Origin of the sequence: Lentzea sp. NEAU-D7 (genome assembly GCF_026242055.1) — a bacterium.
GTDB lineage: Bacteria > Actinomycetota > Actinomycetes > Mycobacteriales > Pseudonocardiaceae > Lentzea.
This window is the reverse complement of record NZ_JAPJDL010000021.1, coordinates 57,024-170,262: the sequence shown is the minus strand read 5'-3', so window position 1 is coordinate 170,262 and position 113,239 is coordinate 57,024. Positions and strand designations below refer to the sequence as shown.

Genomic DNA, 113,239 nt, shown 5'->3' with positions numbered 1-113,239 from the left:
ACGAGTCGTCGACCGGCTACAAGACCCGGCACTTCGACCGCATCGTCGACGAGGTCCAGGGCTTCTTCGAGGTGCACCGCCGTCTCGGCACGCACCCCGGCGGCATCCACATCGAGCTCACGGGTGAGGACGTCACCGAGTGCCTCGGCGGCGCCCAGGAGATCTCCGACGACGACCTCGCCGGCCGCTACGAGACGGCGTGCGACCCGCGCCTGAACACGCAGCAGTCGCTCGAGCTCGCGTTCCTCGTCGCCGAGATGCTGCGGTCCTGACGAGTTTCCTGAAGACGAGCTGAAGAACGAAGGGCCCCGCGTCGAGAACGCGGGGCCCTTCGCTTTACCCGTGTCAGAGGCCGACGATCGTGATCTCGGTTCCTCGCTTCACCCGCGTGCGCGGCGGGATCGACTGGTTCACCACGGTCGCGTTGTTGCTCTTGTTGAACTCGACCCGCACCTTCAGGCCGGCCCGTTCGAGCTCCTCTTTCGCCTCCCGCACCTTCTGCCGGGTGACGTCGGGAACCTCGATCTCCTGGTTGTTCTGGTAGAAGAGCGTGACCCGCTTGTTCTGCGTCGGGTCCAGCACCGTGCCCGCGGGCGGATCCGTCCGCACCACGCGCGACCCGTTGTTCTCCGGCGCGTCCTCGCCGCCCGCGTCGACCGCCTCCAGACCGGCGCGCTGCAGCTCGGCGGTCGCCTCGTCCTTCGTCTTGCCCGTCACGTTCGGCACCGGCAGGCGCGGCGGCGGGCCCTTGCTCAGGATGAGGGTCACCGGGGCGTTGAGGTCGAGCGCCGTGCCGGGACGCGGATCGACGCCGACGACCTTGCCGATCGGCACCGTGTCGTGGAACGCGTCCTTCGCGGGGTCCTTGACCGCCTTGAGGCCCGAGGCCTGGATCTCCTTGGTGACGGCGTCCTGCTCGGCCCCGGCGGTGACGAACGGCACCACGGGCCTGCCGCGCGACACGACGAGCTTCACCTGGTCGTTCTTGCGCAGCTCGGCACCAGGGCCGGGGTCGGAGCTGATGACCGTGCCGTTGGGCACGTCGTTGGACGGCACCTTCTCGACCAGCCCGGTCAGGTCGGCCTTCGAGAGCAGCAGCATCGCGTTCTGCTCGGACTGCCCGGCCACCGACGGCATCTCCGTGTAGCGGTTCGACCCGACGTACCAGGTGAACAGCCCGACGAGGACGACCACGACGCCGGCCACGGAACCCCAGATCGTGAAGAGCTTCTTGCGCCGCTTGCGCTCCTCCTCGACCGGGTCGACCTTCGGCTTGCGCTTCTGCGGGGGACGACGGCGCGGCGGCTCCGGCCGCTGCATCGTGCGCGTCGCCGAGGCGCCGACGGGAATGCCCGGAGGCGGCGTCGGAGGAGGCCCGGTGCTGACCGTCGTCATCGCCGCCGAGTTCAGCGGCGGCTTCGGCACCACGGGCCTGGTCAGCTCGGCTGCGGAGGGGGGAGTGGCACCGACCGCGACGGGAACCGGCCGCATGACGACCGTCCTGTCGTTCTCGGGCGCCGAACCGGGCACGGGCACCGGCTGGGGCGTGAGGCCCAGCTCCGCGCCCACGCGCTCCAGCTCGGCCAGGAACGCGTCGGCGTTCGCGGGCCGCAGCAGCGGGTCGCGCCGCGTCGCCTTGCGCACCAGCGTGTCGAGCGCCAGCGGGATCTCCGGAACCGACGGGACGTCCGAGTTCACGTGCTGGTAGGCCACCGAGATGGGCGTCTCGCCGCGGTAGGGCGCCTGACCCGCCAGCATCTCGTAGAGCACGATGCCGGCCGAGTAGACGTCACTGCGCGCGTTCGCGGTGCCCGATTCCACCTGTTCAGGTGAAAGGTAGGCGACAGTGCCCAGGATCTCGCTGTCGCTCGTGACGCCGTTCTCGGCGATCGCACGGGCCAGCCCGAAGTCCGCCACCTTGACCTGGCCACCCGGCCCGATCAGCACGTTCTCCGGTTTCACGTCCCGGTGCACGAGCCCCGCGCGGTGAGCGGCGCCCAAAGCCGACAGCACCGGCCCGAGGATGCTCAACGCCACGGCGGGAACGAGCTTGCCGCGCTGGTTGAGCAGGTCACGGAGGTTGCCGCCGTCGATCAGCTCCATCACCAGGTACACCTGGTCACCGTCGACGCCCTGGTCGTGCACGGACACCACTGCCGGGTGGTGCAACTGGGCCGCCGCACGCGCCTCGCGTTCGAAGCGCGCCACGAACGCGGGGTCCGCCGTCAGGTGAGGATCCATCACCTTGATGGCCACATCTCGATCGAGGCGGGTGTCACGACCTCGATAGACGGTGGACATGCCGCCGCGCGCGAGCACGGAGTCCACCCGGTAGCGCTGCTCCAGCAGTCCACCCATCACGTTCGAAACCGACCTCTCCACAGTGCGAGATGGTAAAGCTCAGGATGACCCGGTTGGCGGAAGGGCGTTCCCAGTTCGGTTATGGCATCGTGACCCCCGTGAGTGCGATTCCTGCCGCTGCGGATGTATTGGCTGCCGACCTGGAGGTTCTTCCTCTCCCCGAGGTGGCCGACCGAATGGGACTTCCGGTCACCCGGGTCCACCAAATGCTGCGCGACGGGCAACTGCTCGCCGAGCGGCGGGCCGGCGTTCTCGTCGTCCCCGAGGCGTTCCTCGCTGCCGGAGGGGTGGTGAAGGGTCTGCCCGGCACCATCACGGTGCTGCGCGACCAGAACTACTCCACGGACGAGATCCTGCGCTGGCTCTTCACGGAGGACGAAAGCCTCCCTGGCACTCCGATCGAAGCATTGCGCGGAGACCGTGGGCGTGAGGTAAAGCGCCGCGCGCAGGCCATGGGTTTCTAGTTCACCCGTTGCAGCGGTTCCAGGCGTCTCAGCGAGCGGGAGACGCCTGGAACCCCTGAGCTGGTGCACATGATCACCAAAACTCTCGTCGCCGGTCTCACCGCCCTCGGGCTGCTCCTCGCGCCGGTCGCCGCGACCGCCGCCCCGTCGGTGCAGGCCAAGCCCACCACGCTCGAACTCGACGCGGGTGGCGCCAAGGTCAAGCTGAAGAAGGGCGACCAGCTCCAGATCAAGGGCAAGTTCGGCGCCAAGGGCGAGCGTCGGCTCACTCTGGGCCTCGACGTGTTCGCGCAGGTCAGGGTCGGTGCCTCGGTGTGGACGAACATCTACACCCGCAGCTGCCAGCCGAACTCGACGTTCACCGCGAAGCTCAGCATCGACGCGTCCGCCGACCTGCGCCTCTACTTCCCCGGCACGAGCGTCTACGCCTCCGCGACGTCGAACATCGTCGCCGTGGTCGTGGTCTAAAGCGGGGTTCATCGCGCCGCCGCGCGGGCGAGCGGGGTTCGAGCGAGCAGTGCCCGGCCGGCGCCGGGCACTGCCACCGCGAACCGTCGTGCGTTCGGCACGGCTACACGCCGCCACAGCACCTCGCAGCCGACTAGCCCGAGGATGTCGCGATACAGCGTGTATGCAGTGCGTACACAGGGGCGTGACGCCGCCGACAGCATGTCGATGCCCGGCTCCGCCGACCGATATGTCGCATACGTGTGCGCGACGAGGTCGTCGAGCGCCCTTTGCACCCGGTCGTTTGCGCGCCGATGGCGACGAACCCATTGCAACAGGTCTCGGTCGACGCCGTGCGCGGCGAGCACGTCCTGCGGCAGGTACACCCGGCCGCGGTCGAGGTCCTCGCCGACGTCGCGCAGGAAGTTCGTGAGCTGGAACGCCGTCCCGAGCCGTGCCGCGTACGGCGCGGCCTCCTCGCGGGGCACGACGGTGCCGAGCACCGGCAGCATCTGCAGCCCGATGACCTCCGCGGAGCCGTGCATGTAGACACCCAGCGCGTCGAGGTCCGCGTACTCCGTCACGTCGAGGTCCATCCGCATCGACGCGAGGAAGTCGGTGAACAGCGCCCTGTCGATGTCGTAGCGGCGCATCGTGTCGGCCAGTGCGAGCAGGACCGGGTTCGACGGCTCCTCGTCCAGGAGTCGTTCCACCGCGTCGAGCTCGCTCGCGCGGTCGGCCACGCCGGCGGCGTCGACGATCTCGTCGGCCCAGCGCGCGAACGCGTACAACGCGTGCACCGCCGGCCGCTGGTCGGGCCGCAGCAGCGTCGTCGCCAGGAAGAACGTCCTGCCGTACCGCGCGTTGACCCGGCGGCAGGCGGCATAGGCGGAGCTCAGGGTCCCGGAGCTCATTCGTAGCGGGTGGACAGGCCGAACGGGTCCGGCTTCACCAGCGACCGCGCCGCGAGACCCGACACCACCAGCGCGAAGAACAGGTAGCCCCACGAGTAGAGCGCCGTGTCGCCGTTCGGGAACGTCACCAGCAGCAGGAACAGCGACGCGACCGTCACCGTGACCAGCGCGCCCGTGCTCCACGCGAACCCGGCGGCCAGCGCCAGCGGCCAGCTGAAGTACCAGGGCAGCGTCGCGGGCGACAGCAGCGCCACGGCCAGCATCGTCAGCGCACCGCGCCGGATGGCGTCGCGCACCTCGCCGTCGCGCGCCGCCCACCACTGCGTGTAGGCGATCCAGATCAGCACCACGGAGCCCAGCGCCCGCGCCACGCCGAGGAAGATGCCGCCGTCGACGTAGACGAACCAGTTCACGACCATGCGCACGAAGTCGCCGACCGCGCTCGGCAGCGACAGCCAGTTGATGATCATCGACGAGCTGCGCAGCGCCGGGATCCAGCCGAGGTTCACCCCGGCGACGACCGTGCACACCGCGAACGTGCCGAGGAACGCGGCGAGGCCGGGCAGTAGCGCCTTGCGGAACTGGGCACGCTTGTCGCCGTCCAGGCGCGCGGCCCAGATCCAGACGAGGAACGGCACGATCACGACCGCCGTCGCCTTCACCGAGAACGCGAGGGCGAGCAGCACGAAGCCGAGCACGTGCCTGCGGTCGAGCACCAGCAGCACGCCGGCGGCCATCAGCCCGATCATCAGCAGGTCGTTGTGCGCGCCGCCGATCAGGTGGATCAGCACCAGCGGGTTCGCCGCGACCAGCCACAGCGCGATCGCCGACTTGCCGCCCAGGTGCCTGCTCAGGCCCGGCAGCGCCCAGCACAGCAGCACCAGGCCGCCCGCGAGGGACAGGCGCATGGTGACGACGCCGAGGATGACGCTCGCGTCCGTGGCCCAGACGATCGCCTTGGCGATCAGGATGAACAACGGTCCGTACGGCGCCGGCGTGTGCTGCCACACCCAGCTGACGTTCTCGCTGAGCGTGCTCTGCAGGACGGCGGGCCCGACCGTGTACGGGTCGTAGCCGCTCAGCGCGAGCTGGCCCTGGGCCAGGTAGCTGTAGATGTCCTTGCTGAACAGCGGCGGCGCGAAGAGCAGCGGCAACGTCCAGACCGTGACCGCGACGAGAACCGCGAAGTCGCCGATCTCGCCCCACCGCACGAGGCGGCCGAGCCGGATCCACGCCCAGATGACGAGGCCCAGCCCGAGGTACAGGACCATGCTCGCGAGGTCGCGGCCGTGGCCGTAGCGCAGCCAGCTCAGCCCGACCTGGGCGAGCAGCGGGTCGCGCTCCAGGATCGCGCCGGCACCCATGCCCCCGAGCGCGATCAGTGCCACGCCCAGCAGGCCGAGCATGGTCGTGCGGATGGGGATGGCGTAGGTGTTCGTGCGCACGACTGGTTGAAGCTCCTGTATCGACGCCTCGGAGCTCGTGCGGGGTGGGGACGGAGTTGCTGCCATCGCCCGAACATCGTTGCACAACGCGCGTAAGCGTCAGCAAGCAACGGCCCACACGGTCACGAGGACTTAATCAACCCCGGGCGCGAGACGCCCATGATCGACTCAGAAGGTCCGCTTCGTCGAACTGATCGCGAGGTCGGCGAGCTTGGTGGCGGCCGGTTCGGCCACGGGAGCGTCGTCGAGGGCGGCCAGCGCGCTCTTCGTCAGTTCCTCGATGCGCTCCTCGACGGCGTCGACGGCGCCGACGTCCACGAGCGCGCGCCGGACCTCCTCGACGGTGCCGAGGTCGAGGTCGGGCTTGCCGAGGGCCGTGTCCAGCACGTCGGCGCCGAACTGCATGCCGAGCGCGACGAGCAGCGTGCGCTTGCCCTCGGCGAGGTCGTCGCCGGCGGGCTTGCCGGTCACCTCGGGGTCGCCGAACACGCCGAGCAGGTCGTCGCGCAGCTGGAAGGCGACGCCGATGTCGGCACCGAACGCGCGCAGCCCGTCGATCAGCTCGGGCGAGCCGCCCGCCATCGCCGCGCCCATGTGCAGCGGCCGTTCGACGGTGTAGGCGGCGGTCTTGAGCCTGTCGATGCGCAACGCGGCGTCGGGGGACGAGTCACCCCTGGCCTGAGTCAGCACGTCGAGGTACTGGCCCGCGAGCATCTCGGTGCGCATGTCCCGCCACGGCTCGCTCATCCGGCGCAGCACCTCGGACGGCAGCCCGGCGGCGAAGAGCATGTCGTCCGCCCACGCCAGCGCGACGTCGCCGATCAGCACGGCCGCCGACATGCCGAACCGCTCCGGCGAGCCGAGCCAGCCCTGCTCGCGGTGCCGCGTGCCGAACGCGATGTGCACGGTCGGCTTGCCCCGCCGCACCGACGAGGCGTCCATCAGGTCGTCGTGGATCAGCGCGCACGCCTGGATCAGCTCCAGCGAGCTGACCGCCGTGAGCACCTCTTCCGCGAGGTCGCCGTCGGGATCGCCCCCGGCCGCGCGCCAGCCCCACCACGCGTACGTCGGGCGGATGCGCTTGCCGCCGCCCAGCACGAAGCCGGAGAGCGCGTCGACGGCGCTCGCGAAGCTCGGGTCCATCGCCTCGCCGGACGCGCGGCGGGAGGCCAGGTACGTGGTCAACGCTGCTTCGACGTGCTGGGGCAGGGCGACGTCGATGGGGTGGTGGGACACACGTCCATGGTCCGCTGTGTCCGGGGCCACCCGCATGTCGGGGCCGTGTACCACATGGTGAGCAGGAGTCTCACCTGGCGGAAGACCCACTAGTGTTGGTCCCATGACGTCGGTGGTGGAGCGACTCCGGGGTGAGTCACCCAAGTTCTCGGTGGAGTTCCTGCCTCCCCGGGACGCGGAGGACGAGAAGGTCCTCTGGAAGGCCGTCCGCGAGCTGGAAGGCCTCGACCCGGCGTTCGTGTCGATCACCTACGGCGCCGGCGGGTCGCGCCGGGACCGCACGATCCGCGCCACCGGCCGCATCGCGCAGGAGACGACGCTGCTCCCCGTCGCGCACCTCACCGCCGTCGAGCACTCGGTGGCGGAGCTGCGCAACGTCATCGGCTGGTACGCGGCGATCGGCGTGCGCAACATCCTGGCGCTGCGCGGCGACCCTCCCGGCGACCCGATGGGCGAGTGGGTCGCGCACCCGGAAGGTCTCAACTACGCCGACGAGCTGGTGCGGCTGGTCCGCGAGCTCGGCGACTTCTGCGTGGGCGTGGCGGCGTTCCCGTACGGGCACCCGCGTTCGGGCGACCTCGACACCGACCTCAAGTTCCTGCTGCGCAAGCTCAACGCGGGCGCCGACTACGCGGTGGCCCAGCTGTTCCACGCGCCGGAGCCGTTCCTGCGGATGCGCGACAGGGTGGCGGCCGCGGGCTGTTCCGCGGCGATCCTGCCCGGGATCATGCCGATGCTCTCGCCGCGCGGCCTGGCCAAGATCGTGGAGCTGTCCGGCGCCGACCTGCCGCCGGAGGTCTCCCGACGGCTGGAGCCGTACGCGGACGACGTGACGGGGTTCCGGGCGACCGGCATCGACATCGCGACCGAGATGTGCCAGCGGCTGCTCGACGAGGGCGTTCCCGCGCTGCACTTCTACACGATGAACAGGTCCAAGGCGACGAAGGAGGTCCTGGGGCGCCTGGGCCTGGTGACGCGCGCCTAGAGCGTGACGTTGCGTTTGTGCGCGATGAGCGCGAGCACGACGACGATCAGCGCGGCACCGCCGGTGAGCCCGGCGACCAGCAGCGCCCAGCCGAAGAACGAGCTGGAGTTCTCGCCCGCGTACTGCACGGTGGCCTGCAGCATCGAGGCCTGACCGGGCTTCGGAGACCACGCGATCGTGTTGTTCTCCTCCTCGCGGCCGTTGGTGTTCACGATCTTGCCCGGGAAGCTGACCTTGATCTGGATGTCCGCGCGTTCCACGGGCACCTGGGTCAGGTCGACCGACCCCGAGAGCGTGACAAGATCACCCGACCGGCGGAAGTTGAGGCTGTAGCGGCTGTTCGACGAGCTGGTGGACGACGACAGCGTCCGCATCTCGTCGAACGACAGGCCGTTGAAGAACAGCTGCGTGCCCGCGTACGACTCCACCCGGTACGGCTTGGTGGTGACGCGGCTCGCGAGCTCCGGCGGCACCTTGAGCTGCGGACCGGGGTCGTTGTCCTGCGTCGGTGGCGTGGCCGCGACGATCTCGCCGGAGATGCGGTCGTCGTCGGACACGGCCATGGCGGCGTACACGCGAACGCAGCCGCTCAGCGAAAACAGGGTGAGCAGCAAGAAGACCGGCAGCAGCAGTGCCCGGGAACGACGCACGGCGGACATCCTGCCAGCACGGCCCGAACGACGCAGTTCCCCTCCGAAGGTCGTGAGCTTGACTAACTACCTTTTGGTGTCGAGAGGCGCGAGGTAGCGTCTCGGCGCATGGCATCCGTGCACGAGATCAGCAACGAATTCGTCCGCGACTACGTGGCGCTCGACCCCATCGCGGCCACGAGCCTGGGCTTCGCGGGTTCCGACGACCAGCTGACGGACCTCTCCCCGGAAGGACACGCGGCGCGCGACGAACTCGCCGTCCGCGCGCTCGCCGCCGTCACCGCCGCCCAGCCCGCGGATGCCTCCGAGGAAGCGGCGCGCGCCGTCTTCCTGGAACGCACGGGCCTGGAGCACGAGCTGTACGAGGCCGGCCAGACCGAGTCCTCGCTGAACGTCATCGCGAGCCCGATCCAGTCCGTGCGCGACATCTTCGACCAGATGCCGACCGACACGCCGGAGCAGTGGGCCACCATCGGCCGCCGCCTGTCCGCCGTGCCCGCCGCACTGGACGGCCTGCGCGCCTCTCTCTCGCACGCCGCCTCTCGCGGCCACGTCTCCGCATTGCGTCAGGTCACCCAGGTCGCCAAGCAGTGCGACACGTTCGCCTCGACGTTCTTCGGCCCGTTCGCCGCCTCCGCCGACGTCGACGGTTCCGTGCGCTCCTCTCTCGACGCCGGTGCCACGGCCGCTGCCGCCGCCTACGCGGACTTCGCCTCGTTCCTCCGCACGACGCTGGCTCCTCAGGCGCCGACGAAGGACGCGGTCGGCGAGGAGCGCTACCGCCTCGGCTCGCGCTACTTCACCGGCTCGCGGCTCGACCTGGCCGAGGCCTACGCGTGGGGCTGGGAGGAGTTCCTCGGCATCGAGGCGGAGATGAAGGAGGTGGCTTCGCGGCTCAAGCCCGGCGCCACCCTGGCGGAGACCGCCGCGTTCCTCGACGAGCACCCGCGCTACCAGGTGCACGGCAAGGACGGCCTGCAGGCGTGGATGCAGGAGCTGTCCGACAAGGCCCTGCTCGACCTGCGCGACGTGCACTTCGACCTGCCGGGCGCGCTGATGAACCTCGAGTGCAGGATCGCCCCGCCCGGCGGTGCCGTCGGCGCCTACTACACGCAGCCGACCGCGGACTTCTCCCGCCCCGGCCGCATGTGGTGGTCGATCGCCGAGGGCAAGTCGGTGTTCCCGACGTGGCGCGAGACCTCGACGGTCTACCACGAGGGCGTGCCGGGTCACCACCTCCAGTGCGCGACGGCGGTGTACCAGTCCGAGACGCTCAACGATTTCCAGCGCCTGATGTGCTGGGTGTCGGGCCACGGCGAGGGCTGGGCGCTCTACGCGGAACGCCTCATGCGCGAGCTCGGCTACCTCGACGACGACGGCGACCTGCTCGGCATGCTCGACGCGCACCTGTTCCGCGCGGCGCGCGTGATCATCGACATCGGCATGCACCTGGAGCTGGAGATCCCGGCCGGCACGGGCTTCCACCCCGGCGAGCGCTGGACCCCGGAGCTCGGCCTCGAGTTCATGATGACCCGCACCCTGTCGGAGCCCGCGCACATCCGCGACGAGATCGACCGCTACCTCGGCTGGCCGGGCCAGGCGCCGGCGTACAAGATCGGCGAGCGCCTGTGGCTCGCCGCCCGCGAGGACGCGCGGACCCGCAAGGGCGCCGACTTCGACCTCAAGCGCTTCCACAAGGAAGCCCTGGAGATGGGCGCGATGGGCCTCGACACCCTTCGTGAACGGTTGGCCGCCCTCTGACCACAGCTCTGCGCGCAGGCCTCTGACCTGCGCTGATCACCTCTTGTGCAAAGAACGTTTGCGGACGTCCGCAAACGTTCTTTGCATGAGCCTGGCGAAATGGTTGAACGATGGACCTGTCCGAGCTGTGTTTCCACCTGCGGCACCGGCGCGGGATGTACCTGCCGGACGACCGCTACGGGACGGCGGTCGCCTTCGTCCACGGCTACGAGGCGGCGTTCGACGGAGTGCCGCTGGAGGGGTTCCAGGAGTACGTGGCGTCGCGGACCGGGCAAGCCGGGTCGCCCATCGTCTGGCACTACCTGGTCGCGGCCGAAGTGATGCCGGACGTCTTCGACAAGGGCCTGGGCCAGATACCCGCCGAGCTGGGGACCCCGCTCACCGACAGGATGCTCGACCTGCTGGAGGCGTTTCTCGTGGACCAGGGCGGCAGGGTGCTGTCCGACATAGCGGACTTCAGAGCGAAGCGCGCTGAGCGGGATCGGCGTAGCGGACGCGCACGCGGTTCGTGATCGGCTCCGGGTCGTCGGTCCGCACGAACTCGAGCCACGGACCCGGCTCGGGCCGCACCGAGGCGAAGCCGTCACCGCTGCGCACCACCGGGTGCCCGGTCGCCTCGGCCGACGCCAGCGGATCAGGTGAGTCGACGACGACGGCCGCGACCACGCCGGGGTACTCGGGCCGCGGTTCGAGGACGCAGAACTCGTTGCCCTGCGGATCGCGCAGCACCACCCACGGCACGTCGGTCTGACCGATGTCGGCGTGCTCGGCCCCGAGCTTCAGCGCCCGCGCCACGATGTCCGCCTGGTGCTCGGGCGACGTCGAGGCCAGGTCGAGGTGCACCCGGTTCTTCTCGATCTTCGGGATGTCGCTCCACACGAACGTCAGCTCGATCTCGTCACCGGCGAACTCGGACCAGAACGCGGCCAGCGCGGGGGGATCCGCCGCCTCGAACGTGATTTCCACTCGTGCGAGGGTACTGTCTCGCGCGTGGCGAAGCTGGTGCTCGGACCGCTCCTGAGATATGTCGACGCAACGTCCGCGACGGTGTGGGTCGAGACGGACGCCTCGTGCGAGGTCACGATCGCCGGTCACACCGCGCGCACGTTCCAGGCGGGCAGGCAGCACTTCGCGCTCGTCCGGCTGGAGAACCTGGGCCCGCGCACCGAGTACGACGTCAGGCTCGGCGACGAGCTGGTCTGGCCGGAACCCGGTAGCGGCTTCCCGAAACCGGTCATCCGCACCGGTGAGGTCCGCCAGATCGCCTTCGGGTCGTGCCGCGCCGCCCCGCACCAGCCGGTCGGCCCCGACGCGCTCGACGCGCTGGCGCAGCGGCTGATGGAGCTGCCGGAGGAGGCGTGGCCGCAGGCGCTGGTCCTGCTGGGAGACCAGGTCTACGCCGACGAACCCACCGAGGCCACCAAGCAGTGGCTGCGTGAGCGTCGCAACGGCACGAAGGAACCCGACGGCGAGGTCGTGCACTTCGGCGAGTACGCCCGTCTCTACCACGAGACCTGGGGCGACCCGGAGATCCGCTGGCTGCTGTCGGTCGTGCCGACGGCGATGATCTTCGACGACCACGACGTGCGCGACGACTGGAACACGTCCGCGGTGTGGCGCAAGGAGATGGCGGACAAGCCGTGGTGGCGCGACAGGATCCGCGGCGCCATCTCCTCCTACTGGGTCTACCAGCACCTCGGCAACCTCAGCCCCGACGAGCTCGCGCGCAATCCCTTGTACGCCAAGGTGAAGGCCCAGGACACGGACGTGCTGCCGTTGCTGGAGGAGTTCGCCGAGGAGGCCGACAAGGAGGTGGAGGGCCGCAAGTCGACGTGGTGGAGCTTCCGCCGCGAGTTCGGCCGCGTCAGGCTGCTCATGGTCGACACGCGGTCCGGCCGCATCCTCGACGAGGGCAAGCGGCAGATGGTCAGCGACGAGGAGTTCGAGTGGATCGAGCGGAACACCGAGGGTGACTTCGACCACCTGCTGATCGGCTCGTCGCTGCCGTGGCTGATGCCGCACGCGCTCAGCCACTTCCAGTCGCTCAACGAGATCGGCGCGCGCAAGCCGGGCTGGCAGGGCAAGGCCGCAGAGGGGATCAGGCAGGCGGTCGACCTGGAGCACTGGCCGGCGTTCCGCGAGTCGTTCGACCGGCTCTCCCGCATGATCGAGAAGGCCGCGAACAACGGCGCCGCCACCGTGTGCGTGCTCTCCGGCGACGTCCACCACAGCTACGTCGCCGAGGCCGAGTTCCCCAGGCCCACCAAGGCCGTGGTCGCGCAGCTCGTGTGCTCGCCCATCCACAACGAGGCGCCGAAGTTCCTGCGGCCGGGGTTCCGGCTGTCGTGGTCCCGCCCGGCCTCGCGGGTGTTCCGCCGGCTCGCGACGCTGGCCGGTGTGCCGGAGGACCTGGTGCACTGGCGCAAGACCAGCGGCCCGCACTTCGGCAACTCCGTGGCGCTGCTGGACATCGAGGGCCGCCGCGCCCGCTACCGGCTGATCTCGGCAGCGGGCGAGGAGACCGCGAGCGTGCTACTTGGTCGCGAGCCGCAGTAGCGCCCACAGCTGCGCGATCGCGTCGTGGTCGCCGACCACCTCGACCATCCGGTCGGGCAACCGCCCCCACAGCCAGCGGTACATCGTCATCGGTTCCGCCGACACCTGCGCGTCGGCGACGTGGGCGTCCTCCGGGTCGACCACGCGCCACGCCGACGCGCCGCGCGGCCCGCAGCGCGTGAGCCACAGGTGGTCCTCGACCTGGATGGTGACGAGGCTCTCGCGCGACCCCCGCACCCCGAGCACGTCCAGCTTGTGCCCCAGCCACAACGTGAGCACCTCGTCGACGCCGTCGACCGCGACCTCGTCGTCGACGGCACCGACCTCCATGCCCGCGGCACCTTGGACGTCCATGCGGTGCACCGTCGTCTCGTGCGCGAGCCGTCTCCGCCAGAACCCGTAGTTCTGCTGATCAGGCCACCACGTCGCGCACGGCTCGTCCTCGTCGTGCGCTTCGAGCTCCGCGATCACGGCCTCCGCGCCCGTGCGCATGAACTCCAGCGCGTCCTCGCCGGGCTCGGGGAAGTCCTGCCATTCCCCGATCTCCGGCTCGCGGCCGAGCCTGATCCACGCCAGCGCGCCGCGATAGCCGCCGCCGATGTGCCGCACGGTCTCCCCGAGGTTCAGCCCGGGACAGGCGGGCACGCCCTTGTGCGGTGGCTGGCCGATCGCGGACATGGCGAGCAGCTCCGCCTCACGACGCAGAACTTCCAGATGGTTCACGGTTGTGCCTCGCTCATCACGCGGTCGACGAGCGCCACGAAGAGATGTGTCTGACGCACCAGGTCGTCCGCGGTGCGTGCGTTGACGTGCCTGGTGATCCCCGCGAGCACAGCGGCCCGTGTGGACGACCACGACGCGAAGAAAGCGGCCCACTCGCTCATTTCCGGTGCCATCGCGCCGAGCAGCACCCACGCGCTGGTCGGCCTCGACCGTCCGCGGTGGGGCCGTCCGCGCAAGGCGAGCACCGCGGCGGCGGCGCGCAACGCGGCGAGGTAAGCGGTCGCGAACCGCTCCGGGGGTTCGGGCGTGCGCTCGGACTCGGCGAGCGAGTCGTGGGCCTGCCGCAGCAGGACGAGCGCGGACGCGGGTGGCAACGGGATGGGGAAGGCTGCCGGATTCGAAAGTTCGGCTGTCATCTCGGCCTCCTCGTGGCGTCGGTGAACGACGTCACCGCCGAGGGGAAGCCGGCGGCTCTCGGAGGTGGGGTGCTTCCCCCACCCCACCTCCGAGGCATGGTGAGACTCGAACACGTGTTCGAGTCCTCCTCAGCGTAGCTGTCAGCCGATGGATTCCTCAACCCGGCCCACCGCGTGGGCGCGAGTCGTGGTCTCATGGAGACGTGAGTGCGCTCGAACACCCCGGAATCCGCAAGGTCGCGGAAGCCCTGCCGCCCGCCACCGCCGCACGCATCGTCGTGCTGCCGGACGCCGTGCGGACCGCGGCGGCCGCGGCGCAGGCGGTGGGTGTGCAGGTAGGCGCGATCGCGAACAGCCTGGTCTTCGCCGCGGTGCGCGACGGCGAGGCGACCCCGCTGCTGGTGCTGACGTCGGGCGCGCATCGCGCGGACACGTCACTGGTCGCCGCGCTCGTGGGCGCGGACGCCGTCAAGCGCGCCGACCCCGAGTTCGTCCGCGAGCACACCGGCCAGGTGATCGGCGGCGTGTCACCGGTGGGGCACCCGGCGCCGATCGAGACCGTGGTGGACGAGTCGCTGTCCGGCTACGAGGAGATCTGGGCCGCCGCGGGCCATCCGCACGCCGTCTACCCCACGACCTTCGCGGACCTGGTGGCGCTGACGGGCGGACGCGTCGCGGTGGTGTCGGCATGACGGCCTCGCCGCGCCTGGAGCGCATCGTCGAGCTCACCGCCTCGGAACTGAACGCGCGGCTGGGCGAAGCGCTCGCGCTGTACGTGACGGCGATGAACTACCCGCCCGCCACCGTCGAGCAGCGCGCCCCGATGTGGCTCGCCCACATGATGCGCGAGGACTGGCGCTGCGTCGTCGCGCTGGGGGAGCAGGACGAGCTCGTCGGCATCGGCTACGGCTACCGCGGCGCGGCCGGCCAGTGGTGGCACGAGCAGGTGCGGCGCGGACTGATGCAGGTCTCGCCGCCCGCGGTCGTCGACAGCTGGCTCACCGACTACTTCGAGCTCACCGAACTGCACGTGCTGCCGCGCGCGCAGGGCCGCGGCCTCGGCGAGGACCTGCTGCGCCGCCTGCTGGAGGGCGTGCGGTCCTCCTGCGTGCTGCTCTCCACGCCTGAAGGCCCGAGCAAGGCGTGGAAGCTCTACCGCCGCGTCGGCTTCGAGGACGTGCTGCGGCACTACCAGTTCACCGGCGACCCGCGCCCGTTCGCGGTGCTCGGCCGCAAGTTGCCCATCTGACAGACGGCCGGCACGACTTCCTGCTCAGGCGATCACGTCCCTGAGCCGAGTCGCGCTGCCGCGATTCCGTCCGCCCTTCCGGCGTCGCCCCCGTCGATCCGTGCCCGCCTTCATGCAAAAAACGTTTGCGGACGACGGCAAATGACTCATTGCAATGGCCTTGAGCGTGGCGTGGGTAGGGGCGTGGAGCTGTATATCGCCAGCTCAAGCCGCGTAGGGGTTGCGATCGCGTGACCCCGGCCCTACGCTCGCCAATATGCAATATATTGGATATGGGTCACTGAAAGAGCGGGCGGCGGCCGAGATCCGGTCGGCGATCGTGCGCGGTGATCTGGAGCCGGGGACGCCCATCAAGGACGTCGAGCTGGCGGAACGGCTGGGTCTGTCGCGCACGCCGGTGCGCGAGGCGCTCGCCACGCTGACCGACGAGGGGCTCGTCGAGACCAAGCCGCACGCGTACACCCGTGTCACCGCGCTCGCAGCGGAGCCTGTGCGCGACGCGCTCGTCGTCGTGCAGTCGATGCACTCCCTCGCCATCGGCCTCGCGGTGCCGAAGATGACGGCCGAGGACATCGCCGCGATGAGCGCCGCGAACAAGGCCTTCAAGAAGGCGCTCGACGCCGACGACGCCGTCGCCGCGCTGGCCGCCGACGACGAGTTCCACGCCGTGGCCGTCCGCTGCTGCGGCAACTTCGCGATCGCCGCGACCATCGACCGCTTCACCCCGCTGGTGCGCAGGATCGAGCACAGCCGGTTCTCCTCGCCGAACGCACGGCATTCCGTGACGCAGCACCAGCAGATCATCGAGGCGTGCGAGCAGCGCGACGACCGGCTGGCCACGGCTCTGGTCGACCTGAACTGGAGCACCCTGAAGGAGGAACTGTGAACAGATTCCCGCTGCTCTTCGGTCCGTCCCCGGTCCACCGCCTCGACCGGCTCACGGCGCACCTCGGCGGTGCCGCCGTCTGGGCGAAGCGCGAGGACTGCAACTCCGGCCTCGCCTACGGCGGCAACAAGACCCGCAAGCTCGAGTACCTCGTCGCCGACGCCCTGGCCACCGGCTGCGACACCCTCGTGTCGATCGGCGGCATCCAGTCCAACCACACCCGCCAGGTCGCGGCCGCGGCGGCCCGCGCCGGCCTGAAGGCCGTGCTGGTGCAGGAGAGCTGGGTCGAGTGGTCCGACGTCGGCAGCGACCGCGTGGGCAACATCCTGCTCAGCCGCATGATGGGAGCCGAGGTCCGGCTGGTGAACGCCGAGTTCGGCATCGGCGTCAAACCCGCCTGGGAGCAGGCGATCGACGAGGTCCGCGCGAACGGCGGCAAGCCCTACCCGATCCCCGCCGGAGCCTCCGACCACCCGCTGGGCGGCATGGGGTTCGCGAACTGGGCCGACGAGGTCCGCCAGCAGGAAGCCCAGCTCGGCGTCTTCTTCGACACCATCATCGTCTGCTCCGTCACCGGCAGCACCCAGGCGGGCATGGTCGCCGGTTTCGCGAACGACACCGACCGCCGCGTCCTGGGCATTGACGCGTCCGCCAAACCCGCCGAGACCCTCGACCAGATCACCCGCATCGCGCACAACACCGCCAAGCTCCGCGAGGTCACGGTGTCCGAAGAGGACATCCTCCTCGACGACCGCTTCCACGCCGGCACCTACGGCATCGCCGACGAGTCCACACTGGAGGCCATGCGCCTCGGCGCCGGCCTGGAGGCGATGATCACCGACCCGGTCTACGAGGGGAAGTCCCTGGCGGGGCTCATCCACCTCGTGTCGTCGGGCGAGATCGACCGCGACTCCACGGTGCTCTACGCCCACCTCGGCGGGCAGCCTGCCCTCAACGCCTACAGCTCGCTGTTCTCCCCCGAGAACTAGACGGGGTGGAACTGGGCGGGGTGCTCACGCCCGCAGGCGCAGGCCCTTCGGGGTGGCGCGGAAACCGGCCTCCTGCAGGACCGTCGCCAGGTGCGAGGTGAGTGCGATCTCGCCATCGGCTCGCTGGACCGCCAGCTGGCCCAGCCAGCCGTCGCGGACAGCCCGGCTCAGGGCGTTCGCGGCGGTGCGCAGGGTCGGATCGTCGTCGGTGAACGACAGCAGCGACTTGCCTCCTCTCTCCACGTAGAGCACCGGGGCGCCGTCGACCAGCACCGCCAGCGCGCCGGCTTTGCGAGCCGGCCTGTGCTTGCCCTCGCCCAGCGGATCCGGCCACGACAGAGCGGCTCCGTAGGGCTGGGCCGGGTCGGCCGCGGCGAGCACCACCGCGACTTCATCGGCTTGTGAAGGCTGACCGGGCGGGCGCGACAACGCCCGAAGGCGGTCCACCGCGCCCCGTGCCGCGAACTGGGCGGCGCCCAGGCCCTCGACGACGTAACCGCGGATGACCTGGTTCGACTCCTCCATGGCCCGCAGCACCTTGTAGACGCCGCTGAACCCACCCGTCACGCGTTCGGTGTCGAGGGCGCCCCTGGTCAGCACGCCGTGGCGTTCCAGGAAGGACTCGGCACGCGCGTGCGCCCGGCGGGTCGGGTTGTCGGCCGGGGCCACCGCGAGAGACCAGCGACCGGCGGCGGTCGGCGGGCCTGAGCGGGAAGGCATGTCGGGACGGGAACGCAGCCGGGCGTAGCGGCCCCGCGGAGCACTGCGGCGAGGTTTGTGCGCCGCGCCGCCACCGGACACCAGCGCGCGCAACGGCGACAACGTGTCGTTCGTGATCAGCCCCGCCCACACCAGGTCCCACAGCGTGCCGACCACTTCGGCGTCCGTGCACGTCACGGACATCGAGGCCCGGTCGACCACCTGGCGGAAGAACAACGCCCCGCCCGACAACGCCTCCAGGACCGCCGTGTGCAGCGGCGACTCCGGGATCGACTCCGGCACCAGATCGGGCAGAAGCAGGTCGGCCACGTCGGCGGGGGCGAGCGCGATCCACCCGTCACCACCGGCCAGCGCGCCGCAGCCCGTCCACGTCACCTCGCCGGACGCCGTCAGCTCGTCCAGCAGCGCCGGGTAGTAACCGGGCAGCCGGGACGGCAGCAGCAGGGACTCGAAGGCGCTCGCGGGAAGCGGTGCGCCCGCGAGCTGTTCCACCACCGAGAACACGTCGTCGACCGTCGGTGCCGAACGCAACCGCCGGCCCAGGCCGTGCCACTGCGGCAGGAACCTGCCCAGCGCGGCCGGTTCGACCGGCTCCACCTCGGACCGCAGCCGGGCGAGCGACGCCCGGCGCAGCCGCCGCAGCACGTCCGCGTCGCAGTACTCGGTGTGCGTACCGCCGGGACGGAGCTCACCGCGAACCAACCGGCCGGTGGCCGCCATCCGTTCCAGCACACCCGTCACCACGGCCACGCCCAGACCGAAGCGGGCAGCGGGTTCGGAGGCCGGGAACGGCCCGTGGGTGCGGGCGTAGCGGTTCAGCAGGTCGCCCAGCGGATCCGCCACCGGTTCGGTGAACGCCTCCGGCACGCCGACAGGAAGCGCGACGCCGAGCGCGTCGCGGACCTTGCCCGCGTCCTCGATCGAGATGCTGCGTTCCTCGCCGGCGATCCGGACGCGGATCACCCGACGCTCGGCCACCAGTTCGTCCAGCCACTCGCGGGGCACTCCGCGTTCGAGCGCCTCCGCGTCCGAGAGGTCTCCGAGGAACCGCAACAGGTCCGCGGCGTCCTCGGCGTGCCGGGGGCGGCGGTCCTCGGAGAGCCGTTGCAGGCTGCGTTCGACCTCGGCCACGATCTCCGGGTCGAGCAGCTCGCGGATCGCCTCAGAGCCGAGCAGTTCCGCGAGCAGCGTCGAGTCGAGCGACAACGCCGCCGCCCGCCGTTCAGCCAGCGGAGCGTCCAGCTCGTAGAGGAACATGCCCACGTACCCGAACAGCAGGCTGCGGGCGAACGGCGACGGCGACGGGGTCTCCACCTCGACCACGCGCACCTTGCGCGCGCGGACGTCCGACATCAGCTCCTTCAGGCCCGGCACGTCGTACACGTCCTGCAGGCACTCCCGCATCGCCTCGAGGACCACCGGGAAGCTCTCGTACTTCGAGGCGACCGACAGCAGCTGCGCTGACCTTTGCCGCTGCTGCCACAAGGGGGTGCGCCGGCGGGGATCGCGGCGGGGCAGCAGCAGCGAACGGGCCGCGCACTCGCGGAACCGGGCCGCGAACAACGCCGAGCCGCCCACCTCCGCGACCACGATCTGCTCGACCTCGTCGGGGTCGAGCAGCACGTCCTCCGCGCCCGCCGTCACCTCGACGCCTTCGTAGTCCAGGGCGTCGGGCAGGCGCAGCACGATGCCGTCGTCGGAGTGCGCCGCCTGCACCTCGACACCGCGCTTCTCCCGCAGGCGGGCCGCGATCGCGAGCGCCCACGGCGCGTTGACCTGAGCGCCGAACGGGGAGTGCACGACGAGCCGCCAGTCGCCCAGCTCGTCGCGGAACCGTTCCACCAGGACGGTCCTGTCGTTCGGCACGTGCCGCGTCGCCTCGCGCTGCTCGCCCAGGTACGCCAGCAGGTTGTCCGTCGCCCACTCGTCCAGGCCGGCGGACGTGGCGCGTTCGCGCGCCGCCGAATCCTCCATCGTGGACACTTCGCGCAGGAACTTGCCCATGGCGCGGCCGAGCTCGAGCGGACGCCCCGGGGCGTCGCCCTTCCAGAACGGCATCCGCGCGGGCTGCCCCGGCGCGGGGACCACGATCACCCGGTCGTGGGTGATGTCCTCGACCCGCCACGACGAGGTGCCCAGCAGGAACGTGTCGCCGACCCGCGACTCGTAGACCATCTCCTCGTCGAGCTCGCCGACGCGCGAGCCGGGACCGTTCTCCGAGGCCGGTGTCATGACCGCGAACAACCCCCGGTCGGGGATCGTGCCGCCAGACGTGACCGCGAGCCGCTGCGAACCGGGGCGGCCGCGCAGCTCGGAGTTCACCCGGTCCCAGGTGATCCGCGGCCGCAGCTCGCCGAACTCCTCGGACGGGTACCGCCCGGACAGCATGTCCAGCACCGCGTTCAGCGCCGACTCCGGCAGCCCGGCGAACGGCGCCGCCCGCCGCACCAGCGTCGTCAGCTCCTCGACCGTCCACGTCTCCATCGCCACCATCGCGACGATGTGCTGGGCCAGCACGTCGAGCGGGTTGCGCGGGAACCGCACGGCCTCGATCGCGCCGTCCCGCATCCGCTCCGCCACCACCGCGCACGACACCAGGTCGCCGCGGAACTTCGGGAACATCACGCCCCGCGACACCGCGCCCACCTGGTGACCGGCCCGGCCGACGCGCTGCAGCCCGGACGCGACCGACGGCGGCGCCTCCACCTGCACCACCAGGTCGACCGAGCCCATGTCGATGCCGAGCTCCAGCGACGACGTCGCCACGACGCACGGCAACCGGCCCGACTTCAGGTCCTCTTCCACCGCCGTGCGCTGTTCCCGCGACATCGAGCCGTGGTGCGCACGGGCGACGGACGCGGTCTTCTGCACCGTCATCCCGGACTGGGCGATCGCCTCGGCGGGGAACGACTCCAGCTCCGCGGCCTCCTCGGCGAGCTCGTTCAGCCGCGCGGTCAGCCGTTCCGCGAGCCGCCGCGAGTTCGCGAAGACGATCGTCGACCGGTGCGCCCGCACCAGCTCCAGCACCCGTGCCTCGACCGACGGCCAGATGGAGGAGCGCTGCTCGGCTCCGGCGGCCGAACCCGACACCTCACCCGTCGGCTGGCCGAGCACCGACATGTCCTCGACCGGCACCTCCACCTCGACCTGGATGACCTTCGGAGTCTTCGGCTGCACCACGGACACCGGCCGCCCGCCGGCCAGGAACGTGCTGATCTCCTCGACCGGCCGCACCGTCGCCGACAGCCCGATCCGCTGCGCCGGCCGGTCGAGCAGCGAATCCAGCCGTTCGAGTGACAACGCGAGGTGCGCGCCGCGCTTGGTGCCCGCCACCGCGTGCACCTCGTCGATGATCACCGTCTCCACGCCGCGCAACGACTCGCGCGCCGACGACGTCAGCAGCAGGAACAGCGACTCCGGTGTCGTCACCAGCACGTCCGGGGGAGTGCGCCCGAAGGCCCTGCGCTCCTCCGGCGACGTGTCACCCGTGCGCATGCCCACGGTGATCGACGGCTCGGCCAGGTCCAGCCGGTGCGCCGCCTGCCTGATGCCGGCCAGAGGGGCGCGCAGATTCCGTTCGACGTCCACCGCCAGCGCTTTCAACGGCGAGACGTAAAGCACCCGGCAACGCTTTTTCGGCTCCGACGGCGTGGAAGAAGAAGCCAGCCTGTCCAGCGCCCACAGGAACGCGGCCAGCGTCTTGCCCGAGCCCGTCGGGGCGATGACCAGCGCGTGCTCGCCCGCCGCCGCGGCCGCCCACGCACCCGTCTGCGCCTGGGTTGGTGCGGCGAAGGCCCCGGCGAACCACTGCCTGGTCGCCGGTGAGAATGCCTCCATCACGTCCATGGCGACCATCATGACGCGGGGGTCCGACAATTTCTGATTACGCAGGTCCGAGCACTCGGCGAAGGCCGCTGTGGCACGATCACCACGTACGTCCTGCGAGGGGAGCACGGTGCGCGTCCTGTCCGTCGACCTGGGCACCGCCAACACGGTTGCGGTGCTGTCCGACCACGGTGTGGTGGATGTGGACGGTGGGCCCACGATGCCCTCGTCCGTCTACCTCGACGAGGACGGCTCCCTGCGCGTCGGCCGGGAAGCGGACCGGCGTTCGCGCCAGGACCCGTCGCGCTACGAGCCGAACCCCAAGCGCCACATCGACAAGGCGACCATCAAGCTCGGCGAGCAGAACCTGCCGACCAACGACGCGCTCGCGGCCATCTACGCGCGCGTCATGGAGGCCGTGACGGCGCTGCTGAAGGGCGAGCACCTCGACGAGATCCGCCTGACGCACCCCGCCGAGTGGGGGCCCACCAGGCGCAACAGGCTGCTGTCCTCGGCCAGGCTCGCGGGCATGACCGGCGAGCTCGTGCCCGTCCCCGAGGCCATCGCGGTGGCCTCGCTCGGCGGAGGCCGCCCGCTCGCCGTCTACGACTTCGGCGCCGACACGTTCGACGTCTCCGTGCTCGACTCCCAGCACCGCATCCTGGCGGACGGCAGCCTCAGCGACGTCGGCGGTCTCGACGTCGACCAGGCGCTGATGGAGCACATCGGCCGCACCGTCTCGCACAAGGACCCGGCCGGCTGGCAGCGGCTGATGCGCCCGGTCACCGTCGACGACCACCGCGCCCGCCTCGGCCTGAGCGAGGAGCTGCGGCTCGCGAAGGAGGACCTCTCCGAGCTGCCCCAGGTCGAGGTGCTGATGCCGGAGCCGTTCGAGAAGGTCGTCATCACGCGCGCCGAGCTGGAGGCGCTGATCAGGCCGAGCCTGATCCGCAGCACCGAGGTGCTCATCTCGACGGTCCGCGCCGCTGGCGTCACGCCCGAGCACGTCTACCTGGTCGGCGGCTCGTGCCGGATGCCGCTGGTCGCGCAGATCATCGCGGAGAAGGTCGGCATCGTCCCGACCAACCCCGACCACCCGGAGACGATCGTCGCGTCCGGCGCGCAGGTCGTCGACCGGGCGACGATCACGCTCAAGGCCGAGGACGACAAGCCCAAGTTCGTCGAGCCGCCCACAGTCGTCACCGCGCCGGTCAGCCCCGCCGTGACCGGCCCGCACCCGGTGAACCCGAACGTCAGCGGCCCGAACCCCGTGATCAGCGGCTCGTACCCGAGCGGTTCGTATCCCAGCGGTTCCTACCCGAGTGGTTCGTACCCGAGCGGCGCGTACTCGGCGAGCGGCACCTATCAGGTGAACCCGAACACCAGCGGCAGCTACCCGGCGAACTTCCCGCAGCAGGCACCGAAGAAGGACAACAAGAAGGTCCTCATCGGTGCCGGCGCCGCCGTCCTCGTGGTGGCGGGCGTGATCGGCGCGGTCTTCGCGTTGTCCGGCCCGAGCCTGCCCAGCGCCGACGAGTGCAAGGACGACACCTCGCAGGACGGCCAGGGCTTCACGAAGTGCCTGCGCCAGCTCGCGGGCGCCGTGCCGGACGGTGGCGGCTGCGAGAAGGCCGACTCCGCGCAGATCACCGGCATGGAGGAGATCAAGGGCACGGTCGTGAGCTGCACGATCCGCGACGGCTACGAGGTCCAGTACATCCTCACCGACAGCGTCACCGGCGCGGAGAACAACGCGGCCTCCATCTCGAAGTCGTTCCAGACCGACCGCGTCGAGGCCGACTGGACCGGCAACGGCCTGGAGGGCGGCTACAGCGCGGCCACGTCGAGCGGCACCGGCGTGCTGGTGTTCACCGCCAAGGGCCGTCCCATGTTCGGCATCCTCACCAAGACCGCCGAGGAGAACGCGGACGAGCTCAAGGCGGACGAGATGGCCGACTTCTTCGAGAAGTCCGTGCAACCGGGGGAGTAACCGCCCCTGATGGACCTGTCGGCGAGAGGTCCGGCCGTGCCACGATCGTGATCATGGTGACCGTCGCGCCGCAGGTCGAACGCGTGCAGCGCAAGGTCGTCCGCGTCCTGACCGGCACCCAGGTCCTGGGGTCGGCGGCGGTGACGATCGGCCTCGCGTTCAGCACGCTGATCGCCGCCGCGCTCTCCGGGTCCGAGGCCGTCGGCGGGCTCGCGCAGACCGCGGCCGTCGCGGGCGCCGCGCTGCTCGCCCTGCCGGGAGCCCGGCTCGCGCAACGCAGCGGGCGTCGTCCCGCGCTCGTCCTCGGCTACGGCATGGGAGGGCTCGGCGCGCTGATCGCCGCTGTCGCCGTGGGCCTCGGGTCGTGGCAGGTGCTGCTGGTGGGCCTCCTCCTGTTCGGAGGGGCGTCCAGCGCGAACTACGCGGCTCGTTACGCCGCGACGGACCTGGCGCATCCGCATCGCCGTGCGCGCGAACTCTCCCGCGTGGTGTGGGCGGCCATGATCGGCGCGATCATCGGCCCGAACCTGGCCGATCCCGCCGGGCGGGCGGCCGGCGCGCTGGGTCTCCCGGCGGGCGCCGGGCCGTTCCTGCTGGCGGCCGTCGTCCTCGCGGCCGCGGTGCTGGTGATCCAGTTCGGACTGCGGCCGGACCCGCTGGTCGTCGTGAAGAGCACACGACCGGTTGAATCCGCGGACTGCTGCGCCGGAGGCGCCAGCGGTGAGAGCCCCCGCGGCCTGAAGATCTGGGCGACGCTCGGGCCGATGGCACGACTTGCACTCGTTGGTGTGATGTTGTGCCACACGGCGATGGTCGGGCTGATGTCGATGACACCGGTGCACATGAACCACGCCGGGTCGTCGTTGCGCGTGGTCGGCGTCGTGATCAGCCTGCACGTCGCCGCGATGTACGCCGCGAGCCCGCTGTTCGGGTGGATGGCGGACCGGATGGGCCGCGTGCCGGTGCTCGCGATCGGCGCGTCGCTGGTGGTGGCGGCGTCCGGGGTCGCGGGGACGGCGCCCTCGCACGACGCCCCGCAACTCGCCGTGGGGCTGGCGCTGCTCGGCTTCGGCTGGTCGGCCGGGCTGGTGGCGGGATCCGCGTTGCTGACGGAGTCCGTGCGGGTCGAGGACCGGCCCGCCGCGCAGGGACTGTCCGATCTGGTGATGAACGTCGGCGGCGCCATCGGCGGAGCGGTGGCCGGGATCGTCGTGACGGCGTGGTCGTACGCGGCGCTCGGGCTGATCGTCGGGTTCACCGCGCTGCCGCTGCTGGTCGTGTGCCTCCTCGCATCGCTGCGCAGGCCCGTTCGTTAGGGTCTTCCGGTGCGCATCACCATGTTCCGCAAACTCATGGCGGGGGAGTTCGGCCAGGTCAGGGCCGAGATGATCGCCCGCGACCACGTGCTGTCGTCGCTCGGGGGCCGTACCGCGGACGAGGCGCTGGAGGCCGGGATCGAGGCCAAGGAAGTCTGGATCGCGGTCTGCGAAGCGTTCGACGTCCCGGAAAATCGCCGCTGACCGGGGCGCCGGGAGTGTCGCGTGTGCTCGAACACGTGTTCGGCTACAGTGGCTGCGACCCCCGGCTTCGCAGAATTGTCAGACCCCGCCAGTAGCGTCAGGTCCAACATGACGAAGCAACGGCAGACGACAAAAGGTGGACCCAAGATGGCACCCGCAGCACCCGACCGGGACAAAGCGCTCGAGCTGGCCCTGGCGCAGATCGACAAGCAGTTCGGCAAGGGCTCCGTGATGCGCCTCGGCGAGGAGGGCCGTGCCCCGATCGCGGTGATCCCGACCGGCGCGATCGCGCTGGACGTGGCGCTCGGCATCGGTGGCCTGCCGCGCGGCCGGGTCGTCGAGATCTACGGTCCGGAGTCGTCGGGTAAGACGACCGTCGCCCTGCACGCGGTCGCGAACGCACAGCGCAACGGTGGCATCGCCGCGTTCATCGACGCGGAGCACGCGCTCGACCCCGAGTACGCGAAGAAGCTGGGCGTCGACACCGACGCGCTGCTGGTGTCGCAGCCCGACACCGGTGAGCAGGCGCTCGAGATCGCGGACATGCTGGTCCGCTCCGGCGCGCTCGACATCCTGGTCATCGACTCGGTCGCCGCCCTCGTGCCGCGCGCCGAGATCGAGGGCGAGATGGGCGACAACCACGTCGGTCTGCAGGCCCGCCTCATGAGCCAGGCGCTGCGCAAGATCACGGGTGCGCTCAGCGCGTCCAACACGACCGCGATCTTCATCAACCAGCTGCGCGAGAAGATCGGCGTGATGTTCGGCTCCCCGGAGACCACGACCGGTGGTAAGGCGCTGAAGTTCTACGCCTCCGTGCGCCTGGACGTGCGCCGCATCGAGACCCTGAAGGACGGCGGCGAGCCCGTCGGCAACCGCACCAGGGTCAAGGTCGTGAAGAACAAGGTCGCGCCGCCGTTCAAGCAGGCCGAGTTCGACATCCTCTACGGCAAGGGCATCAGCCGCGAGGGCTCGCTCATCGACATGGGTGTCGACCAGGGCATCCTGCGCAAGTCCGGTGCCTGGTACACCTACGAGGGCGACCAGCTGGGCCAGGGCAAGGAGAACGCCCGCAAGTTCCTGCTGGACAACCCCGACATCGCGAACGAGGTCGAGAAGCGCATCAAGGACAAGCTCGGCATCGGCGCCACCCTCGACGCCGACGAGACGGTTCCCGCCGCGCCGGTCGAGTTCTAAGAGGTTGAGGTTTGGACGACGCTGAGGAGCAGCGCAAAGCGCGGGACATCTGCTACGCGCTGCTCACCGCTCGGGCCCGTTCCCGGCAGGAGCTGTACGACGCCCTGCTGCGCAAGGGGATCAGCGCCGGCGCCGCCGAGGTCGTCCTCGGCAAGTTCGACCGTGCCGGCCTGATCGACGACGCGGAGTTCGCCGAGATGTGGGTGCGTTCCCGGCACACGTACAACGGTCTGGGCCGCCGCGCCCTGGCCATGGAGCTGCGCCGCAAGGGCGTGGCGGACGAGGTGGTGGCCGAGGCCGTCGCCGCGGTCGACAGCGAGGCCGAGGAAGAGCGTGCCCGCGAACTCGTCCGCAAACGCCTGCGCACCCTGTCCGGCGTGGACGAGACGACGAAGATCCGTCGCCTCGTGGGTGCGTTGGCGCGCAAGGGTTATGCCGAAGGCCTCGCCTATCGCGTGGTGCGCGACGAGCTGCGCGCCGCGGGAGCCGAGGCCTCGGCGCTGGACGAGCCCTGGTCGTAGGCCAGGGCAGGTCCCCTTCGGGGTGCCGCAACCGATCACGCCGCTCGAGCGGTGGGCTCCGAGTAGCCTGAAAAGCGTGAGCACTACTCCCGAAGCGCCGTCCGCCGTGACTCCCACGGTCTCGGACCTGCTCTGCTTCGACCTCTACACGACGTCGCGAGCGGTCACCGGCTTCTACCGCCCGATCCTCGACAAGGCGGGCATCACCTATCCGCAGTTCCTGGTGATGCTGCTGCTGTGGGAGAAGGACTCGAGGCCGATCCGGGAGCTCGTGCAGGAGCTCGCCCTGGAGTACAGCACGCTCTCGCCGTTGATCAAGCGGCTGGAGAAGAGCGGGCTGCTGGTGCGCGTCACGCACCCCGACGACGAGCGATCCGTGCTCGTCCAGCTCACCGACAAGGGCCGTGACCTGCGGTGGATCGGTGCCGAGATGTTCAACCAGCTCGGCAAGGCGCTCGGCATGACTCTCGAGGAGATCACCGTTCTCCGCAAGGCGCTGAACCGGGTGAAGCACGGCGCCGAGCGCCGGTGAGCTGAAACACATCGCGCGCGAGGTAACTCGTCGGGTAACTTACATCGTGCACGACCTAATCGAGCACGATGCACCACCGAGCGGTGGCCGACGAGAGAGTGAGAGACCGATGCGAGTTCGCAAGGTGTTCGCGGTTCTGGGGACGCTCCTGGCACTGGCCGCCGTTGTTCCGTCCGGTGCCGGTGCGGCGGAGGACGCCGAAAAGCAGCAGGGCCCCAAGAAGCCGACGATCGTGCTGGTGCACGGCGCGTTCGCGGACGGGTCCAGCTGGAACGGTGTCGTGGAACGCCTGCAGCGCAAGGGGTTCGAGGTCGTGGCGGTGGCGAACCCGCTCAGGTCCGTCACCGGTGACGCGAACTACCTGCGCCAGGTGCTCGCCTCGATCGACGGGCCGATCGTCCTCGCCGGACACTCCTACGGCGGCATGGTCCAGTCGGCCGCGGCGCTCGGCAACCCGAACGTGAAGTCGCTCGTCTACGTCGCGGCGTTCGCGCCGGAGAAGGGCGAGAGCGCTCTCGAACTGTCGAACAAGTTCCCCGGCAGCACCCTCGGGGACACGCTGTCCACCATCGACATCGGCGACGGCAGCAAGGACCTGACGATCCAGCAGGACAAGTACTGGCAGCAGTTCGCGGCCGACGTGTCCCGCAAGGACGCGACACTGGCGGCGGCGACACAGCGGCCGATCAACGACACCGCGCTGACGGAGAAGGCCGGCGAACCCGCGTGGCGCACCGTCCCGTCGTACTTCGTGGTGGCGGGCAAGGACAAGAACATCCCGATCGCCGCGCAGAAGTGGATGGCCGAGCGCGCCCAGGGCCGTGCGGTCGTCGAGGTCAAGGGGGCTTCGCACTCGGTGGCCGTGTCGCACCCGGACACCGTGGCTGACCTGATCGTGCGCGCCGCGAGGTAGTCGAAGGCCGAGAAAGCCGGGACGCGGGCAGGGGCGTCCCGGCTTTCTCGTGTCCGTGGCCGGCTACGGCTGGGGCTTCGCGATCTGGCAGCCGGGGAGCGTCAGGTCCAGCGTCGTGCGGGGACCGAAACAGGAGACGAAGCCGAAGGTCTGCTGGCCGTAGTTGGTGCCCCGGCGGACGGTGATCCTGCCGTCGGCGTCGACCTCGCACGGGTTGTTCATCGTGCAGCGGCCGCCGCTCTCGTTGCCGGTGTTGTTGACACCGACGACCTTGCCGCTCGCGTTGTCGATGATCGGCGAGCCCGACGTGCCGCCGATGGTGTTGCACGACGGCGTGTAGCGCAGCGAGTCGTTCCAGGTCCAGTTCGCTTCCTTGACCTGGTGGACGAAACCGTCGATCTGACAGGAGTAGATCCGCGTCCAGTAGCCCGAGACGATCCGGATCTCCGACTTGGCGACGGGGCGCGACGCCGACAGTTCGAGGGCGGGGCTGCCGTGCTGCTGCTGGATCTGCTGGTAGGTCTTGTCGAGTTGGTAGAGCGCGGCGTCGGTGCCGGTCATCGTCGCGTAGACGAGCTTGGCGCTGTGCAGCTTCGCGATCTCCGCGCCGGATCCGCCGAGCAGCTTGAAAGTGCGGTCCACCGGCCGGTCGACGAGCACCTGGCCCGGCTTCATGAACTCGACGCAGTGCCCGTTGGTGAGCACGAGCGCCTTGTCCGCCGGAGCGGAGCTGGGCAGGCGGACGACCGAGCCGGAGCAGTTGTCGAGCTTCACCGTGCCGGTGAAGTCGACGGCGGCTTGGGCGGGTGTCGTTGTCACGCCGAGTACGGCGATCGCGGCCAGCAGGGTTCCGGCGAGTCGTCGAGCCATGTACGGATCGTAGTCGCTTGGCTACCTTCGGAAGTCGGCCGACTGGCCGGTCATAACTCGATCGGGTGACGCTGATGGTTGGGGCTAACGGGTGAACGGGACCGATCGACGTCGTGGTCACACATCGCAACCCTCCAGGAGACGTGATGACCTTTCCGACGCCGCCCGTCTACGCCCAGCCTCAGGTCGCACCGCAGAAGCCGACACGATTCGGTGCGCTCGCCTGGGCCGCGGTGATCCTCGGGATCGTCGGTGTGGTCGGCTCGTGGGTCATCTTCCTCAACAACCTCACGGCGATCGCCGCGTTCGTCGGGATCGTGCTCGGCGTCATCGCGTTGTTCGGCACGCGCAAGGTCCTCGCGACGGTCGGCGTCGTCCTCTGCGTCATCGCGATCGTGCTGACCGTGGTGGCGCAACAGGCCGTGGTGAAGGAACTCGACAAGATCCTCGGAGACACCAACCCCGGTCAGGTCGAGGCTCCCGCCGAGACCGCTCGGAAGGACGCGCTGACCGAGAACCCGACCTGGGGCAAGCGGTTCACGTGGGCGAACGGCCTCTCGGTCGACGTCGCCGCGCCCGCCGCCTGCACGCCCGGCCAGTACGCGGCGCCGTCGAACATCGCCCGCGCGGTGAGGTTCGAGATCACCATCACCAACGGGACGAGCGCCGCGTTCGAGACCGCGTTGATGTCGGTCGGCATCGACGCGCAGTTCAACGGGCAGAAGGCCGAGATGGTGTTCGACTCCAGCGGCGGCTGTGACAGCACGTTCGACTCGGCGACCGTTCTGCCGGGCAAGACCTACACCTTCCACGTCGCGTACTCGGTCGGTGCGCAGCCCGGTGAGATGCAGCTCGTGTTCGAGCCGACCTTCAACTCCGACAAGGCGGCGTTCGTCGGCAGGGCGTAAACCGTTCGCTCGCGGGCGCGCGGACGGGATACAAATCGGGGCATGTTGCGCAAGTACCCGCGAACGCCCCACCTCGAGGGCTCGCGCCTGCAACCAGGCGACGAGGACCTCGACCAGGTGCCGTTCCGCGCGATCGCGGGGCGGCACCTCGTCGTCGAGGAGAAGCTCGACGGTGCCAACGCGGGCATCAGCTTCGACTCCGGCGGCGTGCTGAAACTGCAGTCACGCGGCCATTTCCTGGCGGGCGGGCCCAGGGAACGGCAGTTCGCGCCGTTGAAGGCGTGGGCCGCGACGCACCAGGGCGTGCTGTGGGAGAGGCTCGGCACGCGGTTCGTGCTCTACGGGGAGTGGTTGTACGCCAAGCACACCGTGTTCTACGACGCGCTGCCGCACCACTTCTGCGAGTTCGACCTGCTCGACCGCGAGACCGGCGAGTTCCTGTCCACGCCGGAACGCCGGCGCGTGCTCTCGGGTACGCCGGTGGTGTCGGTGCCGGTGCTGCACGAGGGACCGTTGCGCCGCCTGAAGGACCTGACCGCGTTGCTGGGCCCGTCCACGTGCCGCACTTCTCGATGGCGTGACGCACTGCTCGACGCGGCGCGGGCGGCGGGGCAGGACCCGGAAGTCGTTGTCGCGGAAACGGATTCGGACGACGACATGGAAGGCCTCTACATCAAGGTGGAGGAGAACGGGCGCACGGTCGAGCGCTACAAGTGGGTCAGGCCCACGTTCCTCACCGCCGTGCTGGACTCGGGCAGCCACTGGCAGGACCGCCCGATCCTGCCGAACCAGGTGGTGGCCCGTGTTTGAGCAACTGTGCCCCACCGGTCCGCAGTGGACCGTCGACTGGGACGCCGTGCGCTCGGCGTTCCCGTGGGTCCGCGCACTCGAAGGCGTGCCGCAGGACCCCGTGCACCACGCCGAGGGTGACGTCGCCACGCACACCCGGATGGCGTGCGAGGCCCTGGTGTCGCTGCCCGAATGGCGGTCGCGTCCCGAGGCGGACCGGGTGCGCCTGTTCGCGACGGTGCTGCTGCACGACGCCGCGAAGCCGTTCCGCACGCAGATCGCCGACGGCCTCGTCACCGCGCACGGCCACTCCCGCGCCGGAGACCTGCTGGCGCGCAAGCTGTTGTGGGAGATGGGACGCCCGATCGCCTGGCGCGAGCACGTTGCCGCGCTGGTGCGGCACCACCAGGTGCCGTTCTGGGCGCTGGAACGACCCGACCTCGACCCCATCGCGTTCCGGGTGAGCCTGCTCGCGCGCAACGACGACCTGGCGACACTCGCCCGCGCCGACATCCTCGGCCGGATCTGCGGCGACGCGGACTCGGTGCTGGAGAACATCGCGCTGTTCGAGGAGTACTGCCGTGAGCGCGACTGCCTGGACCGGCCGCGGGCCTTCCCGTCCGACCACGCCCGCTTCCAGTACTTCCGCACGCCTGGCCGCGACCCCGGCTACGCCGCCTACGACGACACGCGCGTCGAGGTGACGGTGCTGTCCGGACTGCCGGGCGTCGGCAAGGACCACTGGATCGCCGCCCACCGGCCGGGCTGGCCGGTGGTGAGCCTCGACGCGGTGCGCTCGCGGCTCGGCATCACACCCGACGGAGACCAGCGCGCCGTCGCCGCCGCCGCGTTCGAGGAAGCCCGGTCGCTGTTGCGGGCGGGGGAGCGGTTCGTCTGGAACGCGACCAACATCTCCCAGCAACTGCGCGAGCGCTGCATCGGACTCGCCGCCGACTACCGCGCCCGCGTCACCCTGATCGGGCTCGAAGCGCCGAAAAACGTGATCCACGCTCGCAACCGGGCCCGTCCGGAGCCGGTGCCGGCCGCCGTCATCGACCGGCTCGTCGGCAAGTGGGAGGCGGTCGACCCCACCGAGGCGCACGTCGTCGAACGAGTCGACACGGCATCGCCGTCGCCTCGCTCCTGAGCCCGCCGACGCCTCCTGCACGCCCGTTCGGCATCGTCACCTCACCCCAACACCGTGCTGACCTGCGCCTTAGCAATGACTCATTTGACGACGCCGACAAACGAGTCATTGCTAAGGCGGTGGGGTGGGCGTCAGCGGCGATGTTCTCCGTGGTGACCGATCGCCCGGACCAGCCAGAGGATGCCCGCGCCGGCGACCACCAGGACGGCGATGCCGGTCAGAAAGCCGACGCTCGTGGACGAGTCGTCGGGTTGCGGTGGCGGGCTGCTGTTGGGCTTCGTTTGGGTGAGAGCCGGGATGTCGGTCATCTGCAGCGAGTTCGCCTTCACTAGGCCGGTGCCCTCCAGCAGAAGCATGTGCTTGAGCAAGATGGTCAGGGCCGTCTGGGCGGCGATGCGCGCGGGGACGTTCCTGGTCGTCGCGCGGGCGTGGGCCACCTGGCTGACGAGCGAGCCGTCGGCGGCGCGGGACAGGTTCGCGTACATGCTGTCGAGCTCGTCGCCTGAGCTGGACGAGATGGCGTTCGCCCACGACTTCTGTTCCGTCGTCGGTTCGGTGGGGAGGTCCACGCCGATCTGGCGGGCGGCCTCCGTGACCGCCTGGGCCAGCTGGGTGTGCTCGGCGGCGAGCTGGCCCGCGACCTTGCGGACCTTCGCGTCGCGGGCCCGGTTGGAGCTTTCGCGGCTCGCCGGTTTCTGCCACAGCGAATGCTGGGTGAGCAGGACGAGCAATTCCCGGTCTGACGGTTCGATGTTCTGGCCGATGACGCGGACCGAGTTCACCTGTGCCTTGGCGGTCACCAATTCGAACGCTGACGGGTCGGCCTTGCCGGTGTTCTCGAGAACCGTCATTGTGCGAATCAGCATCTGCGCGGCTTGGTGAGCGAGCGTTCGAATTGTGGTGTTCTGCGTTGTCGCTCGCGTTTGCACGGCCATTACGAGAAGTCCGCCCTGCGCTTGCCGGACGATCGTCGCGTAGGCGCGGTCGTGGTTGTCCCCGGTGCGTCCTGCCATCTCGTCGACGAGTGACTGGTGTTCACCGCTGATGTCGTTGGGCAGGACCACGCCCAGTTCTTCGGCGGCTTTCAGGAGGTCGATGTCGAGCCGCGAATGCCCTTCGAAGACGTCCCGTCCGGCGTTGCTCGTGCCGGCGTCCGTGGAACGCGCCGGAGCATCTTTGCTCACCGGCACCAGCCATGAATTCGCCTGCCTCAGGGAAACCATGAATGAACGGTCTGACGGCTGTACCTCTGTCGATTGCGCATTAGCCGGGACGGCTCCGATGAAAGCCCCCAGAAATACGACGGACAGGATGGTGAACAGCGCTGCGTGCTGCCCCAGCGTGTCCAAGCGGTGACGCATAGTGCCCGTTCCCTCCCGCGATCGAGCTGCCTTCAAAGGTGATACGCGCAGGTGAGGTCGGAGTTCACGGGGGAGGAGCAGAGGTCTATGTGACGTGCATCACACAACAATTGGCGAACCATTAGGTGCTGATTTACGTACCCGAGAGGATTTCGCGTTCGCGATGTAGTATCTGGACGATTCCGTGCTCGGCCACCGAGTCGCTGGGACTGCCGCCCGAAGCGAACCTGTCGCCGATATCTGGGGAGGTCGTCAGCTTCATGGTTGATCAGGGCAAGGTCGCACAAGCCCATCAGGACGAAGAATTGCTCACCTTGCTCTACGGGCAGTTCCAGCGGATGTTGTTCTCGCAGGTCCTGTGCCTGACCAACTACGATCGCCAGTGGACGGAAGACGTCGTCCAGGAGACGTTGATCAGGGCCTGGCAGAACTCCGCGCACCTCGTTCGTGAACCAGGGATGTTGCGCGGCTGGCTTTGTACTGTGGCTCGTCGCATTGTGATCGACGGATGGCGGAGCCGGCAGGCGCGGCCGCAGGAAGTCGAATTGTTGCGCCCGGACATCGCTGAATCTCCGGACGACACGGAACAGACACTTTCGGTAATGGTCATCACCGAGGTAGTACGCCAATTGAGTGATGAACACCGTTCAGCGATTTATGAAACGTATGTCATGGGACGAACGGTGAAGGAGGCCGCGATCGTTCTCGGGGTCCCGGAAGGAACCGTCAAGTCCCGGTTGTACAAGGCGATGCACACGATTCGCCGGGCGCTGCAGGACAGGAGCTAGTGATGGTGATCCGTCAACCACATCACGAGCACGCGGGAGCAGACCAAGATCAGGACGACGAGAACCGCACGAGCCCGGAAGGGCCGTGCGGTGATGTGGCGGCGTACGCGCTGGGCGTTCTGGACCCGGCGCAGCACGTGGGCTTCTCCCGGCACCTAGCCGGGTGCGAGGACTGCCGGCGTGACGCGGCCGACTTCGGCATGTTCGCGCCGGCGCTGCGACCGGTGCTGACCGGGAGTCCACCCGGCATGCGTGAGCCGTGCTCCGTCACCCGAAGCGTCCTGCTGGTGGCGGCGGGCGTGGTCGTCGCCATCGCCGCGGTGCTGTCGGTTGTGGACTCGCTGGCCTCGCACGCCGACAACCCCGTCGACGTCGGCACTCTCACACGCGCTGAGACAGTCCACACCGAGAGGTTTCCGCCGGCGTGGCAGATGTGAACCCAGGCGGGAGCCGATGAGCAGGCAGGCGAGGCGCAACCACCCGCGCACGAGCCCGGCGAAGATCATCGCGTTGCACCCGCTCACCACTGCGAACAGCTCACAGTTCCGTTAGCCGTTACCTGTGGGTAAGTTTGCCCGACGACGAAGCGCAGGTCTCTACGGTCGGCACCGAAGGAACACCGAAACCTTCGACCTGCGGTCCTCTCGGTACCGAAGGCAGGGGTAGACAGAGGTGACATCTCCACTACTCGGCCGGGACTGCGAACTCGCGACTCTCGGACGTTTGCTCGACGACGCGGTCCGGGGAAGCGGCTCGTGCGTCGTCGTCACCGGTGAGTTCGGCATCGGCAAGACGGCGGTGCTCGACGCCCTCGCCGCCGACGCCCGCCAACGAGGCTTCACCGTGCGCCTGGCCAAGAGCGCCCGCCTGGAGAGCCACCTCCCCGGTGCGGTGGTGCGGCAGCTCGCGCCATGCCTCGCGAACGAGCACGACCTGGAAGAGCTGTACGCGCGTGCCGCGGACTCCGCGCGCCAGGGACCGATCCTGATGGTCATCGACGACGTGCACGTCGCCGACACCTTCTCCAAGCGCGCGCTCGCCTACCTGCGCCCACGGCTGCAGGAGATGCCGGTCGTCATCGCGCTCGGCGCGTCCCAGGGCTACCTCTCCACGGACGAGGTCACGCTGCCCGAGATCGCCGGAGCCCACCCGCACCGCCTCGACCTCGACGGCCTCGACGTCACCGCCGTCGAAAGCCTCACCGAGAACTTCCCGGACCGGGACGCGAAACGCTGCCACGAGCTCACCGGCGGCAACCCCTACCTGCTCCAGGCCTTGTTGCGTGAGGAAGGCGAGGGTTCGGCCGCGGTCGGCGAGATGATCGGCATGCGGCTGCGCGAGTACACCGGCGCCGCCGAGGTCGCCCGGTCCGCGGCCGTCCTGGACGGCGACGCCGGTCTCGAACTGCTCTCCGCACTCACCGGCTTCGACGCGCTGCCCGCCGTCGACATGCTCGTCCGCCTCGGCGTCCTCGCCGACACCGACCCGCTGACGTTCCGGCATCCGTTCGTGCGCAACAGCATTCTCGCCGACATGCCTGTCGCGGTCCGTTCCGCCGCGCACGCCCGCGCAGCCTGGCTGCTGTTCGAGTCGGACGCCCCGGACGAGCGCGTCGCCGAGCACGTGCTCAAGGCCAGGTCCGTTCGCTTACCGTGGTCCGTCGACCTGCTGCGCGAGGTCGGCGGCGTCGAGCACCTCGAACGGGCGCTCGACGAGCACCTGTCCGACGAGGACCGCCTCGCGGTCGAGGTCGAGCTCGGGCACACGGAACACCTGCGGGACAACGCTTTGGGCCGCGACCGGGTCCGCGACGCGCTGATGCGGTGCGAGGACCCGCACCTCGCCGCGAACGTCGCGCTGGGGTTGATCCGGCGCATGTGCACGGGTTCGGACGCGCACTTCGCCGTCTCGCTCGCGATCATGGTCATCGCCCGGCTCCTGCCGGAGGACCGCGATCTGGTCTGGAACCTCGTCTGCACCACGTACTTGCTGTCGGCCAACCGCGACGCGCACATGGCCAACTGCGCGGGCAAGTACTTCGAGGACCTCGTCGGCGACATCCCGCAGGACCCGAACCTCAAGCGTGCCCGGTCGGTGTTGCTCGCGGTCGGCAACGCCCGCAGCGGCGACTCGTACCCCGAAGCCGTCGAGCACGCGCTGGAGGCGCTCGACGGCGAATGGGTCGACGTCTTCGGCGCGTCCTACGTCTTCACGTTCCTGGTGCCGGTGCTCGGCGACAATCCCGAGCACATCAACAAGTTGTGGCTCTCGCACAGCACCGCGCCGGTCTCGCACGACCCGCACCTGCGCCGCGGGATGCTCAGCATGATCGCCCGTGCCGCCGCCTTCCACAACAGCGGCGACCTGGCGCGCGCGTACACGTTCCTGACGCCGCCGGTCTCCACGGGCAACATGGAGTGCCCGGCCGTCGTGCTCGCGACCGCGAAGCTCGCCGAGGTCTGCATCGAGATGGGCCAGTTCGACGAGGCGGCCCCGCTCGTCACCGAGGACGGGACCCTGCTGCAGCACATCAACATCGTCTACGCCCGAGGCCGCCTCAAGCTCGCGTCGTGCCACGCGGAGGGCGCGCTGGAGGACCTGCTGGAAGCGGGCCGCCGGCTCGCCGCACGCGAGATGCCCAACCCCGCGCTCATGGCGTGGCGGCACCACGCCGTCCGCGCGTACCTGGCGCTGGGCAACCGGGAGGACGCCGCCCGGCTCGCGCACGAGGAGCTCGACCTGGCCAAGCGGTGGGGGTCGACGAGGGTGATCGGCACGGCGTTGATGAGCGTCGGCATGAGCACCGACGACATCGACGTCCTCGCCGAGGCCGAACAACTCCTCGCCTCGTCACCGCACCGCCTGCTGCACGCCCAGTCGCTGTACTGGCTCGGCCACCACCTGCGGCGCAAGGGCCGTGCCGACGAGGCCGCGGCGCACCTGCGGCGGTCGTTCGAACTGGCCCGCCGGCTGAGCGCGCATCCGCTGGCCAAACTCGCGGGCAACGAGGTCCGCGACGAGGACGACCAGGTGCAGGGCCTGACCAAGCAGGAGAACCGGGTCGCGCGGATGGCGGCGCAGGGCCTCACGAACCGGCAGATCGCCGAAGCCCTGCACCTCACCCGGCGCACGGTGGAACTGCACCTGTCGAGCGCCTACCGCAAGCTCGGCATCACGGGACGAGCTGCGCTCGTCGCCGCCTTGTGGTCCTGACGGCGACCAGCAGGCCCGCCAGCGACGCCATCACGATCACCGTGACGACCGACGACAGCACCAGGAACTCGTCGAGCCTTCCACCGGTGAGGTAGGCGCCGAGCGCGATCGCCACGACCGCGCAGACGGCACGGTCCATGATGGACTCCATCGACAGAAGCGTTGCGCGGTAACGGGGGTCTGGGATGGCGTCGTTGAGCAGCTTCTTCTGGACGGGGAAGCTCATGCCCGCCGTCACGGAGAACAGGCACAGCAACACGATCGTCACCACACCGCCGGACGGCACGACGAACCCGATCGCCAGCGCCATCACGACCGTCAGCAGGAACACCGACTTCGCCGGGCCGATCCTGCGCGACAGCCAGTGCGGACGCGCCGCCGCGATCGCCTCGAAGATCGTCATCGCGGCGAGCACCGAGCCGTACCAGCCGACCGGGACGTGCTTCGACTCGAGCACCGGCTGGAACAGGTTCACCTGCAGGATCCGGACCAGCGTGAACATCGCGATGCCCTGGATCATCAACAGCAGCAGCCAGCGGGACCTGCCGAGGTCCTGGAACGCGCCGCCGACACCCGCGAGCAGCTTCGACGTCCTGCCCTCCGGCCGTGTCCAGCCCGGGATCGGCGGGAGCCTGAGCGCCAGCCCGACGGCGATCGCCGCGTTGATCGCGGTGAGCCAGTACGGCGACGGCGTGTTCCACTGCATCAGCAGGCCGATCACCGGCCAGCACACGATCTTGCCGACCAGGCTGTACGACCTTCCGACCCCCTCTGCCTCGAGGTAGAGGTGCCCGACGTTGTGCGCGTGGAGGTATTCGTAGAGGTAGGCGCTCTGCGCGCCGGAGATCAGCGACCTGGCCAGTGCGATCAGCAGGAAGTGCACGAGGAACCCTGTGTAGTTGCCGGCGAGCACCGGCACCAGGTTCGCCACGACCAGCACGCTCGCGCCGAGCCACAGCGACGTGCGGTGGTCGAAGCGGTCCGCGACCATGCCTGTAGGGATCTCCAGGAGGCAGAACGCGATGTAGTAGATCGACTGGATGCCGAAGATCTCGGCGTCGCTCAGCCCGAGCTGCTTCTGGTACTCGTAGAAGATCGGGATCCACAGCAGCAGCCCGAAGAAGAACTGGAAGCCGTACGTCAGGCGGACGGCACGCGCCACTTCCGGAGTCGCCGGTACGCGAAGACCCAGCATCAGATCGAGTACGGCCGCAGCTGCAGGACGTACAGGAGGTCGTCGGTGGCGAGCCACTCGATGTCGACCGGCGAGTCGAACGTGTAGTCCGGCGAGAAGTGCGACTGCAGCAGCCTGCCGACGATCGCGAGGCGTTGCAGCTGCGCGTGGGCGGCGACGCCCAGGTCTTCCTCCGCGTCACCGAGGGAGACCGTGCGACCGCCACCCTCCACAGTGGAGTACAGGTACTGCATCGGTTGCTTCGAGCCTTCGACGACGTCGGTGACGTTCGGCGAGACGTTGACGTAGACGTTGCGGAAGTCGTTGCGGTTCATCGGGTTCGTGGTGACCATGACGCCGCCGAAGTCCGCCCTGACCTGCTCCTGCACCACGACGCCCATGAAGCAGTCGTCCAGCGAGATACCGGCCTGCTGCCGAAGCCGCACGCTGCGGGCGGACACGAGGGACGCCCACACCTCCTTGACCGACTCCACGATCTTCTCCGCGCTGGTGACGTGGTTGTACGACTCGTAGATGCCCGCGGCGGAGAACCCGGCGAGGTCTTCGGCGTTCGACGAGCTGCGCACCACGAAGGTCCGCACGCCCGCGAGGTTCTCCACCAGCGCGGTGTCCAGCTCGGACAGCAGGTAGTCGGGTACGCGGGTCCTGCGGATCAGCTGCTGCAGCTCGACGCACAACGGCTCGATCTCGCGGGCGTTGAGCTCCAGTGCCATCTTCAGCTTGCCGATGACCTGCTGGATCTTCGGTGAAGACTCCAGGAAGCCCTGGTGCATCGAGAACGGCAGGGCGACCCCACGCGGCACCCGCACCCGTTCCGCGAGCAACCTCTGGGCGTCGCCGAGCAGGTCGCCGGAGTCGCTGCCGAGCAGTTTCGCGAGGTACGGCAGGAGGTTGTCGCGCGGCGGACGTGGCACCGAGAAGAACCCGAGGAGGCGGCGCGGCGACTCGGCGGCCAGCACGTGGTGCAGTTCGCCGAGGTTCGCGGCCTTCGTGCCGTAGCGATGGCTGTCGTTGTAGCGGATCCGGCCGAGGGGGAGGATCGGGTTGTAGGTGTGCTCGGGCTCGTCGAGCGTGACGCGCTGCGCGTACCAGGCCGGACGCCGGCCGGCGTCCTGCGGTTCGTCGATCATCCGCAGCCCGACCCCGGCGCTCTGCGGCGACACCTCGTACTCGACCCACTTGCCGTCGAGGGCTTCCCGATCGATCAGGTCGAACGCGCCGATCTGGATGGCGTTCGGGATGGACCAGCCGGTCGCGAGGACGTTCGTGTGCGACAGCGGAGTGGTGTGGTCGGCGTTGATGATGCCGGCGAGCCGCGGAATGTCGTCCGGAACGCGGTGCATCACCACGATGTCGAACCACTCCAGCGTGTTCTCCCGATACTCCTGCTCGCTGCGGAGCGCGCGTAAACGGCCCTTCGTGACGCCGGGGTTCAGCGCCACGAACTCGGCACTGGAGAACAATTCGTGCGCCAGAATCCGCGGCAATCTTTCCGCCGGAATCTCCACCACCGCCTGTTCCTGGAGGTGGTTCGCGGGCTTGAAGAACAACGGTGCCGCGGCATCGACGTTCTTGCGCACCTCGGCGTAGAAGGACTCGATCATGTCCGCCGGCATGGTGTCGACCTCGACGGTCTCCAGTGAGAACATCAGCCTGCCCTCGCGCTTGTGCAGCGACAGGATGCCGAGGAAGAACCGCCGGTCAGAGGCGTGGTAGAAGCTCTGGTTGAACTCGTCGATCCGCGCCCGCACCTCGCTTTCGGCGATGCCCAGGATCTCGGTGCCGATGTAGAGCGCGTGGAACTCGTGACGTGCGTTGTTGAGGAAGTGAATGGTCTCGTTGTGCCGGTCGACCACCACCTTGACGAATGAATAACCGCCCAGGCTGCCGGACAGCTGGGTGAATGCCGACATGGTCAGCTGTTCCCCGGCCAGCCCCGCCACATCGGTTTCCTGGACAGCCACATCTGCTCCTCTCGTGCCATTGCAAGGAGCGAGTGTGGCACCACGGAGGTCGAGGCTGTTCCGGCTGGAATCTCAATTGGCGGCAGTTCCGCGCGCTTTTCCTCAAACCCCTGTTAATTGGAGACCGGCGTCACCTCCGGTTGGGTGAAGATTCCAACGCGGTGGGACGCCGGTCTCGTGATGTGAGCCGAACTTCCGGTTCGTGAGCTGGGTTACCCGAGCTGCGAGGCCTCGCGGGCAAGGGTCTCGACGCGGTCCCAGTCGCCCTGCGCGAGAGCGTCCTTGGGGGCCAGCCACGAACCGCCGACGCAGCCGACGTTCGCGAGCGCGAGGTAGTTCGGCGCGGTCTGCGGGGTGATGCCGCCGGTCGGGCAGAAGCGCACGTGCGGGACCGGACCGCCGATGGACTTCAGGTAGTCGACCCCGCCCGCGGCCTCGGCCGGGAAGAACTTCAGTGCGGTCAGCCCGCGCTCGGCCAGCCGCAGCACCTCGGACACCGTCGCCGCGCCCGGCAGGTACGGCAGCCCGGTCGCGTCGGCGGCGTCGAGCACCCGGTCGGTCGTGCCGGGAGTGACGAGGAACGCCGCCCCGGCCTTCGCCGCCTGCTCCGCGTGCTCCGGTGCCGTGACGGTGCCCGCGCCGATCACGATCTCCGGGACCTCGCGAGCGACGTTCTCGATCGCGGCCAGCGCGGCGGGGGTGCGCAGCGTGAGCTCGATGACGCGAACGCCACCGCGCAGCAGTGCCCTGGCGAGCGGCACCGCGTGGTCGGCGTCGTCGACCACGACGACGGGGATGACGGGCGACAGGACGAGGAGGTCCGCGCCGGTCGTCACCCGAAGATTGTCACCGTTGGTCACTGCTGCTCTCCTTGCCGAACTGGGCCGAAACTGAGGCCGGGTCTGGAACCAAGATCGATATCGCGTGTCAGCCTGCGTTACCGCCCGCCTTCGCACTCTGCCGGTGCGTGCCTGCAGCCCCTCACCCGGATGCAAAAAACGTTTGCGGACGACCGCAAACGACTCGTTGCAATGGCATCCGGACTGGTGACAGAGCGGTCGCGAGGGTGGCTGTGTGGTGAAGGTTGGAGCGGTCTGCGGGCGTGTTCACGGGCTGGGCTGGTTGGGCCTCACCGCGCCCTTTGCAATGGGTCATTTGACGACGAAGTCAAAAGAACCATTGCTAAGGCGCAGGTCAGCTGTGGTACTGGGGCCAATATATTGGGTGGTGCTGAAGCGGGACGGCTAGTGGTGGGTCACCGGGGCGAAGTGGTCGGCCGTGATCGGGCCGAACACCGTCGCACCGCGGTCGGCCGGTCCGACGCTACGGCGCAGCGCGGCGAAGAGCTCCCGGCCCGTGCCCATCCACTCGCGGCTGGTCGGCGGGAAGTCCACCAGCGGGCGTGCCGCCAGCTCCTCCGCGGGCACCTGGACCTCCAAGGTTCCGGCGGTGGCGTCCAGGCGCACGACGTCGCCGTCGCGGACCCGGCCGAGCGGGCCGCCGACCGCGGCCTCCGGGGTCAGCTGGATGGCGGCCGGGATCTTGCCCGAGGCGCCGGACATGCGGCCGTCGGTCACGAGGGCGACCTTGTGACCGCGGTCCATCAGGACGCCGAGCGGCGGGGTGAGCTTGTGGAGTTCGGGCATGCCGTTGGCCTGGGGGCCCTGCTGGCGGACCACCACGACGACGTCGCGGTCCAGCTCGCCCGCCTGGAAGGCCTCCTGGAACGCCTCCTGCGTGGTGAACACGCGGGCCGGGGCCTCGACGACGTGGTTCTCCGTCGCCACGGCCGAGACCTTGATGACGGCGCGGCCCAGGTTGCCGGCGAGCATGCGCAGGCCGCCGTCCGCGGCGAACGGGTCGGAGGCCGGACGCAGGACCTCGAGGTCCAGGGAGTGGCCGGGGCCGTCGACCCAGATCAGCTCGCCGTCGGCCAGCATCGGTTCCTGGCGGTAGCGGTCTAGGCCGAACCCGGCCACCGTGGTGACGTCGGCGTGCAGGAGGCCGGAGTCCAGGAGGGTGCCGACGACGAACTGGACGCCGCCCGCCGCCTGGAAGTGGTTGATGTCGGCGCCGCCGTTCGGGTAGACCCGTGCGATCAGCGGCACGATCGAGGACAGGTCGGAGAAGTCGTCCCAGCTCAGCTCGATGCCCGCGGCGGCGGCGATGGCGACCAGGTGCATCGTGTGGTTCGTCGAGCCGCCGGTCGCCAGCAGGGCGACGACGCCGTTGACCACGGACTTCTCGTCGACGACGTGCGCGATCGGGGTGTAGCCCTCGCCCTTGGCCATCTCGACGGCGCGGCGGCCCGCGTGCTCGGTCAGGGCGCGGCGGAGCGTCGTGCCGGGCGGCACGAACGAGGCGCCGGGCAGGTGCAGGCCCATGACCTCGACGACCATCTGGTTCGAGTTCGCGGTGCCGTAGAACGTGCAGGTGCCGGGGGAGTGGTACGAGGCGGCCTCGGCCTCCAGCAGGTCCTCGCGGGAGGCCTTGCCCTCCGCGTACAGCTGCCGGACGCGGGCCTTCTCCTTGTTCGACAGGCCTGACGACATGGGGCCCGCGGGCACCAGGATCGACGGCAGGTGCCCGAACGACAGCGCGCCGATCAGCAGGCCCGGCACGATCTTGTCGCACACGCCGAGCAGCACCGCGGCGTCGAACATCTCGTGCGACAGGGCCACACCGGTCGACATCGCGATGACGTCGCGGCTGAACAGCGACAGCTCCATGCCCTCGCGGCCCTGCGTGATGCCGTCGCACATCGCGGGCACGCCGCCCGCGAACTGGGACACACCGCCCGCCGTGCGGACCGAGTCCTTGATCCAGGCCGGGTACTCCTGGAACGGCTGGTGGGCCGACAACATGTCGTTGTAGGACGACACGATCGCGACGTTGGACTTGCGCAGCGCGCGCAGCGCGGCCTTGTCGCCACCGGTGATTCCGGCGAAGCCGTGCGCGAGGTTGCTGCAGGCGAAGCCGGACCGGGACGTTCCGTCCTGCGCGGCGGCGGCCACGCGCTCGAGGTAGGCACGGCGTGAATCGGCGCTCCGGGCGGCGATCCGGCGTGTCACCTCTGTCAGAACAGGATGCAGTTCGGTCATGGGGGTCTCCGGGTCATCACGGGCCGTGGTGGGGCCCTTACGAGACGACAACGGTGGCGTCCCACAGACGGGCGTGACGCCACACACAGTAAGTCATGGCTGGTCGCAGACACAAAAACGATTCAGTAGATGGGAGTCGACCAGTTTTGAATCTTGGCGTGTGGTGCTTGTCACATGGCTTGAGATTGGGCAGAGTGCGGGGCACGACCTTGGAACGGAGGTGTCCCATGAACTCCACGGAGATCGTCGAGCTGCGCCGGGTCATCGGCCAGATGCGGCATGCCGTCAGCAACCTGCGCACCAGGTACGGCGACGTGGCAGCCGTGCAACGCCTGGCCAACGACGTGGAACGCATGGACATCGACGCCACCGAACTCGTCGACCTGAGCACCCCGAGGCAGCGTGAAGCGCCTCAAGTGGAACGCGAGGTCGTGGTCGTGCCCGACACGCCTTACGACGAGTCGCTCTGGAAGGACGCGGACGACGAAGGACTCGGTGGGTACCGGCACCGGACCTGACCAAGCCCCTAATCACGGCCCTCGCGGACAGCGGGGGCCGTTACGCGTTTCCTCCACAACGACGTGGACCCCCAGAAAGGTGAGCAATGGCGAGGGCAGAGATCGCCGCCAGGACTCTGCGCACGGACCGATGGTGGTTGCCGCCGCTGACGACATTCGTCGGCCTGCTGCTCATCTCGATCTACGCGGCGTTCCGCACGTTCCAGGGGGACTACTACTGGGTCGACCAGTACCACTACCTCACACCGATGTACTCGCCGTGCCTCACGGAGGAGTGCATCCCGGCGGCCTCGCACTTCGGTCAGTGGTTCCCGGCGCTGCCGGGGTTCCTGACGCCGCCGCTGCTGATCATCCCGTTCCTGCTGGGCTTCCGGATCACCTGCTACTACTACCGCAAGGCCTACTACCGCGCGGCCTGGGCGTCGCCGCCCGCGTGCGCGGTGGCCGAGCCGCACAGCAAGTACACCGGTGAGACCAGGTTCCCGCTGATCGCCCAGAACCTGCACCGCTACTTCTTCTACGCGGCCTCACTCCTGCTGCTGATCAACATCTACGACGCGCTCCTCGCGTTCGGCACCGGCGTCGGCCTGGGCAACATCATCCTGCTGGTCAACGTCGGCCTGCTCGCCGCGTACACGCTGTCGTGCCACTCGTGCCGGCACATCGCGGGCGGGCGGCTCAAGCACTTCTCCAAGCACCCGGTCCGGTACTGGGCGTGGACGCAGATCTCGAAGCTGAACAACCGCCACATGCAACTCGCGTGGGCCTCGCTGATCTTCGTCTGCCTCACGGACCTGTACGTCGCGCTGGTCGCCTCGGGAACGATCTCCGACCTCCGCTTCATCAACTAAGGAGTGGTTTTGCCCGAGCTGGAAAGGCATTCGTTCGACGTTCTCGTCATCGGCGCGGGTGGTGCCGGTCTGCGGGCCGCGATCGAGGCCCGTGAGCACGGCCTGCGCACCGCCGTCCTCTGCAAGTCGTTGTTCGGCAAGGCCCACACCGTCATGGCCGAGGGCGGCATCGCCGCCGCCATGGGCAACGCGAACGAGAGCGACAACTGGCAGGTCCACTTCCGCGACACCATGCGCGGTGGCAAGTTCCTCAACAACTGGCGCATGGCCGAGCTGCACGCGCAGGAGGCGCCGCAACGGGTCTGGGAGCTGGAGACCTACGGCGCGCTGTTCGACCGCACCAAGGACGGCCGGATCTCGCAGCGCAACTTCGGCGGCCACGAGTACCCGCGGCTCGCGCACGTCGGCGACCGCACCGGCCTCGAGCTGATCCGCACGCTGCAGCAGAAGATCGTGTCGTTGCAGCAGGACGACTTCAAGGAGTTCGGCGACTACGAGGCGCGCCTGCGGGTGTTCCAGGAGTTCACCGTCACCGAGCTCGTCAAGGACGGCGACAGGATCGCCGGAGCGTTCGGCTACTGGCGCGAGTCCGGCCGGTTCGTGCTGTTCGAGGCGCCCGCGGTGATCCTCGCGACCGGTGGCATCGGCAAGTCGTTCAAGGTCACCTCGAACTCCTGGGAGTACACCGGCGACGGCCACGCGCTCGCGATGCGCGCCGGTGCCTCGCTGATCAACATGGAGTTCATCCAGTTCCACCCCACCGGGATGGTCTGGCCGCCGTCGGTCAAGGGCATCCTCGTCACCGAGTCCGTCCGCGGTGACGGTGGCGTGCTCCGCAACTCCGACGGCAAGCGGTTCATGTTCGACTACATCCCCGAGGTGTTCAAGGACAAGTACGCCGACAACGAGGAAGAGGCCGACCGCTGGTACACCGACCAGGCCGGCAACCGGCGCCCACCGGAGCTGCTGCCGCGTGACGAGGTCGCCCGCGCGATCAACTCCGAGGTCAAGGCCGGGCGCGGCTCACCGCACGGTGGCGTCTTCCTCGACGTGTCGACCCGTCTGCCCGCCGAGGAGATCCGCCGCCGGCTGCCGTCCATGCACCACCAGTTCAAGGAACTGGCCGACGTGGACATCACCGCGCAGCCGATGGAGGTCGGCCCGACCTGCCACTACGTGATGGGCGGTGTCGAGGTCGACCCCGACACGGGATCCTCCTCGGTGCCGGGGCTCTACGCGGCCGGCGAGGTGTCCGGCGGCATGCACGGCTCGAACCGGCTGGGCGGCAACTCGTTGTCGGACCTGCTCGTCTTCGGGCGCAGGGCCGGCGCGGGTGCCGCGGAGTACGTGCGGGCGATGGCCGAACGCCCCGTCGTGTCGGAGGACATCGTCACCGAGGCTCGGGCCACGGCGCTCAAGCCCTTCCAGCAGGAAGGCGGTGAGAACCCGTACACGCTGCACATGGAGCTCCAGCAGTCCATGAACGACCTCGTCGGCATCATCCGGAAAGCCGGTGAGATGGAAGAGGCGCTGCAGCGGCTGGAGAAGCTCAAGGAACGCGCGCAGGCGCTGACCGTCGAGGGCCACCAGCAGTTCAACCCCGGCTGGCACCTCGCCCTCGACCTGCGCAACATGCTGCTGGTGTCGGAGTGCGTGGCCAAGGCGGCACTGCTGCGCACCGAGTCCCGCGGCGGCCACACCCGCGACGACCACCCCTCGATGGACGCGGAGTGGCGCCGGAAGCTGCTGGTGTGCAAGGCCAAGGGCGACGGGGCCGAGGTGACGGAGAAACCGCAGATCCCGATCCGGCACGACCTGCTGGACCTGTTCGACCGCAGCGAGCTGGAGAAGTACCTCACCGCCGAGGAGTTGGCATGAGCTACCAGGGCAAGTTCCGGGTGTGGCGCGGTGACGACTCCGGCGGCGGGCTGGAGGACTTCACCGTCGAGGTCAACGAGGGCGAGGTCGTCCTCGACATCATCCACCGGCTGCAGGCCACCCAGGCCCCGGACCTCGCGGTGCGGTGGAACTGCAAGGCGGGCAAGTGCGGCTCGTGCTCGGCGGAGATCAACGGACGGCCGCGGCTGCTCTGCATGACCCGGATGTCGATCTTCCAGGAGTCGGAGACGATCACGGTCACGCCGATGCGGACGTTCCCGATCATCCGCGACCTCGTGACCGACGTGTCCTTCAACTACACCAAGGCGCGCGAGGTCCCGTCGTTCGCGCCGCCGAAGGACCTGGCTCCAGGCGAGTACCGGATGCAGCAGGTCGACGTCGAGCGCTCGCAGGAGTTCCGCAAGTGCATCGAGTGCTTCCTGTGCCAGAACACCTGCCACGTGGTGCGTGACCACGAGGAGAACAAGGAGGCGTTCTCGGGGCCGCGGTTCCTCATGCGGGTCGCCGAACTGGAGATGCACCCGCTCGACACCGCGGACCGCGTCGACCAGGCGCAGGACGAGCACGGCCTCGGCCTGTGCAACATCACCAAGTGCTGCACCGAGGTGTGCCCCGAGCACATCCACATCACCGACAACGCGCTCATCCCGATGAAGGAGCGCGTCGCCGACCGCAAGTACGACCCGATCGTCTGGCTCGGCAACAAGCTGTTCAAGCGGTCTTAGCGACGGCCTGCGGTATGACCAGCCCGGACTCGTACGCCATCACCACGGCCTGAGCCCGGCTGGTCAGCCGCAGCTTCGTCATCACGCGGTTGAGGTGCGTCTTCACCGTGCCCTCCGTGACCGTCAGCCTGGTCGCGATCGCCGTGTTCGTCAGCCCGGTGCCGACCAGCCGCAGCACCTCGCGCTCGCGGTCCGTCAGCTCCTCCAGGCCGGCCGAACCCCACGGCGCCACAGCCGAGTCGCCCCTCAGGTACGCCGCCACGAGCCTGCGCATCACCGTGGGGCTGAACTGCATCTCGCCCGAGGCGACGGCCGTGATGGCGGCGATCAGGCGGGCCGGTTCGGACTCCTTCAGCACGAACCCGGCGGCGCCCAGCCGCAACGCCTCGTGGACGTACTCGTCCAGGTCGAAGGTGGTCAGCACCAGCACCCGCGCGGACGCCACGACGCGTTTGAGCGCGGCCAGCCCCGGCAGGCGGATGTCGAGCAGGATCACGTCCGGTCTCGACGACTCGGCCAGCGCGGACGCGGTGACGCCGTCCCCGGCCTCGCCGACGACGGTCAGATCAGGTGCAGCGTTCAGCAACGCGACCAGGCCCGCTCGGAACAACGGCTGGTCGTCGACAACAAGCACGCGCGCCACAATGCCCCTCACTCATGTGACGTCACCGCGGTAGATCCCCCACCACGAGCGTACCGCGAAAGTTGACGGGAGATCCACTGTTCGTGAGACGACCCGGTTCCGTTCCCGCCGATACGTTCCGCGCCATGCGCACCGCATCCGCCGACCTGCACGCCGTCCGCACGATCACCGTCGACGGCTCGGACGTCTACCTCAGGGTCACGGCCAGTCAGGCCGACCTGGAGATCCGGTGGTCGCGCGACGGCGACCACCGGGTGGCGGGCAGCCCCGTGCTGTTCCCGGCGGGCGACCGCTCGCGCCGGCTGCTCGGCACGAACTTCCGCGCCGGCACCACGTTCTGCCTCGACGTCGTGGGGGAGGCGAGGCAGGACTGGTGCGGTGTCGTCGACTGGAACGTCTGACCTCCGGAAGCAGCGACGGGGCGTGTCCGATGTGGACACGCCCCGTTCCCTGCGACCCGGCGGATCAGACGGTGACCCCACCGACTGCCGCGGACGCGTTGCCGAGCTGGACCTGCCCGGCGTCGTCGTTGTCGAGCTTGATGACTTTCTTGTTGCGGCGGTTGCGCTTCTCGAGGTAGGTGGCGAGCCACGTGAGCAACAGGCACAGTCCGATGTAGACCAGGGCGACCACGATCATCACCGAGATCATCGGACGGCCGAAGTTGACCGCGTCACCACCGATGCGCGTACCCCACCGCAGCAGCTCCTCGAAGGTGATGAGGAAGCCGAGCGCGGTGTCCTTCAGCAGCACGACGAGCTGGCTGATGATGGTCGGCAGCATCGCCCGCAACGCCTGCGGCAGCAGGACGAACGTCATCACCTGGGTCTTGCGCATGCCCAGCGCGTACGCGGCCTCGCTCTGGCCCTTCGGCAGCGAGTTGATGCCGGCGCGGAAGATCTCCGCGAGCACCGAGCCGTTGTACAGCATCAGGCTGATCACGACCGCCGTGAACGCGCTCAGCTTCACCCCGGCCACGGGAAGGCCGTAGTAGAAGAAGAACATCATGATCACGAGGGGGATCGCGCGGAAGACCTCGACGATGACCGCCGCGGGTGCGCGCACCCAGGCGTGGTCGGACAGCCGCGCCGCGGCGAAGATCGCGCCGAACACGAGGGCCAGCACCGCGCCGACGGCGAACGCGCCGAGCGTGTTGCCGATGGCCTCGACGAGCGAGAGCTGGATCTGCTTGTAGTTGATCCAGTCGAGCCTTCGAGCGGTGAACTGGTCGGTGACGATGAACCTCATCACCACGTACACCAGCGCCGCGACCACCGCCGCGATGCCGATGACGGCCATGATCTTGTGACGGATGCGGGCCTTGGGGCCCGGGACGTCGAACAGCACCATGCTCATCGGGCCACGCTCCACCGCTTCTCGAAGACCTGCTGGACGTACGTCAGCGGCATCACGAGGATGACGAACCCGATTGCGACCCACACGAGTCCGACGAGGACGTTGTCACCCTGGTCCGACAGCTGCTCGCGGATGTTGCCCGCCTGGAAGACGGCGAAGCCCGACGCGACCGTCGTGTTCTTCAGCAACGCGATCATGGTGCTCGTCATCGGCGGCACCACCGACCGCAACGCCTGGGGCAGCACCACGTTGCCGAGCATCTGCGTGAACGTCAGGCCGAGGGCGCGGGACGCCTCCGCCTGGCCGACCGGCACCGTGTTGATGCCCGACCGCACGACCTCGCAGACGAACGCCGCCGTGTAGAGCGACAGCGCCACCACCGCGGCGGTGTACTCGTCGATCTTCAGGATCTCCAGCAGCGGGTACGCGAACACGAAGAAGACGAAGACCAGCGTCAGCGGCGTGTTGCGCAGGACCGTCACGTACGCCGTGCCGACACCGCGGAACACCGGTACCGGGCTGACCCTCAGCGCCGCGAGGAACGTGCCCAGCACCAGCGACAGCACCGCGGAGACGGCGAAGAGCTGGAGTGTCTGACCAAAAGCGCGCAGGAACAGATCTAGGTTGTTGGTGAGGACGCTCATCGGTTTCCTTGCCGTCCGTCCGCCTTCAAAGGAACGGCCGGTGGACCCACGTGGGATCCACCGGCCACGTGAGGAACCGTCAGTACCGGTCGATCTTCGGCTTCTCGGCGGACGAGCCGGACTTGCCCAGCGTGCCGTCGTAGATCTTCTGCCACGAGCCGTCGTCCAGCGAGGCCTGCAGGATGTCGTTCACCTTGTCGCGCAGGGCCTTGTCGTCCTTCGGCAGGCCGATGCCGTACGGCTCGCTGGAGAACGTCTTACCGACGACCTTCAGCTTGCCCTCCTCGGCGGCGGCGTAGCCCTTGAGGATCGCGTCGTCGGTGGTGACGGCGTCGACCTCACCGTTGAGGAGCTTGGTGACGCACTGCGAGTAGCCCTGGAACTCGAGGACGTTGCCTTCCTCGGTCAGCTTCTCGTCCTTGATGCGCTTGGCCGGCGTGGAGCCGGTCACCGAGCACACCTTCTTGCCCTTGAGGGTCTCCTTGCCGGTGATGTCGGTGTTGTCCTTCTTCACCAGCAGGTCCTGGCCGGCGACGAAGTACGGGCCCGCGAACGAGACCTTCTCCTTGCGGCCCGCGTTGATCGTGTAGGTGCCGACGTAGTAGTCGACGTCACCGTTGATCAGCGCCTGCTCGCGGGCGGCCGACTGGATCGTCTTGAACTGGATCTTCTCGGGGTCGAAGCCGAGCTTCGCCGAGACCAGCCGCGCGATGTCGATGTCGAAGCCGCTGTACTTGTTGGTCGTCGGGTCCTTGTAGCCGAGACCCGGCTGGTCTTCCTTGACGCCGACGATCAGCGAGCCGCGGGTCTTGATCTTCTCGAACGTGGGCGAGCCGTCGACCTTGACGTCCTTGGCGACCTCGAACAGGCCGGCGGGCGCCGCCGTGTCGGTCGGGCTGCCCTCCTTGCCACACGCGGTCAGGGCCAGTGCGCCCGTCAGCAGCACCGCCGCAAGGGTGCGAACCCTCATCGTCCTTCTCCTGCCATTCGTTCGAAAGTGGGCTGACTACTAGTGAGTCAGGATCTTGCCAAGGAAGTCCTTCGCGCGGTTGGACTTCGGGGCCGAGAAGAACTCTTCGGGTGTCGAGTCCTCGACCACCTCGCCGTCGGACATGAAGATCACCCGGTCCGCGGCCTTGCGGGCGAAGCCCATCTCGTGCGTGACGACCAGCATGGTCATCCCGTCCTTGGCCAGGCCCGTCATGACGTCCAGGACCTCCTGGACCATCTCGGGGTCGAGCGCCGAGGTCGGCTCGTCGAACAGCATCACCTTGGGCTTCATCGCCAGCGCGCGGGCGATCGCCGCGCGCTGCTGCTGGCCACCGGAGAGCTGCGCGGGGAACTTGTCGGCCTGGTTCGCGATCCCGACCCGCTCCAGCAGCTCCATCGCGGTCTTGCGCGCGTCGGCGGCGGGCGTCTTGCGCACCTTCACCGGAGCGAGCATGACGTTCTCGACGATGGTTTTGTGCGCGAAAAGGTTGAAGGACTGGAACACCATGCCGACATCGGCACGAAGGCGGGCCAGTTCTTTTCCTTCGGCGGGAAGCGGCTGCCCGTCGACCTCGATGACGCCCGAATCGATCGGCTCGAGGCGGTTGATGGTCCGGCACAGGGTCGACTTACCGGAACCCGACGGCCCCAGCACGACCACGACCTGCCCCTTCGGCACTTCCAGCTGCACGTTCTTGAGCACGTGCAACGGGCCGAAGAACTTGTCCACACCCGCCACACGAATCATCGGCGGTGCAGAGGCGGCAGTCATCCAGTCCTCCATTTGGGGTCGTCGGCGTTGGCGGAAACCTAGGTGTCCGCCACCACACCAGTCCAGGACATTGAGCAAGACTTAGGGTCTCAACTCTGTCACAGGCAGACATCGGTTGCCCGGGAGGTAGCGAAAGTGCGCGTGCTGCTCGTCGAGGACGACGACAGGGTCGCCGAGGCCTTGGTCCCAGCCCTGACCAGACGGGGTTTCCACGTGGACCGGCAGGCCACGGGCCGCGGCACGCTCGACCGCCTCGCCGGCGTCGACGTGGTGCTGCTCGACCTCGGCCTGCCCGACATGGACGGCGTCACCCTGTGCCGTGCCATCAGGGCCGCTTCGGACGTCGCGATCATCGTGGTGTCCGCGAGAGGAGAGATCGACGACAGGATCCTCGGCCTGCACGCCGGGGCCGACGACTACCTCGTCAAGCCTTACGACGTGGGCGAACTCGTCGCGCGGGTGCACGCCGTCCGGCGGCGCCGCGGTGCCGATCCGGTCGGTGTGGGCGCGGTGTCCACAGAGGTGTTCGAGACCGGTGACGTGCGCGTCGACCTGGGACGTCACGAGGTCACGGTGGCGGGGGAGTCGGTCGCCCTGTCCCGCAAGGAGTTCCAGGTGCTCGCCCTGGTGATGGCCGCGGGTGGCGCGGTGTGCACGCGCGAGCGCATCCTCGCCGAGGTGTGGGGCCGCACGTGGTCCGGCGCGAACCGGACGCTGGACGTGCACGTCGCCACGCTGAGGACGAAGCTGGGCAGGCCCTCGCTGCTGGAGACCGTGCGCGGCGTCGGATACCGGCTGGGGCAGGTGTGATCTCGATTGGGTGATCTTTCGGCGGCGTGTCGCGACCGGGCGGGTGACGGCCTGTGAGGTCGCGACTGCTGGGCGTGGTGCTCGCCCTGATCGTGCTGGTGCTCGTGGGCCTGGGAGTGCCGCTGGGCCGCAACGTGGCGGCGGCCGAGCAGCAGGAGATGTTCCTCGACCGGCTCACCGACACCAGCCGGTTCGCGTCGCTGGCGCAACGGCCGCTGATCGACGACAGCCCGCACCTGCTGCGCGCCGAGCTGGAGCGCTACGACGAGCTGTACGACATCGGCGTGGCCGTGGTGGCCCGCGACGCGCCGACCGTGCCGCTGGTGGCCTCGCGCAACGACCTGGCGCTCGGTGACCCGGCCGTGCAGGACCTCGTCAGCAAGGCGCTGGCCGGGCGTCTGCCGGTCGCGCCGGAGCTGTTCGCGCCGTGGAGCGACACCAAGGTCGTGCTCGCCGAACCGGTGCTGGTCGACGGCGAGGTGCGCGGCGCGGTCATCACGTTCTCGCCGACCGCCAAGACCCGCTTCGAGGTGCTCGCGTGGTGGGCCCTGCTGCTCGCCGGAAGCCTGCTGGTGCTGGCGCTCGCGGTGCTGCTGGCGCTGCCGGTCGTGCGCTGGACGCTGCGGCCGGTGCAGGCGCTGGACGAGGCGACGGGCAAGCTCCTCGCCGCGGTCGTGTCGGGCCGGCCGGTGCCGCCGGTGGGCGCGGAGTCCGGGCCGCCGGAACTGCGGCAGCTGTCGCGCTCGTTCGACCAGATGGCCGCGAACGTGAGCGACGTGCTGGCCGCGCAACGGGCCTTCGTCGCGGACGCGTCACACCAGCTTCGCAACCCGTTGACGGCGCTGAAACTCCGGCTGTCCAACCTGGAGGGTCACGTCGACTCCGAGGCGGAGGTGCACCAGGTCGAGGCGCTCAGCGAGACCGACCGGCTCAACCGCATCCTCGACGAGCTGCTCGCCATGGCGCGCGCCGAGTCCAGTTCCGTGGACCCGGTCCCGGTCGACGTCGACAAGTCCGTGGCGGCGCGGTTGTCCGCGTGGTCGTCGGCCGCGGCGGCGAAGGAGGTGCACCTCGTGCTCGACGGCGAACGGGTCGGCATGGCGCTCGTCCCGCCGCGCGGAGTCGAGACGATCCTCGACGCGCTGCTCGACAACGCGCTGAAGTTCACCGCGGAGGGCACGCTGATCGTGGTCGACGCCCGCAAGTCCGGTGGCGTCATCCGGCTCTCCGTGGCCGACCACGGGCCCGGCCTGCAGCCCGACGAGCTCGAGCGGGCCACCGACCGGTTCTGGCGCAGCCCGGCTCACCAGAACGTGCCGGGCTCCGGGCTGGGGCTCTCGATCGTGCGGCTGCTGGTCGAACGCGTCGACGGAACCGTCGCGCTCGAGTCGCCGGAGGACGGCGGCCTGAAGGTCGTGGTCACGCTGCCGGCCGTCTAGACCTTGGAGTCGCGGTAGTAGCGCATCGCGCCGTTGTGCAGCGGTACCGGTGACGTCTCGATCGCCGACCGCTGCTCGATCGTGCGCGCCGCCGAGTGGGCCTTCACGAGCTCGGGCTGGCCGTCGAAGAGCTGCCGCACGAGCGCCTCGGCCACGTCGTCGGGCATCGACTCGTCGACGAGCAGGAAGTTGCGCACGACGAGGGTGATGACCGGCCCGGACTGCAGGTTGTAGATCGACGCGGGCAGCGTCGCCGACCCGTACACCGGGTACTGCTGGCGGAACCTCGGCAGTTCGTCCTTCAGGTCGAGCATCCGCACGCCGAGCCCCTTGGTGAGGTCGGTGATCCTGCTCGTGGGCAGGCCGCCCGACCAGAAGAACGCGTCGATCCTGCCCTCCTGCATCGCCTCGGCGGAGTCGTTCAGGCTCAGGTTCACCGCCTGGGGCGTCACGTTCTCGGCCTGCAGCAGCCGGCTCGCGATGATCTCGACGCCCGACCCGGTCGCGCCGATCGACACCCGCAGTCCCGACAGCTCGCGCAGCTTCGTCACCGGCAGGTCGGCGCGGACGATGACCTGCAGGTAGTCGTCGTGCATGCGCGCCAGCGCACGCAGCCGGGAGGCGCCCTCGACGCCCTCGACCGCGTCCGCCTGCGAGAAGCCGACCTGGGCCTGGCCCTTGACGAGCCGGGTCACGTTGTCCTTGGACCCGTCCGTGCGGACGACCTGGGGCCGCACGATGCCGAGCCGGCCGCTCCAGATGTCCGCCAGGCCGTTGCCCAGCGAGTAGTAGACGCCGCTCTCGCTGCCGGTGGCCATCGTTATCTTGATGTCCGACACCGTGCTGCTACAGCCCGTCAGGACCGTTGCGGCGGTCAGCAGGCTCACGGCGGCATGCACTCGTCCCAGCACCACCGCATCGTGCCACGGGGGCGGTGCGCGCTTGCACCCGACGAAGGTCCTGCCTGGTCACGGTGCGGATGGGCCCGGCTTTGTGCGGTCCGCGAAACTCGGGCCACTGACCAGGGGTTATCGTGTTCGTGTGAGTACCGCGCAGGTTCGCAAGAGCTTCCAGATCCGCACGTTCGGGTGCCAGATGAACGTGCACGACTCCGAGCGGCTCGCCGGTCTGCTCGAAGACGCGGGCTACGAGCGGGCCAACGAGGCCGAGCAGGCCGACGTCGTCGTCTTCAACACCTGCGCGGTCCGCGAGAACGCCGACAACAAGCTGTACGGCACGCTCGGCCACCTCGCCCCGCAGAAGGCGGCGAAGCCCGGCATGCAGATCGCGGTCGGCGGCTGCCTCGCGCAGAAGGACCGCAGCGAGATCGTCCGGCGCGCCCCGTGGGTGGACGTCGTGTTCGGCACGCACAACATCGGCTCGCTGCCGGTGCTGCTCGAACGCGCCCGCCACAACTCCGAGGCGCAGGTCGAGATCCTCGACGCGCTGGAGACGTTCCCGTCGTCGCTGCCCGCCGCGCGCGACTCCGCCTACTCGGGCTGGGTGTCGATCTCGGTGGGGTGCAACAACACCTGCACGTTCTGCATCGTGCCGTCGTTGCGCGGCAAGGAGAAGGACCGCCGTCCCGGCGACGTGCTGGCCGAGGTGCAGACGCTCGTGGACGAGGGCGTGCTGGAGGTGACGTTGCTGGGGCAGAACGTCAACTCCTACGGCGTCGAGTTCGGCGACCGGCTCGCGTTCGGCAAGCTGCTGCGCGCCTGCGGCGAGATCGACGGCCTGGAGCGCGTGCGCTTCACCTCGCCGCACCCCAAGGACTTCACCGACGACGTCATCGCCGCCATGGCCGAGACGCCGGCGGTGTGCCACAGCCTGCACATGCCGCTGCAGTCCGGCTCCGACCGCCTGCTCAAGGCGATGCGCCGCTCGTACCGCACCGAGAAGTACCTGGGGATCATCGAGAAGGTCCGCGCCGCCATGCCGGACGCCGCGATCACCACGGACATCATCGTCGGCTTCCCCGGTGAGACCGAAGAGGACTTCCAGGGCACGCTCGACGTCGTGCGCCAGGCCCGTTTCTCGTCGGCGTTCACGTTCCAGTACTCCAAGCGCCCCGGCACCCCGGCCGCGGACCTGCCGGACCAGCTGCCCAAGGCCGTCGTGCAGGAGCGCTTCGACCGGCTCGTGGCGCTGCAGAACGAGATGACGCACTCGCTGAACCTCGAGCAGGTCGGCCGCACGGTCGAGGTCCTCGTCGCCACGGGCGAAGGCAAGCGCGACGCCGAGACGCACCGCATGAGCGGCCGTGCGCGCGACGGACGGCTCGTGCACTTCGCGCCGGGAACGACGGTTCCGCGTCCTGGCGACGTCGTCGAGACGGTCGTGACGTACGCGGCCCCGCACTACCTCGTCGCGGACGGCGAACCGCTGTCGTGGCGCCGCACCAAGGCCGGTGACCGTTCCGAGGCCGGCATCAAGCCCAAGACCGCGGGCATCGGCCTCGGTCTGCCGTCGTTCGGGGCGCCCGAACCGCTTCCCGCCGTCTCGGGGTGCGCGGCCCAGTGAGTGATGAGGACTTCTTGCGCAAGGAGATCGACGCCGTCGAACACCAGGCGGCCAAGCGCATCGACCCCGGTACGGGCGCGCTGACCATCTCGATCGCCGTGCTGGCGCTGCTGGTCTCGCTGATCCTGCCGTGGGTCGGGGAGCACACGGGGCTCGCGGTCGTGCTCGGCGAGTCGGAGCTGTTCCTGCCGAGGTTGTTCTCGTACCTCGCGCTGGGCGTCGGTGTGCTCGGTTCCGGCATCACGCTCGCGGTGCGGCGCTGGGGCCTCGCGTGGGTGTGCTCGCTGGGCCTGTTCGCCGGGTCGATCATCGGCGTGCTGTCGATCTGGACGCAGCAGACGACGACGAGCAACAAGACCATCGGTCCCGGCCCCGGCATCGGGTTGATCATCGCGGCGATCGCGGTGATCGTGCTCCTGGTGAAGTGGGTGAAGATCGCGGCGTCGCGACCGCCGCAGCTGTAATGAATCTCCGCGCGCCCTCGATTCGCTGGGCGTGACGGATGCGGTGGACGGCAGCGCGAACACCACGCACGGCGACATCAGCGGCACGGTCGTGCAGGCGCACTCGGTGGGCAGCGTGGTCGTCGGTGAGCAGCGGAAGGCTCCGTCCCGTCTCGGCCGTGCCGCCATCGTCATCGGAGTGGTGGTCGCACTGGCCGTGGCCGTCGTTGTCGCTGTGCACCTGAAGAAGGCCGGCGGGCAGCAGGCTTCCGCGAACGCGCCGGTGTCCACTCCGCCGTTGCTCTCGACCGCCACCACCACGGCGGAGGGTTCGTCACCGGCGACGGCCACCTCGGCGGTGACCGCGGGCCCGGTGCCGACCGGTGATCGGCGGACGGTGAAGCCGGTGCCCGTCCCCACGACCCTGGTGCCACCACCTCCGCCACCACCGCCGGGCCCGACGAAGCCCGCGACCGACGGCCCGGGGTACCTGGTGCCCGCCGGCAACGACCAGCGGGCCGCGGACTTCTACGAGAACAGCTGGAACGACGTCGTGATGTGGGAACGGCATCCGCCGGGCGACGACACCAGCTTCCAGCCGTTCTGGGCGAGGGAGTTCTCCGACTCGAACCACGCCGTGTTCCGCATCCGCAACCAGCGCGGGAACCTCTGCATGGAGCCGGTGTTCCAGGAGAACTTCGGCGAGCACATCAAGGCGAACGCGTGCTCGTGGAGCAACGACGCCCAGCTGTGGCAGGTCGTGAACGCCAGTCAGCTCGCGCACGTGGCGTCCGGCCGTTGCCTGGGAACCGCGAACGACGGCTCGTACGACAACGGCACCTGGCTCATCGTGTCGCTGTGCACGGGCCGAGCCGACCAGAAGTGGCGCATTGCCCGCTAGAAACGCCTGAGGGCCTCTCTCCGCACGGGAGAGAGGCCCTCAGGCCGTGATGAACTAGCGGGTCGCCAGAGCCTGCTCAGCGGCCGCGAGCCACTCGCGCCACTGGGCGGCCTGCGCCTCGGCCTGCTCGGTGCGGCGCTTGTCGCCCGCGGCACGGGCCTTCGCGGCCTGCGCCTCGAACTGCTCCACGCGCTCGCGGAACTGCGCGACCCTGGCCTCGGCCTCGGGGTCGGACCGGCGCCACTGGGCGTCGACCGCGCCGCGAACCCGCTCCTCGATGGCGCGGAGCTTGCCCTCGAGCTCGCGGATGCGCTCGCGCGGCACCTTGCCGATCGCGTCCCAGCGCTCCTGGATCTTGTAGAGCTGGTTGCGCGCCGCCTCCAGGTCACCCGTCGGGTCGATGCCCTCGGCCTCGGCGAGCAGCTCCTCCTTCAGCTTCGCGTTGGCCGTGAACTCGGCGTCCCGCTCGCTGAACGCCTCGGAGCGCTTCTGGAAGAACGCGTCCTGCGCGGCCCGGAAACGCTGCCACAGCGCGTCGTCGGCCTCCTTGGGCGCACGCCCGGCGGCCTTCCACTCGACCATCAGCTCCTTGTAGCGAGCGGCCGTGGGGCCCCAGTCGTCGGAGTCGACGAGCTTCTCGGCCTCCTCGACCAGCGACTGCTTGGAGGTCTTCGCCACCGAGCGCTGGCGGTCGAGGTCCGCGAAGTGCGAGCCGCGGCGGCGGTTGAACGCGTCGCGCGCCTTCGAGAACCGGCGCCACAGCTGCTCGTCGGTCTTGCGGTCGACGCCGCGGATGGTCTTCCACTCGTCGAGGATCTGGCGCAGCCGGTCGCCCGCGACCTTCCACTGGGTCGACTCGTTCGCGATCGACTCGGCCTCGTCGACCAGCGCCTGCTTGCGCGCCACGGACTGGGCTCGGGCGGCCTCCTTGGCCTCCTTCGCCTTCTCCATGCCGGCCTCGGCCTGCACCAGCACGTACTCGACGCGGGCGGCCAGCGCCTTGAGGTCACCGACGACGGCGGCCTCGGCCAGCTGCTCCTTGACGTGCTTCGCGCTGGTCAGGGCGTGCTTGGGGTCACCGGCGCCGGACTTGAGCCGCGACACGAGCAGCTCGACCTCGGTGCGCAGGTCGTCGAAGCGCCGCGCGAAGTGCGCGAGGCCCTCGACCGGCTCACCGGCCTGCCACGACCCGACAGCACGTTCGCCGTCCTCGGTCTTCACGTACACGGTGCCGTCGGCGTCCACGCGCCCCCAGCGGTCAGGGTGGTCCGACGCCACGGGGACGGCCGGAGGCGTCGCCTGCGCGGTCTCCTTCGGCGTTTCCTCGACCACACCCTCGGCTACGACCTCCACGGGGGTGGCCTGCGCCACGGCCTCCGGTGTGCTGTCCTGCTCCGACATCGCCGGTTCCTCCCATCTGACGCCCGTGCCTGCCACGGGCGCCCCGCCGTTGGCGGGGCCGATGCAATACGGGCGCTGGAGGGTCTCCCGTCCCCAGTTCCCCGCGCGCATTCAAACAGGTCAGAGCTCGACTCGGTACTGGGAGTCCACGATAGGTAGCCTCGTTCGTTGTGATCACCCGCGCTGTGGTGGTGCCGCACCCACCCCTCCTGGTGCCAGAACTGGTCGTGGGAGCCGCCCTCGAAACCGAGCCCGTGCGCGCCGCAACCCTTGCCGCAGCAGGAAAACTGCCCGGCCCGTGGGTCGCGGTGGCGGTGGGCGACGGTGGTCGTGCCACGTACGTGCCGCCGTTGTCGGGAACATTCCTCGGTTATGGGGTCGACGTGCCGGTGTCACTCGGCGGTGACCTGCCGCCGGACGCCACCGTTCCGCTGCCGGTGCTGGTCACCGCGTGGCTGCGCGAACGCTGCGCAGTCGAGGTGTCACGCGTTGAACTCGTGCCCCGTGACCTGCCCGCTTCCGCCTGTGTCTCGTTTGGACGGCAACTGGCGGAGGAGGACTGCGGCTTGCTGGTCCTCGGTGACGGCTCCACCCGCCACGGCCCCCGCTCGCCCGGTTCCGACGACGAGCGTTCGGGACCTTTCGACTCTTTGGTCCACACTTCGCTGGCCAACGCCGATGTGGACGCCCTGCTCGGCCTCGACCTCGACCTCGCCCGCGAGCTGGGTGCGCAGGGCCGCGCGGCGTGGCAGGTCCTCGCCGGCGTGCCCGGACCGTGGCGCTGCTCCGGAGCCGAGTTCTTCGCACCGTTCGGCGTGGGCTACCACGTCGCTGTCTGGGAGCGCCCTTGATCACGCCCATCGCCGTCGTCGGACCCACCGCGACCGGCAAGTCCGACCTCGCCGTCGCGCTCGCGGAGCGGTTCGGGGGAGAGGTCGTCAACGCGGACGCCATGCAGCTCTACCGCGGCATGGACATCGGCACGGCGAAGATGCCCGTCTCCGAGCGCCGGGGCGTGCCGCACCACCTGTTCGACGTCCTGTCCGTCACCGAGACGGCGTCCGTGGCCGCCTACCAGCGCCAGACGCGGGCCGTCGTCGAGGAGCTGCTCGCGTCGGGGCGCCCGCCGATCCTCGTCGGTGGTTCGGGGCTCTACGTGCAGGCGGTGCTCGACGACCTGAAGTTCCCCGGCACCGACGACGCGGTGCGCCTGCGCTTCGAAGCCGAACTGGCCGCGGAGGGCTCCGAGGCGTTGCACCGGCGCCTGCGGGAGCTCGACCCGGCCGCCGCGATCGCGATCCTGCCGTCCAACGGCCGTCGCATCGTGCGCGCGCTGGAGGTCATCGAGCTGACGGGGCAACCGTTCTCGGCGAACCTCCCCAAGCCCGGCCCCGCGCGCTACGGCACCGTCCAGATCGGCGTCGACCGCGAGGTGTCCGAACTGGACGCGCGGGTCGACCTGCGGGTCGACCAGATGTTCGCCGGCGGGCTGGAAGCCGAGGTGCGCGCCCTCGTCCGGATCGGCCTGCGCGAGGGCAAGACCGCCTCGCGCGCCCTGGGCTACCAGCAGGTGCTGTCCGCAATGGACGGAGCCTGCACGATCGACTTCGCCGCGGAGGAGACCAAACGCGCCACCCGGCGGTTCGTGCGGAGGCAGCGGTCGTGGTTCCGGCGCGACCAGCGCATCACCTGGCTCGACGGTGCTCGGCCGGATCTCTTGGACGCCGCCGGTAGCCTGGTCCCGTGGAGTTCGTGAAGGGGCACGGCACGGAGAACGACTTCGTCGTCCTGCCCGACCTCGATGACCAGCTGGACCTGACCGTCGCCCGCGTGCAGGCGCTGTGCGACCGGCAGCGCGGCCTGGGCGCGGACGGCGTGCTGCGCGTCGTGCGGGCCGGCGCCGAGTCCGGGGCCGAGTGGTTCATGGACTACCGCAACGCCGACGGCTCCATCGCCGAGATGTGCGGCAACGGCCTGCGCGTCTTCGCCCGCTACCTGGTCGACGCGGGTCACCAGCCGCAGGGCTCGTTCGTCGTCGCCACCCGCGCGGGGAACAAGACGGTCACAACGCACCCGGACGGCTCCGTCACGAACGACATGGGCCCCGCACGGGTCACCGGCACGTCCATCGCCGCGGTCGGCGGCGCCGGCATCGGCGGCTTCGCGGTCGACGTCGGCAACCCGCACCTGGCGTGCGTCACCGACGTCCCCGTCAGCAGCTTCGACCTGACCGTGCCGCCCGGCTTCGACCCGGTGATGTTCCCGCACGGCGTGAACGTCGAGCTCATCAACGTGATCGACGCCGAGTCGGCTCAGGGCGGCGCGTTGCGCATGCGCGTCTACGAGCGCGGCGTCGGCGAGACCCGCTCGTGCGGCACCGGCACGGTCGCGTGCGTCGCCTCCTGGCTCGCGGGCCAGGGCAGGACCACCGGCTCGGCGACCGTCGACGTCCTCGGCGGCCAGGTCTTCGTGACCATCGAGCCGACGACGTCGACGCTCACCGGACCTGCCGTGCTCGTCGCACGCGGCGAGCTCGACAAGTCCTGGTGGGACGCCCTCGCGTGAACTGAGACCCGGCCTACTGGTCGAGCGGGTAGATCTCGATCTTCCCGAGCCGTTCCGGCTTGACCACGCTCGGGTTCGAGTCCGGTGCCGTCAGGCACACCAGATGATCGCCGACGACCGCGACGGCGAACACCGTCTGCGTCGTCTCGACCCGGCGCGTGATCTTGCCGCCCTCGGTCACCCGGAACGCCGCCGGCTGCAACGCCGGCGCCACCCACACGCCGTCGCCGTCGCCCGCGATCCCGTCCGGCGCGATGCCGAACTCCTTCACATCGGCCCACAACCTGCGGTTTTGCAACGATCCGTTGCGGTCGACCGAAAACGAAGTGAGTTTGAACGCAACGGTCTCGGCGACGACGAGGATGTTGCCGCTCTCGGACTTGCCCGTCGGGTCAGGCAGCAGCGCCATGCCGTTCGGGAACTTGAGGTCCTCGGCGACGACGCTGACGGAGCCGTCGGGCTGGACCAAGGCGAGCGCGGCGCCCTGCGGGTCGAAGTCCGGTTCGAGCAGCCGCGGGATGCCGACGTCGTCGATCAGGCCGTGCAGGTCGAACCCGAAGTTGCCTACGTACGCGCGGCCCTCGGCGTCGACGAGCATGTCGTTGGCGTGGAAGGTCGCGATGTCCGACAGGTCGGCGTGCAGGACGAGGTCGTCGCCTTCGAGGCGGCGGACCGTCCGGTCGAGCATCGACACGACGAGCAGGCGTCCGTCGGGCAGCCAGCCGAGGCCCGAGGGCTGGCCGTCGAACGCGACGACGACCTCGTCCTCGCCCGTCGTCAGGTCGAGCGCGTGCACCTCGCCCGCGTAGAAGTCGGAGTAGAAGAGGCGGCCGTCGGGACCGCGTCGTGGTCCCTCGCCGAAGTGGAGACCGTCCCGCAGCACCGTGGTATCAGCCATGGGCCTCGACGCTAGACGTGGTCGGCAGGTCCCGCATAGACCGCAACGGCGAGAACAGCACCCACCCCATCCCGGCCACCGAGCCGATGAGCGAGATCCACAGCGTCGGCACGATCCCGATCCACGAACCGAGCCCGCCGCCCAGCAGCGCGCCGAGCGGTGTCGCGCCCCAGACCACCCAGCGGATCGAGGCGTTCATCCGGCCCAGCAGGTGGTCGGGGCAGATCGCCTGCCGGTAGCTCACCTGGCCGACGTTGTAGACGACGACGCCGAACGCGCTGACCGCGAGCCCCGTCATCGCGAACACGACGCCCCAGCCCGGCTTGGTGAACGGCATCAGCAGCACGAACGGCCAGGTCAGCATCGGTACGAGCCAGATCAGCCTGGCCTGTCCGATCAGCACTCCGAGCCGGTGCGCGACCATCGCGCCGAGCACGCCGCCGACACCGCTCGCGCTGAAGACCAGACCCGCCGTGCCCTCGTTCAGCCCGGCGACCCGCAACAGGAACAGGACGCTGACGGCGTTCTGGATGCCGTGGAAGAAGTTCGACGTGCCGGTGCAGGCCACGATCTTGCGCAGGGTGGCGTTGCCGAAGACGAACCGCAGCCCCTCCATGACCTCGCGGCGCAGGTGCGGATCGGGGTGGCGCTCCGGCACCGGCTCCGCGTTCCTGATCCGGAACAGGAAGAACGCCGAGCTCAGGTAGCCGAGGCCGGTCGCGAGCACGCCGTTGGCCGCGCCGAGGAACTGCGCCACGTAGCCGCCGATCGCCGGGCCCGATACCTCGGCCACGGACATGCTGGCCTGCAGTTTCGAGTTGCCCTCGACGAGCTGGTCACGTCTCACCAGTGACGGCAGGTACGACTGGTAGGCGACGTCGAAGAACACCGTGCACACGCCGATCGCGAGGCTCACGACGACGAGCTGCGGCAGGTCGAGGACTCCCATCCACCACGCGAGGGGCACGCTCAGCATCAGCACGGCGCGGACGACGTCCATCGCGATCATCAGCGGCTTGCGGCGCATCCGGTCGACCCAGACGCCCGCGGGCAGCCCGATCAGCAGGAACGCCATCGTGCTCGCCGCAGCGAGCAGGCCCATCTCGAACGGTGTCGCGTTCAGCACACCGGCCGCGAGCAGCGGTATGACCGTGATGCCGATACTCGCGCCGAACTGGCTGATGGTGTCGCCGATCCACAGCCGGCGGAAGTCGTGATGCCCCCAAAGCGCCATGCCGGGAAGTCTGCGCTGAGTGATTGGAAACTGTCAATCACTTAGACTGGGCCCGTGCCACTCTCCCGGAAACGACGTCCCGCGACGAGCGAGGAAGCCGCCGCGCTGAGCTCTGACCTGCGGCTGCGGATGATCCGCATGACGTTCGACCGCCCGCTCACCAACAAGGAACTGGCGCAGCGGCTGGGCAAGGACCCCGCCACGACGCTGCACCACGTGCGCAAGCTCGTCGCCGCGGGATTCCTGGAGGCGATGCCGCCCCGCGCGGGCAATCGGGGAGCGAAAGAGATCCCCTACCGGTCGACGGGGTTGTCGTGGCAGCTCGACAACAGCGAAAATGCGGTCGCCGTCGGCGAGGCGATGTTGCACGCTTTCCTCGGCGAGGTTGCCGACATCGGGCTCAGTGACGTGGATCAGAGCCGTCTGGTCGTCACCGTCGACCCCGAGGAACTAAAGCAGCGGCTCGCGTCGTTGATGGATGAGCTGGCCGCGCAACCGGTCAATCCGGATGTTCCCCGTGTGGCGATCTACCTCGCGGTGTATCCGGGGGACTAACTGTCCGTGGGACGATGAAGGGCAAATGACGGAAAACATCCAGAGCACAGAGTTCGACCCGGAGTTCGACGCCACCTGGGAAGAGGAAGACTTCTCGACGGGTGACTACGAACGCGTCGAGCGCGCCGCGCTGCGCCGTGTCGCGGGCCTGTCCACCGAGCTCGAGGACATCACCGAGGTCGAGTACCGGCAGCTCCGCCTGGAGCGGGTCGTGCTCGTCGGGGTGTGGACCGAGGGCACCGCCGCGGACTCCGACGCGTCGATGGCCGAACTCGCCCGCCTCGCCGAGACCGCGGGTTCCGAGGTGCTGGAGGGCGTCGTGCAGCGGCGCGACAAGCCCGACGCGGCGACGTACATCGGCTCCGGCAAGGTCTCCGAGCTGCGCGACGTCGTGCAGTCGACCGGCGCGGACACGGTGATCTGCGACGGTGAGCTCTCTCCCGGCCAGCTGCGCCAGCTGGAGGAGAAGCTGAAGGTCAAGGTCATCGACCGGACCGCGCTCATCCTGGACATCTTCGCGCAGCACGCGCGGTCCAAGGAGGGCAAGGCGCAGGTCGAGCTGGCCCAGCTGCAGTACCTGATGCCGCGACTGCGCGGCTGGGGTGAGACGTTGTCGAGGCAGGCCGGTGGCCGTGCCGGTGGCGGCAACGGCGGTGTGGGTCTGCGCGGTCCCGGTGAGACCAAGATCGAGACCGACCGCCGCCGCATCCGCGCGCGCATCTCCAAGCTCCGCCGCGAGATCGCCGCGATCGGCGTCATCCGCGAGACCAAACGGGGCCGCCGCACGGCGAACGAGATCCCGAGCGTCGCGATCGCGGGCTACACGAACGCGGGCAAGTCGTCGCTGCTCAATGCGCTGACGGGTGCCGGTGTCCTGGTGGAGGACGCGCTGTTCGCCACCCTCGACCCGACGACGCGCCGCGCGCTGACGCCCGAAGGCCTGCCCTACACGCTGACGGACACGGTCGGCTTCGTCCGGCACCTGCCGCACCAGCTGGTCGAGGCGTTCCGCTCGACGTTGGAGGAGGTCGGCCAGTCCGATCTGCTCGTGCACGTCGTCGACGGCTCCGACAGCATGCCGGAGAAGCAGGTCAAGGCCGTGCGCGAGGTCCTCGCCGAGATCAACGACGAGTCCGGCACGCCGATGCCGCGCGAGCTGCTCGTCGTCAACAAGATCGACGCCGTGGGCGACCTCGGCATGGCCCGGCTGCGGCACCTGTTCCCGGACGCGTCGTTCGTGTCGGCGCACTCGGGTCTCGGCATCGAGGAGCTGCGGGTCCGCATCGCCGAGCTGATGCCACGGCCCGAGGTCGTGGTCGAGGCTCTCGTGCCGTACGCGCGCGGCGAGGTCATCGCCCGCGTGCACCGCGACGGCGAGGTGCTGTCCGAGAAGCACACGGAGTCGGGCACGCTGCTCAACGCCCGCGTGCGCCCGGACCTCGCCGGCGTGCTCGAGGAGTTCGCGACGAACGGGACGCCTGCTTGATCCTCCCGCCTCCACCGGTGGACGTGTGCCCGGTAGCCATGCAGGAGCTCTCCGGGCTCACGTCCAACGGGAAACAGTTCTTCGCCGTCAGCGACAGCGACAACGGCACGCTGCGCATCCAGGTCATGGGCCGTGACTGCGTGGTGAAGCGCACGATCACGGCGCCCGTCGACCCGTACGACGTCGAGGACCTGGCGATGGCGCCGGACGGCACCCTCTGGGCGTCCGACACCGGCGACAACAACAAGTCACGCTCCACGGTCGCCTTGCACAAGGTCTCGCCTTCGGGCGCCGTGGAGCGGTTCCGCCTCACCTATCCGGACGGCAAACACGACGCCGAGGCGTTGTTCATCGACAAGTCCGGTACGCCGTACATCATCACCAAGGAACCCCTCGGTTCCGCGCTCGTATATCGCCCGACGGCACCCCTCCGAACCGATGCATCGGTGCCGTTGGAGCAGGTCACCCGCGTGTCGCTGACGTCGACGGACACTCCCGGCGGCCCGCTGGAAGGCACCCTCGACTCGCGCCTGGTGACCGGGGCCGCCTCGGCCGCCGACGGCTCCGTCATCGCCCTGCGCACCTACACCGACGCCTACCTGTTCCCGGTCCCCGACGGCGACGTCGTGAAGGCCCTGTCCGGCGACCCGGTCCGCGTCCCGCTGCCGAACGAACCCCAGGGCGAGGCCATCGCCTTCGACCCGGACGGCACCCTGCTCTCCGCCTCCGAGGGCACCGGCACCCCGATCCGCGCCGTCGCGGGCGCCGCGGCCCTGGCCCAGCCACCCCCGCCGACGACCACGGCACCCCCACCCGCCGCCCAGCCCGGGACGTCCCAGCCCAAGACGTCCCAGCAGGGGTCGTCGTCCTGGCAGAACTGGCCGCTGGCGCTGACCCTGGGCGGCATCGTGCTGATCGCCGCCCTGGTCATCGGCCTGCGTCTGCGCCGCCGCGCCTGACGGTTCAGTCCCAGGCGACGGGCATCCGCTCCAGGCCGCCGATCACCAGGCTCGCCCGATGCGGCAGCTCGCTCTCGGGAACGGCCAGCCGCAGCTTCGGGAACCGGGTGAAGAGCCCGGGAAAGGCGATCTTCAACTCGATCCGCGCGAGGTGCTGCCCGATGCACTGGTGGATGCCGTGCCCGAACGCGAGATGCCCGACGGCGCCGCGCGCCAGGTCGAGAACGTCCGGATCGGCATAGCGCGCCGGATCCCGGTTCGCCGACCCGAGCTCGACGAACACGGTGTCGCCCGCGCGCACGACGACGCCGTCGATCTCGACGTCCTCCAGCGCGGTACGCGCGGTGGCGGGCGTCAAGCTGATGTAGCGCAGCAGCTCCTCGACGGCCGCGCCGGGATCGGCGAGCATCGCCTCCACCCGAGCGGGCTCGCGCAGCAGTTCCAGCGTGCCGAGCGACAACATGTTCGTGGTCGTGTCGAGCCCGCCGCCGAGCAACGCCATGCCCATCGCCGCCATCTCGTCGTCGGTGAGCGGTGAGTCGCCCGCCTCTGAATTGACGAGGTCGCTCAGCACGTCGTCCGTCGGCTCAGCCCGCTTGGCCGCGACCATCCCCAGCATGAACTCCTGCAGCCGCCCGAACGCCGCGAACATCGCCTCGGCCTCGCCGGCCTCCGCGCCGCTCGCTCCGGTCAGCACCATCGCGTCCTGCTGGAACTCCGCCCGCCGCTCGTACGGAACGCCGAGCAGCTCGCAGATCATCAGTCCCGGCACGGGCACCGCGAAGTGCTCGACCAGGTCGGCGGGCGACCCCTGGGCGGCCAGCACCTCGAGGTGCTCGGCCGTGATCACCTCGAGCCGCTCGGCGAGCAGCCGCATCCGCCGCACCGTGAACTGACCGGTCAGCCTGCTGCGGTAGCGCGTGTGGTCCGGCGGGTCGTGATCGGTGAACGCACCGGGCGGCGACGGCGGAGCGTCCCCGGGGCTCCCCGGCCCGAACGGGTTGTGCATCAGATCCGGCCGGATGCCGAACCGGCCGTCCGCGAGCACCGCGCGCACAGTCGCGTGGTCGTGCGCCCGCCAGCCGACGTGCCCGTCCGGGTACGTCATCGGACTCAGTGGCATTGCTCCCCCTTGCAACGAGCTTCTTTCCCCTCCCTGCAAGCTAAAAACGTTTGCGGACGAAGTCAAAAGACTCATTGCAATGGCCTGCAGCGCAAGGCACCATGAGGTCGTGCCTGGTAAACGGCTGGACGAAGAAGAACGGCAGCTCATCGCCCAGTTCCTCTGGGACGGGCTGGGGTACTCCGAAATCGGCAGGCGGTTGCAAAGGCCGGCCTCGACGATTCAGCGCGAAGTGGTCCGCAACGGCGGCCACAACAACTACCGGCCGGGCGCCGCGCACCGTGCGGCGAGCGAACGGGCCATACGCCGGATGCCCGCTGTCGACGACCTCGACGTCGACGAGGAGGCGTACTCGTTCGACCGGAGTCCGGCGCGGGTGCAGGAGTTCCACCTGAGGCTGGTCGCCGTCTTCCGGCAGACCGGGCTGACGCGCACGGCGGCGCGGATCCTCGCGGAGATCTTCATGACCGACCGGGGCAGCCTGACCGCCACGGAACTCGTGCTGCGGCTGTCGGTGAGCCCGGGAACGGTCTCGCGGTCGACCGCCTACCTGCAGGAGCTCGACCTGTTGCATGCGGAGCGCGACGGCAAGCGCATGCGCTACTTCCTGGGCGACGACCTCTGGTACCGGGCATGGCTGTCGAGCGCCCAGCGCAATTCGGTCTGGGCGCAGACAGGACTGGACGGTGCCGAGATCTTCGGTCTCGGCACCCCGGTCGGAGCCCGTCTCAAGGACATGGGCCAGTTCTTCGCGTTCGTCGTGGTGGACATGGAGGCCACCAGGGACAAGTGGCTCGACTTCTTCGGCAAGAAGAAGCGGGCCCGCGGGGAAGTTACGGCAGACGCCTGAGCACCGTCACGACCTTGCCGAGGATGGTGGCCTCATCGCCGTTGATCGGCTGGTAGGCCGGGTTGTGCGGCATCAGCCACACGTGGCCGTCCTTGCGCTTGAACGTCTTCACGGTCGCCTCGCCGTCGATCATGGCGGCGACGATCTCACCCTGGTCGGCGGTGGGCTGCTTGCGGATCACGACCCAGTCGCCGTCGGTGATCGCGGCGTCGATCATCGAGTCACCGACGACGCGCAGCAGGAACAGCTCGCCCTCGCCGACGATCTCGCGCGGCAGCGGGAACACGTCCTCGATCGACTCCTCGGCCAGGATCGGGCCACCGGCCGCGATCCGGCCGAGCATCGGCACATACGCGGGCGTCGGCTTGGACATCGGGTCGAGGCCCGCGTCGATCTCGTTGGGCAGCATCCCCACCGCGCGCGGGCGGTTCGGGTCGCGGCGCAGGAAGCCCTTCCGCTCCAGCGCGCGCAGCTGGTACGCGACCGACGAGGTCGACGTCAGGCCCACGGCCTCACCGATTTCACGCACGCTCGGCGGGTAACCGAATCGGTCGACCCAGTCGCGGATCACGTCGAGCACCTTGCGCTGGCGCAAAGTCAGGCCGGCGTTTCCCGCGATCTCACTCACCTCTGCGCCCACAAGAGCTGGGTCCGGCTCGATCGTCTTGCCTGCCACGGTCGCTGTCCTCCTCGCCGCCCCCAGTTCGAATGGGATTCCGGCCTCCGTCGATCTTCGTGGTCGACGGTAGTCGTGTTTGCTGCACAGATCAAACACCTGTTCGAGGTATTTGCGGGCGTGTTGTGGCGTCAGAACGGCGGGTCTGGTAGAAATTCGCACGGACGTTCGATCGAACCCCTGTTCGATCATGGTGGTTGACCTGCGATGGAGGTCGTGATGGCGGTGCTCGTCGAGAAGCGGATGCGGGTTGTCGAGGACGCGGACGTCGCAGCGGGACGTCCACTCCGTTCGGGTCCTCGTGTCATGCCGCGCAGGCCTGCGACGAAGCCGCGCCCGCTCGTGGTGCCCTCGTCGCGCGAGTCGAGCTCGTGCGAGGTCCGGCCGCAGCGCGAGTCGCTGTTCGAACTCATCGCCGTCGGCGTCTTGAGCGCACTGACAGTGGTCGCGCTCGGCGTGCTCTACCTACAGCAGGCGGGGGCCACCCCGTAGACCTGCCCCCACATCTTGTGTTTTGGTGCCCGCCGTGACGTGAACGCTCCGTCACCGGCGGGCTTTTTTGCGTAATCGCCCCTGATCGGCGCAACGTTCCCCCGTTCGAGTGGTGTGTCGAGTTGCGTTGCCGTCCGCAGCGATCTAGGTTCTACCCCTACATCTAGTGGTTACACCGTCGTAAGTAGTCCACAGGTTGTGGGTAACCCAACCAGTGCGGCTGCTGCGATGGGTGCTGCGCTGAGAAGGGGGGAAGTGGCGTGCGGTGTCCGTTCTGCCGTCATTCGGACTCACGGGTGGTCGACTCCCGTGAAGTCGACGAGGGACAGGTGATCCGTCGTCGCCGCTCCTGCAACAGCTGCAGCCGCAGGTTCACCACGGTCGAAGAGGCGGTTCTCGCCGTGGTCAAGCGCTCCGGGGTGACGGAGCCGTTCAGCCGCGACAAGGTCGTCGTCGGTGTGCGCAGGGCGTGTCAGGGCCGCCCGGTCGACGAGGACGCGTTCCAGCAACTCGCCCAGCGGGTGGAAGAGTCGATCCGGTCGACCGGATGCGCGGAAATCGCCAGTCACGAGGTGGGCCTCGCCATTCTCGGCCCCCTGCGTGAGCTCGACGAGGTCGCTTATCTGCGCTTCGCGAGCGTGTATCGCTCCTTCTCGTCGGTAGAGGACTTCGAGAAGGAAATCCTTGATCTTCGCACTGCCCGTGCCGAGGACACACCGGCCGAGCAGTGATCCGAGTGCGCCCGAGCGCGCGCAGCCACCATCTTTTCTAAGCACCAGCACGAGGGAGATCCACCGTGACCGAGACCGTCGGCGGCTCAGCCAAGAAGACAGCCGCACGGGCGGCTGCGAAGCCTGCCGCGCTGAAGTTCCAGCGCGTCTACACCACCGAAGGCCGCCACCCCTACGACGAGGTCACGTGGGAGCGCCGCGACGTCGTCATGACGAACTGGCGCGACGGCTCGGTGAACTTCGAGCAGCGCGGTGTCGAGTTCCCCGAGTTCTGGTCGGTGAACGCCACGAACATCGTCACCAGCAAGTACTTCCGCGGTGCCGTCGGCAGCGAGAAGCGCGAGCAGTCGCTGCGACAGCTGATCGACCGCGTCGTGAAGACCTACGTGGGCGCAGGCAAGGAGCACGGCTACTTCACCGGTGAGCAGGACGCCGAGATCTTCGAGCACGAGCTCACCTACATGCTTCTGCACCAGGTGTTCAGCTTCAACTCGCCGGTGTGGTTCAACGTCGGCACGACCTCGCCGCAGCAGGTCAGCGCGTGCTTCATCCTCGCGGTCGACGACACGATGGAGTCGATCCTCAACTGGTACCGCGAGGAGGGCCTGATCTTCAAGGGCGGCTCCGGTGCCGGCCTGAACCTCTCGCGCATCCGTTCGTCGAAGGAGCTGCTGTCCTCCGGCGGCACCGCCTCTGGCCCGGTGTCGTTCATGCGCGGCGCCGACGCGTCCGCGGGCACCATCAAGTCCGGTGGCGCCACCCGCCGCGCGGCCAAGATGGTCGTCCTCGACGTCGACCACCCGGACGTCGAGGAGTTCATCGAGACCAAGGCGAAGGAAGAGAACAAGATCCGCGCGCTGCGCGACGCCGGGTTCGACATGGACCTCGGCGGCGCGGACATCGTGTCGGTGCAGTACCAGAACGCGAACAACTCGATCCGCGTGTCGGACGAGTTCATGCACGCCTACGAGAGCGGCGGCGAGTTCGGCCTGCGCGCGCGTCAGACCGGTGAGGTCATCGAGCGCGTCGACGCCAAGTCGCTGTTCGGCAAGCTCGCCCAGGCGGCGTGGGCCTGCGCCGACCCCGGCATCCAGTACGACGACACGATCAACGACTGGCACACCTGCCCCGAGTCGGGCCGCATCACCGCGTCCAACCCGTGCTCGGAGTACATGCACCTCGACAACTCGAGCTGCAACCTCGCGTCGCTGAACCTGATGAAGTTCCTCGGTGACGACGGCCGCTTCGACGCCGTCACGTTCGCCAAGGCCGTCGAGCTGATCATCACCGCGATGGACATCTCGATCTGCTTCGCGGACTTCCCGACCGAGCCGATCGCGGACACCACCCGCAGGTTCCGCCAGCTCGGCATCGGCTACGCCAACCTCGGCGCGCTGCTGATGGCGACCGGCCACGCGTACGACTCCGAGGGCGGCCGCGCGCTCGCCGCGACCATCACCTCGCTGATGACCGGTGTCTCGTACCGCCGTTCCGCCGAGCTCGCGGGCATGGTCGGCGCGTACGACGGCTACAAGCGCAACGCCACGGCGCACCAGCGCGTCATGCGCAAGCACGCCGCCGCCAACGACCTGATCCGCACCTACCACGCGAACGACTCGTCGGTGCACAAGGTCGCGACCGAGGCGTGGCAGCAGGCGCTGGAGATCGGCGCGAAGAACGGCTGGCGCAACGCCCAGGCGTCCGTGCTGGCCCCCACCGGCACCATCGGCCTGATGATGGACTGCGACACCACCGGTATCGAGCCGGACCTGGCCCTGGTCAAGTTCAAGAAGCTCGTCGGCGGCGGCTCGATGCAGATCGTCAACCAGACGGTGCCGCGCGCGCTGAAGTCGCTGGGTTACCAGGACGAGCAGATCGAGGCGATCGTCGAGTTCATCGCCGAGCACGGCCACGTCGTCGACGCGCCGGGCCTGCGCCGCGAGCACTACGAGGTCTTCGACTGCGCCATGGGCGAGCGCTCCATCGCGCCCATGGGCCACGTGCGGATGATGGCGGCCACGCAGCCGTTCCTGTCCGGCGCGATCTCCAAGACGGTCAACATGCCGGAGACGGCGACCGTCGAGGAGGTCGAGGAGATCTACTACCAGGGCTGGAAGCTCGGCCTGAAGGCGCTCGCGATCTACCGCGACAACTGCAAGGTCGGCCAGCCGCTGTCCGCCGGCAAGGGCGCGAACAAGGGCGGCGAGGCCAAGACCGAGACGGTCGTCGAGTACCGCCCGGTCCGCAAGCGCCTGCCGAAGAAGCGCCCGTCGCAGACCGTGTCGTTCACGGTCGGTGGCGCCGAGGGCTACCTGCACGCCGGCTCCTACCCGGACAACGGCCTGGGCGAGATCTTCGTCAAGCTGGGCAAGCAGGGTTCCACGCTGGCCGGCGTGATGGACGCGTTCTCCATGTCCATCTCGGTGGGCCTGCAGTACGGCATCCCGCTCGAGTTCTACGTCTCGAAGTTCCAGAACCTGCGCTTCGAGCCGGCGGGCATGACCGACGACCCGGACGTGCGCATCGCGACGTCCGTGCTGGACTACCTGTTCCGCCGCCTGGCGCTGGACTACCTGCCCTACGACAAGCGCGCGCAGCTCGGCATCTTCACCGCCGACGAGCGCTCGGCGCAGGTGGCCGGCGAGTACGGCGCGCCGTCGTCCGATGTGGACCTCGAGGGTCTGCGCGGATCGGTGGAGGCCGCTCCGAAGCAGGTCGAGGCCGCCGTCGAGGCGCCGAAGCAGGTGGGCAGCTCGACCGAGCTGCTGGAGCTGCACCTGGGCAAGGCCGCGGACGCGCCGCTGTGCATGACCTGTGGCACGAAGATGCGTCCGGCCGGCTCCTGCTACCTGTGCGAGGGCTGCGGCAGCACCTCCGGCTGCAGCTGATCCTGAGCGTCTTCTACAAGATGAAGTGACCGGTCAGAGCCGGGGCGTCGGTGGACGCCCCGGCTCTGCCTCATCTGCGGGGGAAGTCCTGATGGACGCGGATCAACTCCTGGCGGGCTACCTGGTCGTCACGAGAAGTGCCAGGAAGGACTGGCAGGACGCGGGGCTGCCGAGTGCCGGTCTGATCTCGATGAGCGACTGTGTCGCGGATCTGGTTCCGGCGAAGCGCGATGGCTGGGACGACTGGTTCGACGACCCGGTCTTGGCCGAACAGGCGCGCACTCGTGCGGGTCGATCAGAGCTGCACGTGCTCGCTGTCGGCTTCGCCGCGGCAGACGCTCCGGCCTTGCTCCAGGACATGGCCGATGGAGGCCGCCTCCCGGACATGGGCGGGGTCGCGGGCCGTCTGGCTCGACGCGAAGCCTTCCCCGGCCTCCACTCCGGTCGAGAGCTGGGCTTCGAGCTGGTCGGCTTCGACACCGGGGGCTGGCACACGTGGACCTGCCTAGGCGGCCTCGTCGACGACGTCCGGCGCGCGACGGGCGTTCGTCCGGGGAGATGGGGGCTGATCCAGGACGAGCGGGAGGCTCGCCGGGCCGCGGCGTGGCTCACGGCTTCCGGGCTCGGCGATCCGAAGGTCTTCCTGTGGGTTCCAGCCCTCCTGGTCGACGTCACGGCAACTTGATGCCGTGACGGTCCGCCAGCTTCTTCTCGATCTCCGCGATCACGCACGCGATCGTCGACGGGTTGAGCCGCCCCTCCCCGAAGCGGACGACGGTCTTCGCGAACTCGTCCGCCGCCAGCGCCCGGCACTCGGCGTTCAGCGACCGGTGGTTGACCGCCGCTTCCTCGAAGCACTCCAGCGGCTTTCGGCCGAAGATGACCTCGAACTCCTCCCACCCGCGCAACGTCCAGTACGTGTCGTAGGACGAGGCGGACGTCGCGCGCAGCCACCGCCACAGATACTGCGGGTCCTGGTGGCTCGGCGACTCGCTGACGCACCGCCCGCACAACAGCACGAGGTTGTCCGTGGTGCGGCTGCCACCCATCGACGCGGGCACGACGAGGTGTTGCTCGAGTGAGGACCTGTAACCGCAGCGCCAGCACCGTTCGTGGGCCGTGCTCCAGTCGATGACGAGCTCGACCTCGTGCTCGACCCGGTACGCGACGATCTGCTGGTTGCTGATGCTCATGTGACCCTTCCCCAGTTGCTGCTGCCTCCCCTGTCGGTCATGAAGGCGATTCTGTTTCGCCTGCCCGCAACTGATAGAACATCTCGCATTAAGGGGGAGAGATGCCTTCGTTCGACGACTTACGCCGGTACCTGCTCGGTCAGCTCAACGCGGCTGTCCGGCGTCCCGGCATGTACGGCGGTGAGGCGGTGATCCTCACCCTGCTCGACGCGCTGGCGTTCGCCGACGACCGCACGGACCGGTGGCAGACCGAGCTCGAGATGTTGGTCAAGCGCGGCGCGGCCAACGCGGCGATGGTCAGCGGCGCGGTGCACGAGGTGCTCGGGCACCGCAGCGAGGACGTCATGGCGTCGGTGTACGCGGACCTCGCGCACCGGCAGGGCTGGCTGTCCCTCGACGCCGACAGCCGGATCCCCGGTGTGCTGGGGGAGCGGGACTGCCTGCTCGACGATGTGATCGCCGAGTACGGGGAGCCGCCGCTGTGGCTGGGCGGCACGAATCCCAAGTACTCGAAGACGCTCGGCTACCCGGACCGGTCTGGTGCGCTGGTGTTCTTCCACTTCATGCCGGAGATGCGGCTGATGGCCACGAGGCGTGGTGACGGCGGCTTCCGCGACAGCTTCGTCTTCACGCCTGCCGGGCTGTCCCGGTGACCTCCTCGGTCACCGGCGCGTCCGCACGAGACACAGGAGCCCGCACAGACCCAAATCCACATGCCCGGGGTAGGGCAAACCGGTAAAATCGCAGGTGATGCGCATAGTTCTGCACACTCGTGCGCGCCTGGACCTCGCATACGCCTCGCTCGACGGGCTCTCCGTCGGCGACGCTCTGGGCGCTCAGTTCTTCATGGTCGGCCGCTCGTTGCCCGACCTCGTGGCCGGCAAGCCGCCACGGGGCCCGTGGGAGTGGACCGACGACACCGAAATGGCCTGCAACCTCGTCGCCGAGCTCCGCGACCACGGCGAGGTCGACCAAGCCCGGCTCGCGGCGACGTTCGCCGACCGGTGCGAGCCCTATCGCGGTTACGGCGCGGGTGCTTTCACCATCCTGCGCAAGATTCGCCAGGGCATGCCGTGGAAAGAGGCGGCCTCCAGCGCGTTCGACGGGCAAGGCTCGTGCGGCAACGGGGCGGCGATGCGGATCGCACCCCTGGGCGCGTACTTCGCCGACGACCCCCGAACCGTTACGGCGCAGGCGATCCGGGCCAGCGAGGTGACGCACCAGCATCCCGAGGGCGTCATGGGCGGCCTCGCGGTGGCACACGCGGCGGCCGTCGCGGCCAAGGCGCGGCTGACGGGCACACCTCCGCCGGACCTGCTCGGAACGGTGCTCGACCACCTCGAAGACTCGTTCGTGCGCAAGGGGATCGACAAGGCGCGCAAGATCGGCGACGCCGAAGAGGCCGCGTACGTCCTCGGCAACGGCTCGCGGGTGACGGCGCAGGACACCGTCCCGTTCACGCTCTGGGTCGCCGCCCATCACCTCGGCGACTACCGCGCCGCCATCACGGCGTGCGTCAGGGCGGGTGGTGACGTCGACACCACGGCCGCGATCGTCGGCGGGATCGTCGCGAGCCCGCCGGAGGAGTGGCGACGGGAGCGCGAGCCGCTTCCGGAGTGGGTGCAGCGCCCGTAATTTATTCATCGCTTGTTGAGTATTTGGCCGAATGCTCGTAACCTCCTCGTCAGGCGGAACCTGGAGGGGGCGGCCATGGCGCTCACCATCGGCTTCAAGTCCATCGACGGCACGATGCTCGCCGAGGTGGGCGGCAAGGCCGCGAACCTGGGTGAGCTCACCAGGGCCGGCCTGCCGGTGCCGCAGGGTTTCTGCGTCACCACCGACGCCTACCGCGCCGTCGCGCGAGCCGACGAGCTCGCGAGCGCCTCTCCGGAGAACGCCCGCAGGACGTTGCTGGAAACCGCTGTGCCGCAGGAGATCCGCGACGCGATCGTCGCCGAGTACCGGGAACTCGGCGACGATCGCGGTCCCGGGGTGCCGGTCGCGGTCCGGTCCAGCGCCACGGCCGAGGACCTGCCGTTCGCGAGCTTCGCGGGCCAGCAGGACACTTTCGTCAACGTCGTCGGCGAGGACGAGGTGGTCGACGCCGTCCGCCGGTGCTGGGCGTCGCTGTGGACGGACCGCGCGGTCAGCTACCGCGACACCCACGGCATCGACCACGCCACGACCTACCTGGCCGTCGTGGTGCAACGGATGGTGCGGTCCGCGGTGTCCGGCGTGATGTTCACGGCGAACCCGGTCACCGGCACACGCGATCAGATCGTCATCGACGCGAGCCCCGGACTCGGCGAGGCCGTGGTGTCCGGTGCCGTCAACCCCGACCACTTCGTCGTCGACGGCGGCGAGATCGTCGAGAAACGGCTGGGAGACAAGAGGGTCGTCATCCGCTCGCTGCCCGGTGGCGGCACCGAGCGCGTCGAGGTCGCAGAGAGTGGAGACCAGTGCCTCACCGACGGGCAGATCCACGGCCTCGCCGTCCTCGGCCGCAAGGTGCAGCGGCACTACGGCTCGCCGCAGGACGTCGAGTGGGCGATCGACGACGACGGCGAACCGCACCTCACGCAGGCGCGGCCGATCACGACGCTGTTCCCGGTGCCGGACAACCCGGACGGCAACGCGCACGTCTACTTCTGCTTCAGCCTCGCGCAGGGGCTCGAACGACCGATCACGCCGATGGGGCGCGCGGCGTTCCGGGAGATCTCCAAGTCCGCCTTCGAGATCGTGATCGGGGACCCGCGAAGCAAGTCCTATGTGGAGAACGGCGAGCGCATCTTCTTCGACGTCACCAAGGTTCTGCAGAGCAAGGTGGGCCGTGAGTTCGTCACGCGCCTGCTCGGCGTGATGGAGGCGCGCTCCTCCGAGGTGCTGCGCGGCCTGTTCGACGACCCGAGGTTCGCGGTCAGGAACTTCTCGCCGACGCCCGCGGTCAAGCGCGTTCTGAGGCTTGCCTGCCGCTTCCGGGTGCCCGTGACGGCGGTGAAGGCGCTGGCGAACCCCGAGAAGGCCGTGCGCGACGCGTTGCTGCTGGAACGTCAGATCCTGGAGAAGTCCGCGACGCTCTCGATCGAGCAGGCGTTGCAGCAGTGCGTCGTGCCGGTGTTGCCCCGCCTCGCGCCCACCGCGCTGATCGGGTTCGCGATGCTCGGACTGGTCGGCAAGGTCGTGAAGACCAGGCCGGGCGAGTTGCAGACCGTGCTGCGCGGCCTGCCGAACAACATCACCACCGAGATGGACCTGGCGATGTGGGACCTCGCACAGGAGATCCGGCATGACCCCGTCGCGCTCAGGCAGTTCCAGAACGGCGAACGCCCGGCCGCCCTCGACCGCTTCCTCGCGCGGTGGGGTCACCGCGCCGTCGCGGAGATCGACCTCGGCCTGCCGCGGTGGTCCGACGACCCGGCGCACGTGATCGGCGTCATCAAGAACTTCCTGCGCCTGGAAGGCGACCAGGGCCACCCCGACGCGGTCTTCGCGCGCGGTGCCGCCGACGCCGAGGCGATGATCGACACCCTTGCCCGCCGTGCCCGGGGCCGGGGCTGGTTCGTGCGCTTCGCGTTGCGCCGCACCAGGTTGCTGGCCGGCCTGCGGGAGTATCCGAAGTACCTGGTCGTCACGTTGTTCGGCGCGCTCCGGAAGCGCGTCGCCGCCATCGGTGCCGAACTCGTCGCGGCCGGTCGGCTGGACGCCGCGGACGACGTGTTCTTCCTGAACTTCGAGGAAATGCGCTCACCGCAGGGAGATCTGCGTCCGACCGTGGCCGCGCGCCGCGAGGTCTACGACCGCGAGATGCGACGCAGGCACATCCCGCGCGTGCTGCTGTCGGACGGCACGGAACCCGAAGCCGTGCACCACGGAGTTCCCGTGGAGGGTGATCTCGTCGGCACGCCGGCGTCGGCGGGCATGGTCACCGGCGTCGCGCGCGTCGTCATGGACCCCGTCGGCGCGCACCTCGAACCGGGCGAGATCCTCGTGGCGCCGTCGACGGACCCGGGGTGGACGCCGTTGTTCCTGACGGCGGGCGGTCTGGTGATGGAGATGGGCGGCGCGAACTCCCACGGCGCGGTCGTGGCGCGGGAGTACGGCATTCCGGCGGTCGTGGGCGTGCGCGAGGCCGTGACGCGGATCAGGACCGGTGAGCGCATCACCGTGGACGGCAGCACGGGCGCGGTGACCACGCCGCAGTCGCCGGTCGAGGTCTCGGAGAGCCGGCCGGACGCGTAATGTCGGGTTCGTGGCTGAGTCCAAGGGTGAGCTGAACAAGGCCCAGCAGGGCATCGCCGACTACCTGCTGCGCGCGGGCGTCGACGGCTTCGGGCCGTTCAAGAGCGCCCGCGAGGCGGCGTCCGACGCGCTCGTCAAGAAGGGCGACGAGACCGACGCGATCAAGCACCTCATTCGCACGCACGTGGCGCTGGCGGGCGCGCAGGGCTTCATCACGAACCTCGGCGGCCTGATCACGCTGCCGATCTCGCTGCCGTCCAACGTCGCCGCCACCTACGTCATCCAGACGCACCTCATCGCGTCCATCGCGTCGGTGCGCGGCCACGACGTGGACAGCGAGGAAGTGCAGATGGCCATCCTGCTGTGCCTTCTCGGCAATGCCGGAACCGAGCTGTTCAAGAAAGTCGGCATCAAGCAGTTCACCAAGAAGGCCGCGTCGGCACTCATCACAAAATACGGTACAAAAAAGCTCGGCACCGTCGCCGCGAAGGGCGTTCCGCTGCTGGGCGGCGTCATCGGCGGTGGCGTCGACGCCGCGTCCACCAGGGCGGTCGGCGCATTCGCGAATCGCTACTTCACCCACACGGACGTGTTGCCGAAGTTCATCGACGGCGAGGTGCTGTCCGTCGAGATCGAGGAAGCGGACGGAACGACCGACCCGCGCTAGCTCAGCCGGTCCAATGCGGAACTGAACGCGTCCGGCGGGATGAGCACACCGCCGCTGAACGGGTTCTGCAGCTGGTGGATCGCGAACAGCAGCAGGACCAGCGTCGAGCTCAGCGTGATCGTGATCAGCAGCTGTGAGGTCAGGGTCGGCCCGCCGAACAGGTACGGGAACAGCAGCGAGAGCCCGGTGCCGATCAGCAGCGCGAGCCACACGACCGGGTTGACCCCGTTGTCCGCCGCGTCCAGCCGCTCCTGCCTGGCCTGGTAGACCTCCCACAGCTGGTTCGCCGCCTCGGCCTTGCGGTCCTCCTGCCAGCCGCCGTCCGGCGCCGCCGTGGAGATCGTGTCCTTGAGCTGGTTCAACGTCGTCCAGCCCTGGTTGCCGACCTCCTCTCCTTCGCGCATGCGGGGCCACTCGTCGTCGACGACGATCGACACGTAGTCGCGGATGAGCTCGTCGACCTTCGTCTTCGCGGGATCCGGCAGCGAGTCCGACGACCAGTTGACGGCGACCAGCGCGTTGGCCTCCTTCTGCACCTGTTCCTCGGCACCGTTGGCCGAGTCGAACAGGGAGATCAGGATGAACGCGGCGAGCACCGCGTGCAGGCCGGCGACGATGCTGAACACCGACCCGCCCGCGCCGAGGTTCTTCTCGCCCACTTCGGCCGAGCCGAACCGGCGGGTGATGACGACGAGAACGGCGGAGATGGCGGCGGCACCGAGAACCCAGAGCGTGCCGCTGAGGTAAATGCTCAATTCGGCTCCTTTCTGGTGTGGGATTAGACCACGGTCTACTGTGACCGGTACAGCACGGTCCGGGTAACGAGTAATGGTCAGGTGGGAATGCGCGGCAACAGCACGAATACCCGGTTGTCGTATTGGGCTACTCCATACCGGTGGCGGCGGGATTCGCTCGCGTTGGGTGCCGTCTCGTCGCTATTGGTGCTTTCCGCGCCGTTCACCAGCGCCGTTGCTCAGGCCGCGCCGCAGAAGTGTGACGCTTATCAAGTGCGTTCATCCAATCGAGGACACTTTTCGATGTTCACGAAAGTGGACGTCTCATCCGGTGGGGTGACAGAAGTTGCTCACCTGGACTACACGGTGAATGCACTGGGGTACTCGCCGGCACTGGGCCGCCTGGTCGGGCTCACGTCCAAGGGCCACCACCGGTGGAAGAACCCGTCGCACGTCGTGCTGATCGACACCAAGGGTGTGGTCAACGACCTCGGACCAGTTGACGCGCACTGGTTCCGCACCGACGACGTGTCGGCGGGCGCGGTCGTCGGCAGCACGTTCTACGTGCGCGACCACGCCCAGTTGCACGCCATCGACATCGACCCGGACAGCCCGTCGTATCTCAAGATCGTGCGCTCCGTGGTGCTGGGCTGGCCCGCCCTGACGCTCGACGACTTCACCGCCGACCCGGCTAGCGGCAAGCTGACCGGGGTGTCGGCCGCGGGCGACGGGCCGGGCGAGGTCGTGTCGTTCGACCCGGCGACCGGCCGGGTGCTGAGCAGAACGGAGATCACCGGGCTGCCCGGCAGGTCCACGTACGGCGCCGTGCTGATCGACTCGGCCGGCACCGTCTACGCCATCAACAACGGTTACAAGGGCCGCAGCCGCGTCTACCGCGTCACGGGCACCACGGCCGAGGAACTCTCGACCGGCCCGCAGATGGGCATGATCGACGCGGCGGGCTGCCTGCCGAACCCGATGCCGCCGCGCGTCGAACCGCCGGCACCCCGCCCCGACGTGCCGCCGCCCCCGGCACCGCCCGCTCCTCCCGCACCGATCCCGGCTCCGGCTCCAGCACCCGCGCCGGTCGTGCCACCACCTCCGGCGACCACAGCCCCGCCGCCCCCCGTTCCGCCGCGGCAACCGGTGCCGGTGCGTGCCGCGCGCCAGAAACCCGAGCCCCGCAAGGAACTTGCGCTCGACCCGGAGACCACACCGATGACGAAGTCCCGCAAGTGGGCGATGGTGACCGTCATCCTCGTGATGCTCGGCGCCGGCGCGGCCGCCGCTCGGGTCCGGGGTTAGAGCCCGGTTTTAATTCGGTTGGCACAAGGCGGCGGCAGCACTAGCGTTGCGGACATGCTCTTCATCTGATGAAGCCCCGCAGCGCTCTAGGTGCTGCCCTCGCGACCTCGTCGTCGCGCTCGCCTCCGGTGACCCATGCGCGGGTCCATCTCTCACGGCCGTCGTTTCGCCGTGCCCTTTGCACGCCCTCTTCGCGAGGAGGCTTTCGCATGCCTGACACCACCCAACCCCAGCCCGAGCCGGGCAACCGCGCTGCGCGACGTGCGCAGAAGCGGGGCAAGCAGGACCAGAACACGCACTTCCAGCTGCCGCAGCAGCGTGTGCCGATGGTCCATCCGCGCCAGTTCGCGGCCCGTCGCCGCGGAGGATCCGCGTAGCCGACGCCGAACGAGGCGCGACACCGCGGGGGACGTGGCCGAACGGCTACGTCCCCTGCTCTCTTCGTGGGCTTGATCTCCCGTTCTGTCCGGATCCGATCTAGCCTGAGTTGCTACCGGACCGACAGGATCGGAGGCGCCAGGTGAGGATCGCTGACGTTTTGCGGACCAAGGGATCGGCGGTCGCGACAATCGACCCGGACGTCCCGGTGTCCGAACTGCTCAGAGCGCTCGCCGAACACAACATCGGCGCGATCGTCGTCGTCGGCTCGTCCGGCGTGGCGGGGATCGTGTCGGAGCGCGACGTGGTGCGCCGGCTGCACGAGGTCGGCGCGGACCTGCTGTCCTCTCCCGTGTCGGCGATCATGACCGCCGACGTCTTCACCTGTTCGCCGTCGGACACGGTGGACAGCCTCACGGTCGTGATGACCGAGCGGCGCTTCCGCCACGTGCCCGTGCTGTCCGACGGGCAACTGGTCGGGATCGTCAGCATCGGCGACGTGGTGAAGAGCCGGATCGGCCAGCTCGAACAGTCGCAGGACCAGTTGCAGGCCTACATCGCCCAAGGCTGACCGGATGCCTCCTCAGTACGCTGGATCGGGTGAAACCTTCTCCTGACCGGCCCGAACTCCTCCCAGAACTGGTGGAGGTCGCACCAGGGGTCCACGCCTACATCCAGCCCGACGGGTCCTGGATGATCAACAACACCGGCGTCGTCCTCGGCTCGGACGACACACTGCTGCTCGTGGACACCACGTCCACCGAGGCACGCAACCGCGCGTTGCTCGCCTCGGTGGCGTCGGTGTCCTCAGCCGCACCCAGCTATGTGATCAACACCCACCACCACGGCGACCACACCTTCGGCAACTGGCTAGTGCCGCCCTCAACCGTGATCGTCGGCCACGAGGCATGCCGCGAAGAGGTGCTCGCCGCCGGCCTGCTCGCCGCGCAGGTGCTGACGGGCCCGGACTACGGCCACATCGAGGTCCGCCCGCCGTCGCTCACCTACAGCACCTCGCTGACGCTGCACCTGGGCACCCGCGTGGTCGAACTGCACCACCCCGGCACAGCGCACACCCGCGGCGACACCGTCGCGTGGCTCCCGGCCGAGCGCGTCCTGTTCACCGGGGACCTGGTCTTCGCGGGCGGCCAGCCGTTCCTCGCCGAGGGCAGCATCCAGGGCTACCTCTCAGCACTCGAGTTTCTGCGCGCGTTCAACGCCGACGTGATCGTCCCCGGTCACGGTCCGCTACTGCGAGGACCCGAAATCGCCCGCGTGCTCGACGACCTGGTCGCCTACACGAACTACCTCTCGGAGCTGGCCACGTCCGGCCACGCCGCCGGCAAGACCCCGATGGACGTCGTGAGAGAGGTGGGAGAGTCGCGCTTCTCGTCGTGGCAGGAGTCCGAACGCCTCGTCGGCAACCTCCACCGCGCCTACCACGAACTCGACGGCAAGCCGCTCTCCGAGCGCCTCGAACTGCCTCGCGTGTGGATGGACATGATGGAACTCCACGGCGGCCCCATCGCCTGCCACGCGTAACTCATCCGCCCAACACCACCTCTGAACTGCAGCTTAGCAATGACTCGTTTGCCGTCGACATCAAACGAGTCATTGCTAAACCAGGTTTCATGTTCTAGACGGCGCGGTCGATGCCGGGCGGTTCGGGAACGTTCGCGGCCTTCGTGCTCGACGGCATCGCCCACATGAAGGCGCGCATCATCGCGTACTGGAACCTCAGGCCGGTGCCGACATCGCCGGACTCCACGACCTGCTTGAGCGCGGCGAGAATGCCCTTCCACGTCGTGTCGACCTTGTCGAGCCGCTTGGCTCCCTCAGGCCAGCCGGAGTTGCGCAGCGTCACACGTGTGCCGCCGTCAACCTCTTCGAGTTCCCACGAGACAACGGTCCACGGATCGTCACGCATGGTGAGCCTCTGGGTGTGAGAGAGCAGCCGGGGCGGGTCGACCTCGACCACGCGGCCGACGACGAAGACGCGCTTACCATCGGTCGACCGGTAGTACAGCGGCGCGCCCGGTTCGAGCGCGGAGTCGAGAACCGCGTCCATCATGGCGCGCTGCTTGCCGTCGAGTTTGGTGATCTCCGCCCACACCTTCTCGATGGGCGCGGCGATCACGATGCTGTGCACCAGCTCGGTGCTCGGTTCAGCCAACGTCCTCATCCTCCTGTTCGGCGCCTTCGACCGTGAGCTTCAAGCCGACCAGCGCCGCTGCCCAGTTCTCCTCGTAGTGCGAGACCCACCGCTGGTGGATCTGCTGGATGGGCACGGGATTCAGGTGGTTGACCCGCTTCCGGCCCCGCGGCTCCACGAGCACCAGGTCGGCTTCGCGGAGCACACCGAGGTGCTGCATGACGACGTGCCGGCTGGTCTCCAACGTCTCGACCAGTTCGCCCGTGGTGCGAGGCCCCGTGCGCAGAACGTCGAGAATCGCGCGCCTCAGGGGATTCGCGAGGGCGCGCCAGACGGCGTCGTCATCATGTGGCAACTTCATTACGTAAGCTTTCTAACACCTATCGGCAGGAGTGTCGAGCGTGGGAACGGCGCCATCGGCCGCGTGGCCAGCGCCCGTTCCCCGCTGCTCCGCGACCTCAAGGCCTATAAGTTCGAATCATGCTGCACGACGTCGCCGACGCCACGCGCCAATACATCAGTTTGCTGGCCGCTGACCAGCGCGAACACGCGATTCGGGCGGTCACCGACGACGACCTGAGGCACCGCTGGGCGTACACGCCAGGTACACGTCCAGGCCTCGCACTAGGCGAGCTTCAGCGAGACCAGCGCAAGGCGGTGCACAGCATGCTCGCGACCGTGCTCAGCCCACACGCCTACGCGCAGGCCGCAGCCGTGATGGCGTTGGAGGACGTGCTCGACCACCGCGAAGGCGGGCACCGCGATCGACACAACGGCGACTTCTGGACGGTCCTCTTCGGCACGCCCGGCGGTGACGACCCCTGGGGTTGGAGGGTCGAAGGGCACCATCTGTCGGTGAACGTCGTCGTCGCCGACGGCCGCGTGTCGGCGACACCGTTCTTCCTAGGCGCGAACCCGGCCCGCGTCACCTACCGCGGCCGCGTCGTAGGCCAGCCACTGCGGTTGGAAGAAGAACTCGCCCGCGAGCTCCTCGACCGCATGGGCCCGACCGCCCGCCGCCTGGCCGTCGTCTCGGACGCCGCGCCGGATGACATCCGCAGCGGCAACTCGCCCCGCATCAGCCCGTCCGAACCAATCGGCGTGACGCCGGCCCAGCTCGGCAAACCCGCTGCGGAGCTGCTCGTCGACATCGTTCGGTTCTACCTCGACCGGCTCTGCTACGAACTGGCCGATGAGGAGTTCGCCCAGCTCGACCCGGAGCGCCTGCACTTCTCGTGGGAAGGCTCGCTACGCCGAGGCGAAGGCCACTACTACCGCATCCAGGGCCCAAACCTGCTGATCGAGTACGACAACACTGCCAACGAGGCCAACCACGTTCACACGGTCTGGCGTCGCCATTCAGGTGACTTCGGCGATGACCTCCTCGCCGCCCACTACAACGAGTCACGGCACACTGTCGTCCGTGGAGTGGCCCAGAACGGTTGACGACGCTGTCGCAACGCAAGAACGCCTGCGCACCCAGGTGATCACCACAAGTGCCCCTGACCTGCACATAGACACCGTCGCAGGCCTGGACGTCGGCTACCGTAGCAATGACTCGGTTGTCGGCGTTTGCGTGGTGTTCGATGCAAAGACGCTGGCCGTCCTTGACGAGGTGGTCGTCGAGGACACGACGGACTTCCCCTACATCGCCGGGCTCTTCGCGTTCCGCGAGATGCCAGTCCTGCTGAAGGCGCTCGATCAGGTGACCGTCGCGCCCGACCTGTTGGTCGCGGACGGTCAGGGCCTCGCGCACCCGCGCCGGTTCGGCCTGGCGTGCCATCTCGGTGTGCACACGGGCATCCCGAGCATCGGTGTCGCGAAGAACCCGATGGGCAGCTTCGACCAGCCCGGTCACACCCGCGGGTCGATGAGCGACCTCGTCATGGACGGCGACAGCGGCGACGAGGTCGTCGGCAGGGCCCTGCGCACGCAGGACGGTGTGAAGCCCGTCTTCGTGTCGATCGGCCACAAGATCGACTTGGACCGGGCGTGCGCCGAGGTGTTGCGTCTGGCCCCGCGCTACCGGCTGCCCGAAACGACCCGCCGCGCCGACACGCTCACGCGGCAGGTTGCTTCGTCGGGGTGAAGCTCAGCAGTACGAGCAGGATCGCGCCGCAGACCAGCGCGATGTCCGCGACGTTGCCGACGAACCAGCCGTTGTAGTCGATGAAGTCGACCACATGGCCGCGCGCGAAGCCCGGCGGCCGGAACAGCCGGTCGAGCAGGTGCGTCGTCGCGCCACCCAGCATCAGCGCGAGCGCGGCCGCCCGCAGCCTCGTCTGTGGCTGCATGCCGTACCGCGCGAGCAGCACGACGGCGACGGCCGCGACGATGGTGAAGATCCACGTCGACCCCGCGCCGATCGAGAACGCGGCACCGGGGTTGTAGAGGAGCCGGAACTGCAGGAACTCCCCGAGCACGGGGATGGGCGCGCGGCCGGTCAGCGCGCTCTCGGCCCAGAACTTCGTGGCCTGGTCCAGCAGCAGCACGAGCACGGCAATGCCCACGACGAGCGGCACGCGGCGAGAGGTGGTGGTGTCCATTTGCAGACGAGCGTAGTTAAGAACACCACCACTCGGCATCAGACCCTCGTCACTCCTTGAACGCGTCGACGTCGTCAACGTCGATCGCCGCCCGAAACGCGTCGTCCGGCGTCCCTGATCGGTGCGCTCCACGAACAGGTACGAGATGCTCACCGAGCTGCTGCGGCCGGCGAGCCCATCGAACCACACCTCCGTCGGGCCACAGCTTCAGAACGAAGCGCCGAAGACGCCGGACAGGAGCGGATGCGTGTCGACGATCTTGCGGGCGATGTTCACGGAGTCAACGAGCGGATGTAGCGCCAACGCCTTCACCGCGTGTGCGCGCTCGCCGCTGATGGCGGCCTTGATGGTGGCGCGTTCGACGACCTTGAGCGAGGTGACCAGTCCGACGCCCTCGTCCGGCACCTGGCTGACCGAGACGGGCCGCGCGCCGTTCGCGTCGACGAGGCTCGGGACCTCGATGATGGCGTCCGCGTCGAGACACGTCAGCGTCGTCCTGTTGGGCACGTTGAGGATCAAGGTGGCCCGGTTGTCGGACGCGATGGCGTGCATCAGGTCGAGGGCGACCCGCTCGTAGCCTCCGCCGTCGAGGTCGTCGCTGTCGCGTTCGTCGTCGCGGGTCTCGGCCATGTAGGTCTGCTCGCGTTCGAGGCGGGTCCGCTCCCAGCTCTCCCACGAAGGAGCCGCGTAGAACTGCTTCTGCTGTTCCAGGAGGAACGCCCCGCGTGATGCACCGGCCTCCACCGCCTCACGCGTGAAGTAGTAGTAGTGCAGGTACTCGTTCGGAATGGCGCCCAACGTCCGCAACCACTCCGAGCCGAACAGCTTGCCCTCCTCGAACGACTCGAGCCGCTCCGTGTCCGCGAGCAGTTCCGGCAGCACGTCCCGCCCGTGCACGTGGACACCGCGCAGCCAGCCGAGGTGGTTGAGGCCGGCGTAGTCGAGCCACGCGTCTGCGAGATCGGCGCCGACCGCCCGCGCGACCCGCTTGCCGAGCCCGACGGGGGAGTCGCAGATGCCGATGACTCGGTTGCCGAGGTGCGCCGCCATCGCCTCGGTGACCATGCCGGCGGGGTTCGTGAAGTTGATGACCCATGCGTCCGGTGCGTGCACTGATATGCGGCGTGCGATGTCGAGTGCGACGGGCACGGTGCGCAGACCGTAGGCGACCCCGCCCGCACCGACCGTCTCCTGCCCGAGCACACCGCAGCCCGCCGCGACGCTCTCATCCGCCGCGCGTCCGTCGAGCCCGCCGACGCGGATCGCGGAGAACACGAAGTCCGCCCCGCGCAACGCCTCGTCGAGGTCGGTCGAGGCCGTCACGGTCGGCGCATCCGACACGTCAGCCGCGAGTTCGGCGAGCACGCCTCCGATCGCGGAGAGCCGGGCGGGGTCGAGATCGTGCAGCACTACCTCGGTCACGCGACCGGGCGAGCGATCGGCCAGCAACGCGCGATAGACGAGTGGCACGCGGAAGCCACCCCCGCCCAGGATGACCAGCTTCATGCCTTCACCACACCCATTCCAGCCTCTTCCGCAGTGGTGGCCGCTTCGCTGAATCCTACATTTTCAGGTGCGGTCGACGACGAATTACCGGATGTTGGCAGGCCCGCTGCCAGCAGATCGGTGCAGAGCACATGATCGCTCGTTGGCCCTGGTGAACAGGCCTGATCGGCTTCATTGCGGGCTCTCGCAAAGGGTGCCGCGCACGACTGAAGTGTGATACAAAGAATGGCTTGGGGATTCCGGAATTAGTTTTCCGGGAAGATAGCAATATTGTATCACAGGGGGCAAGGTGTTGGCGAGCGAACAGGCACGAATCACCTCTCTGTATGAAAGGCTCGACAAAGAACGGAACAAAGCGGCGGCCGACCTCGCGGCCGCGCTGCGGGACACCGCCACCCCGCGGCTGGACCGCGAGGCCCTGGTCGAGCTGCTGACCAGGCAGTTGGGGAAGTACCGCGCGGCGGAGGCCGGCCTGTGCTTCGGGCGCATCGACTCGGAGAAGGGCGACTGCGCCTACATCGGACGGGTCGGGCTGTTCGACGACGACTTCGAACCGCTGCTGCTGGACTGGCGCGCGCCTGCGGCCCGTCCGTTCTACACGGCGACCGCCGCGAACCCGGAGGGTGTCGTACTGCGGCGGCACTTCCGTGTTCGTGACCGGGAACTGTGCGATTTCCACGACGACGAACTGCTGACCGACACGACCGCGTTGCTCGACGCCCTCAACGCGCCGCGGACCGCGACGATGCGCGACATCGTCTCGACCATCCAGGCCGAGCAGGACGAGATCATCCGCTACTCGGGCCCTGGTGTGCTGGTGATCGAGGGTGGTCCCGGCACGGGCAAGACCGCGGTGGCCCTGCACCGGGTGGCATACCTGCTGTATACGCGCCGTGAACGACTGTCGCGCCACGGAGTGTTGATCGTCGGCCCCAACACCGGCTTTCTCCGCTACGTCGGCGACGTTCTGCCGTCGCTGGGGGAGACCGACGTCGTGTTCGCGACGCCGGGCGAGTTGTATCCCGGCATCGCGACCGACGTCGAGGACACCCCGGCGTTGCAACGGCTGAAGGGCGACACATCAGTTCTGGATCTCCTGGCCGTCGCGGTGGCCGACCGGCAGGAACTGCCCGACCAGCCCATCGAGATCGAGCTGGAGGACGTCGTCGTCCCGCTCGACGCGCACGTCGCCGCCGTCGCGCGGGAGAAGACGCGGTACTACGAACTGCCGCACAACGCCGCGCGCAAGTACTTCTTCCTAGCGCTCGCCGAGGAGCTCGTCGCGCCGGCGATGCGGCTGATCGGTGTCGACTGGCCGGAGATCGAGGAGGACGTCCGCCACGAACTCCGGCACAGCACCGCGTTGCGCGAGGCCGTGGACAGGCTGTGGCCGCTGCTCACACCGGAACAGTTGCTCGCCGACCTGTACAGGAGCCGCTGTTTCCGGATCGGCGCACCGGAGTTGCACCGGCCTGACGCCGAAGCCTGGACGGTGTCCGACGTGCCGTTGCTGGACGAGCTCGCCGATTTGCTCGGGTCTGACGGAGCCGCGGAACGCGCGGCGCGGCGGGAAGAGGAGGAACAGCTCGAATACGCGCAGGGCGTCATGGACGTCCTGTCGATCGACCAGCGCGCGGACTCCGAGGAGTACATCGTCTCGGACTTTGTCAACGCCGAAGTGCTGGCCGCCCGGCACGAGGTCCGCGACCAGCGCACTCTCGCCGAACGAGCCGCCGAAGACCGCACGTGGACCTATGGTCACGTCGTCGTGGACGAGGCACAGGAGCTGTCCGCAATGGACTGGCGTGTGCTCCTGCGCAGATGCCCGACCAGGTCCATGACCGTCGTAGGCGACCTGGCCCAGCGCCAGGCGGCGGGCGGCGTCCGGAGCTGGGGATCGGTGTTCGACCGGTTCACCTATCGCAGGCTGGAGGTCAACTACCGCACCCCCGGCGAGATCATGGCCGCCGCCACCCCGGTCCTGAAGCTCGTCGACCCCGACGCGTCGGCACCGGTGTCGGTGCGCAAGGCCGGAGTACGCCCATGGGCTCGTCGCGTGACTGATCTGTCGGCGGCTGTACGCGACGAACTCGACGCGCACGCTGACACGTGCAACGAACGCACGATCGCTGTCATCGGCGAAGGCTGGATGCCGCCGCGGGCGGCGAAAGGGCTGGAGTTCGACGTCGTGCTCGTCGTCGAACCGCAACGCATGTCGCCCAGCGAGCTGTACGTGGCGCTGACGAGGGCGACGCAGCGGCTTGGCGTCCTGCACACCGAGCCGTTGCCACGTCATCTAAGAGGTCTCCTCTGAGACCCACGTGAGGTACTCGTCGTTGCCCCCGGTCACGGGGGTGACGACGACCTCCGGCACGTCGTAGGTGTGGTTCGCCTTGATGTGCGCGACGAGTTCGTCGACGCGGAGGGCAGACGTTTTCACGACGCACTGCCATTCCGCGTCGACGCGCACTTCGCCGTCCCACCGGTAGACGCTGCGGATCGGCACGATCTGCACGCACGCGCCAAGCCGCGCCTCGACGATGCCTCTGGCCAGAGACTCCGCGGCCTCGGCGGAGTCGACCGTCGTCATCACCACGTTCACGCCACTCACAGGCCGTCGATCTCCTTCAGAAGTTGGTCCTTCAGGTCGTCGGGCGCGTACGACGCCCGCACCGCCGCCCGTGCGAGGTCGGCGAGGTCGTCGCGGCCGAACCCGAACCGCTCGTGGCAGAGCAGGTACTCGCGGTCGAGATCGGTGTGGAACATGCCGGGGTCGTCGGTGCTGATCGTCACCGGCACACCGGCCTCCACGAGCAGCGGCAACGGATGCCGGTCCAGCGACATCACCGCACCCGTGCGGATGTTCGACGTCGGGCACACCTCCATCACGACGCCCTCGTCGGCGAGATGCCGCACCAGGTCCGGATCCTGCACCGCGCTGACGCCGTGTCCGATCCGTTCGGCACGCAGATCGCGCAGGGCTGCCCAGATCTCGCTGGGCGGCGTCGTCTCACCGGCGTGCGGCACCATGTGCAGCCCGGCGTCGCGCGCCATCGCGAACGCCTCGCGGAACTTCGTCCTCGGCGAGTCCGACTCGAATCCGCCCAGCCCGAACCCGACCAGCCCTTCCGGCCGGTACTCGGTCGCGAACCGCGCACTCGTCATGCCCCAGTCACGGTCCCAGGTTCCGGGAACGTCGAAGATCCACTGCAACGTCACGCCGTGGACGGAGAGCGCCTCGTCGCGGCCCGCCTTCAACGCCTCGACGAGTTCGTCGGGCGCGATGCCGGCCCTCAGGTGGCTGGTCGCGCTGATCGTCAGCTCCGCATATCGGACGTTGGTCCGTGCGGCGTCACGGGCGTATCCGACGATGAGGGTGCGGACGTCCTCGCCGGTGGTGACGAGGTCGTTGACGATGCCGTACACGTTGATGAAGTGGCGGAAGTCCCTGAACTCGTAGAACTGGCGCAACGCGGCCTCGTCGGTCGGCACTCGCCCGCCCGGGTGGTGGCGTGCGAGCGCGAGAACGGTGTCGACGGAAGCCGCGCCCACGAGGTGGACGTGCAGTTCGGCCTTCGGCAGCGCGTGGACGAAGTCGGAAATGTGCACGGTCCATGCTCTCAGGTCAAGGGCCGTTCGACGGGTGACATGTCTTGCAGTCAAAGGAGAGGGTGCAGGGCGATCCCTGTCTCTGGCTTCCGCATTGGGGGTGCCTCGTGAGGGGCGCACGAAGAGTTGCACTGCTGACAGCGGTGCTGGTTCTGCCATTCCTGCCCGTGACGGCCCAAGCCGCCGAAGGGCCGGTGTTCAAGGACGGCGAGGCGCAACCCGTCTTCGATCCGAAGGACGTGGTGAAGGAGAGCCTCTGGGTCCGGGCGCCGGTCGACAGCGACCGCGACGGCAAGGACGACGAGGTCTACACCGAGGTCGTCCGGCCGCGCGCCACCGAACGCGGTCTCAAGGTCCCCGTCGTCTACATGGTCAGCCCGTACTTCTCCGGCGGTAACGACGTCGCCAACCACAACGTCGACGTCGAGTTGTACGTGCCGGACAAGCGCACGGGTCGGTTGCTGAAGTCCTCCTCCGACGAACGCATCACCGCCGCCCTCGGCCCGAACCCGATCACGTCGGGTCGCTACGAGGCCTACTTCATCGGACGCGGATACGCCGTCGTCTACGCCGAGTCGCTCGGCACCGGCAAGTCGACGGGCTGCCCGACGACGGGTGATGTCAACGAGACGATCGGCGCACGTGTCGTTGTCGACTGGCTTAACGGCCGTGCGACCGCACGCACCGCCACGGGCGAAGCCATCAAGGCGACCTGGTCGACCGGCAAGACCGGAATGATGGGCGTCTCCTACAACGGAACGTTGCCCAACGCCGTCGCCTCGACCGGTGTGCGCGGCCTCGAAGCCATCGTGCCGATCGCCGCGATCTCCAGCTGGTACGACTACTACCGCGCGGACGGCGCCGTCGTCGCTCCCGGCACGTTCCAGGGCGAGGACGCCGACGTGCTCGCCGAGTACGTCTACACGCGCGCTGACAGGGAGATCTGCAAGCCGATCATCGCCGAGATCGCGAAGGACCAGGACCGCGTCACCGGTGACTACAGCCGGTTCTGGGACAAGCGCAACTACATGAACGACGTCCACAAGGTCCGCGCGGCCGTGCTGGCGGTGCACGGGCTCAACGACTGGAACGTCAAGATGACGCACGTCGAGCAGTGGTACTCGGCGTTGAAGAAGGTCGGTGCGCCCCACAAGATCTGGCTGCACCAGTCCGGGCACACGGACGCCGACACGCTGCGTTCGGCCGAGTGGCGGCGCACGCTCAACCGCTGGTTCACCCAGTACCTCTGGGGTCACCGCAACGGCATCGACAAGGAGCCGAAGGCGACGCTGCAGCGCGAGGACAAGACGTGGGTCGACGAGAAGGACTGGCCGGCTCCCGGCACGTCCGACGTGCGGCTGCGGCTGTCCGCGGGCGGATCCACCAAGGGTGGCCTCGGGGTCCTGCCGGGCCGCGGTGTCGAGAAGCTGACCGACGACGCGACGAAGACGGCTGAGTCGCTGATCGACCTGGCGACCTCGCCGAACCGCCTCTCCTACACCTCGGAGCCGGCGAAGAAGCCGGTGCGGCTGTCGGGCAAGGCGACGGCGAACCTGCGGGTCGCGTTCGACCGGCCGGCGGCGAACGTGACGACGCTGCTCGTCGACCGTGCGCCGGACGGCAGGTCGCACGTCATCACGCGCGGTTCGACCGACCCGCAGAACCGGGTGCGGCCGGACAAGACGTCGCCGATCAAGCCCGGCAAGTTCTACGACGTCGAGGTGCCGATCGTGCCGGACGACTACGTCCTGCAGGCCGGTCACCGGCTTGAGTTCGTCGTGATCTCCAGCGACTACGACTACACGCTGCGCCCGCAACCGGGTGCCGGTCTGTCGGTGGACCTCACCCGGACGTCGGTGGAGCTGCCGGTCGTCGGCGGCTGGCGCACCGTTTTCCAGTCGTTCTGACGCGTTGCCGCGCTTCGGTCTCCCGAGGCCGAAGCGCGGCAACCTAGCACCCACCCCCGACAAAACCCCACTCGCGAGCACTCCAAGATCTGAACCTGTCCACAGCCGCTGAGTTGTCCACAACCTCCCGGCCGACCCGGTTCCCCACCCGGTCCCACCCTCCACAGTGGGCCCATGCCCTCAACCCTCTCGAAACCGATCCGAGTCCGCGACGCGGGCGATCTCTACGCCGCGATCCCGCACCTGATGGGGTTCCACCCGGCCGACTCGCTGGTCGTGCTGGTGCTGAAGGACCATCTGGTCAGCATGACCATGCGCGTCGACCTCCCACGCCCACGACATAGGGGCCTGCTCGCGGCCCAGCTGGAAGGCCCGCTGCAAGAACACGGCGCGACGGAAGTGATCCTCGTCGTCGTATGCGCTCCGTCCGAGCACATGCCCGAGGAACTGCCGCACGAGCCACTGGTCACCGCCCTCAGGCACCAGTTGGGCGGCGCGGGCATCGACGTCGTCGAAGCCGTGTGGCTACCGTCGTGCCAGAAGGACGCGCAGTGGCTGTGCTATCTCGACATCGACTGTCACGGCACCTTGCCGGATCCCCAGCTGTCCGCTGTCGCCGCCGCGTCGGCGCACGAGGGCAATGTGACGTTCGAGTCGCGCGCCGCCATGGCCGCGATCCTCACGCTGGATCCACCTGAGGCTCTGGAACGCAGATCCGCGCTGCTCGACGACCTCATGACGAGTTCATCCGACGCTGACCCGAGCACGGAACTGCGTCGGGTGAGCGACGCGATCGACGCTGTGGAGCACCGGAAGGGATCGTTGCCGGACAAGGAGATCGTCGCTCTGGCGAGGGCGCTGGCGGTGCCCGATGTGCGCGACGCGAGCATGGGGTTCGCGGCGCAGGCCAGGTCGAGGCTGGCCGAACGCCTGTGGCTCGAACTCACCCGAGCCTGTCCGGCACCGGAACGAGCGGAGCCCGCGTGCCTGCTCGCGTTCTACGCCTATCAACGCGGCGACGGCGGGATCGCGTCCGTCGCGCTCGACGTGGCCGAGGACGCCTGTCCCGGCCACGCGCTCAGCAAGCTCGTCCGAGCCGCTGTCAGTGCCGCGTTCCCGCCGTCGGAGATCCGGGCGCTGTCCGTGAAGTACCTGGACAGCGCCCTGGAGCTGCTCGCTGGCACTCAGAGCAGTTCGGGCCGCTCCCAGTCCTGATCCAGGACGTGCTCGGCCAGGAACGCCCACACCGTCTCGTACCAGATCCGAGAGTTTCCGGGGGTGAGGATCCAGTGGTTTTCGGTTGGGTAGTAGAGGTATTTCGCATTGACCCCGTGGCGGACGAGGTCGAAGTACAGGCGATGCCCCTCACCGATCGGAACCCGGTAGTCCTTGTCACCGTGGATGACCAGCATCGGGGTCTTGATGTCAGCTACCCGCAGGTGCGGGGAGTTCGCCAGGATCCGTTCCGGCTGGGTGAGGGGATCGCCCATCTCCCGCATCCAGAAGTAGGAGCTGTCGGTGGCGCCCGAGAAGGCGTCGAGGTGCCACAAGGACGCGTGGGTGACGATCGCGCGGAACCGGTCGGTCTGGGTGGCGATCCAGTTGGCCATGTAGCCGCCGAAGGATCCGCCCATCGCGGCGGTCCGGGACGCGTCGATGTCGGCCCGCTCGACCGCGACGTCCGTGATGGCCATGAGGTCGGTGTAGGGCTCGGCGCCCCAGCGGCCCCAGCCGGCCTTGATGAAGTCGGGCCCGTAGCCGGTCGACAGGGCGGGGTCGGGCAGCAGGATGGCGTAGCCGCGCGCGGCCATGAGCCACGGGTTCCAGCGCCAGGTCCAGCCGTTCCAGCTCATGACCGGTCCGCCGTGGACCCACAGGACGAGCGGGACGGGGGAGTCGGCGGAGGCGCCTTCCGGCAGCACCAGCCAGGAACGGACGGTCCTGCCGTCGGCGACGACCGTGGAGATCTCGGTGAGGGTGCCGGGCACGGAGGCGATGGCACCGGGCGCGCGCAGCCGTTCCGGGTCCTGATCGGCTCCGGTGGAGGCGAGCCGTACGGGCTGCGGTGGGTGGTCGACCGAGTTGCGCAGCGCGTACAGCGTCTTGCTGTCCGGGCTCACGACCAGATCGCTGTAGTAACCGGAGATCGTCAGCTTGGTGATCTCGCCGGTCCCCAGATCCAGCCGCCACAGCGGCTGGTGGCCGAGGTGGCTCGCGGTGAAGAAGACCGCCGAACCGTCCGGGCTCACCACCGGGTGGTCCGGTTCCTCCTGGAAACCGGGCGCCAGTGGCGTGATCGAGTCGCCGCTCAGGTCGATGCGCACCAGGTCGCGCCGGTGTGGGGAGTCCGGAGTGGACTCGCGGAACCGGATCGCGATCACGGCGGAGGAGTCGGGCGTGAACGTGGCGCCGTGGAAGGAGAAACCCTCCACGGAGGCGATCGTCCTCGACGCTCCACCGCTCGTGGCCACGAGCCGCAGTTCGGTCCTGCGGCCGTAGGAGGCGCTGACGTCCACGGCGTGGCCGTAGACGGCCCACTTCCCGTCTGGGCTGAGCGCGACGTCTTCGTCGCTGAGCCTGTTCTCGGAGTCCTGGCTCAGGTCGGTGACCGTCTCGGCGGTGACGTCCGAGACAGGGGCAGCGAGCAGCCGCGGATACGCCGGGCCGAGGTCCGCGTCCCAGTACCGGATCGGGTACGACTCGTGCAGGATCGCCGTCACGCCGGCGTCCTCGCGGGCCTTGCGCTTGGCGTTGTCGTCGTCGCCGAACTCCGTGAAGCGGTATGCCGACGACGTGAACAGCACCGTCTCACCGGCGGCACGCAGCTGACCGACTCCGCCACCGGGGCGCAGCACTTCGGCGGCCTCACCGCGGAGCGGAAGACGCCACAGCGCCTTCTTCTCCTTGGACTCGCCCGGCTTCGCGAGCGGGTCCGGGCGGGCCGAGAGGAAGAGCAGCGACCCGTCCGGCGCGAACACGGGGGAGGAGTCGCCCTTGGCGGAGCGGGTGAGCCGGACGGCCTCCCGCTCCCCGGTGGGGTCGACCTCCCAGAGAGCGCCCTGCCACGTCTTGCCGTCCGGCGCGAGCGTGGACACGACCGTGACGAGCCGGGTGCCGTCCGGGGACAGCGCGAGCGACGCGAGCCGCGGGGTGGCGTTGTAGCTCTCGAAGGAGGCGAAGTCGGTCATCCCGGCTCAGGCCTCGTGCCGGGCGCGGGTGAACTCCCACGCGTCGCGGACGATGCCGGTGATGTCGGCGCGCTCGGGCTTCCAGCCGAGGTCGGCGCGAGCCCGCTCGGCGGAGGCGACCAGCACGGCCGGGTCGCCGGCGCGCCGGGGGGCGACGACGGCGGGGATCGGGTGGCCGGTGACCTCGCGGCAGGTGTCGATGACCTGCTTGACCGAGAAGCCGGTGCCGTTGCCCAGGTTGTAGATCCGGTGCTCGCCAGCGGTGGCGTTCTCGAGAGCGAGGAGGTGGGCGTCGGCGAGGTCCAGGACGTGGATGTAGTCGCGGACGCAGGTTCCGTCCTCGGTGGGCCAGTCCTCGCCGTAGATCGAGATGTGCTCGCGCTGCCCGAGCGCGACCTGCAGGACGAGCGGGATGAGGTGCGTCTCGGTCGCGTGCCGCTCGCCGATGCTGCCGTAGGCGCCGGCGACGTTGAAGTACCGCAGGCTCGTCGCCGCCAGGCCGTGCGCGGCGGCGTACGACGTGATCGCGTGGTCGATGGCCAGCTTGGTGGCGCCGTAGGTGTTGGTCGGCGCGGTGGGGGCGGTCTCGGGGATCGGCACCTCCCGCGGCTCGCCGTACGTCGCGGCAGTCGAGGAGAAGACGAGCTTCGGCGTGCCGTGCTCCTTCATCGCGTCGAGGAGACGGATCGCGGTAAGGACGTTGCCCGTCCAGTACTTGCCTGGGTCCTGCATGGATTCGCCCACGAGGGACTTCGCCGCGAAGTGCAGAACGCCGTCGAACCCTTCCGCGAGGACATCGCCGATCACCTCGGCGATGTCACCCCGGATGAAGCGCGCTCCCGCGGGGACGGCATCCTCGTGGCCGGTGGAGAGGTCGTCGAGCACGACCACCTCGTGCCCGGCTTCGAGCAGCCTGGCAGCGCACACACTGCCGACGTATCCGGCCCCGCCCGTGACGAGCAGCTTCACCACAGTCCTCGCATTCCTGATCAAGATCGTTCTTGGCTACCGGTCCCTGCCCGCACCCGCGGACGGAACCGCCGTGAAGAGCCTCGGCCGCGTGAGCGAGCGCGAGGCGAAGCCGGCGAGCACGGACCGCTCGACCTCGTCGTGCCGTTCGACGGGCACGAGGGCGATGGCCGAGCCGCCGAAACCGCCGCCGACCATCCGGGCGCCCAGGGCACCGGCCGCCATCGCGGAGTCGACGGAGACGTCGAGCTCGAGGCACGAGACCCGGTAGTCGTCCCGGAGACTCGCGTGGGAACCGGAGAGGAGAGGCCCGACCTCGGCGAGGCGGCCCGACCGGAGCAGCTCGACGGTGCGCAGGACCCTGTCGTTCTCGGTCACGACGTGCCGCACCAGCGGACGCAGCTCTTCGGGCAGCCGGACGAGCGTCTGGTCGAGCTCGGCGATGTCGACGTCGCGCAGCGCGGGGACGCCGAGGATGCCGGCCGCACGCTCACAACCGGCCCGCCGGGCGCCGTAGCCGCCGTCGACGAGGGCGTGGCTGGCACGGGTGTCGATGACGAGCACCTCGAGCCCGCTGGCAGCCGCGTCGAACGCGACCTGCTCGGGCTTGCCGGAGCGCACGTCGTAAAACAGGGCGTGCGCTTCGACGCAGCACAGCGATGCCGTCTGGTCCAGGATGCCGGTCGGTGCGCCCACGAAGTCGTTCTCGGAGCGCTGCACCCAGCGCGCGATGTCCGCCCGCTCGGCGTCGACGCCGGCGAGGCCGAGCAGCGCGAGCGCGACAGCGCACTCGAGGGCGTGCGAGGAGGACAGACCGGCGCCGGCGGGCACGTCGCCCGCGATGACGAGGTCAGCGCCGCCGGTGACGGCGATCCCCTGCTCACGCAGGGCCCAGGCGACGCCACCGGGGTACGCGGCCCACCCCTTGACGGTTCCGGGGACTAGGTCGGCGACCACGACCGGGTCCGCTTCCTGCAGCCCGCCGTCGTCGCCCATCGTGCTGACGGTCATGACGCCGTCGGCACGGGGCGACGCCGCCACCGCGATGCGGTGGGGCAACGCGAACGGCAGCACGTAGCCGTCGTTGTAGTCGGTGTGCTCGCCGATGAGGTTGACGCGGCCCGGGGCCGACCAGACCCCGTCGGGCGCGCGTCCGTGCAGGCGCTGGAACGCCTCGGCCGCCTTCGCCGCCGGTGTCGTCGCCTGGGTCACCGGGCGAGCACCATGACGGCGTGGGCGACCGCGGGGTCGAGCTCTGCCGTGGTGCCGTTGCCGCCGCGCACCTGGATGACCTTGGCGCCACCGAGCGCCTCGACCTCCACCGTGCCGCCCGGCACCACGCCGGCGGACTTCAGCTCGGCCATGAGGTCCGGGTCGAGCTGGACGTGCTCGGCGATGCGGCGCACCTCGACGCGGCCGCCACCGCGGCGGGCCACCTCGTCCACGCGCACCAGGTCCGCCTCGGCGGGCGGGGCGGGCTCGCCGTCGCCCAGCCTGTCGAGGCCGGGGATCGGGTTGCCGTAGGGCGAGGTGGTGGGGTTGCCGAGCAGCTTGATGAGCTTGCGCTCGACAGCCTCGCTCATCACGTGCTCCCAGCGGCACGCCTCGCTGTGCACGTGCTCCCACTCGAGCCCGATGATGTCCACGAGGAGGCGCTCGGCTAGCCGGTGCTTGCGCATCACGGCGATCGCGAGGTTGCGGCCCTGCTCGGTGAGCTCGAGGTGGCGGTCCTCCGCCACGATCACCAGGCCGTCGCGCTCCATGCGGCCGACGGTCTGGCTCACCGTCGGTCCACTTTGGCCGAGGCGCTCGGCGATGCGGGCGCGCAGAGGTACCACGCCCTCTTCCTCGAGCTCGTAGATCGTGCGGAGATACATCTCCGTGGTGTCGATGAGGTCGTTCACACCCGCTCCCCTTCGTATGGTGTCGATGGTAGTCGTGCCGGGGGACACAGGTGTCCGCGCGGGTGCAGGATGTGAGCCGTGCATCCCTTGATCACTCCTGAGGCCCTCGCCGATGCGCTGAGTGCGCGTTCGGCCACCGTCGTGCTGGACGTCCGGTGGCGTCTCGGCGGACCACCCGGACGCCAAGACTACGAGGTCAGCCACGTCCCTGGCGCGGTGTACCTGGATCTGGACACCGAGCTGTCCGCTCCGCCCGGTGCCGGGGGCCGCCATCCCCTGCCGGACCCGGAGCGGTTGCAGGAGGTGCTGCGCGCCGCGGGTGTGCGTGAGGGCGCCCAGGTCGTGGCGTACGACGCGGGTGACGGGTCGGTCGCCGCGCGGGTGTGGTGGCTGCTGCGGTGGGCCGGGTTCGGTGAGGTCGCGGTGCTGGACGGCGGGTTCGCCGCTTGGGAGGCCGCCGGGCTGCCGGTGACCGCGGAGGTGCCGGCGCCGCTGGCGGGGGATGCCGCCGGGGACGTGGTGGTGCGGCCTGGGCAGATGCCCGTGCTCGACGCGGACGGGGCGGCGACGCTGGCGCAGGACGGCGTGTTGCTCGACGCTCGGGCGGCCGCCCGGTATCGCGGCGAGACCGAGCCGGTGGACCCCAAGGCCGGGCACATCCCAGGTGCCCTCAACGCGCCGACCACCGGGCATGTCGGGGTGGACGGGCGGTGGCTCGGGCCGGAGGAGCTGGCCGCGCGGTTCGCCGGGCTCGGGGTGTCGGGTGATGTGGCTGTCGGCGCGTACTGCGGGTCGGGGGTGACCGCCTCGTCCGTGGTTCTGGCGCTGGAGGTCGCGGGGATCACGTCGGCCGAGAAGCCGGCGGCGTTGTACGCCGGGTCGTGGTCCAACTGGTGTGCGCTTGACCGGGAGGTCGCGACCGGCGGCTGACCAGGCCGGTGGGGCCGGGTGCCAGCGTCAGGCGCCGGGGATGCGGTTGAAGCCCTCGGTGGCGAGCTTCAGGGCCGTGGCACAGGTGTCCATTTCCTCGATCGCGAGGACGTTCACCGAGAAGGCCGAGGTGATGACGGTCGGGTCGTCGGTCAGCATGACGGTGACCTGGCAGTCCTCCTTGGAGGCGCTGACCTGCCACGCGGTGTTGCCGCCGATCTCGATCTGCTTCTTCTCGCCGTCCTGGTCCACCGCGTCGGGGACGGTGACCATCTGGGTGATGACCGTCGACGGGCCGGTGGTGGTGTGGATGCAGCCGCCGTCCGCCGAGGACTTGCCGCCGGTGGCCGCCTCGATGTCCGCCGTCTTGAGGACGCCGCAGGTCTCCAGGCCGGTGGCCTTCTTCTTGGTGGTGATCTTGACGTCGCCCTGCTTCGGAGGGGTGGGGGCCGCCGGCTTCGAGACCGTGGTGCTGGCGGGTGCCTTCCTCGACGTCGTGGTGGGGTCCGCGGGGGCTTGGGCCGCGTTGGCGTCGGCTCGGGCCTGGCCCTTGACCTGTTCGGCGCAGCCCGAGACAGCGGCGAGGGTCAGGCCCAGTGCGAGGAGGACGGCCGCTGGTCGCAGGTGCATGTCGCCTATGACCCCTGTTCGGTGAGTTCGGTTCCCGGCTCGCGACTGTAGGTTGCTGGGCATGGGTAAGCCAGCCGCTGTTGTCTGGGACAGGTCCTTCCTCGGGTACGACCTCGGTGGCGACCATCCGCTGAATCCGGTCCGGCTCGATCTGACCATCAGGCTCGCCACCGCGCTCGGGGTGCTGGACGGCGTGGAGCTGCGGGTTCCCCGGCCCGCCGGTGACGACGAGATCGAGCTGGTGCACAAGCCCGGATACCTGAGTGCCGTGCAGGCCGCGCCCACGGCCGGCTGGGACGTCGGGCACGGGCTTGGGACGCCGGACAACCCCGTGTTCGAGCGGATGCACGAGGCGTCGGCGTTGGTGGTCGGCGGGTCGCTGGAGGCGGCTCGGGCCATTGCGTCGGGCGAGGCGGATCGCGCCGTCAACATCGCCGGCGGGCTGCACCACGCGATGCCGGACAGCGCGGCCGGGTTCTGCGTCTACAACGACTGTGCGGTGGCCATCGAGTGGTTGCTGCGCAGCGGGGTGGAGCGCATCGCCTACGTCGATGTCGACGTGCATCACGGCGACGGGGTGCAGACGGCGTTCTGGGACGACCCGCGGGTGCTGACGATCTCGTTGCACCAGCACCCGATGAGCCTGTGGCCCGGCACCGGGTGGGCCGGTGAGGTCGGGGGCGCCGGGGCCGAGGGGAGCGCGGTCAACGTGCCGCTGCCCGCGGGGACGCGCGACGGCGCGTGGATGCGGGCGTTCCGCGCGACGGTGCCGTCGTTGTTGCGGGCGTTCCGGCCGCAGGTGCTGGTCACGCAGTGCGGTGTCGACACGCACAAGGAGGACCCGCTCGCGGACCTGTCGCTGAGCGTGGACGGCCATCGGGCGATCTACCAGGCGTTCCGCGACCTGGTCGACGAGCACGGGTACAAGTGGCTCGCGCTCGGTGGCGGTGGGTACGAGCTGCTCAGGGTGGTGCCGCGGTCGTGGACCCACCTGCTGGCCACGGTGCTGGACCGCGACGTCGACCCGAACCGGCCGTTGCCGGCGGACTGGGTGGCGCATGCGACGCAGATCGCACCTCAGTGGCCTTTGCCTGCGTCCATGACCGATGGATGCGACGCTGGGTACCAGCCGTGGGGCGGAGACGCGGAAGAGCCGGTGGACAAGGCGATCCGCGAGACCCGGCGCGCGGTGTTCCCGTTGCATGGCCTCGATCCCGACGACCCCAGGGACTGACAACAGTGCCGGACACCGTGCCTGAAGACCTGCCGGGCAGAGATCCGTTCGACTTCCCGCGGAGCTGGGAGGCGGACGTCGTCCTCAGCGACGGCGGTACCGTCCACCTGCGGCCGATCACGCCCGACGACGCCGAGAAGCTGCGGGAGTTCCACGGGCGGCTGTCCGAACGGACCCGCTACTTCCGCTACTTCGGGCCGTACCCGCGGATTCCGCAGCGCGACCTGGAGCGGTTCAGCACCGTCGACCACCACGACCGCGTGGCGCTCATCGCGCTCCTGGGCGACGACATCGTCGCCGTCGGCCGGTTCGACCGGCTCCAGGGCGACAAGCACGGCGGTGGCCACGGGGACGCCCATCGGGGCGACAGCGCCGAGGTCGCGTTCGTCGTCCAGGACGGCCATCAGGGGCGCGGACTGGGCAGCATCCTGCTCGAGCACCTCGCCGCCGCGGCCAGGGAGGTCGGCCTGGCCCGGTTCGAGGCCGAGGTGCTCGCCGAGAACGGGCAGATGGTGCGCGTGTTCCGCGACGCCGGCTACCAGGTCAGCAGGGCGTTCGAGGAGGGCGTACTGCACCTGGAGTTCGCGATCGACCCCACCGACGAGTCCGTCGCCGTCGCCAGGGCCCGTGAGCAGGCCGCCGAGGCCCGCAGCGTGCACAACCTGCTGCACCCGCGCAGCATCGCGGTCATCGGCGCGTCCACCGACCCGACCAAGATCGGGCACGCGGTCCTCAAGAACCTCCTCGAAGCCGACTTCAACGGGCCCGTCTACCCCGTCAACGCCGAGCACCGGGCGGTACGCGGCGTCCGGGCCTACCCGACCGTGCTCGACATCCCCGACGACGTCGACCTCGCCGTCGTCGCCGTGCCCGCGGCCAGCGTCGACGAGGTCATGGACGGCTGTCTCGCCAAGGGCGTGAAGGCGCTCGTCGTCGTCAGTTCGGGCTACGGGGAGACGGGGCCTGACGGGTTGTCGGCCGAACGCAGACTCGCGGCGGAGGCCAGAGCGCACGGCATGCGCGTCGTCGGTCCGAACGCACTGGGCGTGATCAACCTCGACCCCAAAGTCCGCCTGAACGCGAGCCTCGCCCCGCAGCTGCCCGCACGGGGCCGCGCGGGCTTCTTCTGCCAGTCCGGCGCCCTCGGCACGGCCATCCTCGCCAACGCCGCGGGCTGGGGCCTCGGCCTGTCCACGTTCGTCTCCGCGGGCAACCGCGCCGACGTCTCCGGCAACGACCTGCTGCAGTACTGGGAGACCGACCCCTCCACCGACGTCGTCCTGCTCTACCTGGAGTCGTTCGGCAACCCCCGCAAGTTCGCGCGCCTCGCCCGCAGGCTCGGCCGCACCAAGCCCATCGTCGCGGTGAAGTCCGGCCGGCACGCCGTCGTCCCCGGTCTCGCCGCGACCGGCGCAAAGGTCGACGAGGCGAGCGTCCAAGCCCTGTTCGAGCAGGCCGGCGTGATCCGGGTCGACTCGCTGGCGCAGCTGTTCGACACCGCGCTCCTGCTGGCCCACCAGCCGCTGCCCGCCGGCAAACGCGTCGCCGTCGTCGGCAACTCCACCGCGATCGGCCTGCTCGCCGCCGACACGCTCCTCGCCCAGGACCTCGACCTCGCGGGCGACCCCGTCGACGTCGGCGCCCAGGCCACCCCGGAGGAGTTCGCGAAGGCCGTCCAGGAGGCCCTGGACCGCTCCGACACCGACGCCCTCGTCGTGGTGTTCGTGCCTCCGATCGCCGTCCCCGGCGCCGCCTACGCCCGCGCGCTCAAGGAAGCCGCGCACCGCACGAAACCGATCGTGTCCACGTTCCTCGCGGTCGAGGGCATCCCCGACGAGCTGAAGATGCCGGGGAAGGGCTCCATCCCCAGCTACGCCAGTCCCGAACGCGCCGTGCTCGCCCTGGCCCGCGCCGTCCGCTACGCCCGCTGGCGCGCCGCGCCGCAGGGCACCTTCACCCGGCCCGACGGCATCGACCTCGACCGGGCGCGATCCATTGTGGACAACCCGGGCAGCGAGCTCCGCCTCGACGACCACAAGGCCGTCGAACTGCTGGCGTGCTACGGCATCGACGTCGTCCCGTTCCGCATCGCCCACAGCGAGGAGGAGGCCGTCGCGGCGGCCGACGAGCTCGGCTACCCCGTCGCGATGAAGGCCACCAGCGAACGCCTGCGCCACCGCACCGACCTGGTCGGCGTCAGGCTCGACATCGCCCAGCGCGAATCGGTCAAGGCCGCCTACCACGACCTCGCCGCGCTCTCCGGGAAGCCGGGCGTGTACGTGCAACGCATGGCGCCCAAGGGAGTGAGCTGCGTCCTCGGCCTGCAGGACGACCCGAGCTTCGGCACGCTCGTCTGGTTCGGACTGTCGGGTCTGGTCAGTGACCTCCTCGGTGACCGCGCCTACCGGGCGGTACCCCTCACCGACACCGACGCGGCGGAACTCGTTGCCGCGCCGAAAGCAGCGCCTCTGCTCACCGGATACCGCGGCGACGAACCAGCGGACCTGAAAGCACTTCAGGAACTGGTACTCCGTTTGGCGGCACTGGCCGAGGACCTTCCGGAGGTGCGCTCGCTGAAGCTCGAGCCCGTTCTTGCTTCTGCCGCAGGGGCTTTCGTCAGCAGCGCGCGCATCGTCATCGGCCCGCCCCCGTCCCTGCACGACGCCGGTCCGCGCCGTCTGCGGTGACCGCGGCACTGCCGAGTTACCGCAACGATTCCGATGTTTCATTCGCGCGCAGGTATGGACATGCGTCCTTTGGGCGCTTAGGTTTCCCGCATCACCGAGCAGCGCCGAACCAGGTGCGCAGGCGCATGCCCGTGGAATACGCGTTGTAGTTGATAACCGCTGTAAGAGGGAAGAATGACGCCGAGAGCACTTCTCCGCCTGGTGGCGACAACATGTGCGGCCGTGCTCCTGCTCGCCTCGTGTGCCGGCGGCGGCGGATCCGGCATGGCCAGCAAGGTCAGCTCGAGCGACCGCATGGTCATCGCCGTGTCGTACGACCAGCCGGGACTGTCGGTGCGCAGGCTCGACGGCAGCTACCGCGGATTCGACGTCGACGTCGCCAAGTACATCGCCAGCGAACTGGGCGTCCAGGAGCAGAACATCACCTGGAAGGAAGCGCAGCCGGGCAACCGCGAGACGCTCCTGACCAGCGGCGAGGCCGACATGGTCGTCTCCACCTACTCGATCACGGACAAGCGCAAGCAGATCGTCGACTTCGTCGGCCCGTACTTCGTCGCCGGTCAGGACCTGCTGGTGCGCATGAACGAGAACCGCATCGAGGGCCCGAAGTCGCTCAACGCCAGTCTCCGCCTGTGCTCCACCGCCGGCTCCACGTCCGCCGAGTACGTCCGCGACCAGTTCGCGAAGGACGTGAAGATGGTCGAGTACGCGAAGTTCAGCGACTGCGTCACGGCGCTGCTCGCGGAGAACGTCGACGCCGTCACCACCGACGACGTGCTGCTCGCGGGCTACGCCGCCCAGAACCCGGAGCTCCTGCGGGTCGTCGGCGACCCGTTCAGCAAGGAGGAGTACGGCGTCGGCCTGCACCGCGACGACCCGAGCAGCAAGGCCAAGGTCCAGGCCGCGCTGCAGAAGATGATCGACACGGGCGCCTGGCGCAAGTCCCTCGAAGTCAACATCGGATCTTCCGGCTACAAGATCCCGGATCCGCCCAAGCTGGCCCCTTGATCACACGGGGCGTCACGTAGGCTCACGCCACGTGAACCGCGTCCCGCCGCACCGCGCTGATCGTCCCGTTCGCGCGGGCATTCCAGAACACGGCCGAGTCCCGCGTTATTACGCGGTCAAGGCCGAGCTGTTCGACCTCGTCGAGAACCTCGGCGAGGGAACCGTCCTGCCGTCCGAACGCGAGCTCGCCGAACGGTTCTCCGTTTCGCGCGTCACGTTGCGTCAAGCCGTCAGCGAGCTCGTGCTCGAAGGCAAGCTCATCCGCCGCCAAGGCAGCGGCACGTTCGTCGCGCCGCCGAAGCTCGTGCAGCCGTTGTCCCTGGTCAGCTACACCGAGGGCATGCGCCGCCAGGGCGTCGAGCCGAACCGCACGGTGATCACGGTCGAGGAGCTCGGCGCCGACGACGGCCTGGCCCGCGACCTGATGCTCGAACCGGGCGACCCGGTCGTGCACCTCGAACGCGTGCTGCTCGCCGACGACGAACGCATCGGGCTCGAATCGACCTATCTCAGCTTCAGCCGGTTCCCGGACCTGCTGGAGAAGCTCGACCCGGCCGGATCGCTCTACGCGTGCCTCACCGAACGGCTCGGCGTCCGCTTCGCCGAGGCCGAGGAACGCGTCGAGACGGTGCTCGCCACGCCCCGCGAGGCGTTGCTGATCGGCACGAACCCGGCGCTGCCCATGCTGCTGCTGCACCGCGTCTCCTACGACGTCGACGGCCACCCGATCGAACGTGCCCGGTCGCTCTACCGCGGTGACCGGTTCAGCTTCGTCGCGAGGCTGCACGCCGACCGCTAGCCAGATTCGTTCGGCACGGAACACCAGCGGTCTCTGCAGCGTCTGAAGATCATGGCGCTGGAACCGGAGATCGGGCTCGTCGGCAGGGACGACATCACCGCACTGGTGGAGTCCCTGGTGGAACGCCGCGCGAAACACCCCCTGCCGGTGATCGTCGCGTTCGGTCCCGGCGGCAGCGGCAAGACGTCGTTGCTCGACCACGTCCACCGCCGCTACCGCGACGCGCCCACGGCCAAGGTCGACCTCGACAAGGCCGGATCCCGTTCCTGCAAGGACATCCTCGACGTCGCCGCCGAGCAGCTGCGGTCCTACCAGCACGCAGAGTTCGGCCGCATGCGGTTGCCGCGCTACGACCTCGCCCGGCTCGCGCTGTACACCGAGCCGGCCGACGATCCGCACCACCGCGCCCGCGAGCTCGCCGCCAAGCAGATGACCCGGCTCGTCGCGGTCGCGGACGCCGCCGAGGTCGTCGAGATGCTGCCGCCAGCCCAGGGGCTCGGCAAGGTGCTGCGGCCCCTGCTGCTGTGGCTCATCGGTCTCGCGGTCGTGGCGCCGCGGCCGTTGCGCTGGCTGCTGGGCGGGCCGCGCGTCGCGAGCGCGTTGCGCTGGTTCGAGAACTACGTCGGTGAAGAGCTGAAGGCCGGGCCCGGCAGCAGGCACAGCGTGAAGTTCGACGCCGCGCTCGTGCACACGTGGAGCCTCAACCGCGCCGGCGACACGCTGCAGATCGACCGCCTGCTCGTCGCGGCGTTCCTCGCCGACATCACGGCCGCCTACCGGTTCCGCCGCTACCGCAGGATGAACAGCCTCCTCCTGCTCGACGGCGCCGACCTGCTCGACGGCATCGACTCCTACCTGCCGCCGAAACGGCCGCGGCCCGCCGCGCGGGCGACCGACTTCCTCAGCCTGCTGGCCGAGCGGCGCGCCAAGGAACCGCACGTGCCGCTGCTCGTGATCGCCACCAAGCAGTCCGCGCCCTCGCTGGACGGCTCCGAAGTCTTCAAGCCGGTGCGCCTGGAACCGTTCACGCTCGCGCAGACGCGGCAGTTCCTCGCCGAGTGGAACCGCACCCGCAACAGCACTGTCGAGTCCGAGGCGCTCGTGGAGGAACTGCAGGAGGTCACGCACGGCCACCCGCTCGCGGTGCGGCTCGCCATCCAGCTCGTGCAGTTCGTGTTCGCCCGCGACCAGGTGCTGCCGTCCGTGCGTTCGGTCTTCGACGAACGGCTGCCCGTCGACGAGACCACGACGTTCCAGGACGCCTCGGTCGGCGACTACCTCCTTCTCCGCTTCTTCCAACGGATTCCGGGCACCGAGGAGATGCCCGAACGGGAGGCCGCGCGCGAGATCTTCGCCCGCCTCGCCGCTCCGCGCGTCCTCGACCGGCACGTGATCCGCGCGCTGCTGCCGCCGTCGTGGTCGGCCGAGAACATGCGAGCCCTGCTGGCACAGCTCAGTTTCGTGAGGCAGGACGGCGACAACTTCGTGCTGCATCCGCTGTTGCGCGACCTTCTCGTGCGCCGGCTCCGCGAGGTCCCGGCGGATCAGCCGTTCTCGCACGTGCACGTCCACCGCTTGCTGAAGGACCGCTATGAGAGCCTCGGGCAACGCGAGGACATGCTCTACCACGCACTCGCGCTCGGCCAGGTCCACCTCGTCGCTCATCGTCTGCGACCGCACGTCGACGAGCGCAGCGACCGCTGGATCGCCGAGCTCGCCGCCATCGCCGAAGCCCCGATGCCGCCCGGCGAAGGGGAACCGGAGCACGAGGAAGAGCCGCGCACGTGGTGGGAGCGCCTCAGGAGCGGCACCACGCGCAACCTGCACCGCCGTTACGACAGCGTGGTGCGCCCGGAGACCGGGCTGCTGGAGGACGCGGTGATCGCGACGTGGGAGCTGCGCTCCCGCAGCCGGACCCACCGTCCGACCGTCGAGATGTACGACCGGGTTCTGCGTGCTCATCAGGAACTCGACGGTGCCGAGGAACGCCTGACCTCCTACCGCGCGATGAAACGCGCACTCGAACACAACACTCCCGCATCGCCCCCGGCATCGCTGCCGAAACCGTCCACCGTCGGCAGGTTCCCGTATCCGCGGCGCTGGCCCGGCCGCAACTCGGTGCGCCGCGTGGCCGTCTACCTCGTCGTGGTGCTGCTTGTGGTGTACGGCGCGGCTTTCTACTTCCAGAACAGCACGCACTGCCTGCGCTACGGCGTTCTCGAGCCCGCCGAACTCGTCGCGGACCTCTCCGGTGAGCGTCCGCGCATGTCCAAGATGGACGGAGTGCAATGCGTCGGCCTGAGCGAGAAGCCCGGAAGGTTCGCCTACGGCGACCCGGCCGCGCAGAACAACGACGACGCCGAGGTCGGGGAGCTCGCGAAGCTCATCGCGGAGGAGAACGACCGCGCCGCCAAGGTGAAGGACCGCAGCGTCGTCACGATCGTCGTCGCCACGATGCTCAGTTCCAGCGAACGCGTGAAGCGCGACCTGTCCGCCGGTGTCAACGAGCTGCGCGGCGCCTATCTCGCCCAGCGCGACTGGAACCAGCTCGACGGACTCGGCCGCAATCCGTTGGTGCGTCTCGTTCTCGCGAACTTCGGCGGTGAGTCCAAGTACGCGGTGAAGGTCGCGGAGCAGATCCGCGCCTACGCGGAGCGCGACCGGTCGGTGATCGCCGTGACCGGCCTCGGGCAGAGCCGCGAGACCACGCAGTCCGCGCTCGCCGTGCTGGGGCCGTCCAAGGACCACTCGGCGGGGATCCCGATGGTCGGCTCGTCGTTGTCGTCGACGAACTTCAGCCAGAAGCCGTACTTCTTCCGCGTCGCTCCGGCCAACGACCGCCAGGCGCAGGTCGCCGCGCGCATCATCGAGCGCACCGAAGCGCTGCGCGGCCGCCCGATGCACCTCGTGCGCAGCCCCGGCGACGAATACAGCTCGGATCTCGCCGACCAGTTCCAGAACGTGCTCAAGCCCGAACGGCACGACTACGACGACACCGCCAACACCGTCACCACGCAGCTCGGCAAGGTGGTGACGGACATCTGCGGGAAGTCACCGAACCCGCTCATCCTCTACACCGGCCGCACCGCGGAGGTCGGCGGACTGCTGACCGAGCTGAGCCACAGCAACTGCACCGACCCGGTGGTGTTCGGCGGCGACGACCTGACCCAGCTCGAGACGACGAACTTCACGGATTTGGAAGACATCAAACGATTCGCCGACGGTCGGCTCTACTTCACGACGTTCGCGTGGACGCCGAGCCGTGAGCCGATTCCCCAACCGACGCAACAGTTCTTCACCACGTACGAGGCAGCTCAGAAGAAGCATGCGCGCAGAGCATTTCTTTCGGGCCCCAACGGACACGTCCTGCTCGCCTACGACGCCATCAACGTCGTCGCGAGGCATACCTCCGTTGGGGCGTCACGAGAAAACGTCTACGACAGGTTGCGCACTTTGCGTGACTTCCCGGGCGCGTCCGGGAGGCTGACGTTCGACCGGACCGGCGCGAGCGGCACGTCCGGCGCGGACCCGGTCGACAAGCTGGTCGTGGGGCAGATCGTCAAGCTGGACAACGGTTTCCTGGCGTCGCGCTACGTCTCCCACGAAGGAACATGACCAGCAGGTGAAGTGACTGCGGGTCACCAGGCCCCGTGCGGGCGCGGGAGAGATACCGCCCGTTCGCACTCGTTTCCCGCCCGAGTTGCGGAGGTACTGTTGTTGTCACGAACTTTCAGGACGTCCGCGACGGTGCGGAGGAGCGGGGTGTGCCGTGTCCTTCAAGGCGGAGTTCCTCGCAGAACTCGAGGACTGTCTGCGCGGTTACGGCGCGGTCCCGGTGAGCAATCCCGACGCACTCGCGTTGTTCATCGAGTTCGTGCGAGCTCTTCCGGCGACCGACCAGAGGCTGCGTTGCCTCGAAGGTGTCGACCAGGGATCCGGGTCGTTCTGGAACAACCCGGCGGTGTGGTGGGAGCAGGTGCCGAGGTTCGGCGCGGGACTGCCGCGTTGCGGATCGGCGGAGTGCCGAAAGTTGCTGGACGACATGCTCGACGAGGCGATCAGCGACGAGATCGACGTCCTCGAGATGGAGATCCGCGAACTTCCCAGCTGATCGGGGAAGTTCGGACACGCCTGCCGGCGCCGCCACCTGTTACGGCCACGGCGCCGGGGCTTCCAGCAGTTACTTGACGGCGACCAGCGACTTGAAGAGTTCCCGATACCGGTGGAGAGCCAGTCGCAGGTCCTCTGTCTGTGGATCACCGTTTCCCTCGAGCTGCTTGGTGAGGGAGCGGTGCCGCGTGTTCAGCTCCTCCAGCGCGCGAGTCACGAGTTCGTCTGCCTTGCGGACGGCCGCCTTCGGGTCGTCGACGAACTCGTACTGCACCGCCTGCCACTCGTCCTCGAGCTTGCTGGACGGCCGGGAGTCGGCGTGCTGCGAGCCGGTGTGCTGCTCGGCGCGGTTCTGCTCCATGCGGCGCTCGTCGCGCTCGTGTTCACCGCGCTGCGTTTCGGTGCGCTGGTGATCGGCGCGCTGGGCCTCGGTTCGTGAGGCTTCGGTGCGCTGGACGTCGGCACGCTGGCCCTCGGTCCTCTGCGCTTCGGTGCGCTGAGCATCCGTGCGCTGAGCGTCCGTGCGCTGAGCGTCCGTGCGCTGAGCGTCCGTGCGCTGAGCGTCCGTGCGCTGAGCGTCGGTCCGCTGTGCCTCAGTGCGCTGCGCGTCGGTCCGCACCGCATCGGTGCGCTGCGGCTGCTGCGGCATGCGCTCCGTCTGCGGGCTGCGCTCGGTCTGTTGCGGCCGAGCAGGAGTCGGAACCCCCGCGGCGTGAGTCGGTGCCTCAGACATCGGTCTTCTCCTTCCGCACGGCTTCCCTGTCCTTGCGCGGCTCTGCGCCGCGTTCCAGCAAATCGGTGAACAGCTCGCGGTAGTGCACCATCGCGGTGCGCAAGTCCTCGGTGCTCGCCTCGCCGATCTCCTGGCGCTCCGAGATGTCGTGCGCCTTGCGGTAGTGCTCCAGCGTCCGTGCGTGCTCGACGGACAGGACGCTCAGCTGCGCCTCGTACCCCTCAGTGGGGTAGCCGCGCTCGGCCATCAGATCGGTCACGAGGCGGTCGGCGTCGGCGATGGCGCTCTCCGGCGAGTCGACGAACTTCGTCTGCACGTTCGCCCAGTGGCGGCGGTAACTCTCCTGCGCCGTCTGGGAAAGCGGCTTCAGGTCGAACTCGCTGTGGCGGTGCTCCCGCTCGGCGAGTTCCTTTTCCGCGGCCGATCTGCTGTCGCTGTCCGTGACCGCGCGGTCATATTCGGGGCCGAAGCGGTCGCGCAGCTTCTTGCGCTGCATAGCGGGCCTCAGCACGAACGCGAGGACCGCCAGCACCACTAGAACCGCGACCACCAGGCCGATGATGGCGCCCGTTGACATGGAAAAACCTCCAAGACAGGCAAGAAAGACTCTGCTGTCCTGGAGGCTTCCCGTTCACCCACAAGGGAAACATCAACCCTTGATACAAACGACCTGCTTGAGCTTGGCGACCACCTCGACCAGGTCCGACTGGTTCGCCATCACGGTGTCGATGTCCTTGTATGCGCCCGGAATCTCGTCCACGACACCGGAGTCCTTGCGGCACTCGACACCACTTGTCTGGGCGGCG

The 113,239-nt window shown here is 69.2% G+C and carries 107 protein-coding genes (1 of these 107 running past the window's edge); 65 read left to right on the top strand and 42 right to left on the bottom strand.

Annotated elements, in window-relative coordinates; genetic code table 11:
- Positions 1-272: 3-deoxy-7-phosphoheptulonate synthase (locus ORI60_RS34555; RefSeq protein ID WP_266042200.1), on the top strand; the 272-nt coding region annotated here is incomplete at its 5' end.
- A gap of 73 nt (positions 273-345) precedes the next feature.
- Here ORI60_RS34555 and pknB read toward each other — a convergent pair.
- Complete coding sequence (gene pknB, locus ORI60_RS34550; protein WP_266042199.1) at positions 346-2,382, bottom strand: Stk1 family PASTA domain-containing Ser/Thr kinase; 2,037 nt, start codon at positions 2,380-2,382, stop codon at positions 346-348.
- A 77-nt stretch (positions 2,383-2,459) separates the two neighbouring features.
- Between pknB and ORI60_RS34545 the strand changes: the two genes are divergently transcribed.
- The gene (locus ORI60_RS34545) at positions 2,460-2,825 is read left to right on the top strand and encodes an Rv2175c family DNA-binding protein (RefSeq protein ID WP_030474641.1); all 366 of its coding nucleotides are present in this window, start codon (positions 2,460-2,462) and stop codon (positions 2,823-2,825) included.
- Between the two features lie 69 nt (positions 2,826-2,894).
- On the top strand, positions 2,895-3,293 hold the full coding sequence (locus tag ORI60_RS34540) for a hypothetical protein (protein ID WP_266042198.1): 399 nt from the start codon (positions 2,895-2,897) through the stop codon (positions 3,291-3,293).
- Between the two features lie 8 nt (positions 3,294-3,301).
- On the opposite strand, the gene ORI60_RS34535 is transcribed toward ORI60_RS34540, so the two are convergent.
- From ORI60_RS34535 to ORI60_RS34525, 3 genes are all read right to left on the bottom strand, one after another.
- Positions 3,302-4,186, bottom strand: a complete 885-nt coding sequence (locus ORI60_RS34535) for a phytoene/squalene synthase family protein (RefSeq protein ID WP_266042197.1) — start codon at positions 4,184-4,186, stop codon at positions 3,302-3,304.
- Positions 4,183-5,631 (bottom strand): polyprenol phosphomannose-dependent alpha 1,6 mannosyltransferase MptB, encoded by a 1,449-nt coding sequence (mptB, locus tag ORI60_RS34530; RefSeq protein ID WP_266042196.1) that lies wholly within the window; start codon positions 5,629-5,631, stop codon positions 4,183-4,185. The genes ORI60_RS34535 and mptB overlap by 4 nt, the downstream gene beginning before the upstream one ends.
- Before the next feature lie 168 nt (positions 5,632-5,799).
- Entirely contained in the window at positions 5,800-6,903 is a 1,104-nt protein-coding gene (locus ORI60_RS34525; protein ID WP_416234538.1) for a polyprenyl synthetase family protein, read from the bottom strand.
- Between the two features lie 67 nt (positions 6,904-6,970).
- Here ORI60_RS34525 and metF point away from each other — a divergent pair, with 67 nt between their 5' ends.
- On the top strand, positions 6,971-7,852 hold the full coding sequence (gene metF, locus ORI60_RS34520; protein WP_266042194.1) for a methylenetetrahydrofolate reductase [NAD(P)H]: 882 nt from the start codon (positions 6,971-6,973) through the stop codon (positions 7,850-7,852).
- Here the strand turns inward: metF and ORI60_RS34515 are convergent.
- A complete protein-coding gene (locus tag ORI60_RS34515) occupies positions 7,849-8,511 on the bottom strand; it encodes a DUF3153 domain-containing protein (protein ID WP_416234537.1) in 663 nt (220 codons plus the stop codon). The genes metF and ORI60_RS34515 overlap by 4 nt on opposite strands.
- A gap of 99 nt (positions 8,512-8,610) precedes the next feature.
- On the opposite strand from ORI60_RS34515, the gene ORI60_RS34510 reads away from it, so the two are divergent.
- A complete protein-coding gene (locus ORI60_RS34510) occupies positions 8,611-10,263 on the top strand; it encodes a DUF885 domain-containing protein (protein WP_266042192.1) in 1,653 nt (550 codons plus the stop codon).
- Between the two features lie 110 nt (positions 10,264-10,373).
- On the top strand, positions 10,374-10,775 hold the full coding sequence (locus ORI60_RS34505) for a hypothetical protein (RefSeq protein ID WP_266042191.1): 402 nt from the start codon (positions 10,374-10,376) through the stop codon (positions 10,773-10,775).
- Here ORI60_RS34505 and ORI60_RS34500 read toward each other — a convergent pair.
- Positions 10,720-11,229 carry a VOC family protein gene (locus tag ORI60_RS34500; protein WP_266042190.1) on the bottom strand — a complete coding sequence of 170 codons (510 nt, stop codon included), beginning with the start codon at positions 11,227-11,229 and terminating at the stop codon, positions 10,720-10,722. The genes ORI60_RS34505 and ORI60_RS34500 overlap by 56 nt on opposite strands.
- Before the next feature lie 24 nt (positions 11,230-11,253).
- Here ORI60_RS34500 and ORI60_RS34495 point away from each other — a divergent pair, with 24 nt between their 5' ends.
- Complete coding sequence (locus tag ORI60_RS34495; RefSeq protein WP_266042189.1) at positions 11,254-12,819, top strand: alkaline phosphatase D family protein; 1,566 nt, start codon at positions 11,254-11,256, stop codon at positions 12,817-12,819.
- Here ORI60_RS34495 and ORI60_RS34490 read toward each other — a convergent pair.
- Positions 12,796-13,542 (bottom strand): maleylpyruvate isomerase N-terminal domain-containing protein, encoded by a 747-nt coding sequence (locus tag ORI60_RS34490; protein ID WP_266042188.1) that lies wholly within the window; start codon positions 13,540-13,542, stop codon positions 12,796-12,798. The two genes, ORI60_RS34495 and ORI60_RS34490, sit on opposite strands and share 24 nt — an antisense overlap.
- A complete protein-coding gene (locus tag ORI60_RS34485) occupies positions 13,539-13,958 on the bottom strand; it encodes an SAV_6107 family HEPN domain-containing protein (RefSeq protein ID WP_266042187.1) in 420 nt (139 codons plus the stop codon). Before ORI60_RS34485 ends, ORI60_RS34490 begins: the two co-directional genes overlap by 4 nt.
- 203 nt (positions 13,959-14,161) lie before the next feature.
- On the opposite strand from ORI60_RS34485, the gene ORI60_RS34480 reads away from it, so the two are divergent.
- From ORI60_RS34480 to ORI60_RS34465, 4 genes are all read left to right on the top strand, one after another.
- Positions 14,162-14,650: a YbaK/EbsC family protein gene (locus ORI60_RS34480; protein WP_266042186.1), complete on the top strand. Its 489-nt coding sequence runs from the start codon at positions 14,162-14,164 to the stop codon at positions 14,648-14,650.
- Entirely contained in the window at positions 14,647-15,207 is a 561-nt protein-coding gene (locus tag ORI60_RS34475) for a GNAT family N-acetyltransferase (RefSeq protein ID WP_266042185.1), read from the top strand. The genes ORI60_RS34480 and ORI60_RS34475 overlap by 4 nt, the downstream gene beginning before the upstream one ends.
- Positions 15,208-15,463: 256 nt before the next feature.
- Positions 15,464-16,093, top strand: a complete 630-nt coding sequence (locus ORI60_RS34470) for a GntR family transcriptional regulator (RefSeq protein WP_266042184.1) — start codon at positions 15,464-15,466, stop codon at positions 16,091-16,093.
- A complete protein-coding gene (locus tag ORI60_RS34465) occupies positions 16,090-17,082 on the top strand; it encodes a 1-aminocyclopropane-1-carboxylate deaminase (protein WP_266042183.1) in 993 nt (330 codons plus the stop codon). The genes ORI60_RS34470 and ORI60_RS34465 overlap by 4 nt, the downstream gene beginning before the upstream one ends.
- A 24-nt stretch (positions 17,083-17,106) precedes the next feature.
- On the opposite strand, the gene ORI60_RS34460 is transcribed toward ORI60_RS34465, so the two are convergent.
- Positions 17,107-21,648 (bottom strand): ATP-dependent helicase, encoded by a 4,542-nt coding sequence (locus tag ORI60_RS34460; protein ID WP_266042182.1) that lies wholly within the window; start codon positions 21,646-21,648, stop codon positions 17,107-17,109.
- Between the two features lie 109 nt (positions 21,649-21,757).
- Here ORI60_RS34460 and ORI60_RS34455 point away from each other — a divergent pair, with 109 nt between their 5' ends.
- From ORI60_RS34455 to ORI60_RS34425, 7 genes are all read left to right on the top strand, one after another.
- Positions 21,758-23,617, top strand: coding sequence for an Hsp70 family protein (locus ORI60_RS34455; RefSeq protein ID WP_266042181.1), 1,860 nt, complete (start codon positions 21,758-21,760; stop codon positions 23,615-23,617).
- A gap of 53 nt (positions 23,618-23,670) precedes the next feature.
- On the top strand, positions 23,671-24,933 hold the full coding sequence (locus ORI60_RS34450; RefSeq protein WP_266042180.1) for an MFS transporter: 1,263 nt from the start codon (positions 23,671-23,673) through the stop codon (positions 24,931-24,933).
- A gap of 9 nt (positions 24,934-24,942) precedes the next feature.
- Positions 24,943-25,137: a DUF3046 domain-containing protein gene (locus tag ORI60_RS34445; RefSeq protein WP_266042179.1), complete on the top strand. Its 195-nt coding sequence runs from the start codon at positions 24,943-24,945 to the stop codon at positions 25,135-25,137.
- Between the two features lie 147 nt (positions 25,138-25,284).
- Complete coding sequence (gene recA / locus ORI60_RS34440) at positions 25,285-26,331, top strand: recombinase RecA (RefSeq protein ID WP_266042178.1); 1,047 nt, start codon at positions 25,285-25,287, stop codon at positions 26,329-26,331.
- Positions 26,332-26,342: 11 nt separating this feature from the next.
- The gene (locus ORI60_RS34435) at positions 26,343-26,852 is read left to right on the top strand and encodes a regulatory protein RecX (RefSeq protein ID WP_266042177.1); all 510 of its coding nucleotides are present in this window, start codon (positions 26,343-26,345) and stop codon (positions 26,850-26,852) included.
- Positions 26,853-26,928: 76 nt separating this feature from the next.
- Positions 26,929-27,384 (top strand): MarR family winged helix-turn-helix transcriptional regulator, encoded by a 456-nt coding sequence (locus tag ORI60_RS34430; RefSeq protein WP_266042176.1) that lies wholly within the window; start codon positions 26,929-26,931, stop codon positions 27,382-27,384.
- 109 nt (positions 27,385-27,493) lie between these two features.
- Positions 27,494-28,297, top strand: a complete 804-nt coding sequence (locus ORI60_RS34425) for an alpha/beta fold hydrolase (protein WP_266042175.1) — start codon at positions 27,494-27,496, stop codon at positions 28,295-28,297.
- 63 nt (positions 28,298-28,360) lie between these two features.
- Here ORI60_RS34425 and ORI60_RS34420 read toward each other — a convergent pair whose 3' ends face one another.
- The gene (locus tag ORI60_RS34420; protein ID WP_266042174.1) at positions 28,361-29,167 is read right to left on the bottom strand and encodes a S1 family peptidase; all 807 of its coding nucleotides are present in this window, start codon (positions 29,165-29,167) and stop codon (positions 28,361-28,363) included.
- A 146-nt stretch (positions 29,168-29,313) separates the two neighbouring features.
- On the opposite strand from ORI60_RS34420, the gene ORI60_RS34415 reads away from it, so the two are divergent.
- Genes ORI60_RS34415 through ORI60_RS34405 form a run of 3 tightly spaced genes read left to right on the top strand, consistent with a single transcriptional unit; the run spans position 29,314 to position 32,011 of the window.
- Positions 29,314-30,075, top strand: coding sequence for a DUF4190 domain-containing protein (locus ORI60_RS34415; protein WP_266042173.1), 762 nt, complete (start codon positions 29,314-29,316; stop codon positions 30,073-30,075).
- Between the two features lie 42 nt (positions 30,076-30,117).
- Positions 30,118-30,885 carry an RNA ligase family protein gene (locus tag ORI60_RS34410; RefSeq protein WP_266042172.1) on the top strand — a complete coding sequence of 256 codons (768 nt, stop codon included), beginning with the start codon at positions 30,118-30,120 and terminating at the stop codon, positions 30,883-30,885.
- Entirely contained in the window at positions 30,878-32,011 is a 1,134-nt protein-coding gene (locus tag ORI60_RS34405) for an AAA family ATPase (protein ID WP_266042171.1), read from the top strand. Before ORI60_RS34410 ends, ORI60_RS34405 begins: the two co-directional genes overlap by 8 nt.
- A gap of 131 nt (positions 32,012-32,142) precedes the next feature.
- Here the strand turns inward: ORI60_RS34405 and ORI60_RS34400 are convergent, their stop codons facing one another.
- Positions 32,143-33,360, bottom strand: a complete 1,218-nt coding sequence (locus ORI60_RS34400) for a DUF4142 domain-containing protein (protein WP_266042170.1) — start codon at positions 33,358-33,360, stop codon at positions 32,143-32,145.
- Positions 33,361-33,632: 272 nt separating this feature from the next.
- Here ORI60_RS34400 and ORI60_RS34395 point away from each other — a divergent pair, with 272 nt between their 5' ends.
- The 3 genes from ORI60_RS34395 to ORI60_RS34385 all read left to right on the top strand — a co-directional run bounded on the left by ORI60_RS34395 (position 33,633) and on the right by ORI60_RS34385 (position 37,373).
- Positions 33,633-34,160 carry a sigma-70 family RNA polymerase sigma factor gene (locus tag ORI60_RS34395; protein ID WP_266042208.1) on the top strand — a complete coding sequence of 176 codons (528 nt, stop codon included), beginning with the start codon at positions 33,633-33,635 and terminating at the stop codon, positions 34,158-34,160.
- Positions 34,161-34,162: 2 nt separating this feature from the next.
- Positions 34,163-34,597 (top strand): zf-HC2 domain-containing protein, encoded by a 435-nt coding sequence (locus tag ORI60_RS34390; RefSeq protein ID WP_266042169.1) that lies wholly within the window; start codon positions 34,163-34,165, stop codon positions 34,595-34,597.
- 235 nt (positions 34,598-34,832) lie between these two features.
- Complete coding sequence (locus ORI60_RS34385) at positions 34,833-37,373, top strand: LuxR C-terminal-related transcriptional regulator (RefSeq protein WP_266042168.1); 2,541 nt, start codon at positions 34,833-34,835, stop codon at positions 37,371-37,373.
- Here the strand turns inward: ORI60_RS34385 and ORI60_RS34380 are convergent.
- The 4 genes from ORI60_RS34380 to edd form a co-directional block, all read right to left on the bottom strand.
- Positions 37,333-38,568 carry an MFS transporter gene (locus ORI60_RS34380; RefSeq protein WP_266042167.1) on the bottom strand — a complete coding sequence of 412 codons (1,236 nt, stop codon included), beginning with the start codon at positions 38,566-38,568 and terminating at the stop codon, positions 37,333-37,335. The genes ORI60_RS34385 and ORI60_RS34380 overlap by 41 nt on opposite strands.
- The gene (locus tag ORI60_RS34375; protein WP_266042166.1) at positions 38,568-40,532 is read right to left on the bottom strand and encodes a PEP/pyruvate-binding domain-containing protein; all 1,965 of its coding nucleotides are present in this window, start codon (positions 40,530-40,532) and stop codon (positions 38,568-38,570) included. The genes ORI60_RS34380 and ORI60_RS34375 overlap by 1 nt, the downstream gene beginning before the upstream one ends.
- Positions 40,533-40,744: 212 nt before the next feature.
- The gene (gene eda, locus ORI60_RS34370; protein WP_266042207.1) at positions 40,745-41,368 is read right to left on the bottom strand and encodes a bifunctional 4-hydroxy-2-oxoglutarate aldolase/2-dehydro-3-deoxy-phosphogluconate aldolase; all 624 of its coding nucleotides are present in this window, start codon (positions 41,366-41,368) and stop codon (positions 40,745-40,747) included.
- A gap of 408 nt (positions 41,369-41,776) precedes the next feature.
- Positions 41,777-43,633 carry a phosphogluconate dehydratase gene (gene edd, locus ORI60_RS34365; RefSeq protein WP_266042165.1) on the bottom strand — a complete coding sequence of 619 codons (1,857 nt, stop codon included), beginning with the start codon at positions 43,631-43,633 and terminating at the stop codon, positions 41,777-41,779.
- Between the two features lie 227 nt (positions 43,634-43,860).
- Here edd and ORI60_RS34360 point away from each other — a divergent pair, with 227 nt between their 5' ends.
- The 4 genes from ORI60_RS34360 (at position 43,861) to ORI60_RS34345 (ending at position 47,626) form a co-directional block, all read left to right on the top strand.
- Complete coding sequence (locus tag ORI60_RS34360) at positions 43,861-44,151, top strand: hypothetical protein (RefSeq protein WP_266042164.1); 291 nt, start codon at positions 43,861-43,863, stop codon at positions 44,149-44,151.
- Between the two features lie 86 nt (positions 44,152-44,237).
- Positions 44,238-45,002 (top strand): hypothetical protein, encoded by a 765-nt coding sequence (locus tag ORI60_RS34355; protein WP_266042163.1) that lies wholly within the window; start codon positions 44,238-44,240, stop codon positions 45,000-45,002.
- A gap of 9 nt (positions 45,003-45,011) precedes the next feature.
- Positions 45,012-46,880 (top strand): fumarate reductase/succinate dehydrogenase flavoprotein subunit, encoded by a 1,869-nt coding sequence (locus ORI60_RS34350; protein ID WP_266042162.1) that lies wholly within the window; start codon positions 45,012-45,014, stop codon positions 46,878-46,880.
- Positions 46,877-47,626: a succinate dehydrogenase/fumarate reductase iron-sulfur subunit gene (locus ORI60_RS34345; protein WP_266042161.1), complete on the top strand. Its 750-nt coding sequence runs from the start codon at positions 46,877-46,879 to the stop codon at positions 47,624-47,626. The genes ORI60_RS34350 and ORI60_RS34345 overlap by 4 nt, the downstream gene beginning before the upstream one ends.
- On the opposite strand, the gene ORI60_RS34340 is transcribed toward ORI60_RS34345, so the two are convergent.
- A complete protein-coding gene (locus tag ORI60_RS34340) occupies positions 47,613-48,269 on the bottom strand; it encodes a response regulator (protein ID WP_266042206.1) in 657 nt (218 codons plus the stop codon). The two genes, ORI60_RS34345 and ORI60_RS34340, sit on opposite strands and share 14 nt — an antisense overlap.
- Before the next feature lie 125 nt (positions 48,270-48,394).
- On the opposite strand from ORI60_RS34340, the gene ORI60_RS34335 reads away from it, so the two are divergent.
- Positions 48,395-48,670: a hypothetical protein gene (locus ORI60_RS34335; RefSeq protein ID WP_266042160.1), complete on the top strand. Its 276-nt coding sequence runs from the start codon at positions 48,395-48,397 to the stop codon at positions 48,668-48,670.
- A 64-nt stretch (positions 48,671-48,734) separates the two neighbouring features.
- On the opposite strand, the gene ORI60_RS34330 is transcribed toward ORI60_RS34335, so the two are convergent.
- The 4 genes from ORI60_RS34330 to ORI60_RS34315 all read right to left on the bottom strand — a co-directional run bounded on the left by ORI60_RS34330 (position 48,735) and on the right by ORI60_RS34315 (position 52,007).
- Positions 48,735-49,625 (bottom strand): amino acid ABC transporter permease, encoded by an 891-nt coding sequence (locus tag ORI60_RS34330; protein WP_266042159.1) that lies wholly within the window; start codon positions 49,623-49,625, stop codon positions 48,735-48,737.
- Positions 49,622-50,269 (bottom strand): amino acid ABC transporter permease, encoded by a 648-nt coding sequence (locus ORI60_RS34325; protein WP_266042158.1) that lies wholly within the window; start codon positions 50,267-50,269, stop codon positions 49,622-49,624. Before ORI60_RS34325 ends, ORI60_RS34330 begins: the two co-directional genes overlap by 4 nt.
- 79 nt (positions 50,270-50,348) lie before the next feature.
- The gene (locus ORI60_RS34320; protein ID WP_266042157.1) at positions 50,349-51,239 is read right to left on the bottom strand and encodes a glutamate ABC transporter substrate-binding protein; all 891 of its coding nucleotides are present in this window, start codon (positions 51,237-51,239) and stop codon (positions 50,349-50,351) included.
- Positions 51,240-51,278: 39 nt separating this feature from the next.
- On the bottom strand, positions 51,279-52,007 hold the full coding sequence (locus ORI60_RS34315) for an amino acid ABC transporter ATP-binding protein (protein ID WP_176960056.1): 729 nt from the start codon (positions 52,005-52,007) through the stop codon (positions 51,279-51,281).
- 159 nt (positions 52,008-52,166) lie between these two features.
- Between ORI60_RS34315 and ORI60_RS34310 the strand changes: the two genes are divergently transcribed.
- Together ORI60_RS34310 and ORI60_RS34305 are read left to right on the top strand one after the other, a co-directional pair.
- Positions 52,167-52,841, top strand: a complete 675-nt coding sequence (locus ORI60_RS34310) for a response regulator transcription factor (protein ID WP_266042156.1) — start codon at positions 52,167-52,169, stop codon at positions 52,839-52,841.
- Positions 52,842-52,894: 53 nt separating this feature from the next.
- Entirely contained in the window at positions 52,895-54,280 is a 1,386-nt protein-coding gene (locus ORI60_RS34305; RefSeq protein WP_266042155.1) for a sensor histidine kinase, read from the top strand.
- On the opposite strand, the gene ORI60_RS34300 is transcribed toward ORI60_RS34305, so the two are convergent.
- A complete protein-coding gene (locus ORI60_RS34300; RefSeq protein WP_266042154.1) occupies positions 54,277-55,191 on the bottom strand; it encodes a TAXI family TRAP transporter solute-binding subunit in 915 nt (304 codons plus the stop codon). The genes ORI60_RS34305 and ORI60_RS34300 overlap by 4 nt on opposite strands.
- 130 nt (positions 55,192-55,321) lie before the next feature.
- Between ORI60_RS34300 and miaB the strand changes: the two genes are divergently transcribed.
- From miaB to ORI60_RS34285, 3 genes are read left to right on the top strand one after another with little or no spacing between them, the layout of a single operon-like run.
- Positions 55,322-56,803, top strand: coding sequence for a tRNA (N6-isopentenyl adenosine(37)-C2)-methylthiotransferase MiaB (miaB, locus tag ORI60_RS34295; RefSeq protein WP_266042153.1), 1,482 nt, complete (start codon positions 55,322-55,324; stop codon positions 56,801-56,803).
- On the top strand, positions 56,800-57,267 hold the full coding sequence (locus tag ORI60_RS34290; RefSeq protein ID WP_266042152.1) for a hypothetical protein: 468 nt from the start codon (positions 56,800-56,802) through the stop codon (positions 57,265-57,267). The genes miaB and ORI60_RS34290 overlap by 4 nt, the downstream gene beginning before the upstream one ends.
- A gap of 31 nt (positions 57,268-57,298) precedes the next feature.
- Positions 57,299-58,147 carry an RICIN domain-containing protein gene (locus ORI60_RS34285; RefSeq protein ID WP_266042151.1) on the top strand — a complete coding sequence of 283 codons (849 nt, stop codon included), beginning with the start codon at positions 57,299-57,301 and terminating at the stop codon, positions 58,145-58,147.
- 54 nt (positions 58,148-58,201) lie between these two features.
- Here ORI60_RS34285 and ORI60_RS34280 read toward each other — a convergent pair whose 3' ends face one another.
- Positions 58,202-59,548, bottom strand: a complete 1,347-nt coding sequence (locus ORI60_RS34280) for a DUF349 domain-containing protein (RefSeq protein ID WP_266042150.1) — start codon at positions 59,546-59,548, stop codon at positions 58,202-58,204.
- Positions 59,549-59,718: 170 nt separating this feature from the next.
- Between ORI60_RS34280 and ORI60_RS34275 the strand changes: the two genes are divergently transcribed.
- Genes ORI60_RS34275 through dapF form a run of 3 tightly spaced genes read left to right on the top strand, consistent with a single transcriptional unit; the run spans position 59,719 to position 62,113 of the window.
- Positions 59,719-60,399 (top strand): hypothetical protein, encoded by a 681-nt coding sequence (locus tag ORI60_RS34275; RefSeq protein ID WP_266042149.1) that lies wholly within the window; start codon positions 59,719-59,721, stop codon positions 60,397-60,399.
- Positions 60,396-61,304 carry a tRNA (adenosine(37)-N6)-dimethylallyltransferase MiaA gene (miaA, locus tag ORI60_RS34270; RefSeq protein ID WP_266042148.1) on the top strand — a complete coding sequence of 303 codons (909 nt, stop codon included), beginning with the start codon at positions 60,396-60,398 and terminating at the stop codon, positions 61,302-61,304. Before ORI60_RS34275 ends, miaA begins: the two co-directional genes overlap by 4 nt.
- Positions 61,292-62,113, top strand: coding sequence for a diaminopimelate epimerase (dapF, locus tag ORI60_RS34265; RefSeq protein ID WP_266042147.1), 822 nt, complete (start codon positions 61,292-61,294; stop codon positions 62,111-62,113). The genes miaA and dapF overlap by 13 nt, the downstream gene beginning before the upstream one ends.
- 13 nt (positions 62,114-62,126) lie before the next feature.
- Here dapF and ORI60_RS34260 read toward each other — a convergent pair whose 3' ends face one another.
- Both ORI60_RS34260 and ORI60_RS34255 read right to left on the bottom strand, forming a co-directional pair.
- The gene (locus tag ORI60_RS34260) at positions 62,127-63,011 is read right to left on the bottom strand and encodes an SMP-30/gluconolactonase/LRE family protein (protein WP_266042146.1); all 885 of its coding nucleotides are present in this window, start codon (positions 63,009-63,011) and stop codon (positions 62,127-62,129) included.
- The gene (locus ORI60_RS34255; RefSeq protein WP_266042145.1) at positions 63,004-64,245 is read right to left on the bottom strand and encodes an MFS transporter; all 1,242 of its coding nucleotides are present in this window, start codon (positions 64,243-64,245) and stop codon (positions 63,004-63,006) included. Before ORI60_RS34255 ends, ORI60_RS34260 begins: the two co-directional genes overlap by 8 nt.
- A gap of 54 nt (positions 64,246-64,299) precedes the next feature.
- Between ORI60_RS34255 and ORI60_RS34250 the strand changes: the two genes are divergently transcribed.
- Genes ORI60_RS34250 through ORI60_RS34240 form a run of 3 tightly spaced genes read left to right on the top strand, consistent with a single transcriptional unit; the run spans position 64,300 to position 67,245 of the window.
- Entirely contained in the window at positions 64,300-64,800 is a 501-nt protein-coding gene (locus tag ORI60_RS34250) for an ArsR/SmtB family transcription factor (RefSeq protein ID WP_266042144.1), read from the top strand.
- Between the two features lie 25 nt (positions 64,801-64,825).
- Positions 64,826-66,286 (top strand): GTPase HflX, encoded by a 1,461-nt coding sequence (gene hflX, locus ORI60_RS34245; RefSeq protein ID WP_266042143.1) that lies wholly within the window; start codon positions 64,826-64,828, stop codon positions 66,284-66,286.
- Complete coding sequence (locus ORI60_RS34240) at positions 66,283-67,245, top strand: hypothetical protein (RefSeq protein WP_323055975.1); 963 nt, start codon at positions 66,283-66,285, stop codon at positions 67,243-67,245. Before hflX ends, ORI60_RS34240 begins: the two co-directional genes overlap by 4 nt.
- 4 nt (positions 67,246-67,249) lie before the next feature.
- On the opposite strand, the gene ORI60_RS34235 is transcribed toward ORI60_RS34240, so the two are convergent.
- A complete protein-coding gene (locus ORI60_RS34235) occupies positions 67,250-68,368 on the bottom strand; it encodes a cytochrome P450 (RefSeq protein WP_266042142.1) in 1,119 nt (372 codons plus the stop codon).
- A gap of 109 nt (positions 68,369-68,477) precedes the next feature.
- Here ORI60_RS34235 and ORI60_RS34230 point away from each other — a divergent pair, with 109 nt between their 5' ends.
- Positions 68,478-69,218, top strand: a complete 741-nt coding sequence (locus ORI60_RS34230; protein ID WP_266042141.1) for a GbsR/MarR family transcriptional regulator — start codon at positions 68,478-68,480, stop codon at positions 69,216-69,218.
- Here ORI60_RS34230 and lexA read toward each other — a convergent pair.
- The gene (lexA, locus tag ORI60_RS34225; RefSeq protein ID WP_406601979.1) at positions 69,202-69,879 is read right to left on the bottom strand and encodes a transcriptional repressor LexA; all 678 of its coding nucleotides are present in this window, start codon (positions 69,877-69,879) and stop codon (positions 69,202-69,204) included. The genes ORI60_RS34230 and lexA overlap by 17 nt on opposite strands.
- A 222-nt stretch (positions 69,880-70,101) precedes the next feature.
- On the opposite strand from lexA, the gene ORI60_RS34220 reads away from it, so the two are divergent.
- From ORI60_RS34220 to ORI60_RS34205, 4 genes are all read left to right on the top strand, one after another.
- Entirely contained in the window at positions 70,102-70,386 is a 285-nt protein-coding gene (locus ORI60_RS34220; protein WP_266042140.1) for a hypothetical protein, read from the top strand.
- 260 nt (positions 70,387-70,646) lie between these two features.
- Positions 70,647-71,117, top strand: a complete 471-nt coding sequence (gene nrdR / locus ORI60_RS34215; protein WP_266042139.1) for a transcriptional regulator NrdR — start codon at positions 70,647-70,649, stop codon at positions 71,115-71,117.
- A 65-nt stretch (positions 71,118-71,182) separates the two neighbouring features.
- Entirely contained in the window at positions 71,183-74,005 is a 2,823-nt protein-coding gene (locus ORI60_RS34210; RefSeq protein ID WP_266042138.1) for a vitamin B12-dependent ribonucleotide reductase, read from the top strand.
- A 91-nt stretch (positions 74,006-74,096) separates the two neighbouring features.
- Positions 74,097-74,690, top strand: coding sequence for a hypothetical protein (locus ORI60_RS34205; protein WP_266042137.1), 594 nt, complete (start codon positions 74,097-74,099; stop codon positions 74,688-74,690).
- On the opposite strand, the gene ORI60_RS34200 is transcribed toward ORI60_RS34205, so the two are convergent.
- Positions 74,677-75,198: an HNH endonuclease gene (locus tag ORI60_RS34200; RefSeq protein ID WP_266042136.1), complete on the bottom strand. Its 522-nt coding sequence runs from the start codon at positions 75,196-75,198 to the stop codon at positions 74,677-74,679. The genes ORI60_RS34205 and ORI60_RS34200 overlap by 14 nt on opposite strands.
- A 101-nt stretch (positions 75,199-75,299) precedes the next feature.
- Between ORI60_RS34200 and ORI60_RS34195 the strand changes: the two genes are divergently transcribed.
- The 4 genes from ORI60_RS34195 to ORI60_RS34180 all read left to right on the top strand — a co-directional run bounded on the left by ORI60_RS34195 (position 75,300) and on the right by ORI60_RS34180 (position 80,104).
- Positions 75,300-75,851 carry a hypothetical protein gene (locus ORI60_RS34195; RefSeq protein WP_266042135.1) on the top strand — a complete coding sequence of 184 codons (552 nt, stop codon included), beginning with the start codon at positions 75,300-75,302 and terminating at the stop codon, positions 75,849-75,851.
- A gap of 97 nt (positions 75,852-75,948) precedes the next feature.
- On the top strand, positions 75,949-76,833 hold the full coding sequence (locus tag ORI60_RS34190; RefSeq protein WP_266042134.1) for an ADP-ribosylglycohydrolase family protein: 885 nt from the start codon (positions 75,949-75,951) through the stop codon (positions 76,831-76,833).
- Positions 76,834-76,908: 75 nt separating this feature from the next.
- The gene (locus tag ORI60_RS34185) at positions 76,909-79,437 is read left to right on the top strand and encodes a PEP/pyruvate-binding domain-containing protein (RefSeq protein ID WP_266042133.1); all 2,529 of its coding nucleotides are present in this window, start codon (positions 76,909-76,911) and stop codon (positions 79,435-79,437) included.
- A 10-nt stretch (positions 79,438-79,447) separates the two neighbouring features.
- The gene (locus tag ORI60_RS34180) at positions 79,448-80,104 is read left to right on the top strand and encodes an EcsC family protein (RefSeq protein ID WP_266042132.1); all 657 of its coding nucleotides are present in this window, start codon (positions 79,448-79,450) and stop codon (positions 80,102-80,104) included.
- Here the strand turns inward: ORI60_RS34180 and ORI60_RS34175 are convergent.
- Positions 80,101-80,859, bottom strand: coding sequence for a DUF4239 domain-containing protein (locus ORI60_RS34175; RefSeq protein ID WP_266042131.1), 759 nt, complete (start codon positions 80,857-80,859; stop codon positions 80,101-80,103). The two genes, ORI60_RS34180 and ORI60_RS34175, sit on opposite strands and share 4 nt — an antisense overlap.
- A 315-nt stretch (positions 80,860-81,174) precedes the next feature.
- On the opposite strand from ORI60_RS34175, the gene ORI60_RS34170 reads away from it, so the two are divergent.
- From ORI60_RS34170 to ORI60_RS34155, 4 genes are all read left to right on the top strand, one after another.
- Positions 81,175-82,143 (top strand): DUF6923 family protein, encoded by a 969-nt coding sequence (locus ORI60_RS34170; protein WP_266042130.1) that lies wholly within the window; start codon positions 81,175-81,177, stop codon positions 82,141-82,143.
- Between the two features lie 209 nt (positions 82,144-82,352).
- Positions 82,353-82,520, top strand: coding sequence for a hypothetical protein (locus ORI60_RS34165; protein WP_266042129.1), 168 nt, complete (start codon positions 82,353-82,355; stop codon positions 82,518-82,520).
- Between the two features lie 143 nt (positions 82,521-82,663).
- Positions 82,664-83,092 (top strand): CBS domain-containing protein, encoded by a 429-nt coding sequence (locus ORI60_RS34160; protein WP_266042128.1) that lies wholly within the window; start codon positions 82,664-82,666, stop codon positions 83,090-83,092.
- Positions 83,093-83,121: 29 nt separating this feature from the next.
- Entirely contained in the window at positions 83,122-84,063 is a 942-nt protein-coding gene (locus ORI60_RS34155; RefSeq protein WP_266042127.1) for an MBL fold metallo-hydrolase, read from the top strand.
- Between the two features lie 94 nt (positions 84,064-84,157).
- On the opposite strand, the gene ORI60_RS34150 is transcribed toward ORI60_RS34155, so the two are convergent.
- Both ORI60_RS34150 and ORI60_RS34145 read right to left on the bottom strand, forming a co-directional pair.
- Complete coding sequence (locus ORI60_RS34150) at positions 84,158-84,694, bottom strand: SRPBCC domain-containing protein (RefSeq protein WP_266042126.1); 537 nt, start codon at positions 84,692-84,694, stop codon at positions 84,158-84,160.
- A complete protein-coding gene (locus ORI60_RS34145; RefSeq protein ID WP_266042125.1) occupies positions 84,687-85,034 on the bottom strand; it encodes an ArsR/SmtB family transcription factor in 348 nt (115 codons plus the stop codon). Before ORI60_RS34145 ends, ORI60_RS34150 begins: the two co-directional genes overlap by 8 nt.
- A gap of 119 nt (positions 85,035-85,153) precedes the next feature.
- Here ORI60_RS34145 and ORI60_RS34140 point away from each other — a divergent pair, with 119 nt between their 5' ends.
- Entirely contained in the window at positions 85,154-86,119 is a 966-nt protein-coding gene (locus ORI60_RS34140) for a DUF3500 domain-containing protein (RefSeq protein WP_266042124.1), read from the top strand.
- Positions 86,049-86,762, top strand: a complete 714-nt coding sequence (locus tag ORI60_RS34135) for an endonuclease V (protein WP_266042123.1) — start codon at positions 86,049-86,051, stop codon at positions 86,760-86,762. Before ORI60_RS34140 ends, ORI60_RS34135 begins: the two co-directional genes overlap by 71 nt.
- Here ORI60_RS34135 and lspA read toward each other — a convergent pair.
- Together lspA and ORI60_RS34125 are read right to left on the bottom strand one after the other, a co-directional pair.
- Positions 86,734-87,219, bottom strand: coding sequence for a signal peptidase II (gene lspA, locus ORI60_RS34130; protein ID WP_266042122.1), 486 nt, complete (start codon positions 87,217-87,219; stop codon positions 86,734-86,736). The two genes, ORI60_RS34135 and lspA, sit on opposite strands and share 29 nt — an antisense overlap.
- A 207-nt stretch (positions 87,220-87,426) precedes the next feature.
- Positions 87,427-88,725, bottom strand: a complete 1,299-nt coding sequence (locus ORI60_RS34125) for a 6-phospho-beta-glucosidase (RefSeq protein WP_266042121.1) — start codon at positions 88,723-88,725, stop codon at positions 87,427-87,429.
- 289 nt (positions 88,726-89,014) lie between these two features.
- Here ORI60_RS34125 and ORI60_RS34120 point away from each other — a divergent pair, with 289 nt between their 5' ends.
- Positions 89,015-91,039 (top strand): helicase, encoded by a 2,025-nt coding sequence (locus ORI60_RS34120; RefSeq protein WP_266042120.1) that lies wholly within the window; start codon positions 89,015-89,017, stop codon positions 91,037-91,039.
- Here the strand turns inward: ORI60_RS34120 and cutA are convergent.
- The gene (cutA, locus tag ORI60_RS34115) at positions 91,022-91,315 is read right to left on the bottom strand and encodes a divalent-cation tolerance protein CutA (protein WP_266042203.1); all 294 of its coding nucleotides are present in this window, start codon (positions 91,313-91,315) and stop codon (positions 91,022-91,024) included. The two genes, ORI60_RS34120 and cutA, sit on opposite strands and share 18 nt — an antisense overlap.
- Positions 91,316-91,332: 17 nt before the next feature.
- Positions 91,333-92,334 (bottom strand): adenosine deaminase, encoded by a 1,002-nt coding sequence (gene add, locus ORI60_RS34110; RefSeq protein WP_266042119.1) that lies wholly within the window; start codon positions 92,332-92,334, stop codon positions 91,333-91,335.
- Between the two features lie 107 nt (positions 92,335-92,441).
- Here add and ORI60_RS34105 point away from each other — a divergent pair, with 107 nt between their 5' ends.
- Entirely contained in the window at positions 92,442-94,241 is a 1,800-nt protein-coding gene (locus ORI60_RS34105) for a Xaa-Pro dipeptidyl-peptidase (RefSeq protein ID WP_266042118.1), read from the top strand.
- A gap of 174 nt (positions 94,242-94,415) precedes the next feature.
- Entirely contained in the window at positions 94,416-95,456 is a 1,041-nt protein-coding gene (locus tag ORI60_RS34100) for a DUF4192 domain-containing protein (protein WP_266042117.1), read from the top strand.
- Here the strand turns inward: ORI60_RS34100 and ORI60_RS34095 are convergent.
- Genes ORI60_RS34095 through ORI60_RS34080 form a run of 4 tightly spaced genes read right to left on the bottom strand, consistent with a single transcriptional unit; the run spans position 95,426 to position 100,302 of the window.
- Positions 95,426-97,429: an alpha/beta hydrolase family protein gene (locus ORI60_RS34095; protein ID WP_266042116.1), complete on the bottom strand. Its 2,004-nt coding sequence runs from the start codon at positions 97,427-97,429 to the stop codon at positions 95,426-95,428. The genes ORI60_RS34100 and ORI60_RS34095 overlap by 31 nt on opposite strands.
- Positions 97,430-97,435: 6 nt before the next feature.
- Complete coding sequence (gene galE, locus ORI60_RS34090) at positions 97,436-98,398, bottom strand: UDP-glucose 4-epimerase GalE (protein WP_266042115.1); 963 nt, start codon at positions 98,396-98,398, stop codon at positions 97,436-97,438.
- Between the two features lie 36 nt (positions 98,399-98,434).
- Positions 98,435-99,610 (bottom strand): galactokinase, encoded by a 1,176-nt coding sequence (gene galK, locus ORI60_RS34085; RefSeq protein ID WP_266042114.1) that lies wholly within the window; start codon positions 99,608-99,610, stop codon positions 98,435-98,437.
- Positions 99,607-100,302 (bottom strand): metal-dependent transcriptional regulator, encoded by a 696-nt coding sequence (locus ORI60_RS34080; RefSeq protein WP_266042113.1) that lies wholly within the window; start codon positions 100,300-100,302, stop codon positions 99,607-99,609. Before ORI60_RS34080 ends, galK begins: the two co-directional genes overlap by 4 nt.
- Positions 100,303-100,380: 78 nt before the next feature.
- Here ORI60_RS34080 and ORI60_RS34075 point away from each other — a divergent pair, with 78 nt between their 5' ends.
- A complete protein-coding gene (locus ORI60_RS34075) occupies positions 100,381-101,232 on the top strand; it encodes a sulfurtransferase (RefSeq protein WP_266042112.1) in 852 nt (283 codons plus the stop codon).
- A gap of 27 nt (positions 101,233-101,259) precedes the next feature.
- Here the strand turns inward: ORI60_RS34075 and ORI60_RS34070 are convergent, their stop codons facing one another.
- Positions 101,260-101,862 carry a hypothetical protein gene (locus tag ORI60_RS34070; protein ID WP_266042111.1) on the bottom strand — a complete coding sequence of 201 codons (603 nt, stop codon included), beginning with the start codon at positions 101,860-101,862 and terminating at the stop codon, positions 101,260-101,262.
- Between the two features lie 61 nt (positions 101,863-101,923).
- On the opposite strand from ORI60_RS34070, the gene ORI60_RS34065 reads away from it, so the two are divergent.
- From ORI60_RS34065 to ORI60_RS34040, 6 genes are all read left to right on the top strand, one after another.
- Entirely contained in the window at positions 101,924-103,096 is a 1,173-nt protein-coding gene (locus ORI60_RS34065) for an acetoin utilization protein AcuC (RefSeq protein ID WP_266042110.1), read from the top strand.
- Between the two features lie 5 nt (positions 103,097-103,101).
- On the top strand, positions 103,102-105,783 hold the full coding sequence (locus ORI60_RS34060) for a bifunctional GNAT family N-acetyltransferase/acetate--CoA ligase family protein (protein ID WP_266042109.1): 2,682 nt from the start codon (positions 103,102-103,104) through the stop codon (positions 105,781-105,783).
- A gap of 174 nt (positions 105,784-105,957) precedes the next feature.
- Positions 105,958-106,791, top strand: a complete 834-nt coding sequence (locus ORI60_RS34055) for a glutamate ABC transporter substrate-binding protein (protein WP_266042108.1) — start codon at positions 105,958-105,960, stop codon at positions 106,789-106,791.
- 31 nt (positions 106,792-106,822) lie between these two features.
- Positions 106,823-107,590, top strand: coding sequence for a GntR family transcriptional regulator (locus tag ORI60_RS34050; protein WP_266042107.1), 768 nt, complete (start codon positions 106,823-106,825; stop codon positions 107,588-107,590).
- Positions 107,591-107,641: 51 nt separating this feature from the next.
- Positions 107,642-111,205, top strand: a complete 3,564-nt coding sequence (locus ORI60_RS34045) for an ABC transporter substrate-binding protein (RefSeq protein WP_266042106.1) — start codon at positions 107,642-107,644, stop codon at positions 111,203-111,205.
- Positions 111,206-111,359: 154 nt separating this feature from the next.
- Positions 111,360-111,701 carry a hypothetical protein gene (locus ORI60_RS34040; protein ID WP_090006401.1) on the top strand — a complete coding sequence of 114 codons (342 nt, stop codon included), beginning with the start codon at positions 111,360-111,362 and terminating at the stop codon, positions 111,699-111,701.
- Between the two features lie 69 nt (positions 111,702-111,770).
- On the opposite strand, the gene ORI60_RS34035 is transcribed toward ORI60_RS34040, so the two are convergent.
- The 3 genes from ORI60_RS34035 to ORI60_RS34025 form a co-directional block, all read right to left on the bottom strand.
- Positions 111,771-112,433, bottom strand: coding sequence for a hypothetical protein (locus tag ORI60_RS34035; protein ID WP_266042105.1), 663 nt, complete (start codon positions 112,431-112,433; stop codon positions 111,771-111,773).
- The gene (locus tag ORI60_RS34030; RefSeq protein ID WP_266042104.1) at positions 112,426-113,010 is read right to left on the bottom strand and encodes a hypothetical protein; all 585 of its coding nucleotides are present in this window, start codon (positions 113,008-113,010) and stop codon (positions 112,426-112,428) included. Before ORI60_RS34030 ends, ORI60_RS34035 begins: the two co-directional genes overlap by 8 nt.
- A 72-nt stretch (positions 113,011-113,082) precedes the next feature.
- Positions 113,083-113,239, bottom strand: partial view of an RtcB family protein gene (locus tag ORI60_RS34025; RefSeq protein ID WP_266042103.1) — the 3' portion only. The gene runs 1,022 nt beyond the window's last position; only the last 157 of its 1,179 coding nucleotides appear in the window; its start codon lies beyond the right edge, outside the window; the stop codon is at positions 113,083-113,085.

What these genes read in the sequence shown, in the direction of transcription:
- ORI60_RS34470 (WP_266042184.1), top strand. Translation starts at nt 15,464, where the DNA reads ATGCAATATATTGGATATGGGTCACTGAAAGAGCGGGCGGCGGCCGAG.
- ORI60_RS34260 (WP_266042146.1), bottom strand. Translation starts at nt 63,011, where the DNA reads ATGGCTGATACCACGGTGCTGCGGGACGGTCTCCACTTCGGCGAGGGA.
- ORI60_RS34035 (WP_266042105.1), bottom strand. Translation starts at nt 112,433, where the DNA reads ATGTCTGAGGCACCGACTCACGCCGCGGGGGTTCCGACTCCTGCTCGG.
- edd (WP_266042165.1), bottom strand. Translation starts at nt 43,633, where the DNA reads ATGACCGAACTGCATCCTGTTCTGACAGAGGTGACACGCCGGATCGCC.
- ORI60_RS34255 (WP_266042145.1), bottom strand. Translation starts at nt 64,245, where the DNA reads ATGGCGCTTTGGGGGCATCACGACTTCCGCCGGCTGTGGATCGGCGAC.
- ORI60_RS34100 (WP_266042117.1), top strand. Translation starts at nt 94,416, where the DNA reads ATGCCCTCAACCCTCTCGAAACCGATCCGAGTCCGCGACGCGGGCGAT.
- ORI60_RS34135 (WP_266042123.1), top strand. Translation starts at nt 86,049, where the DNA reads ATGACCTCCTCGCCGCCCACTACAACGAGTCACGGCACACTGTCGTCC.
- ORI60_RS34095 (WP_266042116.1), bottom strand. Translation starts at nt 97,429, where the DNA reads ATGACCGACTTCGCCTCCTTCGAGAGCTACAACGCCACCCCGCGGCTC.
- hflX (WP_266042143.1), top strand. Translation starts at nt 64,826, where the DNA reads ATGACGGAAAACATCCAGAGCACAGAGTTCGACCCGGAGTTCGACGCC.
- ORI60_RS34515 (WP_416234537.1), bottom strand. Translation starts at nt 8,511, where the DNA reads ATGTCCGCCGTGCGTCGTTCCCGGGCACTGCTGCTGCCGGTCTTCTTG.
- ORI60_RS34345 (WP_266042161.1), top strand. Translation starts at nt 46,877, where the DNA reads ATGAGCTACCAGGGCAAGTTCCGGGTGTGGCGCGGTGACGACTCCGGC.
- ORI60_RS34395 (WP_266042208.1), top strand. Translation starts at nt 33,633, where the DNA reads ATGGTTGATCAGGGCAAGGTCGCACAAGCCCATCAGGACGAAGAATTG.
- ORI60_RS34140 (WP_266042124.1), top strand. Translation starts at nt 85,154, where the DNA reads ATGCTGCACGACGTCGCCGACGCCACGCGCCAATACATCAGTTTGCTG.
- ORI60_RS34280 (WP_266042150.1), bottom strand. Translation starts at nt 59,548, where the DNA reads ATGTCGGAGCAGGACAGCACACCGGAGGCCGTGGCGCAGGCCACCCCC.
- ORI60_RS34330 (WP_266042159.1), bottom strand. Translation starts at nt 49,625, where the DNA reads ATGAGCATGGTGCTGTTCGACGTCCCGGGCCCCAAGGCCCGCATCCGT.
- recA (WP_266042178.1), top strand. Translation starts at nt 25,285, where the DNA reads ATGGCACCCGCAGCACCCGACCGGGACAAAGCGCTCGAGCTGGCCCTG.
- ORI60_RS34030 (WP_266042104.1), bottom strand. Translation starts at nt 113,010, where the DNA reads ATGTCAACGGGCGCCATCATCGGCCTGGTGGTCGCGGTTCTAGTGGTG.
- ORI60_RS34190 (WP_266042134.1), top strand. Translation starts at nt 75,949, where the DNA reads ATGCGCATAGTTCTGCACACTCGTGCGCGCCTGGACCTCGCATACGCC.
- ORI60_RS34055 (WP_266042108.1), top strand. Translation starts at nt 105,958, where the DNA reads ATGACGCCGAGAGCACTTCTCCGCCTGGTGGCGACAACATGTGCGGCC.
- cutA (WP_266042203.1), bottom strand. Translation starts at nt 91,315, where the DNA reads ATGACGACGGTCGACTCCGCCGAGGCCGCGGAGTCTCTGGCCAGAGGC.
- ORI60_RS34380 (WP_266042167.1), bottom strand. Translation starts at nt 38,568, where the DNA reads ATGCTGGGTCTTCGCGTACCGGCGACTCCGGAAGTGGCGCGTGCCGTC.
- ORI60_RS34415 (WP_266042173.1), top strand. Translation starts at nt 29,314, where the DNA reads ATGACCTTTCCGACGCCGCCCGTCTACGCCCAGCCTCAGGTCGCACCG.
- ORI60_RS34360 (WP_266042164.1), top strand. Translation starts at nt 43,861, where the DNA reads ATGAACTCCACGGAGATCGTCGAGCTGCGCCGGGTCATCGGCCAGATG.
- ORI60_RS34195 (WP_266042135.1), top strand. Translation starts at nt 75,300, where the DNA reads ATGCCTTCGTTCGACGACTTACGCCGGTACCTGCTCGGTCAGCTCAAC.
- ORI60_RS34315 (WP_176960056.1), bottom strand. Translation starts at nt 52,007, where the DNA reads ATGATTCGTGTGGCGGGTGTGGACAAGTTCTTCGGCCCGTTGCACGTG.
- ORI60_RS34510 (WP_266042192.1), top strand. Translation starts at nt 8,611, where the DNA reads ATGGCATCCGTGCACGAGATCAGCAACGAATTCGTCCGCGACTACGTG.
- lspA (WP_266042122.1), bottom strand. Translation starts at nt 87,219, where the DNA reads ATGGACACCACCACCTCTCGCCGCGTGCCGCTCGTCGTGGGCATTGCC.
- ORI60_RS34390 (WP_266042169.1), top strand. Translation starts at nt 34,163, where the DNA reads ATGGTGATCCGTCAACCACATCACGAGCACGCGGGAGCAGACCAAGAT.
- ORI60_RS34540 (WP_266042198.1), top strand. Translation starts at nt 2,895, where the DNA reads ATGATCACCAAAACTCTCGTCGCCGGTCTCACCGCCCTCGGGCTGCTC.
- ORI60_RS34525 (WP_416234538.1), bottom strand. Translation starts at nt 6,903, where the DNA reads ATGCGGGTGGCCCCGGACACAGCGGACCATGGACGTGTGTCCCACCAC.
- ORI60_RS34325 (WP_266042158.1), bottom strand. Translation starts at nt 50,269, where the DNA reads ATGAGCGTCCTCACCAACAACCTAGATCTGTTCCTGCGCGCTTTTGGT.
- ORI60_RS34220 (WP_266042140.1), top strand. Translation starts at nt 70,102, where the DNA reads ATGGAGGTCGTGATGGCGGTGCTCGTCGAGAAGCGGATGCGGGTTGTC.
- ORI60_RS34505 (WP_266042191.1), top strand. Translation starts at nt 10,374, where the DNA reads ATGGACCTGTCCGAGCTGTGTTTCCACCTGCGGCACCGGCGCGGGATG.
- ORI60_RS34355 (WP_266042163.1), top strand. Translation starts at nt 44,238, where the DNA reads ATGGCGAGGGCAGAGATCGCCGCCAGGACTCTGCGCACGGACCGATGG.
- ORI60_RS34065 (WP_266042110.1), top strand. Translation starts at nt 101,924, where the DNA reads ATGGGTAAGCCAGCCGCTGTTGTCTGGGACAGGTCCTTCCTCGGGTAC.
- ORI60_RS34485 (WP_266042187.1), bottom strand. Translation starts at nt 13,958, where the DNA reads ATGACAGCCGAACTTTCGAATCCGGCAGCCTTCCCCATCCCGTTGCCA.
- ORI60_RS34460 (WP_266042182.1), bottom strand. Translation starts at nt 21,648, where the DNA reads ATGGACGTGATGGAGGCATTCTCACCGGCGACCAGGCAGTGGTTCGCC.
- ORI60_RS34410 (WP_266042172.1), top strand. Translation starts at nt 30,118, where the DNA reads ATGTTGCGCAAGTACCCGCGAACGCCCCACCTCGAGGGCTCGCGCCTG.
- ORI60_RS34420 (WP_266042174.1), bottom strand. Translation starts at nt 29,167, where the DNA reads ATGGCTCGACGACTCGCCGGAACCCTGCTGGCCGCGATCGCCGTACTC.
- ORI60_RS34165 (WP_266042129.1), top strand. Translation starts at nt 82,353, where the DNA reads ATGCCTGACACCACCCAACCCCAGCCCGAGCCGGGCAACCGCGCTGCG.
- ORI60_RS34200 (WP_266042136.1), bottom strand. Translation starts at nt 75,198, where the DNA reads ATGAGCATCAGCAACCAGCAGATCGTCGCGTACCGGGTCGAGCACGAG.
- ORI60_RS34335 (WP_266042160.1), top strand. Translation starts at nt 48,395, where the DNA reads ATGCGCACCGCATCCGCCGACCTGCACGCCGTCCGCACGATCACCGTC.
- ORI60_RS34475 (WP_266042185.1), top strand. Translation starts at nt 14,647, where the DNA reads ATGACGGCCTCGCCGCGCCTGGAGCGCATCGTCGAGCTCACCGCCTCG.
- ORI60_RS34425 (WP_266042175.1), top strand. Translation starts at nt 27,494, where the DNA reads ATGCGAGTTCGCAAGGTGTTCGCGGTTCTGGGGACGCTCCTGGCACTG.
- ORI60_RS34320 (WP_266042157.1), bottom strand. Translation starts at nt 51,239, where the DNA reads ATGAGGGTTCGCACCCTTGCGGCGGTGCTGCTGACGGGCGCACTGGCC.
- ORI60_RS34045 (WP_266042106.1), top strand. Translation starts at nt 107,642, where the DNA reads ATGGCGCTGGAACCGGAGATCGGGCTCGTCGGCAGGGACGACATCACC.
- ORI60_RS34070 (WP_266042111.1), bottom strand. Translation starts at nt 101,862, where the DNA reads ATGCACCTGCGACCAGCGGCCGTCCTCCTCGCACTGGGCCTGACCCTC.
- metF (WP_266042194.1), top strand. Translation starts at nt 6,971, where the DNA reads ATGACGTCGGTGGTGGAGCGACTCCGGGGTGAGTCACCCAAGTTCTCG.
- ORI60_RS34145 (WP_266042125.1), bottom strand. Translation starts at nt 85,034, where the DNA reads ATGAAGTTGCCACATGATGACGACGCCGTCTGGCGCGCCCTCGCGAAT.
- ORI60_RS34235 (WP_266042142.1), bottom strand. Translation starts at nt 68,368, where the DNA reads ATGCCACTGAGTCCGATGACGTACCCGGACGGGCACGTCGGCTGGCGG.
- ORI60_RS34185 (WP_266042133.1), top strand. Translation starts at nt 76,909, where the DNA reads ATGGCGCTCACCATCGGCTTCAAGTCCATCGACGGCACGATGCTCGCC.
- ORI60_RS34125 (WP_266042121.1), bottom strand. Translation starts at nt 88,725, where the DNA reads ATGAAGCTGGTCATCCTGGGCGGGGGTGGCTTCCGCGTGCCACTCGTC.
- ORI60_RS34535 (WP_266042197.1), bottom strand. Translation starts at nt 4,186, where the DNA reads ATGAGCTCCGGGACCCTGAGCTCCGCCTATGCCGCCTGCCGCCGGGTC.
- ORI60_RS34450 (WP_266042180.1), top strand. Translation starts at nt 23,671, where the DNA reads ATGGTGACCGTCGCGCCGCAGGTCGAACGCGTGCAGCGCAAGGTCGTC.
- ORI60_RS34205 (WP_266042137.1), top strand. Translation starts at nt 74,097, where the DNA reads ATGGACGCGGATCAACTCCTGGCGGGCTACCTGGTCGTCACGAGAAGT.